Here is a 115,343-nt window from a genome sequence, read left to right on the forward strand (position 1 = left end):
GACTCCGTCGGTGTGTAGCGCAGCCAGGTAGCGCATCTGCATGGGGTGTAGAGGGTCGGAGGTTCGAATCCTCTCACACCGACCAAATTCCCCGAAAATAGCCCAGTCAAACGACTGGGCTATTTTTTTGCCTGCACGCCCGACGCTTGCCTCTTTTTCCTCTCGCCTCCCCCGTTCATCGGGTCGCCACTTTTTATTGGCATGAATTTTATACAGAACCACTTGAAGCTTTCATAAAGTGCCGCTAGGATACGCAACTTTTCCGCCGGCCATAAAAACAGGGAGGTGGACACTAGGGTGATGGAATCACCGACCGGCTTGCAATCAATGAGGCAAGCATCCATGACCCAAGCTGTTGACTCCCAGCCCGTTCAGCCCCTGATCTCCCCCACCCCCTCCGAGCTCGATTCCGCAGAGCACGGGTTTGGCAGTTCAGTGCACCTCGATGTGATCGATCTCGCCGCCCCGGATGAAGATTACTGAGACGAGCCCGTGCCATAGTGCGGTTCAAGACGCCGGTTTTGCTGTCCGGCACCGCCCTTGACCCCGGCCAACAGACCGCCACCGCAAATAACGACAAAATGCTAGTTTTTCTTCAAAAATCAGTTTAATTGACCATCTTCTGCGCCCCAACCTCCCTCTCCTTCATGGACACGCCTTGATACAAACCTACGTTATTGCTCGTCATTTCCCTCTCTCCTGTTCGCCTTCGTCATTTTGACCCAATTTGACATTTTAGTTTTAAACACCAGTTCACTAACCGGTCACTTCATAGCCCTCATGCAGGCTGGATTGAACGAAGGCATTTCATACAGCTGTTTTTGCAAAGCTTGGAGTAATGTCGGGATTTGTTTTTGCATTTGTAATTTTATTACGTAATTAGTTACATTTTTAACCCATCCCCTCTACCGAAATCCTCCCCCCTGCCGCCCCGGCGACCCAAGAGCATAACCATCTGCAAAGAGCTTTTACACTAATCACATAAACCCATTTAAAACAGCATCTTAACTATCATCAAAAAACACCCGTTTTAAAAATCAAGTTGACGAATCCGCCATTCTTTTGCACCTTATGAATCGTGTTACCCCGCTGTTACGGGGAGTTTGAAAGAAAGGGATATAGACGTTAGTCGTAGTTAATAAATTCAAAATGTAACTTTTGGAGGAGTACCCACTATGTCGGCACCGGCCCAGACCATCAGCAGCACCCGCCTGCGCATTCAAGGCGAGATGCTTCCCGATTACGCGCAGATCCTGACGCCGGATGCGGTGGCCCTGGTGTCCGAACTGGTGGAACGTTTCGCTCCCCAACGCAATGAGCTGCTGAAGCAGCGAGTCGCACGCCAGGCCCGTATCGATGGCGGCGAGTTGCCGGACTTCCTGCCAGAGACCGCCCATATTCGCGATGGTGACTGGACGGTGCGCGGCATCCCCGCCGATCTGCAGGACCGCCGTGTGGAGATCACCGGCCCGGTCGAGCGCAAAATGGTGATCAATGCCCTCAACTCCAACGTCAAGGTCTTCATGGCCGACTTCGAGGACTCCCTGGCCCCGGCCTGGAACAAGGTGATCGAGGGCCAGATCAACCTGCGCGATGCGGTCAACGGCACCATTGCCTACCAGAGCCCGGAGGGGAAGGCCTATACCCTGAATCCCAACCCGGCCGTGCTCATCTGCCGGGTTCGCGGTCTGCATCTGCCGGAGAAGCACGTCACCTTTGATGGTGCCCCCATTCCCGGCGGCCTGTTCGACTTCGCCCTCTATTTCCTGCACAACCACAAGGCGTTGCTGGCCAAGGGCTCCGGTCCCTACTTCTACGTACCCAAGCTGCAGAGCCACCTGGAAGGGCGCTGGTGGAGCGAGGTGTTCGCCTGGACCGAAGACAGGTTTGGTCTGCCCCGCGGTACCATCAAGGCCACCGTGCTCATCGAAACCCTGCCGGCGGTATTCGAGATGGACGAGCTGCTCTATCAGATGAAGGATCACATCGTCGCCCTCAACTGCGGTCGCTGGGACTACATCTTCAGCTATATCAAGACCTTGAAGAACCACCCGGATCGCGTCCTACCGGATCGTCAGGTGGTGACCATGGACAAGCCGTTCCTCTCTGCCTACTCGCGACTCCTCATCAAGACCTGCCACAAACGCGGCGCGCTGGCGATGGGGGGCATGGCTGCCTTTATTCCGGCCAAGGACGCGGCCGTCAACGAACAGGTGTTTGCCAAGGTGCACGCGGACAAGCAGCGCGAGGCCGACAACGGCCACGATGGCACCTGGGTCGCCCACCCCGGCCTGGCCGATACCGCCATGGCGGTGTTCAACGCCACCATTCCGGCGGGTGCCCAGAACCAGATCGGCGTGCTGCGCGAGCAGGATGCCCCCATCACGGCCGCCGACCTGCTGGCCCCCTGTGAGGGTGATCGCACCGAGGCGGGCATGCGCACCAATATCCGCGTCGCCCTGCAATACCTGGAAGCCTGGATCAACGGCAATGGCTGCGTGCCCATCTACGGACTGATGGAAGATGCCGCCACCGCCGAGATCTCCCGCACCTCCATCTGGCAGTGGATCCGCCACGGCAAGACCCTCTCCAACGGTCAGGCAGTGACCAAGGCGCTGTTCCGCCAGATGCTGGCCGAGGAGCAGGAGGTGGTCAGAGACGAAGTGGGCGAGGCCCGCTGGCAATCTGGCCGTTTCGCCGAGGCAAGCGCCCTGATGGACGAGATCACCTGCGCCGACACACTCATCGATTTTCTGACGCTGCCCGGCTACGAGCGGCTGTGAGACCCGGGCCGGTAACGGCCCCCATAACAAGTCAATGGAAACGTGAAATCAATGAAAGAGGGAACTGATATGGCACTGACCCGTGAGCAACAGATCCAGGCTATCGAGAAAGACTGGGCAGAAAACCCCCGCTGGAAAGGGATCAAGCGCGGCTACAGCGCCGAGGACGTGGTGAACCTGCGTGGCAGCCTGCAGCCGGCACACACTCTGGCCCAACGCGGCGCCGACAAACTGTGGGAGCTGATCCACGGCGGCGCCAAGAAAGGCTATGTAAACTGCCTCGGCGCCCTGACCGGCGGCCAGGCGGTGCAGCAGGCCAAGGCCGGCATCGAAGCCATCTATCTCTCCGGCTGGCAGGTGGCGGCGGACAACAACCTCTCCTCCACCATGTACCCGGATCAGTCCCTCTACCCGGCCAACTCCGTCCCCTCCGTGGTGGAGCGCATCAACAACTCCTTCGCCCGGGCCGACCAGATCCAGTGGGCCAACAAGGTGGGACCAGAGGACAAAGGCTTCATCGACTACTTCCTGCCCATAGTAGCGGATGCGGAAGCCGGTTTCGGCGGCGTGCTGAACGCCTTCGAGCTGATGAAGGGGATGATTGAAGCGGGCGCCGCCGGCGTGCACTTCGAAGATCAGCTCGCGTCCGTGAAAAAGTGCGGCCATATGGGCGGCAAGGTACTGGTCCCGACCCAGGAAGCGGTGCAAAAGCTTGTCGCGGCTCGCCTCGCGGCAGATGTCTGCGGCACCACCACCCTGGTGATCGCCCGCACCGACGCCAACGCAGCGGATCTGCTGACCACGGATGCCGATCCCTACGATGCCGGCTTCCTGACCGGTGAGCGCACCAGCGAGGGCTTCTACAAGGTGCAGGCTGGCATCGAGCAGGCCATCTCCCGCGGCCTGGCCTACGCCCCTTACGCCGACATGGTGTGGTGCGAGACCGCCAAGCCCGATCTGGACGAGGCGCGCAAATTTGCCGAGGCCATCAAGGCCCAGTACCCGGACAAGATCCTGGCCTACAACTGCTCCCCGAGCTTCAACTGGAAGAAAAACTTGGACGATGCCACCATCGCCCGCTTCCAGCAGGAGCTCTCCGACATGGGCTACAAGTACCAGTTCATCACCCTGGCGGGTATCCACAACATGTGGTTCCACATGTACGAGCTGGCCTACCAGTACGCCCGTGGCGAGGGAATGAAGCACTATGTCGAGATGGTGCAGCAGCCGGAATTCGCCGCTGCCGAGCGGGGCTACACCTTCGTGGCACACCAGCAGGAAGTGGGTACCGGTTACTTCGACAAGGTGACCACCGTCATTCAGGGCGGCCAGTCGTCGGTGACCGCGCTGACCGGCTCGACCGAAGAAGATCAGTTCCACTGATAGCTGTGTAATGCTCGCAAACAAACCCCGGCCAAGTCCCGGGGTTTGTCGTTATGGGGCTTAGAACCTATCCCAGTAGGCGTAATCGTTGAAGGCAGTTTGAACACGGACAGCGCGCAGAAACCGGAGCGTACTGTAGTACGTGAGGATTTCGAGCACTGCCCAGGTTCAAAATGGCGAATAAGTTAGCCTAATGGGATAGGTTTTCAGAGCTCGAGGATCTCTTTGACAAAGGGAATGGTCAGCTTGCGCTTGGCACGGAAGGAGGCGTTGTCGAGACGATTGAGGGTGGCAAGCAGAGTGCGCATGTCGCGGGAGAGGCGGTTGAGCAGGAAACGGCCCACGTCGATGGGCAGCTTGAAACCCCGCAGCTCGGCGCGCAGTTGCAGGGCGCTGAGTTTGCCCTCGTCGTCCAGCTCGTCGAGGTGGAAGCTCACACCCCAGTCGAGACGGGACGCGAGATCCGGCAGTTGCAGCCCCAGCTTGCGTGGCGCGCTGCAGCCGGTAACGATGAGCGTCCCCTCCCCCTTCTCCTTCCAGCGATTGTAGAAGTCGAACAGGGCCCGCTCCCACAGGGCGTTGCCGGCGATCGCCTCCAGGCTGTCAAGACAGACCAGGGGCAGGCTCTCCAAAGCATCGAGCATGCTGGGGTCAAGCTGTTCGAACTGATCGAGGGAGAGATAGGCCGCAGCCGCGTCGCGGGCGTTGACCTCGGCGCAGGTGGCATGGAGCAGATGGGAGCGGCCCGACCCCTTGGCTCCCCAGAAATAGAGGAAGGGCGAGCCCTGACCGATGGCCGCATTCTTGAGGGCGGTGATCAGATGGGCGTTGTTGCCGGGATAAAAACTGACGAAGGTTTCATCATCCGGTAGTTGTACGGCTAAAGACAGTTGGGCCGGTTGCTTCACTCGTTGGGCTTTGACTGTGATATTTGCGGGCAAGTGTATCACCAGCGGGGCAGATAGAGAACCGCCCGGACCATGCCGGGCGGTCAGGATCCTTCCCCGGGATCAGGGCTGCGACCATTGATAGCGCAGGCCGTTCTCGTTGTCTTCCACCTGATGAAGGCGGCTCTCAAGTTGCAACCCCCTCACCAGCTCGGCCTTGTCCCCCTGCAGCGAGAGGTTGAAGGTCACCTTGTCCCCTTCCAGCTTGCCGATGGCCACCTTGGTGACACTGGCCATCCCCTGCAGCAGCTTCTGGATCTGGATCATGCCATCGATATCGGACAGCCCCTCCACCACCAGGGTCTGGCTGGAGGCGACACCGGAGAGACGGGTACCGTACTGCTGCACCAGCCAACCGGCAAGGGCATCGGCAAAGCCCTTTGCCACCTCGGCCTGGGTACCTGAACCCGAGCCCTTGGTCAGTTCGGTCAGCTCTCCTGCCTGCGCCCCCGGCTTGGACCCATAAAGACCCCAGTCGATGCTCCAGGCATCCCCCTCCGGGGTGAGTTTGCCGAGCACCACCATTTCAGCGCCGTAACGCTGGCTCGCCTTGAGCACGGGATCGGCAAAGCGGCCCCAGACATCGGTGGCATTGACCGCCATGTTGTCATCCAAGTCCATCAGCGGGAGACTGACCGGCAGCCCCATGGCCTGGGTCTGGGCACGCAGCGCCTCGGACCAGCCATCGCCGGACTGATCCGGCAGAATGCGCCGCTCCCCTTCGTCGACCACCAGCCAGATGGCGACCTGCGGCCGCACCGGGCCAAGCAGGGCAAACTTGCTCTGGCCGACCAGGGCGTTCACCTTGGCCACATTGAAATCCGCCTTGAGAAACTTGACCGAGCCGATGTCCTGATAGCTGTATTGCTGCACGTAATCCGCCGGCGCCGCCAGGGCCTTCACCACATCCGGCTGGGTGAGGATATCGCGCTTGCCCGTCACCTTGACGAGCACATCCCCCAGCGCCTGGGACTGGGCGGCCGTCATGTCGCCACTGGTGGGAGCCTTGCCCTGATAGAGGTCGGTTACCTGGGCGGCCGACACCACGAGAGGCAGACAGCAGCAGAGGAGAGTCGCTAAGCGTTTCAGCATAAAGAAGATTCTCGAAATGGGGGATGGTGCTTATGGTAGCGGCAAGGCGCGCATGGCAGCAAGCAAAGGGGGGGAGAAACAGCGGAGCCGGCAGGATGCCGGCTCCGTTTGCGCGCCTTGGGCGCGGCGATGGGGTGATGCTTACTTGGTGCCGAAGATCTTGTCGCCGGCATCCCCCAGACCCGGGACGATATAGCCCTTCTCGTTCAGCCCCTGGTCGATGGAGGCACAGAACAGCTCCACGTCCGGGTGAGCGGCTTCCAGGGCCTTGATACCTTCGGGGGCGGCAACCAGCACCAGCACCTTGATGGACTGGCAACCTTTCTTCTTGAGCAGATCGATGGTGGCGATCATGGAGCCGCCGGTGGCCAGCATGGGGTCGATGACCAGGGCCAGACGCTCTTCGATATTGCTGACAATCTTCTCGAAGTAGGGGACAGGCTGCAGGGTCTCTTCATCGCGATAGATACCGACCACGCTGACGCGGGCGCTCGGCATGTGCTCCAGCACGCCATCCATCATGCCAAGACCGGCGCGCAGGATGGGCACGACGGTGACCTTCTTGCCCTTGATCTGGTCGACTTCCACAGGGCCGTTCCAGCCATCGATGGTCACTTTTTCGGTTTCGAAGTCAGAGGTCGCTTCGTAGGTCAACAAACTGCCCACTTCCTTGGCCAGTTCACGGAAACGCTTGGTGCTGATGTCGCCTTCGCGCATCAGGCCGATCTTGTGCTTGACCAGGGGGTGTTTGACTTCAACGACTTTCATTATTATCTCCTCTAACCGGCGCCAAAAAAATCGCGGAATCATACAACAAAAGCCACGGCTTGTAGAGCTTTTCGATTCAAAAACGCGCAAACGATTTTCTTTCTGGTTTTTCGTGCCCGCTGGTAGAATACGCCCCGAATTTTACCCTCCACTTCTTTATATGACGGGGAATACGCGTGACTGACAAAACCTCACTGAGCTACAAGGATGCTGGCGTAGATATCGATGCCGGCAATGCACTGGTTGAACGTATCAAGGGCGTGTCAAAACGCACTCGTCGTCCTGAAGTCCTTGGTGGTCTTGGCGGCTTTGGGGCCCTGTGTCAAATCCCTGCTGGCTACAAGGAACCGGTACTGGTCTCCGGTACCGACGGGGTGGGCACCAAGCTGCGTCTGGCCATCGACCTGAAGAAGCACGACACCGTAGGGATCGACTTGGTCGCCATGTGCGTCAATGACCTCATCGTGCAGGGCGCCGAGCCCCTCTTCTTCCTCGACTACTATGCCACCGGCAAACTGGACGTGGACACTGCCGCTGCCGTGGTCACCGGCATCGGCGCCGGCTGCGAACAGTCCGGCTGTGCCCTGGTCGGCGGTGAAACTGCCGAAATGCCTGGCATGTATGAAGGGGAAGATTACGACATCGCCGGTTTCTGCGTCGGCGTGGTGGAAAAGAGCGAGATCATCGACGGCAGCAAGGTTGGCGAAGGGGATGCCCTGATCGCCCTGGCCGCCAGCGGTCCCCACTCCAACGGCTTCTCCCTCATTCGCAAGATCCTGGAAGTCTCCAAGGCCGACGTGCAGCAGCCGCTGGGTGACACCACCCTGGCCAACGCCCTGCTGGAGCCGACCCGCATCTATGTGAAGCCAGTGCTCAAGCTCATCAAGGAGTGCGAGATCCACGCCCTGTCCCACATCACCGGCGGCGGCTTCTGGGAGAACATCCCGCGCGTGCTGCCCGCCAACACCCAGGCGGTCATCGACGAGCAGAGCTGGCAGTGGCCGGCGGTGTTCAGCTGGCTGCAACAGGCAGGCAACGTCACCCGCCACGAGATGTATCGCACCTTCAACTGCGGCGTCGGCATGATCATCGCCCTGCCGGCGGATCAGCTGGACAAGGCACTGGCCCTGCTCAAGGCCGAAGGCGAGAACGCCTGGCACATCGGCCACATCGCCAAGGCGGCCGATGGTGAGGAGCAGGTCATCATTCAATGAATGATCGGATCAACGGCCAGATGACCTCCCCTATGAAACGCATCCTCGTCCTCATCTCAGGCAGCGGCAGCAACCTGCAGGCCATCCTCGACGGCTGTGCCGGCGGCAAGATTGCCGGTCAGGTGGTCGGCGTCATCAGCAACAAGGCTGATGCCTATGGCCTGGTGCGTGCCAGGGAAGCCGGGGTGGCAACCGCCATCCTGGCCCAGCAGCAGTTCGCCAGCCGGGAGGAGTATGATGTCGCCCTGCTGGCTTTGATGGCGGATTATCAGCCGGATCTGGTGGTGCTGGCCGGCTTTATGCGGATCCTGAGCGCCGACCTCGTGCGCCACTTCGCGGGGAGGATGATCAACATCCACCCCTCGTTGCTGCCGAAATACCAGGGTCTGCACACCCACCAGCGCGCCATCGAGGCCGGTGATGACGAGCACGGCGCCAGCGTCCACTTCGTCACCGAAGAGCTCGACGGCGGCCCGGTGATCCTCCAGGCACGGGTCCCCATCTTCGAAGGGGACAGTGCCGACGAGGTGGCGGCCCGGGTCCAGGTGCAGGAGCACAGCATCTACCCCCTGGTGGTGCAGTGGTTCTGTGAAGGGCGCTTGCAGATGCGAGAAGGGTCTGCCTGCCTCGATGGCAAGCAGCTTGGCCTGGCAGGCTATGCCAGCGAGTAACCGCGAGCAGCAGTAAGACACCACAAGGGAGGCTCAGGCCTCCCTTGTCATTTCTATCGACCAGCGCAATGGCTGTCATCACGTCCGATGACGCCGCTGCGCGGCTAATCGGCCCTACACCGGATTGTCGATATCGATAAAGGTGACCTCCAGCCCGTGCACGGTGGCGAGCCACTCTCCCAGCGCCTTGACGCCGTAGCGCTCGGTGGCGTGATGGCCTGCGGCGTAGAAGTGCATGCCCATCTCGCGGGCAGTGTGGATGGTCTGCTCGGAGGCTTCGCCGGAGATGAAGGCATCGATGCCCTGCTCCGCCGCCTGGCTGATGTAGCTCTGGCCACCGCCGGTGCACCAGGCCACGGAGCGGATGAGCTCGGGACCACTGTCACCACAATGAAGCGGCTCGCGACCGAGACGCTCGGCAATCAGCTTGGCAAAATCGCTGCCGCTCATGGGCTCCTCCAGCTTGCCCACCATGGCCACGCTCTTGCTGTTCCAGGGTTCGAGACCGCGACGCACCTTGATGCCGAGCAGCCTGGCAAGCTGGGCGTTGTTCCCCACCTCGGGGTGCACGTCCAGCGGCAGGTGGTAGGCAAACAGGTTGATGTTGTGGGTCAAGAGGGTCTTGAGACGACGCTGCTTCATGCCGGTGATCTGGGCCGGCTCGCCGCTCCAGAAGTAGCCGTGATGAACCAGGATGGCGTCAGCATCGGCGGCCACGGCGGCATCGATGAGGGCCTGGCTGGCGGTGACGCCGGTCACCACCTTGCGAATGCGCTCGCGCCCCTCCACCTGCAGGCCGTTGGGGCAGTAATCCTTGATGGCATGGGGTTCGAGCAGGTGGTTGAGTAGGCTTTCCAGTTTACGATGAGAGATCATGGGGGTCTCCTAGCTGGGCTCCCCATGTACTGCGCGGGGAGCCGGATTCCGATCGTCAGGGCCCATGATAATCGAGCCGGACCGGCAAGGCCATGCGCTTGTCAGGACTAGGCGGGCAGCTCGATGCCGGCGTCACGCATCTGGGCCAGCTTGTAGCGCAGGGTGCGCGGGCTGATGCCGAGCTTGTCGGCCACCGCTTTGCGACTGCCGTTGCACTCCTGCAGGGTGTCCAGAATGATCTGGTGCTCCTGCTGCTTGAGTTCGCCACCGAGCCCCTCCCCTGACAGCCGCTCGAGCGGGCGCACCAGGGTCTCGTCCGTCTCCTCCAGGATCAGGTGCTCACAGTCGATGAGGCCGTCTGGACAGAGGATCAGGGCGCGCTGCACCACGTTGTCGAGCTCGCGCACGTTGCCGGGCCAGGGGTGAGCCATCAGACGCTCTCGTGCGTCCTCTGCGAGCTGCGGCGTCGGCAGCCCCATCTGGCTGGCATGCAGCGCCAGCAGATGCTCCGCCAGGGGAAGAATGTCACCCGGGCGTTCCCAGAGCGCCGTCCAGCGCAGGGGGAAGACGTTGAGGCGGTAATAGAGATCCTCGCGGAACAGCCCGTCCTGCACCGCTTTTTTCAGATCCCGGTTGCTGGTGGCAATGACCCGCACATCGAGGGGGATCATCTTGCGGCTGCCGAGCCGCTCCACCTCTTTCTCCTGCAAGACCCGCAGCAGCTTGGCCTGCAGCCCCAGATCCATCTCGGTGATCTCGTCGAGCAGCAGGGTTCCTCCCTGAGCCTGCTCGAACTTGCCAGGGCACCCCTGCACCGCACCGGTGAAGGCGCCCTTCTCGTAGCCAAACAGGGTCGCTTCCAGCATGTTCTCCGGAATGGCGGCGCAGTTGATGGCGACGAAGGCCTGCTCTGCCCGGCTGGAGTGGTCGTGAATGTAGCGAGCCAACACCTCCTTGCCCGTCCCGCTCGGTCCGGTCACCATGACGGTGGCTTCGCTTCTGGCCACCCGGGTCGCCAGCTGGAACAGCTCCGCAGTCCTGGGGTCCCCGTACACCACGGCACGCTTCTCCACCTTCTGGGCCGGCACATAACGGCTGACCTGGTTGAGCAGCACCTCGGGGGAGAAGGGCTTGGCCAGATAGTCGATCGCCCCCTCGCGCATGGCGCGCACCGCCCCGTCAATGTTGGCGTAGGCAGTCATCAGGAGCACAGGTACCTGGGGATATTGCTGGCGGATGTTGGCGAGCAGAGTCAGACCATCCATGCCCCCCATCTGGATGTCGGAGATCACCATGTCAAAGCGCTGACGGGACAGGGCAAGCAGGGCCCGCTCGCCGCTGTCCACCTCGCGGCACTCATAGCCACCGAGCAGCAGGGTATCCACCAGCGCCTCGCGCAGGCCGTTGTCATCTTCCACCACCAGAATGCGAGCCTGGGTCATGCCACACCTCCTACAACCAACATGGCCTTGTCGAGAATCATCTTCACCGGCGCTCCGGCTTTTGCGCGCCTCATGCCACGCCCCCCAACTGAACCTGTTGCTGATGCAGGGGGAAGGACAGGGTAAAACAGGTGCCCTCGCCAGGGACCGAGGCCACGCTCACCTCCCCCTGATGGGCTCGTACCACCGACTGCACCACCGCAAGACCGAGGCCCGTGCCCTGGGATCGGGTGGTAAAGAAGGGTTCGAAGATCTGGTTGAGCAGGGTGGGGGCCATCCCCTTGCCGTTGTCGATGACCCGCATCTCCACCCGGTTGCCGCTGCGCACAGCGCTCACCAGGAGCGAATCGGCGCCGGCCTGCCGGGCATTGGCGATGAGGTTGTTGATGGCCCCCGCCAGGGCACTGCTGTTGGCAAGCAGACAGAGATCGGGCTCAGGGGCCTCCAGATGCAAGGCGCAGCCCTGCTGCTGGCAGAAGGCTTCGGCCCCCGCCTGCACTTCCGCCAGCAAGCCCTGCACCGAGAGGGGCGCCACCACCTGGTTGTCGCCATTGCGGGCAAACAGCAGGATGTCGTTGATCTGCTTCTCGAGATCCTGCAGGCGCGCCATCAATTTTTGCTGGAACTGGCTGCGGGATTCAGGCTTGAGGGTGCGGTTGGCCAGGTTGGCCGCATAGAGCATGGCGGCGGAGAGCGGGGTGCGGATCTGGTGCGCCAGGGAAGCCGCCATGTTGCCAAGGGCGGAGAGGCGCTTCATGTGATTGACCCTGTCCTGCAACTGGCGGGTCTCGGTCAAGTCGGTAATGAACACCAGTTGGCCGGGCTGATCCGGCAGCGGCTGGGTCGACAGCTGGACCCGGCGGCCGTCGCGCAAGGAGATCTCATGACCGTCATCCTCACGGGGTTCGAAGCAGCGGGCGATGATCTGGCGCCAGGAAAGGCCTTCCAGTGGCTCTCCCAGCAGCGCCAGGGCGGCAGGGTTTGCGCGGGTGATCAGCCCCTCGCCATCGAGCAGCAGCACGCCGGTCGGCAGCGCCGTGAAGATGGCGTAAAGCTGACTCACTTCATGTGACTGGAGGGGGGCATCCTGCTGCAAGATTGTCATAAAGCTGACCTCAAACTGGCGATTGAGTCAGCTTATTCAATTTCCATGCCAGCAAAATAGACGTTATTTATCAATGCATTGGCTCAATGCGTCAAAGCGTTGACCTCAATTGTCCTTGCTCATGCCGTACTTCTTCATCTTCTCCACCAGGGTGGTGCGGCGCATGCTGAGCAGGTCGGCGGCGCGGGCCACTACCCCGTCCTGGGACTCCAGGGCCTGGCGGATCAGCTCCACCTCGAGGTCGGCCAGCATCTCCTTGAGGTTGACCCCCTCTTGAGGCAACTGCATGGGCAGGGGCATGGCGATGCCGGGATCCAGCTCTGGTGGGGACTGGAACACGGCAGCCAGGGCGTCCCGCTCGTCCATCTCGGTGAGCCGTTCATCTCGTGGCTCGCAGGGCAGCAGGCGATAGCGGCCGGGCAGATCCGCCACATCGACGATCTGGTTCGGATAGAGGATGAGCAGGCGCTCGATGAGGTTGGACAGCTCGCGCACGTTGCCGGGCCAGGCGTACTGCATCAGGGACTCCATGGCGCGCTGGGTCATACGGATGATCCCCTTGTGCTGTTCGGCATGGCGATTGAGCAGCTCCTGCAGCAGCAGCGGGATGTCGTCGGCCCGATCCCGCAGGGGGGGGGTCTCGATGGGAAACACATTGAGGCGGTAGTAGAGATCTTCGCGAAACGCCTGGGTGCGGATCATGGCTTCCAGATCCCGGTGGGTCGCCGCGATCACCCTCACATCTGCCTGGACGGCCTTGCCGCCCCCGACCCGGTCGAACTGGCGCTCCTGCAGCACCCGCAGCAACTTGACCTGCATCGGCAGCGGCATATCGCCGATTTCGTCGAGGAAGAGGGTGCCCCCCTGGGCCAGTTCGAAGCGGCCGCGCCGGGCGGCAATGGCACCGGTGAAGGCCCCCTTCTCGTGACCGAACAGCTCGCTCTCGAGCAGTTCCGCCGGAATGGCGCCGCAGTTGATGGGCACGAAGGGACCCGCGCTTCGGGCGGACAACTCGTGGATGGCGCGAGCCACCACTTCCTTGCCGGTTCCGGACTCACCGAGGATCAGTACGTTGGCGTCGGTCTCGGCCACCTGGCCGATGAGACGGCGCACCTCCTGGATGCCCCTCCCCTTGCCCACCAGCAGGCGCAGCAGGGTCTGACCCTTGTCGTGGGTCTGATGACGGGGATGCAGGGAGATGAAGGCCTGACAGAAGTGCAGATGACGGGTGAGGGACTCATAGGTAAAGGGCGCCTCGGCCACCCCGATGAAGTTGCTGCAGCCATGGTTCGCCGGCATCAGGGAGAGGAAGGGCAGACGAGGATGGGCGGCAAGCAGCTCACTCAGGGCGCGCTCGCGCAGTTCCCCGGCCAGAATTCCCTGCAAGGGCCCGGCAGTCTCGATGGCCACATCGAGATCGCTCTCCACCACCTCCTGCCAGGGGATCCCCATGAAGGAGAGCACAGTCCCCAGTTGCTGGCGCCGCACATCATCGGCATCAACAAGCAGCACACCCATAGCCATCCTATCCATATTTTCACACCTGACGCCAAGTTATTGTTTTTTAAGTGCTTATCAAAACCAATTTCGCACTGTGTCATAAGGGGGACAAAGTGCCAAAATTCTGGCGGATTGTCAAAACTTGTCGCATCCTCCCGGACCCTGGCGGGACTGGGATCACGCTTCCAACCAGATTGAGTATCGGATGAAAACCAGCGAAGGGGAAAGAATGACGCCGACAGGGTGCGGCGTCAGAGGAGGGCTCAGTGTTTCACGCTCTCCTGGGGAGCGGCATAGCGGCACTCGGGAAACCGGCTGCAGGCGAGGAACAGGCGACCGGCATGGGGACCCTTTCGTGCTTCCCGTGCCACCAGGGGCGCGGCACAGCGGGGGCAATGGGGGATCGTCTCCCGGGGCTCCTCCTCACCCGGATCGAGGAAGGGATTCTCCTCCATCAACATCGGCATTGCCTCTTCGGCCTGGGGGGGCGGCACCTGGGGCTCCCTGGCAGCCCCCGGGTGTGACGTGCCCAGATCGACGCCATCGAGCAGCAGCGGGCTGAAGGTCGGTTCGCGGCGTTCGCCGGGCAGCAGGTCATCCACCGGCGCCGTCGTTCTCGCCAGCAGGGGCAGCAGTTGCTCCCGCAACTCGTCGACCTGGTAGTGGCTGCTGGCCGGGATCTGCAACAGCGGCAGGCCGGCGCCATCGCAGGCCGCCTTCAGGAAGAGATCCCGCGTCTTGCGCTTCTGGTGGCGGTGCCCCTCGTCATCCAGCTCCACGGCACACAGGAAAGAGAGATCCGCCGGGTGGCAGAGCAGAAAATCGAAGTGCTTCTCCCCTATCTTGCCGAGCGCCTGCTGGCGCTTGCCCTTGCCAAGGTGCGCCTCGGGCGCCAGTACAAAGGAGGCTCGTACCTTGGCAAAGACACGGGCCTTGTCCCCCACCGCCTGATCCAGCACCCCGAAGAAGGTGCGCTCGGCTGGGCTCATCAAGGTTTCCTGCAGATCATAGGGCTCGGCCTTGCCCCCTTTCTCCCTGCGCCAGACGATCACCAGCAGGAGCAACCCCAGCAACACGGCTCCCGATACGACAAGGCTATTCATACACGCACATCCCGTTTACAAGACAAACTCAGTTCACACCAGAGGAAGGGGCACACTCTACCACGGGGAAAGCGACTCAGGCAGCGCAGATATCAAGCCCGTCCCGGCATTCGCGTTTTTTCACTGAATTTGCGCAAGGCGGGCTTCATATGGCCTGTCACAGCAGGCACAATGCTAGAGCCCATGGACGTTCTGGCGCACTCCCCGTCGCCGCCAGGCGTCAACGGACCCCACGCAGCCCCATTCAAGGAGAGCAGGATGCAAAAGCAATTGGTCGTCACCGTGATCGGCGCAGACAAACCCGGGATCGTCGAGAGCCTGGCCGATACCATCACCCGGCAGCAGGGCAACTGGCTGGCCAGCTCCATGAGCGAGCTGGCGGGGCAATTTGCCGGCATTTTGCACGTCGCCGTGCCTGACGAGCATTACCGCAGCCTGTGCGAGGCCCTGGTGATGCTGCCTGGCCTCACCGTGAGCTTCGCCGAAGGGCAGCTCAGCCCGCAACCGGCCCATCAGGTGATGCTGAGCGTCACCGGCAACGACAGACCGGGCATCGTCCACGAAGTGGCCAGCATCCTGCGACAGCTCAACATCAACGTCGCCGACCTCACCACAGGTTGCGAACCTGCGCCCCACTCAGGCGCCCCCCTCTTCTATGCCCACGCCCTGGTGGCCCTGCCGCCGCAGCTCGAACTGGACGATCTCGTCACGGCCCTGGAGTCCCTCTCCGACGACCTCGTCGTCGACATCGATCAGGATCTGAGCGAATAGTGTCGCCTGTCATAAATTTGTCATGGTTTGACGCCATAACTTCCGCGCAGACGCAACCAGAGCAAAGAGGCACCAGATGAGCACCGACAAGCAGTATGAAGAGAAAGAGCTTAGCTGGCTCTCATTCAATGAACGGGTGTTGCAAGAGGCGATGGACAAGACGGTACCCCTCATCGAGCGGGTCCGCTTCCTCGGGATTTTCTCCTCCAATCAGGACGAGTTCTTCAAGGTTCGGGTGTCGGACGTCAAGCGCCGCATCCTCATCAACGAAGTCCACGGCGGCGACGACGAGGCCAAGGTGCTGCTGCGCGCCATCCAGCAGAAGGTGATGGCGCTCGGCGAGGCGTTCGACAACACCTACAAGGAGCTGCTGATCGCGCTGGCCCGCCACAACATCTTCCTGGTGAACGAAAGCCAGCTCTCCGAGTCCATCCAGCAGTGGCTGCGGATCTTCTTTCGGGAAAAGGTGCTGCGCCACATCATCCCCATCCTCCTCAACAAGGAGGTCAACCCGGTCAAGTTCCTGAAAGACGAGCACACCTATCTCGCCATCGAGATGAAGAAGAACGGCCAGGTGATCCAGTACGCCCTGGTGGAAGTGCCCACCGACGATCTGCCCCGCTTCTTCCAGCTACCGCCGGAGGGCACCCGTCGCAAGAAGCAGATCATCATCCTGGACAACGTCATCCGCTTCTGTCTGGACGAGATCTTCAAGGGCTTCTTCGACTACGACGAGATTGCCGCCTACGCGGTCAAGCTGACCCGGGATGCCGAATATGACCTCTCCGACCAGCTGGACCTCAGCCTGGTGGACAAGATGAGTGACGGCTTGAAACAGCGCCTCACCGCCATGCCGGTGCGCTTCGTCTACGAGCGGGAGATGCCGGCGGCCATGATAAGCTTCTTGAAGCTCAAGCTGCAGATCAGCTCCTACGACGCCATCATGCCCGGTGGGCGCTATCACAACTTCAAGGATTTCATCGGCTTCCCCAATGTGGGCCGGGATTATCTGGAAAACCCCAAGCTGCCGGCCCTCGATTGCCGCGACTTTGACGGCTTCGTCAACGCCTTCGACGCCATCGCCAAGCAGGACATCCTGCTCTACTACCCGTACCACAAGTTCCACCACTTCACCGAGCTGGTGCGCCAGGCGGCCTTCGACCCGGCGGTCAGTGCCATTCGCATCAACATCTATCGGGTGGCCAAGAAGTCGCGGATCATCCACTCCCTCATCGACGCCGCCAACAACGGCAAGAAGGTGACCGTGGTGGTGGAGCTGCGCGCCCGCTTCGACGAGGCAGCCAACATCGACTGGGCCAACATCCTGACCGACGCAGGCGTCAAGGTGGTGTTCGGGGTGCCCAGCCTCAAGATCCACTCCAAGCTCTGCCTCATCACCCGCCACGAGAACGGCGAGGCGGTGCGCTACGCCCATATCGGGACCGGCAACTTCAACGAGAAGACCGCCAAGATCTACACCGACTTCTCCCTGCTGACCCGCCATCCGGACATCACCGCCGAGGTGGAGAGCGTGTTCGAGTACATCGAGTACCCGTACCGGCGCTACAAGTTCAACCACCTGCTGGTCTCCCCCATCAACAGCCGCCGCCAGCTCTATCGCCTCATCGACAACGAGCTGGCCAACGCCAAGGCGGGGCAACCCAGCGGTATCACCCTCAAGATCAACAACCTGGTGGACAGAGACCTCATCAACCGGCTCTATGCCGCCGGCCAGGCCGGGGTGCCCATCCAGATGATCATCCGGGGCATGTGCGCCCTGCGCCCGGGGGTGCCGGGCCTGAGCGACAACATCCGGGTCATCAGCATCATCGACCGTTTCCTCGAACATCCGCGGGTGATGGTGTTCCACAACAAGGGCAATCCCCAGCTCTATATCTCCAGTGCCGACTGGATGAGCCGCAACATCGACGGTCGCATCGAGGTGGGCACCCCCATCTATGACGAGCGGCTCAAGCAGCGCATCCTCGACATTCTCGAGCTACAACTGAGTGATACCTGCAAGGCGCGGGTGATCGATGCCGACCAGAAGAACGAGTACGTGAAGCGGGGCAACCGCCGCAAGGTCCGTTCCCAGGTGGCGATTTACGACTACCTCAAACGCATAGAGTCAAACCATGGACAATAGTCTGTACGCCGCTGTCGACCTGGGATCGAACAGCTTCCACATGGTCATTGCCCGCCTCACCGAGGGGCGGATGCAGATCATCGATCGCATCAAGGAGCGAGTGCGCCTCGCCGAAGGGATGGATGAGCAGCGCCGCATGTCCCCGGAGGCCATGGCGCGCGGGCTGGACTGCCTCGCCCTGTTCGCCGAGCGGCTCACCAACATCAAGCCGGATCAGATCCGCATCGCCGGCACCTACACATTGCGCCGCGCCAGCAACGCTCGCGACTTCGTGCGCGAGGCGGCCAAGGTGCTCAACCACCCCATCGAGATCATCAGCGGCCAGGAAGAGGCCCGCCTCATCTATCAGGGGGTCGCCCATACCCAGCACATCGAGGGCCAGGTGCTGGTGGTGGACATCGGCGGCGGCAGCACCGAGCTCATCATCGGCGAGGGGTTCTCCCCACTGGCGCTCACCAGCCGCAAGATGGGCTGCGTGAGCTTCACCCAGAGCTTCTTTGGCAACGGCAAGCTCAGCGAGAAGGCCTTCAACGCCGCCGTGTTGGAAGCCCAGCATCAGCTCGCCCCCATCATCAACCAGTACCGCAAGCTGGGCTGGCAGAGCTGCCTCGGCAGCTCTGGCTCCATCCGCACCGTGCGCGACGTGTTGCAGGGAGAAGAGTGGACCGATGGTGCCATCACCCTGGCGGGACTGGAGCGGCTGAAAGAAGAGATGCTCAAGCACAAGCGGGTCGACCAGCTCAAACTGGCAGGCCTCACCGAGGAGCGTCAGGGGGTCTTTGCCGCCGCGGTGGCCATCCTGCTCGGGCTCTTCACCTCCCTGCCCATCGAGCGGATGGAGTACTCCGACGGCGCCCTGCGCGAAGGGCTGCTCTACGAGTTCGAGGAGCGTCTGCAGCATCACGACATTCGCGAACGTACCGCGCTTGCGCTCAGCACCCACTATCGCATCGACAAGCGCCAGGCCACCCGGGTAGAGCGCAGCGTCCTCTCCCTGTTCGACGCCCTGAGCGGCCCCTGGGAGATGCCGGAAGAGCCCTATCGCGCCATCCTCGGCTGGGCGGCGCGGCTGCACGAGATCGGTCTTGCCATCAACTACAGCGGCATCCACAAACACTCCGCCTACATCTTGCAAAACACCGACCTGCCCGGCTTCAACCAGGACGATCAGGCCCTGCTGGCGGCCCTGGTGCGCTTTCATCGCAAGGGGCTCAAGCTCTCCGAGCTGCCCGCCCTGCCCAACCACGACGAGCAGACGGTGCTGCGCTGCATCCGCATCCTCCGCCTCGCGGTGGCGGCCCACCACAGGCGTCAGGACAACCTGCTGCCCGAGTGGAACGTGCAGGCCGCCGGGGATCAGCTGGTGGTCACCCTGCCCTTGGACTGGTGCGACGAGAACAAGTTGCTGATGCAGAACCTGGAAAAGGAGCACCGCTACTGCCACGAGCAGGGCTGGCCCCTGCTGTTCCAGCTCGGGTGATCCGCCCCTCTGTGCAAAAAGGCAGCCGATGGCTGCCTTTTTTGTCTCTTGCCCTTTCCTACTGCAGATCCGGCAGGATCAGTTTGGCTATCTCGAAGTAGATGATGAGGCCGGTACCGTCCACCAGGGTGGCGATGAAGGGGGCGGAGACCACCGCCGGGTCGATGCGAAAGCGACGCAGCACCATGGGGATCACCGAGGCGACGGTGGCGCTCCAGAGCACGATGGCGACGATGGTCAGGGTCACCACCATGCCGATCTCGGGCCCCACCCCCAGGCTCCAGGCCCGCACCCAGGCCGCCAGCGCGATGGCGGCCGAGATGAGCAGACCGGTGGAGATCTCCTTTTTCAGCACGGTGCCGAGGTTTTTCAGGCTCACCTCCCCCACCGCCATGGCGCGCACTATGGTGGTGGTGATCTGGGTACCGCTGTTGCCACCGGTGCCGATGAGGAGCGGGATGAAGAAGGCCAGGGCGATGGCTGCCTCCAGCTGCTCTTCAAAGGCCCGCAGCACGGTGCCTGTGTAGGCTTCCGCCACGAACAGGATCAGCAGCCAGCCCACCCGCTTGCGCCACAGCTGCCAGGGGGTGGCCTGCAGATAGGGAGTGTCGAGTGGCGAGGAACCCCCTTGCAGCTCCGCATCCTCGGTGGACTCCAGCTCCAGGATGTCGGCGGCATCGTCCACGTGGAAGACCCCCACCAGACGCCCCTGATCTTCCACCGGCAGGAGCGAGAGGTCGCGGTCAATGAGCAGGCGGGCCGCCAGCTCCTGATCCGCCCGGGCGTTGATGCGCACCGCCTCCCCCTCCATCAGCTCCCCTACCGGCAACAGGGGATCGGCGATCAGCAACGATTTGAGGGAGACGCTGCCAAGCAGGCGCTGCTCGCCGTCAACCACATAGAGATGACCGAACAGCCTGGCCTGATCCCAGGCCCCGTGGATCAGCTGCTTGGCGCTTTCCACCGTCGCATCGGCCTCCACTGCCAGGTATTCGTGGCGCATGTTGGCCCCCACCGACTCGTTCGGCCAGGCCAGCAGGGACTGGAAGGCTTTGCGGGCGGGCTCCGGCAGCCGGGCGAGCAGGGTCTTGCGATCGTGCTCGTCGAGCCTGCGCAGGATGGCCAGCAGGTCACGACGGGCCAGGGTGCCCTGCAGTATTCCCACGATGCTGCCATGCAGCCTGAGCAGCAGATGGCCGGCACACTCCGCCGGGAGGGAGGCAAGCAAGGACGCCCCTTCCGGCATGGAGAGAGTATCGAAGATGCAGTTGAGCTCTTCCGGGCGCAGGGTCAGAAGCTGATCGGCACGGGCCACCGGATCCAGGTTGTGCGCCAGCCAGTTGCGCAGGGCAACCGGGTCGAGCAGTTGATGACGATTGAGCAGGGTGTGTGTTTTCTTCATCACAGATGTCCTCATGTGATTTCAGGCGAACCTGAACGCCTCCGGCACCTGGCCGGATGCAACGGCAAGAAAACAGCAATTTGATTGACGAGTAACAGGCAGGAAATGACGCCGTCCGGCGTGTTTTCATCCCCACGTACCAGCTTTAGCACTGCATAACGTATCCGGCATGCCGGAAGCCACTTGGGTTGACACCTTAATCCGATGAAAACTGTCCTGATCTTGGGCGTCTCTGGACGTCGTGAGATCAGTGGCCTGTGTTTATGCAGGAGCCTCGCCTAACGAGATGCTGCGAACATTGATTGCACGGCGCTACCGTGCGGGCGGCATCATCTGCCCAGGCGCAGGTCGAGTCAAGGCAAACGGGCCCCTGGCAACGGGTTGTTACAAATTGGCCGGACGGTGGGCCCTTCATGAAACGAGGCTCTCCCGTGCGTGGCACGGGGGAGCCTGCGGTCAACGGACGAACGTCAGCGGATATAGTCGAAGAGGGTCAGCTTGCTTATCTTGCTGAAGGCGAGCTGGGAGGCGCTCATGGCTGCATCCTCCTTGGAGAGGGCCGCGATCACCTCGTACATGTCCGCCTCGGACACCTTGGCCCGCGCCTGCTGGTTCAGGGTGCTGAGTCCGTCGTTGGAGCTCATCACCTGCTCCAGGCTGTTCATCCTTCCCCCCAGCTCCCCCAGTCCCCGGTCTATCTTGGTTCTGGCGTTGCTCATGTGGGTGGTGGCATCGGAGACCGCCAGCTGGAAATCGCTCTCGGACAGGGTCGGATCGCGCATGGCGGAGATGAAATCGGACATGCCATTGAGGATGTTGTCGTTTTTCGGGGTATCCAGCACGAAGTTCTGGGTCGCCGACCCCGCAGGGAGGTCGAGGGTGAGCGCCAGGCCGTTGAAGGGGATCTTGTTGCCCGCCACATAGTCGCCGCTTTGCAGCAGGGTGCCACCGCTGTCACGGATCTCGTAGGTGTCCGGCGGCCCGGCCAGGGTGCTGACCGCATACTGGTTGCTCGGCAGGGAAGCATCATAGTTGTTGCGATAGAAGCTCTCGAAGTTCCCCTGATCCGCCACCGACACCTGGATGTTGCCACTGGCGGCGCTGGCGGTGCGCCGGGTCGCCACCATCTCGAACAGATCGAAACCGGAGTCGTTGGCCGGGATCTGCACCGTGGGAGAGACCTGGATGTTGCGCTGCCCCGTGTCCCCCTGAAACACATAGTTGCCGCTGGCATCCTTGACGAAGGGCTGGGTCTTGCTCTGATTGCCGCCGAAGATGTACTCCCCCTGGGAGTTCTTGCTGTTCATCAGGTCGAACATCTGCTTTTGCAGCCCCTCCAGTTCGCTCGCGATGGCGTTGCGCTCCTCGGAGCCCATGGCGGAGTTGTTCGCCTTCTGGATCAGGGTCTGGGCACTCAGCATGGCGTTGTTGAGGGAGGTCAGCACCGTCTCCTCGTGGCCCAGGCTGTTCTCCAGCAGGCTGCCGTTGACGCCGTACTGCTTGAAGAGATCGATCTCCTTGGTCAGCGCCATCTTCTGGCTCATGCCGGCCGGGTCCTCCCCGGAACGGGAGAATTTATCCCCCGTCATCAACTGGTTGTAGGCGGTGTTCTGGCGCTCGCTCACCTTGCTCATGGAGGCAAGGTTGCGGTCATAGATCATGTTGGTGGTGATGCGCATGACTTACCTCACGGAGGAGAGCAGGGTGTCGAAGATGGTCTTGGCGGTATTCACTATCTGGGCCGAGGCCGCATAGGACTGCTGGAAGCGGATGAGGTTGGCCGCCTCCTCCTCCAGGTTGACGCCGGAGACACTCTCGAAGATGGCGGTACTCTGGGTCAGCTTCGCCTCGTTGGCCTGCAGCAGGGTCTTGGCCTGACTGGTCTTGTTGCCAATGCCGCTCACCAGACCCGAGTAGGCATCGTTGAAGGTCATCTTGTCGTTGCTGGTGGCGGCGTTGTTGTTCTTGCGCACCAGCTCCTTGTTCTGCAGCTCCGCCAGCGCCAGGCCGTTAGCGTTGTCCGCAAAGCCATCCTTGTTGTAGCTGAGCGTGAAGCTGTCGTTGGCCTCCACCTTGCCGGTGATGCTGAACTCATAGCCCGGGCTCTGGGTCGGATCGGCGTAGACCTTGGGCCCCCCCAGGGGGCTCTCGAGGGCGGCCATCAGGTTCTTCCCCTTGCTGGAGGCGGGGGCCACACCGAGCAGGTTGTTGTTCTTGTCATAGACCTCGTAGTTGCCGCTGCCGTCGATCTTGATGACCTGGGGGGCACTCGGGTCCAGAGTGTTGGTGCCAAAACCCGAGCCCGTGCCGGTGTTGTAGACACCGCCCAGCGTTATCTCGCCCGAGCCCAGGTTCTGGGATCCCTTGTCCGCCTTCAGGGGGGATGCCAGCGCGATATCCTCGGGACGGGTGATCGCCTGCTCCAGGTTGGCAGCCGCATTCCGGGTGGGTTGCAACAAGATCTTGTCACCCGCGACCGGAGTGCCGGAGAGATCGATTTCGATGCCGTGCCCCGCCACCTCGAAGGTGGCTGGCGGCGTGGTCCCCGTGGCGAGCGAGGTACGCTGCCCGCTGCCGTCGATGGCGAACACCTCGTAACCGGTGGCGCTGTTGAACCGCACCTCGTAATCGAAGGTGGTGACCTCGCTCCCCTTGCCGGGGACGAAGTTGACGCTGGCCGCCCCGTTACCCTGGTTGCTGGCGTAGGGCAGCCCCTGGCTTCCCTTGAGAGTGAAGAGATCCCCCCCAAGCTCGTTGTCGAGATCCATCCCCAGCCGGTTCTGCTGGTTCATGGCATCCCCCAGGGCGACGGCCAGCTGCCCCAGCTCCCGCTTGGCGGGCTCCAGATCACGGCGCGCGGTGAAGAGGCCACCGATGGCACCGCCAATATCCTGGTCGTTGATGCTGGCCTGGTTCTTGCCCAGGGTCAGCTGCAGGGAAGGCTCACGGGAATCCGGGTCCCCCGGCACCACCTTGAACTGGGCCACGCCGCCATCGAGCACCAGGGAGTGCCCTGTGCTCATGTTGACCAGCATGCTGCCATTGGGCTGGGTCACGGTGCGGATCTCCATCTTCTCGGAGAGCTGGCGAATGGCCTCATCCCGCTGATCGAACAGCATCAGGTTCTCTTCAGGGGAGCCCTGGGTGCGGACAATGGCCTGGTTCAGATCGTTGATGCTGTTCAGCAGGCTGTTCACCCTGTCCGTCTCGTCCCCAATGGTGGCGTTGATGGTATCGGACTGCTTGTCGAGCTGGGCGGAGAGGGTATGGAATCTGTCCACCATGCCGCTCAGTTCACTCAGGGTCGTCTTGCGCCCCCCGATCTCGGACGGTGACTCGTTGGCGGTGTGGAAAGCCTTGAAATAGGAGGTGATGGTGGTCCCCACGCTGTTGCTGGCATCACCGAGCAGGCTGTCGAGCCGGAACAGTTGATCGTAGCGGGTGTTGGCCGCCTGATAGGCGGACGTATCCCGGCGCACCTCGGCCTGGGCATAGGCGTTGATGATGCGCTCGCTCACCATGTCGCCCGTCCCCAATCCGACGGAATTGGTGTAGATCAGGGTGCGTTCACGTACATAGCCCTGGCTATTGACGTTCACTATGTTGTTGCTGGTGGTCTGCAGCAGTCGCTGCTGGGCCAACACACCCGAGGTCCCAATTCCAAGCAGATCGCTTGCCATAGCTTACAGCTCCATCTCTGTGTTCCTGTCTGCAATGTTGCCGGGCGTCGAGTAACCGGCGATGGCATCACTGCGCAACACTTGTTTAAGTTTCCTGGCGTACTGGGGATCGGTGGCATAACCGGCCTGCTGCAACGCCTCGAAGTAACGATCCGGGCTGTCCACCTTGGCCAGCGCCCCCTTGTAGCGACTCCCCGAGGTCAGGAAATCCACATAGTCGTTGAAGCTCTCTTCGAACGACTCGTAGGAGCGAAACGCCGCCTTCTGGCGCGAGGCCACCCCTTGCTCGTATTCCAGGGTGCTCACCACCGCCTTGGGGCCTTCCCAACGCGGATCGGCCTTGATGCCGAACAGGTTGTGCGTCACGTTTCCGTCTGCATCCTTGATCACCCGCTTGCCCCAGCCACTCTCAAGGGCGGCCTGGGCCACCAGCACCGCCGGGCTCAACCCCAGCTTGTCCGCCGCCTTCTTGGCCAGCGGCATCAGCCTGTCGACGAACTCTTCCGGGCTGTCAAACACTTTGGCGCTGCCATCCAGGGCCGAAGGCCTCTGGCTGCTGCCCATGGGCGGCACGGTGCGGTGGGGGCGTCTTGGCATGGCCAGCGTACGCTCGGCCCCATTCAGCTCACCCTTCATTTCGTTATCAGCAAAATCTTTGCCAACTTTGGAGGCAGCAATCAGATCGTTGGAGGCACTGGGGGGTTGATAGGGCTTGTAGACCCGCTCGGTACGCTGGGGCAGCTTGAGTACCCGGCCATCCTGATGGGTGAAGGTCTGCTCGGGTGAGAGCTGCCTGGCCACCATCTCGGCAATGCCCAGCCCCCCCTTGCTCGACATGTCGGCAACCCGCTGCTCGTCCAGCATCCCTTCATAGAACTGGGTGTAGCTGCTGTTCATCGGGTTGCCCTCGGTGAGCACCGAGTTGGCCTGGCGCATCCCCTTGAACAGGGTCTGGGTGAAGATGGATTCGAACTGGCGGGCGGCCGCCATCAGGGCCCCTTGCTTCCCCTCCTTGCTCAGGCTCATCTGGCGCAGTTTGTCCAGGTTCTGGACGTCCTGCACCATGCCAATATTGATACCGCTCTGGGTGTCGAACTCTGCCATAACCTACCTCTTTGCCGCCCGTGGCAACCGCTTGCCGCTCACGAAATTACAGAATGACCAGTTGGCCCTGGATCGCGCCCGCCTGCTGCAGCGCCTCCAGGATCGCCATCAGATCCCCGGGGGCGACCCCCACCTGGTTCACCGCCCGCACCAGGTCGTCCAGGGTCGCGCCGGTATCGAGCTTGAACATCCGACCGGGATCCTGCTGCACGTTGATGGTGGAGTTGTTGGTGACCGCCGTCTGCCCGCCGGCCAGCGGATTGGGTTGGGAGACCTGCTGGTTCTCGGCGATGGTGACCGTCAGCCCACCGTGGCTGATGGCCGCCGGGCGCAGCTTGACCTCGCTCCCGATGACGATGGTCCCGGTGCGCGAATTCACGATGATCTTGGCGGACTCGCTCGCCGGGTCCACTTCCAGGTTCTCGATGGTGGAGAGGTAGGAGACCCGCTGGGCCGGATCCCGCGGTGCGAATACCTTGATGGAGGTGGCGTCCATCGCCTGGGCGGTGTTCGGACCCACCAGATCGTTGACCACGTCCGCCAGACGGCGGGCGGTGGTGAAGTCCGGCCGGTTCAGATTGAAGGTGATGGTGTCGCCCTGGCTGAAGGAGTTGGGAACCTCCCGCTCCACGGTCGCCCCATTGGCGATGCGCCCCACTGTGGGCGTGTTCACCACCACCTTGGAGCCGTCAGCCCCTTCGGCCCCGAGGCCACCGACCACCAGGCTGCCCTGGGCCACCGCATAGACGCGGCCATCCAGTCCTTTCAGGAAGGTCTGGAGCAGGGTGCCGCCACGCAGGCTCTTCGCCTCGCCGATGGCGGAGACGGTGACGTCTATGGTCTGACCCGGCTTGGAGAAGGGGGGCAGATCCGCGTGGATGGCCACCGGTGCCACGTCCTTGATCTTGGGCTTGATGTTGTCAGGCACCTTGATGCCGAAGTTGTTGAGCATGGTCCTGAAGGTCTGCTCGGTGAAGGCGTTGTTCTTCTCCCCCGTGCCGGGCAGGCCAACCACCAGACCGTAACCGATCAGCTGGTTGCTGCGCACCCCTTCCACCGAGGCGAGGTCCTTGATGCGGGATGCGTGCGCCAGCCCGAAGGGCAGCAGGCAGCACAGCAGGGCAAACAGACGGAATCGGTTCATGACATCTCCTAACAAAACCTTCCTGATCCAGGGCCAGTGAACGCCCCGGACTTTTGAGTCTTAAATGGGCCACCAGGGGCCGTTGAAGAAGCTGGTGAGCCAGCCCTGTTCCTGGGTGTTCGCCAGATCCCCGGTACCGCCGTAATAGATACGCGCATTGGCCACCCGCTGGGAGGAGACGCTGTTTTCCGAGCTCACGTCCTCCGGGCGCACCAGACCGGTGATGCGGATGTATTCGTTGCCATTGTTGAGCATGATCCACTTCTCGCCGCGCACCAGCAGGTTCCCGTTTGGCAGTACCTTGACCACGCTGACCGAGATGTTGCCCTGCAGGCTGTTGCTCTGATCCGCCTTGGCCTGCCCCTTGAAGGCACTGTTCTGGCCGATGGAGGCCGACAGATCGTAGGGCCCAGCCGTGACCGGCACGCCACCCAGGGTGACGGGGTCGAGCGCCAGCTTGTTGTCCTTGCCGCTCTGGGTATTGGCCTTTTTCGACGCCGAGGTCGACTCCGCCAACTGGATGGTGATGATGTCACCCACCCGGTGCGCCTTGATGTCCGAGTAGATGCCGTTGACCTGCTCGGGCTGGAAGATGGCGCCGGTCGGGCGCACCGACACCGGCTCCGACTCCCCGTAGACGGGGGCGAAATCCGGGTCATCCGGTTTGGCGGTATTGGGGGTACTGGTGCAACCCGCCAGCGTCAGCAGTCCCAGCATCCATATGGCTTTCATCATGACACTCCTTTCATCAGGTCCGCTGGGTCAGGAAGGACATCATGGAGTCGACGGCGGAGATGACCTTGGAGTTCATCTCGTAGACCCGCTGAGCCTGGATGAGATTCACCAGCTCCTCGGTCACGTTGACGTTGGAGGTCTCCAGCATCCCCTGCTTGATCACCCCCAGCCCGTCCGCACCGGCTGTCCCCTGAATGGGGGCGCCGCTGGACTGGGTCTCGAGGAAGAGGTTCTCCCCCATGGGCTGCAGGCCGGTGGGGTTGACGAAGTCCGTGGTGTTGATCTGGCCCACCACCTGAGACTGGCCATCCCCCTTGAGCTGGACGGAGACCTGGCCATCCTCCCCCACGGTGACGCTCTGGGCGTTCTCGGGGATCTGGATCTCCGGTTGCAGCGGGTAACCGTTGCCCGGGGTGACGATGGTCCCCTCGTCGTTCAGGGTGAACTGGCCGTTGCGGGTATAGGCGGCGCTGCCATCGGGCAGCTGGATTTCGAAGTAGCCGCGGCCGCTGATCATCAGGTCAAGGGAGTTGTCCGTGGTCTGGACGTTGCCCTGACTGTGGTTTTTCTGGGTGGCGACCACCTTGGCCCCCGCCCCCAGCATCAGGCCGGAAGGGAGCTCGGTATCCGCCGAGGAGCGACCGCCAGGCTGGTTGATGTTCTGATAAAGCAGATCCTCGAAGATGGCCCGCGCCTTCTTGTAGCCCACGGTGCTGGCGTTCGCCAGGTTGTTCGAGGTGACCGAGATGTTGGTCTGCTGGGCATCGAGGCCGGTCTTGCTGATCCAGAGTGCAGGATTCATGGGGTGCTCCTTGATTAGCTGATACGCAGCAGCTGGGTTTGTGCCTCGTCGTTCTCCTCGGCGGTCTTCATGATCTTGACCTGAGTTTCAAACTGACGTTGCAAGCGAATAAGGTTGGTCATCTCGTCGACCACGTTGACGTTGCTCCCCTCAAGGGAGCCGGCGATCAGGCCCACATCCGCAGACGCGGCCTCATTCTGGCCATCCTTGCGGCGAAACAGGCCGTCCTGGCCTTTCTCCACCGCATCTGCCGCCGGGTTGACCAGCTTGATACGCTGGAAATCTTCCGGCAGGTTGGCGGCTGCCCCCTCGGGACGGCCGCTGATGGTACCGTCACGATTGATCTCAATTTTCTCCATGGGCAGGGGCAGCACGATGGGCTGGCCGGCATCATCCACCACGTTCAGACCGGTGGAAGTCTGCAGATTGCCGGTGGCATTGAGCTGCAGGTTGCCCATGCGGGTATAGGCTTCCGCGCCGTTGGGATCCTGCACTGCAATCCAGCCCGCCCCATCGACGGCAACGTCAAGATCCCGACCCGTGGTCATCAGCATGCCGTGCTGCAGGTTCTGGCCCGGCCGCTCGGTCATGGCGAACACCCGCGTGGGCAGCCCTTCGCCAAACGCCTGCATGCTGCGCGCCTGCTCGAAGTCAGACTTGAAGCCAATGGTGTTGGCGTTGGCAAGGTTGTTGCCACGAACAGCCAGGCTGTTCATGTTCTCCTTGGCCCCGGACATGGCGATGTAAAGCAGGTGATCCATGGGATCCTCCGTCAAACAGATGACTCTCACAGCTCAACTGCAAGTTGAATGCCAAGAGAGATGACGAAGACGGAATGAAAGGAGGAAATGAGGCGGGACGGAAATGACAAGGGGCGCCGAAGCGCCCCTGCCAACTACCCGTCGTCTTAGCGGATCTGCAGTATGTTCTGCTGCAGGGAGCTGTTCACTTCCAGGGAACGGGAGTTGGCCTGGAAGTTGCGCTGGGCAGTGATGAGGTCGACCAGCTCGGTGGTGAGATCCACGTTGGACTGCTCCAGTGCCGACGACTTGATGGAGCCGAACGTGCCGGAGTTCGGGGTGCCGGGCAAGGCATCGCCAGAGAGCAGGGACTGGCGCCAGGAGGTGTCGCCGACCTGGGTGAGACCCTGGGCATTGGCAAACTTCGCCATGGCCACCATGGCCACCTTGACGGTGGTGGCGTTGCTGTAAGTGGCGGAGACTATGCCATCCGCCCCGATCTCCACCTTGGTCAGGCGGCCGACGGTGGAGCCGTCCTGGGTCAGCTTGCTCACTTCAAAGGGGGAGGCGTACTGGGTCACGGTACCAAGCTTGAACTCAATCTCCTGGGTGCCATCGGCGCCATTGGTGATGATACCAGCCCCTGTCGCCCCCAGGGGTTCCGTCTTGATGACCGCCGGGGTGGTGGGTGTGACCATCTTGCCGGAGGCATCGAAGGTCACCCGGGCGCTCAGGGGGGCCTGGCTCAGACCGGTCGCCATGGTGGTGGCCGTACCGCCTACGATGTCGATGGGCTTGTCCCCTTCATAGAGGTACATGCGCCAGGCAGTCGGCACCGCAGCTTGGGTAGGATCGGCCGGATCCGCTTCCTTGGTGAAGTACTGGGTGATGGTGTGTGGCTCGCCCAGGGAGTCATAGACCACCACGGAGGTGGAGGAGGAGTAGGTGGTCGAGTCAGTGGGATCGAATTTGGAGGCATTGACATCCATCAGCGTTTTCGTGCTGGAAGGCAGGTTGAAACCAGCCTCGACCGTCGTGGTCTGCACCGGCTCACCGGCCTTGTCCGGGATCTGGATGGGCTTGGTGGCGTTGATGCTCACCGCCTTGGGGGTGCCATCAGAGTTGATCTCGTACCCTTGCAGATAACCGCCGGAGTTGCTGACCATGTAACTGCTTTCATTGAGCTTGAAGGCGCCCGCACGGGTGTAGGTGCGATCCAGGTTGGTCAGGCCGTCCGAGGTCACGAAGAAGCCGTTGCCCTGGATGGCGAGATCCAGCGCGTTGTTGGTGAATTGCAGCGCGCCCTGGTGGAACTGCTGGGCCACAGCGCCAGTCGCCACCCCGTTGCCGACCTGGGTCTTGGCGTTGACGAAGATGGAGTTGGCGTAGACGTCGGCGAACTCGGCGCGGGACTCCTTGAAGCCGGTTGTATTGACGTTGGCAATGTTGTTCGCGGTGACGTTCAGGTCTTTTTGAGCCGCATTGATGCCGCTGAGGGCATTGTTGAATGACATGTCTTTCTCCTTAGATCACTGCGTTAGAGGACGAAGCCGACTGGGTGGTGGTCTTGCCGGTCGTCGCGCCAATTTCCAATACATCGGTCAGGTAGATGCCGCCCAGTCCCTTGAGTTTAAGGGTGCTGGGGTTGGTGCTCGTTCCCAGGGTGACGCTCTCCACCTTGGCGTAAGTCAGGGCGGGGACGCTCTCCGACTTGCCGTCGACGGTGGCATGCGCCTCTATCGAATACTTGCCGCTCTTGGCCTGGTTGCCGGACTTGTCCTTGCCATCCCATTCGAAGGCCACGTTCCCCTTGTGGCTCCCTTCAATGGCGAACTCCCTGATGACCTGGCCGCTCTCGTCCTTCACCGTCACCTTGATGTTGCTGCCGCCATCGCCGGTGGCGATGACCCCCGTGAGGGTGCCTCCCTTCTCCACGTAACCCGTGTTGGACGGGATCAGCACGTTCTGTCCCACCAGCGCGGAGGCCTGCAGCGCCTGGCTGGAAGTCATCAGGCTGTTGAGGCTCTCCATCTGGGTGGAGAGGCTGCTGATCCCCTGAGACGTCGACATCGAGGTCATCTGGGAAAGCATCTGGGCGTTGTCCACCGGTTTGAACGGATCCTGATAGGAGAGCTGCATGGTCAGCAGCTTCAGGAAGGACTCCTGATCCAGCTCCTTTTTCTGGGTACTGGTGTTGACCGTACTGGTCTGGGCCGACGTCGTCCGGTTGACGCCCAGCAGGCTGTCATAGGTATCTGCCACTTATGCTCCCCCCTCTAGGGCGTGCCCACTGGGCCGATTGTTGCCGCCTGGCAGGCGATCACGGGTCACTCTCATCCGGGTTCACCTCTGTCAGGACTTGCCCAGACCCAGGGTCTGCTGCAACATTTTCTTGGCCGCATCGGCCACCTGGACGTTGGTCTGGTAGCTGCGCGACGCCGCTATCATGTCCGCCATCTCTTCCACCATGTTGACGTTGGGCTTGAAGATGAAGCCATCCTTGTCCGCCATGGGGTGATTCGGGTTGTACTCCTTGAGCAGGGGCGCATCACTCTCGACGATGCCCTTCACATCCACCCCGACCGAGGCCTGCTTGTCGGACATGGCCTGATCCAGCTGGGCGGCAAAGACTGGCCGCCTGGCGTGGTAAGTTTTTTCCACGCTGGAGCTGACACTGTCAGCGTTGGCCATGTTGCTCGCCACCGTGTTGAGGCGAACGGACTGCGCGCTCATGGCAGAGCCTGCAATGTCAAAGACCTTGAACAAACTCATCCTTGCTCTCCTTTCAGTGCCTTGAGCAGGCCGCTTATCTTGCTGTTCATGAATTCAAGGGAGGCCTGGTATTCGAGGCTGTTGCGTAGGAACTCGCTGCGCTCCTGCTGCACGTCCACCGTGTTGCCGTCACCGGTATCCGGTTGCAGGGGATTGCGGTACTGGGTCGTGCCCGGGGTATCCATCTGCAAGGCGAAGTGCTTCTCGTTGGTGGTGCTGAGCCCGAACCCTTGCTGGCCCTGGGCATCCTGCAACGCCTGTGAGAAGTCGATGTCACGGGCCTTGAAGCCCGGCGTGTCCGCATTGGCGATGTTGCTGGACAACACCTCGGCACGCTTGGCGCGCACGCTCAGCGTGTACTGATGAACACCGAATGCCTTGTCGAATGAAATTGCCATAGCACACCTCCTGCTTCATGAATATTTAGCAAGAGGTGTGCCAAGAGGGTATTGAGCGGGGTTATTTGACCTTGTAGACGATGCCGGGGTTGCAGCGGATCATCTCGAACTTGTCGGTGAGGCCGGCCAGAGACTCGGAGGCCCCCAGCATCAGGTAGCCGCCAGGATTGAGGCTGCTGGCGAACTGGTTGAGGATCTTGGATTTCACTTCGGGCGCAAAGTAGATGAGCACGTTGCGGCAGAAGATGATGTCAAACTTGCCGAGCAGGCTGTAGCTCTCCAGCAGGTTGAGGGGACGGAAGCTGGTCAATTTTCTGACACGCTCCACCACCCGCATCTTGTTGTCGCCACAGGGTTCGAAAAAGAGTCGCTTGCGCTCGGGGGAGAGCCCGCGAGCCAGCGCCAGGCTGTCGTAGACCCCCTCCTTGCACTGGTTGAGCATGGTGCTGGAGATATCGGTCCCCACTATCTGCACCCCGCCCGGCAAGGTACCCGGCCGCTTGACTTGCTGCTCCAGCGCCGTCATGGCGATGGAGTAGGGTTCCTGCCCGGATGAAGAGGCGGCAGACCATATTTTGATTGGGCGACCGCTCTTGCCAAGCTCCGGGAAAATCTTGTCGCTCAGCAGCTGGAACGGATAGGTATCGCGAAACCACAGGGTCTCGTTGGTGGTCATGGCATCGACCACCGCCATCTTGAGCTCCCGCTCGCGCACGCTCATCGCCCGGGTGACCAGATCAGACAGACTCTCGATACCAAACTGAGTCATCAAGGGCGACAGGCGGCTCTTGACCAGATACTGTTTGTTGTCACCCAGCACTATGCCGCTCTGTTGCGCCAGAAAATTGCTGAATTGCCTGTATAAGTCGTCCGAAAGTGTCTTCATGCAGTTGTTCTTCTTGATTAGAGAGCGCCTTGTACGGCCTTGGCCAATTCATCCGGCTGGAATTTGGCAATGAAATTGTTCGCTCCGACTTTCTGCACCATGGCCTGATTGAACACCCCACTGAGGGAAGTGTGCAGGATAACATGCAAATCCTTGAGGTTGGGATTGTTGCGGATCTCGGCGGTGAAGGTATAACCGTCCATCTCCGGCATCTCGATGTCCGAAATGACCAGGGCTATCTGATCCTTGATGGGACCGTTCTTGGACATCTCCAGCAACATGTTGAGCGCTTCCCGTCCATCCTTGGCCAGCACGCACTGCACCCCGATTGCCTCCAGTGCCCGTTGAACCTGCTTGCGCGCCACCGAAGAGTCGTCCGCAACCAGCACGGGACGCCCGTGAGGATTGCGCTCCACGCTTGCTTCCACCAGTTCGGTGGACACCTCGGTGGAGACCGGCGAGATCTCGTTGAGAATGCGCTCCACGTCCAGGATCTCCACCAGCTCACCATCTACCTCGGTCACCGCCGTCATGTAGTTGATGCGACCTGCCCCTTTGGGTGGCGGCAGGATGGACTCCCAGTTCATGTTGATGATGCGTTCGACCGAGTGGACCAGGAACCCCTGAATGGAGCGGTTGTACTCGGAGATGATGATGAAGCACTTGGAGAGGTCCTGGATGGGGCGCTTGCCCATCGCCATGCTGAGATCGATCACCGAGATGGTCTGGCCACGGATATGTGCCACGCCGCGAATGCAGGAGTTGAGCTTGGGCATGACGGTCAGAGGGGGACACTGCAGCACCTCGCGTACCTTGAATACGTTGATGCCAAATCTTTGACGTCCATTGAGACGAAACAACAGCAGCTCCAGCCTGTTTTGTCCCACTAGCTGGGTTCGCTGGTTGACCGAGTCCAGAATACTCGCCATAAACACTCCCTAAAAATGCTTGGCACTGATCGTGCATGTCATTATGCATGCACATTGGCTTGCATCAGATCATCGTTGTTTCAACAATCGAATAATTCTGGAGCAAGCATAGTTAACTACGGTGGTATACGTGAATAACTTATCGACCGGTAAGCAAAAATGATTAGTAGACTTTTCCTTATCTTACTGCCGTTTTGCAGTCTGTCTCACGCCATGGCGTCCGAGGTCACCGACTATCTGCAAGAACAGGCACAGGCGTTCGTGCTCGACCAGCTCGATATTCCCCTCGATGCACAGGCCGACGTCAAGGCCGGTACCATTGACGAGCGCCTCCCCCTCACGCGCTGCGAAGATGCCCTCACCATTTCCCTCCCCGCCAGGATGGAGATCCGTCGCAACACCACCGTCTACCTCAAGTGCGAGGGAGAGAAATCCTGGGATCTCTATCTACCGGTCCGGGTCAGTATCCAGAAACCCTATGTCACCGTCACCGTCCCGGTTGCCAAGGGGGACATTCTGAGTGAACCCATGCTGACCCTGGCATACCAGGACCAGACCCTGATCCGTGGCGACTACCTTACCGACCCGACCGCCCTCATCGGGGTACGCAGCAAGCGTGAGCTCAAACCGGGCCAGCCAATCAGGCTCACCCAGGTATGCGTGGTCTGCAAGGGGGACCAGGTCACCCTGAGCGCCGAAAACAGCAGCATGCAGATCAAAACCATGGCCCGCGCCTTGCAAGATGGCAGCTTCGGAGACATGATCCGGCTTGTCAACACGCGCTCGGGCAGAACGGTGCAAGGCCAGGTCAGTGCAGTGGGCTCCGTGGTCGTGACATTCTGACACAGGAATGCACTGCGCAATTTTTTTCTAAAGTTCTGACCGCCGTCACCGATACACAGGTAAGCGAACAGCAAAGCAGACGAAGGTAAACCTTATGGCTATCAACAATATCAACAACTTGGCTAACAACCGCCTGCAAAACAGCGGCAGCAGCCAAGGTGTAGCCACCAAGTCGGCGACCTCCAGCGAGAGCAGCCGTGCGACGACCGTCAAGAGCGACTCTGTCTCCTTGACCAGTGAGGCGCAGCAATTGCAACAGATGCAGAAGACCCTCAACACCGCCTCCACCGGTAACGAGAGCCGCGTCGAGAGCCTGAAGAAGGCCGTGGCCAGTGGGGAGTACAAGGTCAACAGCGAAGCCGTGGCCAGAAAGATGTTCAGCTTCGAAGCCGATCTGGATAAACGGTTGGGATGATGGACCTCCCTTCGCTGCTGCGCGCTCAGGACGACAACCTCTCCCAGATGCAAGGCTTGCTGGCAGAGGAGTTCGACCTCCTCAAGGCTCACCGGGCCCTTGCCTTGCCGGCACTCGCCGATCGCAAGCAGCAACTGCTGGTGGCCATCGAGACGCTGGACAAGACTCTGGCGGAGCTACCCGACCTGCAGCAACAGCTGGGCGCCTTCCCGACCCAATTGCAGGCCCTTCAAGCCAAGCTGGAAGCCTGTCAGGAGCAGAACAACCTCAACGGACGTCTGCTCGAACTCAGCATTGTCTCCAATCGCCGTCTCGCCAGCTTCCTCAGCAAGCTCAGAGACAGCAGCTCCCTGACCTATGACGCCAAAGGCAATACCCGCTCGGGCACCCGCTCTTTCGGGATCAAGGCCTGATCTCCTCTCTCCCTTCTGGTTTCCTCTCCTTGTCAGCCCCTCATCAGAGCACCAGCTGCATCAGGGTTTCTCCATCCTTGCAGGCATGGATGCTCATGCAGCCCTCGTCATAGCGCCCATAACTGGCCACCCACTCGCCCCTTGGAAAACAGATAGACCCCGGGTTCATCAGGAAAATCTCTCCCTCCTGGCGCAGCACAGGCACATGGGTATGACCGCTGATGAACAGGCTCCCTGCTGGCAGGGGCACGTTGCCGGGCTCATAGAGATGACCGTGGCTGACAAACCAGCGCCGCCCATCCACCAGCAGTTGGTTGTAGGGCGCCGTGATGGGGAAATGGAGCAGCATCTGGTCCACCTCCGAATCGCAATTGCCACGCACCGCCATGATGCGGGGGGCCAGCTCGTTGAGCCTTGCCGCCACGGCTGCAGGATCATACCCCTCCGGCACCGGATTGCGCGGCCCGTGATTGAGCAGATCCCCGAGCAGCAGATAGTGATCAGGCTGCCAGGGAGCGAGTTGCGCCAGCACCTGCTCGAGGGCAGTCAGACTGCCGTGCAGATCCGAGATAATGGCAATCTTCATTCCACACTCCTCATGGCTGGCTGAAATAGAGATCCTTGGTGGCGATGGCGCCCTTGAGGTTGCGGCTCGGCAAGCCGCGCAGTGCCGGGTCCACCAGTCGCATCTGGTTGTAGTGATAGACGGGGATGACGGGCACCTCCTCCATCAGCAGTTGCTCGGCCTGATGATAGATCCCGGACCGGGCGTTGGCATCCAGGGTCTCGGAAGCCTGCTGCAGCAGACCATCGAAGGCGGGGTTGCAGTAGCCGCTCTCGTTCTGGGGATCCTGGCAGCGGAAACTGCCAAGCATGGACGAAGGCTCGACATAATCACCAAACAAAAATGAACGAGCCAGCATGAAATCACCACTGTCCTTGGCTACCTGATAGGCATTCCACTCCATGTTGTTGAGGGAGACCTCGACCCCCAGCGGTTTCCACATGGCCGCCACCGCCAGGGCCAGCTTCTTGTGGTTCTCCGACGTGTTGTAGGTCAGCGTCAGCCTGAGGGGATGTGCGCTGTTGTAGCCCGCCTGGGCCAACAGTACGGCGGCCCGGGCCAACCGGGTCGGCTGGTCTTCCCGGGAGAGGGGGATATCCAGCTCGTCATAACCCGGCATGGCGGGCAGCAGTGACCAGGCAGAGCGCTCCCCCTGGCCGCTCACCTTCTCGGTCAGCAGGTGGCGATCGATGGCCATGGAGAGCGCCTGGCGCACCCGCACATCCTGCAACTCGGGGCGATTGAGATTGAAAGTGTAAAGATAGGTGCCAAGCAGCGGCAGACCCCAGATCCGCTCCGGTGCCTCCTGCATGGTCTTCTGGTAGTACTCCAGCGCCACCTTGTTGGTGAGCTGGATCTCCCCCGCTTCATAACGCAGCCGCTCCCCATGCTGGGAAGCGAGCGGCAGGTAGGTCACCCGCTGGATCCGGGTATGGGCGTCATCCCAGTACTGGGGGTTGCGTTCGGCTTCGATGCGCTCGTTCACCACCCAGCTCGCCAGCTTGTAGGGGCCATTGCTCACCATCTTGCCTGGCTGGGTCCACTGCTTGCCAAACTGGGCGATGACCCGCTCGTTGACCGGCACGAAGGGACGCTGGCTGACCAGTTGCAGGAAATAGGGAACGGGGCGCTCCAGGGTCACTTTCAGGATCTGGTCGCTTTCTGCCTCCACCCCCAGGGCATCGAGGTCGAGCGCCCCGGCATAGATGGACTGGGCATTGTTGATGCCGGTCGCCAGCAGCAGGCCGGCGGAGGGGGAAGCCTGCGCCGGGTTCAGCAGCCGCCGCCAGGCGTAGACGAAATCCCGGGCGGTGAGGGGCTCGCCGTTGGACCATTTGAGCTGGGGGCGCAGGAAGAAGCGCCACACCAGCCCATCCTCGCTGGTCTCCCAGCGCTGGGCCTGGGCGGGCACTATCTTGCCCTGACCATCCTCGCTCACCAGCCCCTCGAACAGGTCCACCAGCACCACCTCCCCCGGGAAACCGGAGCGGATCAGGGCCGGATCGAGGGACTCGGGTTCGGCGCCATTGCCCTTGACCAGGGTCTGCCTGTCCGACAGCACGGGCTGCTGCACCACGGTAGTAGCCTGAAGCGGCGGCACCGCCATCAACCCGAACAGCAAGGGAGAGAGCCAGCGGCGGGCTGGCCTGGCGGCGAAACGGTAAAACATGACATCAACCTCGTTCAATTCTTTTGACTGCAATGGGGGGAAGGCCGGCGGCGCGCCTGGAACCGAATGCATCATGCCGCGCTTGTTATCCCCGAAGACGACCCGTATTGTATCGGGCCTGCCCGATAGAGGGAGTCTTTCGGGCTATTTTTTTCAAGGTTTTATGACGACACGGCCGCCACGGGTGGGCGCACTCGCCAGAAGGCGCACTCCCCTGCCCCGTTGGCAATCGGCCCGGGGTGATGTGTCGCCTGCAAGTCCGGTTGTCGTCTACCGTTTCAGGGGTCTTTATGGGTTACGAATGGCTGGCGCTGGCTGCCGCCAGTTTATGGGCGATCGCCGCCCTCATCTCCGTCAAACCGGCTCGCCATCTGGGGGCCTTTGCCTACAGCCGCTGGCGGATGTTCCTGGTCAGCCTGATGCTGGCCAGCGCAAGTCTGGTGACGGGAGGCTGGCAGACCCTCACCGAGAGCGCCCTTCCCCTGCTGGCCCTCTCCGGCCTCATCGGCATCTTCGTCGGCGACACCGCCCTCTTTGCCTGCATGAACCGACTCGGCCCCAGGCGCAGCGGTCTGCTCTTCTCCTGCCACGCCCTCTTCTCCGCCCTGCTTGGGCTCTGGCTCTTTGGCGAGCGGCTCGATGGTTGGCGCCTGCCAGGCGCCTTGCTGGTCCTGGCCGGGGTCATGCTCGCCATCCTGTTTGGTCGTCGTGGCGACAACCAGCAGAACGAATGGGAGCAGGTGCGCGGCCGCCTCGTGGTCGGCATAGCCCTTGGCCTCACCGCAGCCCTGTGCCAGAGCCTCGGAGCCATCATCGCCAAGCCGGTGATGATGAGCGGCACCGTGGACGCGGTGAGCGCTTCCGGCGTGCGCATGGCCAGCGCCCTCTTGGCACACTGCGTCTTGCGGGCGCTGCGCCTGCCGCTCGCCATGCCGCACAACCCCATCAACCGGCAGGTGCTCGGCATGATAGGCATCAACGGATTTCTGGCGATGACGCTGGGAATGACCCTGATCCTGGTGGCCCTGCGTCAGGGAGATGTGGGCATGGTGGCCATCTTGTCTTCCACCACACCGGTCATTCTGCTGCCCTTGCTGTGGTGGCACTCGGGGATGCGTCCCTCGCTCCCCGCCTGGGCCGGAGCCCTGCTGGCCACCCTGGGCACGGCCCTGGTGCTGGGAATGGGGAACTGAGCCCCGTCTATCCTGCTGGAAGGACCAACACGCCCATCGGCGGCACTGAGCCGCCGATGCTCCCCCGCGCCGGACAGGGAGAGAGGCGATCGCGCCCCTAGAACAGAGCCACTTCCTCTTCGGTCAGCTCCCGGTATTCCCCCGGTGCCAGCTCATCGTCCAGAGCCAGATCGCCAATGCGTTCCCGATGCAGCCCGACCACCTTGTTGCCGATGGCGGCGAACATCCGCTTCACCTGGTGATACTTGCCCTCGTGGATGGTCAGGCGTGCTTCCCGCTCGTCTAGGATTTCCAGCTCCGCAGGGCGGGTCTTGTCGTTCTCGTTGCGCAGGTAGATACCGTCGGCAAAGAGCGAGATAGCCTCTTCACTCACGGGATCAGCCAGCCAGACATGGTAGGTCTTCGCGCACTCGTGCCGGGGCGACGTGATGCGATGGGACCACTGGCCGTCATCGGTGATCAGCACCAGCCCGGTGGTATCGAGATCGAGGCGCCCCACCACATGCAGTTTGCCCATGGCCGGCTCGTCGAGCAGGTGGAACACGGTGGCGTGATCCGGGTCCTCGTTGGAGCAGACATATCCTTCCGGCTTGTGCAGCATGAAGTAGCGATTCTGCAGGTTCAGGGTCAAGGTGACACCGTCAAACTCGATCTGGTGTTGCTCATTGATGTGAAAGGCGGGCTGCTTGACCAGCACGCCGTCTACCAGCACTTCCCCCTGACGGATCAGCTTGCCCGCCTGGGAACGGGTCAAATCGGAGCAATCGCAAAGAAATTTGTCGAGCCGCATGCAAAAACCTCGGAATCCATCATGATTGGGGGCGACATTATATCGGTCAGACTCGACAACACCAGTACTAAGCGACAGGGACTCAAGATGGCGCCTGACGCCATGATGTGCCAGTGATAGACTGCCGTCAGCAGACCGACATCACACATAATAATAAGCCCAGGATGTACCCATGAAGCCGACGAAGTCTCACCCCGTCATCCCCGTCAGCCAGTTGAAACCTGGCATGTATGTCATTGCCATTGCCAGCCAGACCGGCGCCATGGAAATTGCCCAGACGGGCATGGTGACCAACCCTCAACAGGTGGAGGCGCTGATCCGGCGCGGCGTGCTGACGGTGCGGGTGGATCTTGCCCGCAGCAAGCTGCCGGGAGGGGGCACGGCAAGCCCGGCGGATGTGGTGACAAACGGGGCGGGCTCCTCTCGTCAGATCGGCAGTGGTGAAGGGCGCGAGCTCAAGATCCGTCGGCTCTATCAGGAAGCGCGCGAACTGCAAGGCAAGTTCATTCGCCATCTCAAGGCCGGAGAGCCCATCGACATCACGCCCCTTGCCGCCGTGGCCGAAGAGATGGTCGATACCATGTTCACCCACGGCGATGCCATGCTCTGTCTGGCGCGGATCCGTGCCAAGGATGCCTACCTGATGGAGCACTCCATGAATGTCGCCATCCTCCTGGCGAACTTCGGCCGCTACCTGGGGCTGGATCGCAGCGTGCTCAAGGAGCTGACCCTGGGTGGCCTGCTCCACGACGTGGGCAAGATCATGACCCCGGACGAGGTGCTCAACAAACCGGGCAAGCTCACCGATGAGGAGCTGGAGGTGATGCGCGAGCACGTGGTCCACAGCCACGACATCCTGGCCGCCACCGCCGGCATCACCCCCATCATGCTGGAGGTGGCCGCCAACCATCACGAGCGGATCGATGGCACCGGCTACCCGCGGCGCCTCAAGGGGGATCAGCTCTCCCTCTACACCCGTATGAGCGGCATCGTCGATGTCTACGATGCGGTGACGGCAGACAGGGTCTACAAACAGGGCATGCAGCCAACCCAGGCGTTTCGCATTCTGCTCAAGGGGGTTGATCTGCATTTTGATGCCGACCTGGTAACCAGGTTCATCAAGTGCATGGGGGTCTATCCGGTGGGTACCCTGGTGCAGCTCTCCAACCAGCGCCTGGCCATCGTGATGCAGCGCAACGAACAGCAACCGCTCAAGCCCGTGGTCAAGGTGATCTATCACGCAGGCCATCGCCATTATCTCGAGGTGCAGTGGCTGGATCTCGCCAAAAACGGGGTTCAGGAGACCATAGAGAGCACGGTGGACCCCAAGGAGTTTGGCATCAACCTGGCCAACTTCGTCTAACCTGTCCGGCTTGTTGGCGGCTGCTCGCGGCAATGGCGAATCAGGAACTCCTCATCCAGCGGGGAGAGATCGAAGCGCAGGCAGGCCTCTTCGATGGCCCGGATGTCGTGTTGATGGTGTTCGCTGAGCCAGCGCACCGCGCGGCGCAAGTCTTCACCATGGGGCAGCAGGGTATGGTCGCTCATGGAATACCTCCGGTCAGCCATCGACGCCAGCCCGTCAATCCGGGCTCTCACTTTTAGCTTAGCCCGCCCGCACTCGCCCGGCAGACACCTGCGCCCTTGACGGTGCCCACCCTGTAGCAGGTATGCTCGACCCCTTCGGCGCCCTGCCGTGCCGGCGCCGCTCAAACAAGGATGCTGCATGCAAACCAAGGACAAGTGTCTGGCCGCCCTGGTCATTCTCTGCTGGGGACTCAACTTCGTTGCCATCAAGTGGGGGCTGGAAGGCATCCCCCCACTGCTGCTGGGAGCACTGCGTTTCGTCGGAGTCGTCTTCCCCGCCATTCTGCTGGTCCCCAGGCCTGCCATGCCCTGGCGCTGGCTGCTGGCCTATGGCGGTGCGATCAGCCTGGGCCAGTTTGCCTTCCTGTTCTGCGCCATGAAATTCGGCATGCCCGCCGGCATGGCCTCCCTGGTGCTGCAATCCCAGGTGGTCTTCACCCTGCTGTTCGCCATGATCTGGCTGGGAGAGCGCTGGCAGCCCCACCACTGGGTGGCACTGCCGCTGGCGGGAGCAGGTCTTTATCTCATTGCCACCCATGGCGAGGGCAACCTCACCCTCATCGGGTTTGTGCTGACGCTGTGCGCAGCCGCCTGCTGGGGCCTTGGCAACGTCATCAATCGCCAGATAGGTCTGCGCTATCGCACCTCTCTGCCGAGCCTGGTCGCCTGGGGCGGGCTGGTGCCCATCCTGCCCTTCTTCGCGCTCTCCTGGCTGTTCGAGGGGCCCGAACTCATCGCAAGCAGCCTGCTCAACATCCGTTGGCAGGGCGTCTTGTGCGTGCTCTATCTCTCGTTTATCGCCACCTGGCTCGGTTATGGCCTGTGGGGGAGGCTGCTGATGCGCTATCCGGTGGCCCAGGTTGCACCCCTCTCCCTGCTGGTTCCCTGTGTCGGCATGGTGGCCGCCGCCCTGCTGCTCGATGAACACCCCACTCCCCTGCAATGGCTGGGCTCGGGTCTGGTGCTGCTCGGCTTCGTGGTGCATCTGCTGGGGGGCAAGATGCGCTTCTTGAAGACCCAAACCGAGGATTGACCTCGCCCGGGAAACTTCCCATCATGGGTCAGGCCCTCTTGGGCCCACCCCGTTATTTCGGCAGGATGCCATCATCAGGAGAGCAAGGACATGCGTCATCCGTCATTTTCGATCATCCCCTCTTTACCAGGCATCATGCGGGTCACGGCCATGCTGCTCCCCTTCTGCTGGAGCCCGTTCGGCTGGAGTGCCACCCTGCCGGCAGATCTCAAATGGGAGAGCAACGACACCGATCCCGTCTATGCAGACACCGAGGCCAAGCGAGGCGGCACCTTCCGGGATTTCATGTCGAGCTTTCCGCTCACCTTGCGCAAATACGGGCCGGATTCCAACGGCGGTTTTGCGGCCTACGTGCGCGAGACCAACCTGCCGCTCCTGAGCACCCATCCCGTGACGCGCAATCCCATCCCCATGCTGGCCAACCAGTGGGCTTTCGGCGCGGATAACAAGACGCTCTATTTTCGTATCAACCCCAAGGCCCGCTGGTCGGACGGCCAGCCCGTCACTGCGGACGACTGGGTCTTCACCCTCAAGATGATGCGCAGCAAGGAGATCAACGACCCCTGGTACAACAACTACTACAGCACCCAGATAAGCGAAGTGACCAAGTTTGACGATCACACCCTCGCCATCACCAGCGGCACCGAGAAGAGCCGGGAAGATCTGCTCGAAGCTCTCCCCTTCACCCCGGAGCCCAGCCACGCCATCAAGCTGACCGCCAACTGGGTCAAGGAGTACAACTGGAAGGTGCTGCCGGTCACCGGCCCCTACCAGATTGGCGAGCTCAGGAAGGGCAAGTCGGTTACCTTCGACCGGGTCAAGGATTGGTGGGGGAACGACGAGCGCTACTTCCAGCACCGCTTCAATCCGGATCGCATCGAGATCAAGGTGCTCAGGGATCAGAACATCGCCTGGCAGCACTTCCTGCGCGGTGAGCTCGACACCTTCCCACTCGTGATGCCCAACTGGTGGCATGACAAGAGCAAGACCGCCGAATTCGAGAAGGGCTATATCGAGCGACTCTGGTTCTACAACCAGACGCCTCAGCCCCCCATGGGGCTCTATCTCAACACCGCCGATCCCTTGCTGAGCAATCTCGACGTCAGACTCGGCATCCAGCACGCCCTCGCCCTGGACAAGATGATCGCGACCCTGCTGCGGGGGGACTACCAGCGTCTCAACACCTATGGCTCGGGCCAGGGAGATTTCACCAATACCGACCTCAAGGCGCGCCCCTTCGATCCCGCACTTGCTCGCGAATTCTTTGCCAAGGCGGGCTTTACCAAGACCGGGCCGGATGGCATCTTGCGAAACGATAAGGGCCAGCCCCTCTCCCTCAGCATCACCTACACCACGGCGGAACATGCACAACGCCTCACCCTGCTGCGGGAAGAGGCGAAAAAGGCGGGGCTCAACCTCGAGCTCAATCTGATGGATGCGTCTTCCGGCTTCAAATCCATGCTGGAGAAAAAACACCAGAGTGCCTGGATGGCCTGGAGCGGTGGTCGCTATCCCGCCTATTGGGAACACTTCCATAAGGTCAATGCCAACAAGCCCCAGACCAACAACATCATGAACATCGATGACGACAGGATCTCTGCCCTGGTGGAGCAATACGACAAGGCGTTCGATTTCGGCAAGAAGGCCGACCTCTCCCGCCAGATCCAGCAGCGACTCTATGAGCTCGCCAGCTTCGTCCCCGCCTATCAGGTGCCCTATACCCGGGCCGGCGCCTGGCGCTGGATACGCCTGCCCAAGGTGCCGGCAACCCCCCAGAGCGACTTGCTCTACTGGCCCCTCGACGGCTCCAACTCGGGTTACAGCTTCGGCGGCCTGCTCTGGATTGACGAAGCGGCAAAGGCGCAGACCCGGGCCGCCATCAAAGGGGGGCAGACCTTCCCGCCAGTGACCATCACGGATACCACCTACCAGCAAAAATAGGGCAGCTGGCACCGTCAGCCCCAAAACAAAAGACCCCGCACATTGGCGGGGTCTTTGTTACAACCGGGATGGCACCAGGCAGAGGGCGCTCAGCCGCGTTTGGCCTGCTTTTGCGCAATGGCGTCGGCGACGTCGGCCGGGTCCAGCACAATGCCTTCCTGATCCGGCGTCGGGAACACGGCCACGCAGAGATCATCCTGCTCCATGCCGTCCACCCAGCGATCCAGCCACACCTTGAGGGTGATGGATTGCGGCTTGCACTCGGCCCACTCCCCTTCGGCCCAGGCCTCGGCGTAGTCGGGATGCGGCCATACCGGGATGCAGTCTTCCTCTTCGGTCGTCAGCATCATGACGCCGTGTTCGTCGGTCAGGACAAACAGCTCTTCGTGCTCGACCAGCTTGCTGATGAAGTGATCAAAGCGGTAATCGGCGTTCAGTTGCAGCGCGGCATTGCGCTCGGTGTCGCTAAGTTCATAGCTCATCGGTCAAGTCTCTCGTTCATTAAAGGGCGACATGTTCACATCTTGCCGACCCCTTGTCCAGCAGGAGTAATGGGTCATCCGTCTTTCCATCACCTCACCCCAGCTCGGGGGTCAACAGCCGGAGTCCCGCGGTCTCACCCAGTCGCTCCCTCAGCCAATAGGCGGACTCCACTTCCACAAAGCAGAGCTGATCCCGCCCCGAAGCAGCCCCCACCATGATCTGCTCAAGCCGTGCTTGCTGGGCGGCACTCCAGGCAGCAACCAGCTTGCCGCCATGGGCCTCGTCCACCACCTCGCGGCGCAGCTCGAACAGGTTATCGGTGATCGGGCTGTTTATCTTGCTCGGGTGGCGCCAGTACATCTGCAGGTTGTCCAGCATCTCCTCATCGTAGCTTGCCAGCGCATCGAGCTCCGGCGTCTCTTTGCTCTGGGCCGCGAATTCACACCAGCCTGCCGACAAGGTAGCCAGACTCTGGGCATCCTTGCCATGCTGGCGCAGGGTTGTCACGTCTTCCCCACGAATGGCCGGCAGCCAGAGATCTCCTTGATGTTGCGCCAGGAGAGGGAGCAGCAAGGAGGGAGCATAAACAGGAAAACGGGGACCCAGAGAGTGCAGCAGAGAGACCAGAGTAACAGTGATCATGAGACGCGCCTTGAACAAGATGACCTGGCATCACGCCTGGTCATGAGGGTGAACGAGGGTGCCATTCTAGCATGTTTGCCTTGCTGGGGGCGTTTGCGTCCAGCCGGGCCGGTGATAGATAGCGTCCAAAAAAGCAGCGTTTGAACCAGAGCGGCCCCGATAAAGGCCAATTGTTTGAGCCAGCGCCCACTAAAGAGGCACCGGGGATGCTAGGTTGCATACATCTTTAGCGTAAGGAGTGCATCCATGAGTGGGATCAACCAGGTTTCTGACGATTTTGTGAATGAGCTGAAAATACTGGCGTGTTTTGATCCGGCCAACATGAGCCTGGGGATCAAGCTGCGCAGCGACATGTCGGAAGCGCTTTGCCAGGCGGCAGCGCGCCTGCACAGCCAGGGCCTGATCACCGCGGCAGATGGCGGCTATCTGACCCCTTTCGGCATGACCATGCTGGAGCATCTCCAACACCTGCTGGTCGCACTCAAGCCGAATTGAGCGGTTGTGGTGCCCAGAGCGAGAAGTTGAGCAACTCCCAGCGCTCTCCTTGTCGCAGCAGACAAGCAAACAGCAAAGGACCTTCGGGTCCTTTTATCTTGCCATCGACCAGCCACTCTCCCGCCCGTTTTGGCACCGGCTGTACCCTGATCTCATCGGGTTTCACCGCGTTTCCCAGACGAACATGTACAAACTGTTGACACACGGACACGGCATCATTCACCGCAGGATCCGGCGTTGGCGTGCTGGCCTGACCGGTCAACGCCACGGTCAGCAAGAGGGAGGAGAGCAGGGTCATGACGCGTATTGAGAAGCCATGAAAACAAAAAGCCGTGGCACCAGAGGTACCACGGCTTTCTTAAATTCTGCAAGAATTACAGAGCAGTTACGTTCTCAGCCTGCGGGCCTTTTTGACCTTGGGTCACAGAGAACTGTACGCGCTGACCTTCAGCCAGGGTACGGAAGCCGTTACCTTGGATGGCGCTGAAGTGAACGAAAACGTCCGGGCCGTTTTCTTGCTGGATGAAGCCAAAACCTTTGGTTTCGTTGAAAAACTTAACGGTACCGGTGATCATGTTAGACATATCTTTAAACCTGTATTCAAAATAATTACTTATGCTTTTCAGCGGGTAAAGCTCAAAAAACGGGATTACTTATGAACAACAGGAAAAGATGTAAAACATCATATTCATTGACATAACTATCGCCCTTTCAAGCTGGTTGAGATTATACGTGCCTTTGTCGATTACGCAAACAAATTTGTACCCCGCCAGCGGCGGGGTACGGCGGTTTAGACCTGTGCCGACTCCAGTGCCTGAACCAGGGCTTTGAGGAAGCGAGCCGCCTCTCCACCGGTGCAGGCTCTGTGGTCAAACGTCATCGACAGAGGGAGTGCACGCACCGGGCGCGCCTCGCCGTGGATGAACACCACCTTCTCGAACAACTTGCCCGCTCCTATGATGGCCACCTGGGGTGGTGTGACGATGGGGCTGGCGTAACGGCCAGCGATGGCGCCAAAGTTGGTGAGGGTGATGGTTGCCCCCTGCAGCATGTCCCGCGGCACGGCACGGGCCTTCACATCGGCGATCATCCGATCCAGCCCCTGCCGTATGTCAGCCGGGTCCCGCTCTGCCACGTTCTCCATCACGGGCACATAGAGCCCATGCTTGGAGTCGACCGCGATGGCCACATTGACCTCCCTGAACAGACGCCGCGACAGAGTCTCTCCGTCAAACCACGCATTCATGGAGGGTTCGGCCCGACACGCCACGCCGATCGCCTTGATGAGGCGCACCGTCACATCTTCATCCGGGCGCCAGTGGCGCAAGTCGACTTCGTCGGTGATGCTCACCGGCACCACAGTCCGGTGCGAGAGCTCCATCGCCTTGGCCATGGCCCGGCGCGAGCCTTTCAGGAATTCGTTGCCGCTCTCCTGCTGGGCCTCGAACGCCTGTTGCACATCCTGCTCGGTCACCATGCCAGCGCTGCCGGTTCCCTTGACCTTGTCGATGTCCAGTACCAGTTTTTGCGCCAGCAGACGTACCGCTGGCATGGCTTGCACCAGCGTGCCGCCGGGCGCCATGGCCCCCACCACGAAATGATCCTCGATATGCTGCTGATGGGCGCTGACCTTGCCAACGACGGTGCCGTCATCCTCGCCCCCTTCAAACTCCACCAGCGGTGCCCCGATGTGGAGGATGTCCCCCTCCTGCCCGCACAATCTGGCGATGACCCCGGCCACCGGTGAGGGCACATCCACCAGCGCCTTGGCTGTCTCCACCGACAGCAGTACCTGATCTACCTGCACCGTATCACCGGCGCTCACCTTCCACTCGACGATCTCGGCCTCGGCCAGTCCTTCGCCCAGATCCGGCAATTTGAAAAATTTCATGACCTGCTCTCCCTCTGCTGGGACATCACCAAACATTGACAGACACCATGGAGCCCTGTGGCCCAGGCACTTGCGCATCCGTACCTGTCGCGCGTCATAGCCACTGGTTCTCCATCAGTTGCCGAGACGCCTGCGCGATCTCCTGCTCGGTGATGAGGTAATACTCCTCGTTGCGATAGTAGGGGACGGCGGCATCCACGCCGGTGAGACGTCTTGGCGGCGCCTTGAGGGCAGTCATCGCCTCTTCGGTCACCTGGGACACGATTTCGGCACCCACCCCGAAACTGCCACAGGCTTCGTGTACCACCAGCAGCCTCCCGGTCTTGCGTACCGAGGTCAGGATGCTCTCCATGTCCAGGGGTTTGATGGTGGCAAGATCCAGCACCTCGCACTGGATGTCCTGCTCCGCCAGCAGGTGCGCCGCACGCATGACTTCCTGGATGCAGGCACCCCAGGCCACCACAGTGATGTCCCGGCCGGGACGCAGGGTGAAGCAGACATCCAGCGGCAGGCCGACGCCGTCATCCACCACATCCGACTTCATGGAGCGATAGATGCGATCCGGCTCGAAGAACATCACGGGATCCGGATCCCGAATGGCCGACAGCAGCAGGCCGTAAGCCCGCTTCGGGCTCGAAGGGATCACGACCCGCAGCCCGGGGATATGGGCAAACAGGGCCTCGACGCTCTCGCTGTGGTGCTCGGGTGAATGGATGCCGGCGCCGTAGGGGGAGCGGTAAACGATGGGACAGGTGATGCGGCCACGGGTCCGGTTTCGCATCCGTGCCGCCTGGCAGATGATCTGCTCCATGCCCGGGAAGATGAAGCCCTGGAACTGGAATTCGGCCACGGGTTTGAGCCCCTGGGTCGCCATGCCCACCGCCACCCCGGCGATGAGTCCTTCGGCCAGCGGCGTATCGATAACTCGCTTGAACCCGAATTTATCGCGAAGCCCCACAGTGGCGCGAAACACACCGCCGTTGACCCCCACATCCTCCCCCAGTACCACCACATCAGGATCGCGTGCCATCTCGTGGTGCAATGCCAGATTGATCGCTTCGAGCAGCGTGATATCGCTCATAGTCCCTCCCCGCTCTGCTGCATGCCCTTGGCGATGATGCGCTGGCGCTGGGCAAGATAGGCCTTCGGCAGCTCGGCAAACTGGTAATCGAGCAGGGTCTCCGGCGCCTGGGGCGTGATGGCCTCATAGGCGGCAACGGCGCGTTCCACTTCCCGGCCCGCCTCTGCCAGCAGCGCCTGTTCCTGCTGCTCGTCCCACCAGCCCCGCTCAAACATGAACTGGCGCAGCCGCTTGACCGGCTCCCTGGCCCAGGCCGCTTCCACCTCGGCACCGTCACGATAGCGAGTCGCATCATCGGCGGTGGTGTGATCCCCGAGCCGGTAGCTGACGGCTTCGATGAGCGTCGGCCCCTTGCCGCTGCGAGCTCGCTCGACGGCGGCGCGGGTCGCCTCATAGACCGCCACCACGTCATTGCCGTCCACCTGGAGGCTGCGCACCCCGGCCCCTATGCCCTTCTGGGCCAGGGTGGGCGCGCTCGACTGCAACTTGCGCGGCACCGAGATGGCCCACTGGTTGTTGTTGATGATCATCACCATGGGGAGATGCCAGACACCGGCACAGTTGAGCCCCTCAAGGAAATCTCCCTTGGAGGTGCCGCCATCGCCGATGGTTACCACGGCGACCCTGGGCTGGTTGCGCAGCTTGAAGGCGGCCGCGATGCCGGCAGCATGGGTGATCTGGGTGGCGATGGGAACGCAGATGGGCAAGTCTTCCGACAACTCGCCATCGGCCTTGTAGAAGACACTGCCCCGTTCATCGCCGCCCCAATACTGCAGGTTCTGCTCCATGGGCACGCCCCTCACGTAGAGAGTGGGCATGTCCCGGTAGTAGGGCACATAGACATCCTCTGGCTGCATGGCGAGCCCGACCCCGATCCCCACCGCTTCCGCCCCGAGATGGGAGGGAAAGGTGCCGAGTTTGCCGGTTCGCTGCAGTGCTATCGCTTTCTTGTCGTAACTGCGCACCATCACCATGTTGCGGTAGAAGGTGTGCAGCATCGCCTTGTCCAGCCAGGTCGGCAGTGTCGCGACCGGGCGCCCCTCCTCATCGAGGTAACGAAGGAAGGGGATGTCGACATGGGTCATAACTGGCTCCTTGCCGTTGTCAGCGTCACCACCATGAGGTGACATTTAAAATGTAAACAACATGTTAACCAAAGGGCAACGAGATTCATCCAGGTAAGACCAGTAGAAACTTCTTTTATTTTCGAAGGTAATCGGAATTTTCGGCGAGCATAAACAAAGAAGGGAGCCTGTTCAGGCTCCCTGTCATATCGAGTTCGGGATCATACCCATCACCGCCATGCTGCTTGCCACCGCCCGTGGCGCAGGATCAGCATGACAAAAAGGCGTCAATTCACTCCCACAAACGGGTGGGTACCACCAGCAGCATGGTGCGCTGTCCGATGGCCACGTTGGCGTTGGGGAAGACCACCGCTTCCCGCGGTTTCTCTACCCTGTATTGCCGATCCCCATCTTCTGCCAGCACAAAACCCTGGGGAAATTCGGTGAAATTGTCCACATCGCTGGCAAACAGGAAGCGGAACTGCTCCGACTGCTTGTTGATCACCCGATCTATGGCAAAAAGGGTGAAGTCATCGGCTCGCCATGGCTCGAAGGCCACCTCATCCTGGGTCACCAGCTCCTGCAATGTCTGGCGCACCTCGATGAAGCGAGTCATGTCGTTTTCACCGAAGGGCCGCACCTTGCCCAGCTCCACCGTAAAGGCATGGGCGCCGTGCTGGTGCGAGCTGTAATAGCTGAAGGTGGTGGTCGGGCCGCTCGAGAGCAGTATGGTGCGCACGCCGCAGGCACCGAGGAAACGTACCTGCTCCTTGCAGTGAGGGCGTTCGTGGGGGAAGGGATAGACGGCAAACTTCTCGTGGCGCGAGCCGCGAATGGCGGTATGGAGATCGTAGTGGTAACGGGGCCTGCCCGAGTCGGCAAAGAAGCGGCTCACATACTGCTCCAGACGCATGGCGCGGATGCGCTCCCGGTTGCACAGCCCCTCCCCCTTGCTGTGGGCGCCCGAGAAGAGGCGGTTCATGTTCTCTTCCACCTCCCTCACCCCCTGGTTCATGGCGGCGGGGTTGCCAAAGAGGAAGAGCACCCGGTGACGAACCTTGAGCTCCTCTGCGAGCAACCGGGTCAGCAACTGGTTGCAGATCTCGATGGGGGCTGTCTCGTTGCCGTGGATGCCGCAGGAGAGGACGATGTCCTTGTGCCCGGGTTGCCCCGCCTCGGAAGCGGGTTCCAGGCAGATCACGCCGGTATCCCACACGCTCACCCGGGTACCGTCGGTCAGATTGAAGGCGAAAGGCTCGAGCTGCCACTCATGGCGGCGCGTCAGGGCCAAAAAGTCATGCTGGGGAATCATCCGTCTCACCCTTTAGTCTGGAATGCCATGGCCGGATTATACGCAAGGCAACCGGGCTTAAAATCAGTTTTTAAACAAATTCAAACAGTAAGGATACAAAAGTGGCGAGAATGAGTGACAACTCATGCAACAGGGTCAAGCGGGGGGAAACACGGGAGAGGGAAATCAGTGAACGGGTATCGACAGGTGAAGGCAGCATGCCTTCGGCAGACGGGTGGGCATCATGCCCCTGGTATCAGCAGAAAAACAAGGCATCCATGCCCGGCTGATCAACCACGCCAGAACGGCTTGGTGGTCTCTTGATAGCGGTCGGCTTCGTTCAGACCGATGTCCTTGAGCAGGTAGGCGGGCAGCTCGGAGAGCTGGCGACGGCTGCGGCTGCGTTCCAGCCATGTCAGGACGGTCATCTTGACGCGAGCAACCAGATTCGATTCGCTGGAATGCTGGTAACCGGCTTCGGTATAAGTCATGTTGGCCATGATATGGCTCCTCTCTCTAGTTCTGCGCAAGGCTCGGATTTGATGCGCAAAGCTTAGTCAGGGCGGGGAGGTGCCTCAATTGACGAATTTTGATACATAACATTAGTAAAAGTAATGGTTGATATCGCTAAGGAAAGAGCCATAACCATATGATTTTAAAATGAAATAATGCTGAAACTTTCCCCCTTTCAACCTGGCAGCATTTTCTCCTGCGCCACCCACTTCTAACTATGCACTTTCCCACGCTAGCTATGCACGGCACGACGGCGAGTCAGTAGGGTGCAAACTCTCAGTCACCAGGTTTTGTTAACAAACAGATCGCAACAAGATCGTTATTTAACAAAAAGATACGAATAGGCAACCTGAACCGGATGCCCCCATGTCACCCCCATCGTCAGGGTGGCACCGGACACTTGGCACCCTGCCATCATACTGGTATGGTTATTTATACAGTGGTTTATCATGCTGCCTCCCCACGTTGTCCCAATACCATGCTGAACAGGGGAGCGGCACACACAGGATCTGCCGATGGACACCTTTACCCCCACCGCCGCCCTGCGTCAACAGATGGCCCTGCTGGAGGCGTCGCTGGCACGCCTTGCCCGGCAACTGGGCCAGCTCGACCTGCTGGAGGCTCATGTCTATCCCCTCCCGGCCGTGGCCCAGGGGGAAGAGCATGAGCCCATCGAGGCCATCGAGGTGGGCTATCTCTCGGGCGAGGCGGCCCTGGCCGCCACCCTCGCCGCCTTTCAGGACCACAGCGCCCGCCCCGGCTGCTCCACCAAGGCGACCCACCGTCTGCCCGGCTGGCTGCGCTTTCCTGCCGCCTGCGCCAGGGAGCTGGCCCCCGTCATCGAGGAGATCAACGCGCACAAGCTCGCCTTCAAGGCCATGGTGCAGGCGGCGGGCGGGCGGGACGAGAAGTTCGAGCTGGTGCACGGTGCCCTGCCCGGCGTCATCACCCTGCAGGTCTATCGCAAGCTGACCTGGCTTCAGGGGGATCTCCATTCACTGGGCTTCACCTGGGCCGACAAGCAGAGCATCAGCCGCCTCAGCCGGGAGCAGGTACTGGAGATGCTGGAGCGAAGCCGCCGGTATGTACCGGCGCTCTTTGACAACGAAGAGTGGAGCAAGATGGTGGATCAGGAGGTATACGACATTCGCCGCCTGCCGGCGGATGCCGCCCTGCGGATCCGCAGGCCGGTCAAGACCCACCCCATGATCAACCTGCTCTGGCAGGACCGGGAGCCCCGCAAGCAGCAGATCAAGGCGAGCCTTCCCCTGCTGCTCTGCTCCGATACCCAGCCGGCCGTCACCCATCTGGGCCACTACCCGCCCAAGCTGCGCCAGGCACGCCGGGATCGCAAGATTGGCGGTGACCCCATCATAGAGCGGCTGCACCTCTACCTCTATCAGGGGTAGCGCAGGCTCGGCACCGCCACAAACGACAAGGGGAGCATCACGGATGCTCCCCTTGTCACATCGAGCGACAGCCCGCCGTCAGCTCATCAGCAGTGCCCGCAGGCTCTCCACATCCAGCCCCTTCACCTCGGACTGGCCGCTCAGGAGGCCGTCGGCCAGTGCCCGCTTCTCGTCGTGCAGCGCCACTATCTTCTCCTCCACCGTCTGCTCGCACACCAGGCGATAGACGGTCACCGGCTGGGTCTGGCCCATGCGGTGCGCCCGATCGCTCGCCTGATCCTCCACCGCCGGGTTCCACCAGGGATCGAGGTGCAGCACGGTGTCGGCCTGGGTCAGGTTGAGGCCCGTGCCCCCCGCCTTGAGGCTGATGAGGAAGAGCGGCACCGTTTCATGGCGAAAACGCAGGATGGACTCCTGACGGGACTTGGCCGAGCAGCCCCCATCCAGATAGCAGTAGTCCCACTGCCGCTGTTCGATACGGCTGCGCAGCAGGCTCAGCAGATCGACAAACTGGCTGAACACCAGCACCCGGTGGCCACCATCGATGGCTTCGTCCAGCAGCGCCATCGCCTCGTCCAGCTTGCTGCTGGTCTGGGACCACTCCGGCATCACCAGCTGGGGGGAGCAGCAGAGTCGGCGCAGCCGGGTCAGGCCGCTCAGCACATGCATCAGGGCACGGCCATCGGCACTTTGCACCTGCTGCACCACCTCGCGCCGGGTCGCCTCGTAGAGCTGACGCTCCTCGGGGGAGAGGCTGATGTGATGGATGATCTCGGTCTTGTCCGGCAGCTCCGTCAGCACCTGTTGCTTCAGGCGGCGCAGGATGAAGGGGCTGATCACCGCCCGTAGCATCGCCATGTGCTGGGGATCCTTGACCGCCTTGCCAAAGCGGCGCTTGAACTCCCCGAGGCTCCCGAGCAGGCCGGGATTGATGAAGCTGAACAGGCTCCACAGCTCCCCCAGATGGTTCTCGATGGGGGTGCCGGAGAGGGCGAGGCGAAAATCCCCGTCGAGCTGGAACAGCAGCTTGGCGCGCTGGGTACCGGCATTCTTGATCTGCTGTGCCTCATCCAGCACCATGCTCGACCAGCGGCGGGACTTGAGCGCCTGGGAGAGACTGCCGAGCATGCCGTAGTTGACCAGGACGATCTGTCCGGCCCTGGCCCCCTGGATCAGGGTCTCCCGCTCGGCGGGATGGTCGAACACCACCACCTCGAGCTCGGGGGCAAAGCGGGCCACCTCCTCCTGCCAGTTGGTGACCACTGACTTGGGCACCACCACCAGCGCCGGGCCCAGGTGCTGGCGCATACGCAGCACGATGAGGGCCTGCAAGGTCTTGCCCAGGCCCATGTCATCGGCCAGACAGGCGCCAAAGCCGTGATGGGCCAGGGTCGCCATCCAGCGTACCCCTTCCTTCTGATAGTCCCGCAGCGCCGTCAGCAGCTCGGGGGGACAGCTCACCTCCTGCTGCCACTCCTGCTGGAGATTCTGCCAGGCGGCATCCCCCTCGGTGGTGATGACGGAGAGCAGGCGGGCCAGCGGATAGGCCAGCTTGTTGTTGATGCGCTGCTCGTTGTCCAGCATGGCGCCGAGCACGGTGAGGCGTTCCACCAGCTTGTCGCTCAGCATCAGGCTGGTCTTCTCGTCGAGCTGCACCGTGCGCTGGCCCGGGGTCAGCTGGCGCAGGATGAGGCGAAGATCGAGGATCTGGTGCTCGTCCAGCGAGAGCGCGCCCTCCACCTGGAACCAGTCCTGACGCCGCTCGATGCGCAGGCTCAGGGCCGCCTCATCAAGGCTCTTGAGGCGGGCGCTGTCCTGGTGCCAGTGCACCACCACACCGGCGTCCACCAGCTCCGGCAGGGCGTTGACCAGGGTGAGCGCCTGCTCCCCGTCCAGCTTCCACTCGTTGCCGGGCAGGCCGATGGGCAACTGGTTGCGAAGGCGCTGGGCATCGTCCTTCTCGGCAGCCAGATCCCGCTGCCAGTAGTGATACTCCCGGATACCCTGGCGCACGATGGCCTCCCCCTTGCCCAGAGGCAAGGGAGGCAGGTCCCCCTCCCGGGTCACCAGCTGGACCACGAGCTGCCCCTCCTGCCAGTCGAGCAGGACGGAGGGAACGCCGGGCCAGGGGGCCAGCTCGGCGTTGCCCCTGAGCCCCGCCACCTGGCTGTGCCAGGGAAGATGGGGGATCGCATCCAGCGTGCGTTGCAGCTCCTCGAGCCCGGCCGGCGGCAATGCCGGAATGGCCTCCAGGGCCGGTAATCTGTCCAGCAGTGCCTGCGGTGTCAGAATAAGCTGCCACAAATCCTGAGCCAGGGGGACGATGTGCGCACCGCGGGCGGCGGGAGCAGGATGTAGTCTGGCGCTCATGCCCTCCCCGCTCTGTACCAGTTGCAGCAGGGGGGCGCTGACGGCCAGTTGCAGCTTCTGCCCCTTGGCATTGAAGAGGCGAGGATGGTTTGCCAGGGGCACCCAGGCATCCCGGGGCAGCTTGCCCATGTTGCGCGGCAGGGTGCGCACCAGTGCCCAGTCCGCCTCGTCCAGCAGGCTGGCGTACTGGGTGGAAAGCAGGGCCGGAGCGACCCTTCGCCCGGCGGTCCATTCCCCCTTGGTGCTCTGCTTCTGGATCTTGCACTCAAGCTCAGGCCCCTCCGCGTGGAGCAGCCAGACCAGCCGCTCCTGGGGCTTGCGCACCCCGCTCGAGCGTCCCAACCCCTGCAGCCAGTTGAGCCAGCTTGCCGAGGCGGGGGCCTTGCCTTCCTCCTCGGTGGCATCCTCTTCCTCCCCTTGAGCAGGACGCAACGCGCGCAGGGGCCAATGGGCGGCTTCCCGGCCAAGCAGGAGTCGCAGCAGATCCTGGCAGAAGGCCATCAGGCGATGCCGGGGCTCGGCGTCCAGCACGTGGGAGAGGTCCCACTTGTGCAATATGGTCACCTGGGGGCTCTGCTCGCCGTGGCGCGCCAGGGCGCAGAGATCGAGCCAGAGGTAACCCCAGTGGAGCTCCTCCAGCGGCAGTTGCAGGGTATCGAACAGGCCGACCGCCTGTCCGTGGCGATCTCCGGCCCACTGCCCCAGCAGATCGGCCAGCAGGGGGGAGTGATGGCCCAGACTGCGCTGCCACTTCTTGCGCTGCTCGCTCCCCTGCACCGGATCTGCCTGTTGCAACCAGCCGAGCCAGAGCAGGGCGCTGAACATCCGGGGCCAAGGCGACGCCTCTTGCCCCTGCCACTGGCCAAGCGCCCCCAGCAGCCGCTCGGCCAGAGGTTGCTCATCCCCCTGCTGCGCCAGTTGTTGCAGTGCAGGCCAGTGAGTGGTTACCTCGCCCCCAAAGGAACCGCAGAGCCACTCCCATTCTCGGGCGCGAGCCTGGATCTGGCCAGAGAGCGCCGGGGAGCAGGAGGCGACCAGCGTTGCCAGCGGCCAGCCCTCGTCAGGCTTTGCGTCAAGCAGGGCCTGCAGGGCGAAGTGCTCGAGCAGCAGGGCCTGCCAGGCGGGGCTGGAGCCTGCCAGCAGGCGGGGAGCATCGGGGAGATCCAGGAGGCTCAGGAGCTCGGCACTCTGGTAATAGGCCGGGATCTGCCCCGCCTCCCCCAGACAGAGCTCGCGCACCACCTCCTGTGCCCGCTCCAGGCCCGTGACCGAGGGGATGCGGGACCACTGCGGCATGGGGCACTCCCCCGCACGCACCGCCAGGATCAGGGTCAGGGTTCCCTCTGCCGTCAGACTCCACTGCTGCTCCGTTCGTTGACGGACAAGCCCCCACTGCTGCAACTGATCAAGGGTGTCGAGCAGCGCACGCCCGGGTACGCCCGGGGCATAGAGGGTGTCTTGCAGGTAACGAGTGCTGGCGGCGCGCTGCAATTGCAGCTCGCACAGCAGGGCATGGCAATCTGAAGAGAGGGTGAAGGCTGACATCAGAACTCACGGGCAAGTGCAAAGGCGGAATTTTAACGGGAAAGCGGCGGCGGCTCGACCCTTAAGCGCGAAATAGTGCAAAAAAGCTGGCGCCTTTGATGGGTACGCGAGCGACAAGGCTGACAGGGCACTCGCCCCTGCCACCGGGCAACGGGCTGCAGGAGGGGCGCTGTCATCAAAAAAGGCGCCGCAGCGCCTTCTGGAGACAGGTTGTTGGCTCAGCCTTCCAGTCGTGCCAGACGGGCTTCCAGCCCCTGCAACTGCCCCTTGAGGTGCTCGACCTCTTCTTCGAGCGCTGCCAGTCTGTCTGCCGCCGGTGACACAAGGTTGCCAGCGGGCGCCGCGTCGGCCAGCGCCTGCAGATCCACCTCGCCACTGAACAGGTGCGCGTAGCGGGATTCCCGCTTGCCCGGCTCACGGGGCAGCTTCACCACATAGGGCCCCCGTTCGATGAGGGTGGCCAGCACGGCATCCACTTCGGTCACATCGTCAAAGCTGCACAGCCGGTTGGTGCGCGAGCGCAGCTCACCCGGGGTCTGCGGGCCACGCAGCAAGAGTTCGCAGATAATGCCGAGCTCCTGGGCCGAGAACTTCAGCTCACCGAACTCGGTATTGCAGAAACGATGCTGATAGCGGGGCACCCTGGCGTTGAAACCGGCGGTATTGACCACCAGACGGCGGCGGATCAGCTCGTCGATCACGGCGCGAATATCCAGCTCGGCGAGCTCCAGCACGGGTTCCCGGTTGCTCTTCTGGTTGCAGGCATTGACCAGTGCATTGAGCGAGAGAGGGTACTGATCCGGCGTGCAGATCTCTTTCTCAATCAGGCAGCCGATCACGCGGGCCTCTAATGGGCCTAGTACTATCTCCATGTCATACTCCCTTGCCAAACAAGACGTTAAGACGGTTATCTTAGCCAAGGCGCTTGCGCCGTCCAGCAGATAACCCCATTTTTGCGAGCCGATGAAACCCTTGCTGCAACCTTGTACAGCAAAACGGCCTCGGTGCGCAGGCGAGGTGAAGGGATGGCCGGGAACCTCTTTGGCAACCAGCCCCCTCCCCCTTCAACGAGGCGGGCACAAAAACCATCACGGCCGCAAAGGCGGCCGTGAGGTTAAACGGGTTGAGACGGCCCTCATGAAGAGGGCTTGCGCTCCAGGGTCGCGGCCACCTTTCTTGCGGCCGACACGGTGAGCAAAGGCTCACCCGGATAGAGCATCAGGGCGCTTGCCCGCAGGTTGTCCGCCTCCGCCGTGCGCCCCAGGGCATTGAGGGCGATCACCATGTTGGCGTAGATATTGGCCCTCGGGGTATGGCGCACGAAGGCCTGCCCCCAGTCGAGGTAGGCTTCAAGCTCCGCCTGGTTGTTGGCCTGCAGACCGACCATGAGGCGCACCGCGTTCACGTCGAACTCCACCCGGGTCAGCCAGGCCATGGGGTTGACGATGTCGAGCAGGAGTGCAGGCTGCTTGTAACCGCCCCGCTCATACTTGGTCACCACCCAGGCGGTATGCAGGGCGGTCAGCATGAAGGGGATGACGATCAGGGGAATGGCGATGGCCATGAAGCGCAGCAGCAACCAGGGGCGACACAGATGGTCGCGCCAGTTGCCGTGGTCTTGCTCCTCCACCTCCGCATCCATCGCATACAGGAGCAGCAGGAGCGCCCACCACAGGGCGATGGCGTGGTAAAAGGGGTACTCGGTCTGGGTGTGCAGCAAGATGGGGGTCACCAGCGCAAGCAAGGCGGCGCCCTTGACCCAGCCCGCCCGGCTCAAACGCCACAGCAGGGCCCCGCCCATCAGCACCATGCCCAGCATGGGGGCCAGACCCCCTTCCACCGCCCAGTAGAGAAACTCGTTGTGGGGGTGATCCAGGTTGTACTCGATCTGCACCATGGCCGGGTTCAGCGCTTTGTCGGCCATGTAGTGATGGAGAAACACCGACTCGAAGCTGCCATAGCCCCAACCGGTCCAGGGCATCTGGGCAATCAGCTTGGCGGCGTAGGGCCAGTAGATGGAGCGCATGCCGCCGGACTGGTAGATCTCCAGCCCTCGTCTGGCTCCGGCCATCAGGTATTGCGAGGCCAGCCCGAGCAGAATGCCCAGGGCCACCAGCGCGAGCATCCGGCCCAGCCGCCGCTCACGCCCCAGCTGGGCAGACAGCAGCAAGAGAGCCATCACGCCGCCCAGTTGCCCGACTCGCGATTGCAGGACCACCAGCAGCAGAGAAGTGGCCAGGATCACCCCATAGCGCAGCCCCTTGAGCCAGGGGTTGGCATCACCGCGCAGCTCCAGCCAGATGGCCAGTGACAGGCCGGTCGCCATGAAGCTCGCCATCACGTTGGGTTGCTGGAAGATGCCATAGGGGCGGTTGGTCTGGGTGTCGTACCCAATCCAGTTGCCCGGCACCAGCAGGTAATACTGCACCAGGCCGAGCAGCGCCTCGATGGCGACGGCCCCCAGCAGCAGATAGAGCAGCCTGTCTCGCGCCTCGCGGCCGAATCGCCACTGATAGAGGCTTGCCAGAAACAGCAGGCCGGCAAACAGCCCCAGCAGCCGGGGAATGGCATAGTCCTTGAGCTCGAACCCCGGATAGGCCATGGGCAGCAACAACAAGATCCCCCCCAGCCACTGGGCAGTCAGCAGCGGCGAGACCACCAGTCGCTGGCTGAGGGTCACATGCCACAACCCCAGGGCCATCACCAGGCTGGCGAAGATCCAGCCCCAGGCATTGAACGGCAGATAGAGCCCTGCCCCGCCTGGGTTGTGCATGAAAAAATGCATGCCAAGCAACCAGTAAAGGAGGCTGACAACCCCCAATATCCCTGTCGTCGACGTCACCGTCACTGCTCCCTGTTGTGTCATGCTCGTTTTCTTCCGACACGCCATACATGAAGGGGGGCAAAGCCCCCCTTGTTCACTTCAATCATCCTTGTGCCGATTCCGGTCGGCGAAACGCATGGCGCACCAGCACGATGCCCACCCCCAGCATGCCACCGAGCAGGGTAGCCAGCACCACGACCAGAGGACGCTTGGGCTGCTCGCGGCTCAGGGGTTCACTCGGCGAAGCCAGATAGGCGAACGACTGGAAGGGCTGTGCTTCAAGCTTGAGGGCCTCAAGACTGCCCAATTGCAGGCGCAGGTCGCTCAGCGCCGGGTTGAGAAACTCGGGGTTCTTGATCTCCTTGAGGATCTTGAGCTTCTCGGAGAGAGCGCGCGCCCCCAGATCGATGGGAAGGCTCCCCTGCTCCTGCAGATTCTGCACCGGCGCCTCCAGCCCGGCCGCCTGTGTAATGCGCAGACCATATTCGGTACGCAGAATATCGTCTTGCAACTGCTTGAGGGTATCGGCCTTGGCACTCTCGAACTGGGTCTGCAGCGTCTTGATGCGGTTCTGCCAGATGGTATACAGCTCCTTACCCTTGGCCGCCGACTCCTGATGCTGGATAAAGGCGATGTACTGCTCCAGCCGGGATTTGGCCTCCCCCGCCGTGGCCGCGGCAAAGGAGAGCGTCACATCTTCACGCAATTTGTCCGGTGCCTTGGCGCTGATCCCCTCGGCCATCTTCTTGAGCAGCAGCCGCTTGCCTTTGGGGTCTGTGACGTCGGCCTGCGCGGCCTCGGCATCCAGGTAACCCCTTTCTTGCAGGAACTGGCGCTTGTTGTTGAAGCTGTTGAAGTTGTTGACGAAGTCGCCATAGAGCGCCTTCTTGTCAAAGGCAGTAAAAGCCGCCACCGGTACCTGGGCATTGATCAGCTGATTGATGTTGAGCTCGAGGGACTCCACCTCCTTGAGGGTGGGCGACTTGATCTCGGCCTGGCTGACCCAGACCTGGGGGGCCAGCAGGGCATAGGCGATACCTGCTGCGGCAAAGACGCCTGCGACCAGCAGGATCAGTATTTTCTGGCGCCATAGGACCAGGATCAGCTCACGCAGATCGATCTCCTCGTTGGACTGGAGGGGATTCCACCCTTGAGGCAAATCAGACTTTGAAGTTGTTAGGGTTGTTTCTTGAATGCTCATACTGTCAAATTTCTCTGATTAGATACTGGATGAACTGACCTATACGCAGGAACCCAAGTATGCCTGCCGAGATCAGGTTTGCCGAAACATAGGCGCGATACCAGTCGACGAAGGCTTTCACACCCGCAGCAACAACCATTTAAGGCTCACAAACACTGAGATAAAATTGGTCTTAGGTATCAAACTGGCGGTCAACATCTATCAGCTAAGGCGCCGATATCACCTACCCTTTCTAGTCATCTCGTTGTCCTGGCAGGCAACCAATAGACCATCTGAAATAACATCCATGGTGCTACCACGTGCATACGATGGTAGCAAGTCGGATAGGCTGCGACCTTGATTACTGTCGACGTATGTGAAGGAATAATACCGTACTCGAAACTATTCACTGTAAACAGCCACACGATCTCAGAGCACTCTTCCAGAACCCCTTTGATGAAAGTCCATCATGTAAGGGCGCAAGAAAGATGAGCCGTCACTCCGTACAAGCCCTTGAGATAGCCAAGACCATCTCTTCACATTCCGACATCATAAAAAGCAGATAGCATCGGTGACTAAATTATCAATGAAACTCCAACTCAATAGGGTTGATGTGGCTGATTCCCAAGCAGTAGGTTGATTTCTCAGGTTAGTCACTACCAAACAAGTCACGGGTATAGACTTTGTTAGTCACATCGCTAAGCTCTACAGCCATACGATTGGAGAGGATCACATCGGAGAGCTGCTTAAACTCCTCTAGATCGGTGATGACACGGGAGTTGAAGAAGGTTTGCTCCTTGAGGGCGGGTTCAAATACTACCATCTCTATGCCCTTAGCCTTGATCCGCTTCATCACCCCCTGAATGGCAGAGGCTCGGAAATTGTCTGAGCCCGACTTCATGATCAATCGATAGACTCCGACTACCCTAGGGCGACGACGAATGATGGAATCGGCGATGAAGTCCTTGCGGGTGGTGTTGGCATCGACGATCGCCCGTACCAGATTGTTGGGCACATCATCGTAGTTGGCCAGCAGTTGCTTGGTATCCTTAGGCAGGCAATAACCGCCATACCCAAAGGAAGGGTTGTTGTAGTGACTGCCGATGCGTGGATCCAGCCCCACACCGTCAATGATTTGCCGACTGTCCAGGCCATGAGTCTGGGCATAGGTGTCCAGTTCGTTGAAATAGGCAACCCGCATGGCGAGGTACGTATTGGCAAACAGCTTGATAGCTTCGGCTTCCGTACTGTCGGTCAAGAGCAGCGGCACATCCTGCTTGATGGCCCCCCCTTGCAAGAGGGCGGCGAAACGCTCGGCCCGCTCGGAGCGCTCACCCACTATGATGCGCGAGGGGTGCAGGTTGTCATAAAGCGCCCTCCCCTCTCGCAAAAACTCGGGAGAGAAGATCAGGTTGTCGCAACCCAACTCCTCGCGTATCGCCTTGGTGTAGCCTACGGGCACAGTGGACTTGATTACCATGACGGCCGTCGGATTAATGGCCATCACATCCCGGATCACCGTCTCCACCGAGCGAGTGTTGAAGTAGTGGGTGTCGGCATCGTAGTCAGTCGGCGTTGCTATGATGACGAAATCCGCCCCCTGATAAGCCTGATGCTTGTCCAGAGTAGCCGTTAGATTGAGGGGAATGTGCGCGAGATAATGCTCCAATTCATTGTCTGCGATGGGGGACTTGCCTTGATTGATCAGCGCAACTTTCTCTGCCACCAGGTCGAGAGCGACCACTTCGTTGTGCTGGGCAAGCAGCACGGCATTGGACAGACCGACATAGCCGGTCCCCGCTACGGCAATTTTCACCATGGGATTACCTGATTGATTAAATTAAGGTTCTGACTCTGGGCTGGCAATTGTGCCACAAGAACACGGACTTACCCTAATTCTGGGCGGCAGAAATAGGGTGCCTTGGCATCTTTGGCAGACAGACTCAGCGCCACCCCTGCCAGCAGAGGCCAATCGATGGCCAAGGCGGGTGAGTCCCAGCGCAGAGTCCGCTCCCCGGCGGGATAGTAGTAATCGCTGCATCGATAGAGGAGATCAGCTACCTCGCTCAGGACATAGAAACCATGGGCAAAACCGGGCGGGATCCACATCTGGTGGTCATTTTCCTCTGACAGAAGCTGGCCGACCCATTGGCCATATGAGGCCGAATCGGGCCGTACATCAACCGCCACATCGAAGACGCGACCTCGCACCGCCCTCACCAGTTTTCCCTGGGGCCTCTCCTGCTGATAATGGAGTCCACGCAACGTGCCCTGCCAGGAGCGGCTGTGGTTATCCTGCACCAAGGAGTAAAAGCCGCAGTGGCGTTCAAACTCATCCTGGCGCAGGGTTTCCATGAAATAGCCCCGCTCGTCACAATGGCGAGTGGGGATCAGCAGTTTAACCTCTGGAATGGCAAGGGATTGATATCTCATAAATGCCTTCAATTAAAAAATGAGGTAGGTTGCGTTACCGTAAGATCTGAGCAGTGACCAGACACACACCTCTTTCAGGCAGCACCTGGTTGCGGATGACTAAAGTCGCCGGATAGAGCCGGGTTGCCGAACCACCGGCCAGTATGATGCCTTTACGCTGGATCATGGGACTCCATGGAATTAAGAGGGGCAACTCATGGGTGGGGGCGAACACCCACCGCCCCAAGATCGGCATCTTGGCTGGCCAGCCAGCTAGCCATCTGCTCCTGCCAAGAAGGCAGCCTGATGCCAAAAACAGTAGAGAACAGTCGGCAATCGAGCCTGGAGTTGAGCGGACGACGGGCCGCCTGGGGCCAGCTCGCCGACGGAATGGGATCCACCGGAACGGAATGCATCAACAGCCCCAACCGACAAGCTTCTCGTACCAGCGCAGAGGCAAAGCCATACCAGCTTGTCTCCCCCTCGCACGTCAGATGATACAAGCCTCCCTTACCCGGATCGTTCAGCACTTGTGACAGCGCAAACACCGCTACCCTTGCCAGCCAGTGAACCTGGGTCGGCGCACCCCATTGATCATCCACCACTTGAAGGCCCCCCCCCTCCCTGGCGCGGCCAAGTATGGAACGAGCGAAATGCGGGCCTTCACCACCATAGAGCCAACTGGTGCGAAGGATCAGATGATCAGGACACAACACTTGAATGGCCTGCTCACCGGCATACTTGCTTGCACCATATACATTGATGGGATTGGGCTTGTCCGTCTCAGCCCAGGGTCTTATCCCTGTGCCATCAAACACATAGTCGGTGGAAAAATGCACCAGCAGCGCCCCCCTGGCACCGGCTTCCCGGGCAAGCAGTGCGACGGCCTGATGATTGATACGCTCTGCCAGCTCGGGCTGGCTCTGTGCGAGATCGACTGCCGTATAGGCCGCACCGTTGAGGATGACATCAGGCTGATGGCGGTTCAGAGCGCTGATCAGCGCACCGGGGTCTGTGATATCACACGCATCCCTGCCAAGGGCCGTCACCTGCCAATGGGGATAATCGCGGCAAAGGGCAGAAAAAAGGGCTCGTCCCAACTGGCCACGAGCCCCCAGCAACAAGATCCGCATCGGAATTACCGTGCGCCAAAACCGGTCAGAATGGTGCGGATGGTCTTGAACACGATGAGCACATCCAGCCAGAGGGAGAAGTGTTTGATGTAGTAAAAATCGTGCTCAATCTTGATGCGCGTGTCATCGGCATCGGCAGCATAGCCGTGCACCACTTGCGCCCAGCCACTGATACCGGGTCGTACTATGTGGCGATACATGTAGAAGGGGATCTCCCGTTCGAACTGATCGACGAAGGTACGCTGCTCCGGTCTCGGCCCAATCAGGCTCATGTCCCCTTTGAGAACGTTGAAGAACTGCGGCAACTCGTCGATACGCAGCTTGCGGATCACCTTGCCCACACGGGTGACGCGCATGTCACCGTCCTGGGCGAACTGGGCACCGTGCTGCTCGGAGTTCTGGCACATACTGCGGAACTTGTAGATCCTGAAATCCTGGTTACCCTTACCTACCCGGTTTTGCAGGAACATCACGGGGCCCGGGCTCTCCAGTTTGATGAGGATGGCCGTCACCAGCATCAAGGGGGAGAACAGGGGGATCGCGATTACCGCGGCCAGTATGTCCATGCCCCGCTTGATAAAGGCATAGACGGGAGAGGGTAACAGGGAGCCAAGCTGGTTCTCGTGCAGATGGTCAATCTTCACCCGGCCGGTGAGGGTCTCGCTGATCTGCTTGATGTGATAGACGGGGATATGAGCCAGAGCGCAGCGAGCGAGGAAACGCTCCCACTCGCCAGCCAGCTTCTCATCCCTAAGGTCTGCTACCACGGCGTCATAGCGCACTGCGCCTAGGTCGGGCTTGTCCAGCAGACGCCACTGCACACACCCGTGCTGAGTCAGGGCCTGGTAGTCACCAAAGGGCAGCAGCGCATACTTGGGCGTCCGGTAACGGCGGCCGATGAAGTAGGCCAGCCAGCAGCAAAGCAGCGCCACCAGATATGACTCGAACAACACCTGCCTGCTGTAAGGCAGACGCAGGAAGAAGAGGATCCCTACAAGAGCACCATAAAGGGTCGTCACAGTAGGGATCATATAGGCCACCGGGCTGGCCCCCGGGTAGCGCAAGAAACGTTGGAGCACTATCCCGGTCAGTAGGAATGCCACAAAGGCCCCTGCCAAGGTATTGACTCTTACCGCATCGAGTCTCTCCCAAAACTCCCAACCCCAGCGTTCGATGGCGGGCAGACATACCGCTAACAAAGCACCAAGCAGAAACAAGGAAGGAGGGCTGAACAAGACGCGCTCATACCAGCGTGAGTGACGACGTTGAAATGACAAAGATAACCCCCAGAAGCCTAAAAAAGGTCAAAATAAATACACATTGGTTTCTAATTGTAGTTGAAGAATTTTCTTCCCAATGCAATCGATGCATATCTTAACCAATAATACAAACTATCAGGCAAGCTTAAAAGCATTTTATTTCGATATATATGCCACTGCCATTTAGCTGCGACCAGTTTATTTCCAGATAATGAGTTTTCACTCAATCTATATCGAGCGATGACATCTTGCACACAAGCAGCTTTTTTTGCAGTTCTCATGACTGACAACCACATCAAATAGTCTTCATGTCCACAATGTTCCTGATAAAATTTCCCAAGGGAATTTCTGTTATATATTCCAGTTAGATTCCCTATACGGTTACAACTGAGCATGTCATGATAGTTGAACTCTATCGGACTAGTGCGTATTGATATAGCGTGATTAGAGTCTGCCAGAAACGTCGAATAATTCCCACATACTACATCATAACCATGTTCCAAAAGTTCAACTTGTCTTTCTAATTTATCTTTTTCCCAAAGATCATCACTGTCAAGAAATGCAATGTATTTCCCTTGAGCCTTTTCAATAGCAATATTTCTCGCATTAGCTACACCGGCATTACGCTCTAGCAAAGTATATTCAACTCTATCGTCTTTGATTTGCTTTATAATAGCAGCCGTTTCGTCAGTAGATGCATCATCTACAATGTAAAGGCGCCAGTCATTATAGGTCTGTGCTAATACAGAGTTGATACTTTCACGTATAAATTTCCCTGCGTTATAAGCAGGCATAACTATAGATATGTTCTCTTTGAAGCTCATACGCTCCTCGTCATCACGTTACAACTCAGGCCCCTGAAAAAGCTAACTGCTAAGGCTTCAATATAAAAATAGAACACATTGACATCAGTAAATACTTCAATGACAAACGACTAAAGTTTTTAGCAGCAAACAAGGATAATAGAATGGAGCCAGAGAAGTATCCATATATGTATCTGAAACAAATCAAGCGCGACATAAGAGCATCATAGTTATCAATCGATAAGCCACTTGATAGATCTGGATGGGTACATATGGATATAGGTCGATACTCCACTACCAACCCTGATTTCATCAATCTACTTAAAAATACAGGTTCATCACAGCAATAAAATTTACTCCCCGCACCTAGATCTTCAGGAAAGAAAGCCCCAACCCGTTTAACGCCAGAAAGGCGAGCAGAAACTTCTATTGTTCCCACGCTGAGAATCGATCTTAAATTATGTCGATAAGGATGCGATTTGAACCTAGAAAGCACTCCAGATGTGGGAGTAGAATAGCTAAAAGTTATTGCGTCAATATTACTATCTTTAACATACTCATCGATAATGCTATCTATGAAACCCGCCGAGTAAGTAACATCGTCATCACAAAAAAGAATAATATCTCCCGTGGCCTGCTGAAGTGCAAAATTTCTACTTCTTGATACACCCTTATCTAACATCATGAAATATTTTACATCTGAGCGACGTGAAAATAGGTGCTGAGCGTTATGGCGAACATCATCGACTTGATGCACTATGATTACTTTTAGTTTATCACTACTTTCTGGGAGATTATGAAGCAATTGGTTAACTCTATCACCATATGTAGCATAAAGCATTTCCAGTTCCATTTTACTCACCGCTCAACTTAATCAAATTATTCTTTAAGTTATCCCAAGAGTAGTCACGCTTAAATCTAACCAACTCTATTTCGTCGATGGGACAAGATGCTGCATATTTTATTTTTGATGCATAGGATGCTGGATCCCCATCAGAAAAATACACAACACCGTGGTAGTTTATATATATTTCTGCCGTTGCTGTTTTAATACCAGGATGTGTAGGATCAAGTGCAACAACAGGTAATGATGACAGAGTGGCCTCAAGTAAAACTTGCCCAAAAGGTTCATAAGTTGAAGGGAGGCAAAATACATCAGCTACCCCATAAAATAACTCCGGCTCATCTGTCTTGCCAAAGAAAACGACTCGCTCAGCCACTCCGAGATCATATGCCAATGCGTTTAAACTCTCCTTCTCAGGCCCATCACCTACTAGCATTAGCTTGAAGTGCTCTGGTAATTGAACAAGGGAGCGAATAACCAGACCAAAATTCTTCACATCAACAAGTCGGCCAATACATAACAACAACACATCCTCTGGGCTAATGTTATTTTGGACCTTTACTGTGGCCCTAACTATTTCATCACGACGATAAAATCGATGAGCATCAGCACCAGGACTTAGCTTCGTTAAACTTGCACCACGATAAAACTCTCTAACCTGGCGATACATCTCATCACTAAACACCACATTATTATGGCAACGCTTAATAGCGAAACGTTGAATTATAACGTGAGCCCAGTATTTCAACTTTGAAATGATATTGAGGTTTTTCTCTCGATGATTTTGATGTTCGTACACACCAGGTATGATATATATATAATCTCGGCAGAAGAATGATATTATCCAGGCTAGAAAATGATGACGAACAACAACTATGTCAAATGCCTCTCTATTTAGAACTGTATATATAGTTCTAAACACACCTTTCTTATCAAAAAATCCATTTGTTTGATAAAAGGATATATTTTCAATAGGGCCTGTATATGGCTCAGACTGAGCTCGTGTAATTAAATGGCACTCCCAACCATCTAAATTGAAAGATTCCATCAAACTCCTGATAGAATTTTCAACCCCACCGATTGCAGGTAGAAATGAGGTATTGGCAAATAGAATTTTTTTCATGTCGAATATAACCAGTAAATTAATTCTTCACCGTGTGCTCGAAAACTATGTCTTTAGTACTAAGATAACACACTCTATAAATAACAATAACCAATGCTAATACCCAAGAAAAATGAGTGGTTACGTATTCGGAACGATATAGCCCGGTAATTAGCAAACTGACAAATAACAACAACCCCGATTCAAAGAAAATAGATTTCTTTCTTCTGTTGAAGAAAAATAAAATTCCATATCCCCATAACACAACAAATAATATAATCCCGACTATCCCTGTGTCCCATAGGTAATCAAGGTAAAAATTATTTGTGATTGCGAAATCTAAATATACCCCCCCCCCAGATATTTCATTAAAAAATGCAAGTGTACCGATTCCATGACCAAAGATGAGGCTTTTTAAACCAGAGGAAGACCACTCATTGAATATTGCTGTCATGACTTGAGAACGGAAGGAGGCACCCGATGATTCTGTTGATGTCTTAGCCTCGATAAAATCGAGTAGTATGGCGACCTCATTTTCAAAAAACATATATGCAACAAGACCAAATACAAGACAAACCGTTATTATCTTTAGTAAAGACATTAACCCTTTACCTGTAAAACTCATCCTCTGCACTATGAAGAAAAACAATAACAATATTAAATGAGCATAAGCCCCGCCGGAGAAGGTAAGAACCAAAATAACCAATGTAGAAAATATAAACACATATTTCCAAAAACCAGAAAAAATCAAACGTGCAAGAATGATTGATTCTATAAGGATTGGCGCATAAAAGTTGGGTTCTCTTGCTATCGATGTGATACGGTTTGGTATAATACTCCTCAGAACCTGAGGTACCCCATGCATATCAGAACGGCTTTCCACAAAGAAAGGTAAATGTAGGTAGAAAAATAACTGCTGAACATATGCAAAAAATAGAAATATAAGAGTAGACACACAGGCAATACTCAAGAATGCATAACACTCAGTTGTAGATGCCCTAGAACTCCAGATAGCAATGGACAACACAAATAGTATTGTACTTAAAACCGTAAAGAGCCGACCAAATAAAATCTGCTCAACATAAGATCCCGATAAATGCCCCTGATAATATATACTAGACATGTATCCCAAGAATGTAACAAGCACTAGAGACAATACTATTGATAGTGAGAAGTTAGATACCTTTATAGTTTTGAAGTTTAATAGTGCTATAAATATATATGAAGCAGAAATTAAAAAACAGAATACAAGGTTTATTTTGTCAAAAAAAGTTGTTGAGAAAGGCCCTAGTAATGCCAAAAGCAATATGGGGGAATTAATGAAGAAACGATTATTGGTAATGTAAGATAGCAATTAAAATGCCTCTGGGTCAGAGTTATATAAATGCCTGTACTTTTCAATAAATGAATCAATGCCTTTAATTAATTTCGCCGGGTTGCCGCCATAAACAGAGTTACTGGGGACATTTCTGGTGACAACACTTCCCGCTGCGATCACTACATTGCTGCCAATATTTACCCCAGGCATGATAATTGAACCATAGCCAATAAAAACATTATCACCGATAACTATAGGCTTTCGAAAACTACTCCGAGCTCCAGGTAACCAAGGCTTATCTCTATTAATAAGCTCAGAGAGAAATATTGTTGGTGATGCATCATGACCAAGTAAAGTACTGCCAGTTATAGTGCAGTTATTACCAATATAAAATTGGTCCCCTTTGTAGCTGGTCGAAAAAGTAGTTCCATACACGACACTATTTTCACCAAGAGTGACGCCTTTAGCTTTCAATCTCCGGAGATTCTCTTCATGCATCAATGAGGCGGAATAGTCTTTGAATGACTTTGTCGTTATAAAAATGCTGGCCTTGCCTATCATGAAACAGTAAGCCTTCATTACAATTATTTTAATCATATACTACCTATTAGTAACTTTGACTGAGGTTGACTTTAAACTTTAAGCCTCTCATGAGAAAACATAATGTTTATGTATAAAAATACAACTCCATGTCGTACCTCGGTACGGTCTTCTCCCCAATAACATGACTTGCCATATTTAATTTAATAATTATTGAAAAATAATAATTTAAGACTCAAAAATAATGCTGAATTATGTATACATTTATTCAGGAAAACATCCACCCCTTTAACATAATAATTACTTCCTATTCCTAATAATTTAAAGTCTCTGGAATAAAATAAGCATTAAATCTGCTGTTATTGGGCATGAGCTAAATATTTTTCAAAGAAGTTCGACCTCTATTCTTAACCAATGAAACCAACTTCCGCCCAACCATTAACACTTCACACCTAAAGAACCACAGACAACAAAGGAGCAATAGGCCCCAATATATATAAATCATATATCCTAGCAAATTCTGCTGCAGTGCCCCCATGACGGCCCCAATAACCGCCATAAAAGTGAAGCTATATAATGCAATTCTTGGCATAGGTCTCCAAACATGGATGGAGAACTCAGTACGGCACACTAAAAAGAACCAAAAAGATAATGCGGTACTACTGGCTGCACCTGCGGCACCAAAGAGTGGAATCAAGAAATAGTTGCATAACAAGTTTACCAGCAATGCTAATACAGCTGCCAACATGGCATATGAAGACTTGCGTGAGATACCAATCCCGACAACTGTAGTCTCTGAAAGAGTATAAAGAAGTGGGTAAGCTATACATGCGACTAATACCCACTGTACAGATGCATATTCGCTCGGAAGAATAAGTGGCACAATCCAGGAGAATAGGCCAGCTAAGCAAAATAATACAACCACGAGCATGAGAACATAACGATTAACCATTATAACTTTATCATGGCCTTCATTATTTCTCGCCCACTTATATACAGTCGGAGCCCATACCGTTGAGAATACAGATTGAAATATTGTCGCGGCGGCAGCAAAACTAACAGAGACAGAATAAATTGCTAGTTCGTTATAATTGCTCCAGCGACTTAGCATGACTCGGTCTACTGAGGTCAACCCCCAAAACGCTATGCCACTAAAGATTAATGGCAAACCAAAGTGAAGCATTTTTCTCAACTGCTGAATATCTATTTCACAAGAGAAGCTCAAATACAATTCAGTTCGAGCATTCCAAGAAAATATCAAGCATGCAAAAACTATTGATAAAGTATTCGCTAACAGTAGATTCTCAAATGTTTTCCCTATGTCTAGCTGAACATACGAAAGAATGATTAGTAAAATAAATGCTTTAGGCAGCACTTGACTCATTGAAAAGGCCAGGCCACGTTCATTCATACGTAGTACAAGCGATAAAAATCGTGATAAAAAGCTCGATAATAGGGCAATGGCCAGCATCCAACTAACGAAGGTTGATTGTATTGAAAATATCAGCTCACTTAAAAAAGACCCAAACAATAAACAGGTCATCAAACTGACTAGCAATACAGCAAAGCCTGGTAATACGGAGGTTTTTAATAACTGTGGTTTATTCAGCGACTCATGGAATTCACGAACGTAACCTTGATCAAGTCCAAGGGTAAAGAACAAGGTGGCAAAGCTCAGCAAAACCTGTAGTAATGCCATTTTACCCACGTCTTCTTGGCTGAAAAACCAAGCAATAATGGGTAATGAGATTATCCCCAGCAACGCCCCACCGACAGGGCCCAAGGCAAAATGGAGTATTTTTTTTGGTGTCATGCTGTAATATCACACATGGAGATATACCTATCAGATAGCATTTCAAGTAAAGATAATTTCAAGTTGTTTGATCAAATTACTCTCGCTGAAATAATCACTCACAGTTCTGTTATTTTCTAATGAAATTGTAGCGGGCTGAATGGTTATACTTAAATCTTCGAGAGAAAATACTGTGATACCAAGCTTATTCAGCAAAGTATAAGAACTGGTTCCATCACGCATAAACACAGTCTTACCACGACCAAGTAGATTAATTGTATTACCCATGCCTTGCTGGCGATTATGCGCAAATATGGCTATATCAATTTCATCTAAGATTTGGTTATATTGCTCTAATGGCATAAATTCTATCAATGGATGAAATTTATCCCCAAACATCATTTCTCCCATGAGTTTAATCTGACTCGCATACTCAGGATCGCCATATGATAGTGGGCAGTATATTTTCTCTACTAAATTGGATAAATCAAATTCAGCTAATTTTTCAAAAACATGTAGATGATTATTTGCTGGATCGGCTGAATTTCCAACAAGTAAATTCACCTTCTTTTTATCACTGAAAATACTTTCTTTTTCATCCGATGAAGATAATACTCCCCCACTATACACATTGCTCCTGTACATAATACATTCACAATATTTACCTTTGGCACCATACCACTGCTGTGCATTTTCATAATCACCATCAACATAGGTGACAAAACCTCCTAGCCGACTAATAAGAAACTTTCTAAATACCTCCATGAATCGGTAATGAGTGTTCTTCACTGCGAGCTGATGATAATAAAGATCCCATCCCCACATAACCCAATAGCATTTTTTATGTAACCATGGCATAAAACATAACAATACCACCAAGTGGTTCATAAACAACCCGTGTAATATTATTTTATCATGCCTGTGTAATTCTAATAGGAGTTGATATAAAACTCTCACACTTTTGAAAGTAGTGAAATGCATAGTGTTTGGAGTTTGATCATAGGGATACTTTTTCTTATCACCAAACGTCATCACCGTATGTAATTCACTACAAAAATGCTGATGCAACAAGTCAATAAAACCAGGAATAAACTTGTCAAGAGAAGCAAGATGTAATATTTTCTTTTTCATCACCGGTTAACAAAATCTGAAATTTTATCGCACACGAAATCCACCTGCTCATCAGTCAATTCATAGTACAGGGGTAAACGCACCAAGGTATCTGTATAAAAATCGGAGTGTGGTAGGGAAGGCCCAGAATGTTTGGCTTGATAATATTCACTAGCATGTAGTGATATATAATGAAAAACGGCATGTATACCATTAACTTTTAGATGGTGGATCAGTGCCGTACGTTGCTCAAGATCTTCACATACCAGATAGAACATATGAGCATTATTAGTTGAGTAATCGGCAACTTTCGGAAGGTCAATGCCAGTATTCATTAATGTTTTGACCAAATTATCGTAATAACGCTGCCAAATCGCTTTACGTCGAGCCTGAATGGTATCTATATTCTCAAGCTGAGCATAAAGATATGCAGCAATGATATCGGATGGCAAAAATGAGGAACCAATATCTACCCAACCATATTTAGCAACTTCGCCTCGAAAGAATGATGAGCGGTTCGTCCCCTTCTCGCGGATAATCTCAGCACGATGAATGTATTTATCATCATTGATGGCAAGCAATCCCCCCTCACCGGCGATGATATTCTTAGTTTCATGGAATGAGAACGTTCCAAATGTACCTATGCTACCAAGTGGTTTCCCTTTGTAATAGCTATCAATCGCTTGTGCGGCATCCTCTACCACAGGGATGTTATGCTGATTTGCAATTGCCATAATGGCATCCATGTCACACGCAACACCAGCATAATGTACAACGACAATCGCTTTGGTGTTAGGAGTGATCAGTTTTTCTATTTGTGCTGCTTCAACGTTAGGATGATCACTACAGCTATCTGCAAAGATTATTTTGGCGCCACGTAGTGCAAAAGCATTAACAGTAGACACAAATGTATAGGATGGTGCGATGACCTCATCACCAGGCTGAATATCTAATAGAATTGCAGACATCTCCAACGCATCTGTACATGATGTAGTCATTAGTACCTTTTTAAAACCATAGCGCTGTTCAAAAAAGTCATGACATTTTCTAGTAAAGGTACCATCACCGGAAATCTTGCCTGTTGCGACGGCCTGAGCAATGTAAACTAACTCTTTACCATGAAGATAAGGCTTGTTGAAATTTATCATTTTATTTGAACCTAATTCTAAGTTTATTTATCTCTAATTTATTTCCGCTATCATCTTCTATAGATTCCAGCCTGAGCAAACCCTGACCACAAACAACAACTGGCATATTATCCTCAAAGAAGATGATCTTTCCTGGCGTTCTATTTTCAATAACAACATCACGAACTAATGATACTTTTTTTATCCTCACCAATGCCCCATCAACGAGTGACGAAGCACCGAGATACGGATAACCGACACTGTTTATATGTCGTTCTATTGTATGAGAGTCAAGACTCCAGTCTATCGCATAGTCATCATTATCACGCCATAGACTATATGTTGCTAGCGATTCATCTTGGGGCTTTCCGTGTAACAACCCTAAAGTAAATAAATCATAAATCTCACCTGCAATATAAAAGTAAGCATCACTTACCATTATAATTGCATCTTCTATCGTGATTGGGTATACAACTGGCACTCTCACTTGAGATAAAATATCACCACGATCATATTTGTCTGCTGCCATTAAAGCAGTTACCCCAACACAGTCGTCTTTATTCAGTAACGCTGTTACCAAGGGATTAAAACCACGATATTTCGGCAATAAAGAATCATGGAAAACTATCAGCGCAGAAAAAGGGATATCAAATATCATTCTCTGCCATCCAGCAGCGACTGCAAGGCCAAACTCATGTTTGTCAGCATGTTTTGCACTAAAATAGTATTTTAAATTCTCTTGTCTGCAGTACGTTTCTATTTCATTGGAGAAATCATTTTTGACATTTATATCTTTTCCAATAACAACGATAATTTTATTAGTTTTCTCTCTAAATCCCTGTATTGCTTTAAATCCTTTCAACCCAGTAGCAAAGACTTTAATAGCTTTTGATTCTGCAGTATACATAGCAAACCCGATTCATTAAGCCCAAAAATTTGGTTTCTACTTTTTTAACGAACTCAAATACTCACCATAGCTATTTTTAGCCATCAAATTAGCAGCCATTGACAACTGTTCATCCGTCAACCACCCATTTCGCCATGCTATCTCTTCTAGGCAGGCAATTTTGTAACCTTGGCGTTTTTCGATGGTTTCAACAAAAGAAGCGGCATCATGTAAACTTTCATGGGTACCAGTATCAAGCCAAGCAAAACCACGACCGAGTAGTTCTACATTCAACTCACCGGCTTGCAGATACATATCATTGATAGTGGTAATCTCGAGCTCACCACGGGCTGAGGGTTTAACTTTTTTGGCCAACTCAACCACTTTGTGATCGTAAAAATAGAGTCCTGTTACTGCAAAGTTGGACTTTGGCTTAACTGGTTTCTCTTCAATACTGATCGCCTTTCTATTTTGATCAAATTCAACAACACCAAAGCGTTCAGGATCTTTCACTTGATAACCAAAAACAGTGGCACCAGTTTGACGCTGGGCGGCACGCATTAATATAGGAGAAAAACCCTGTCCCCAGAAAATATTATCGCCTAACGCCAAGCAAACGCTATCACGATCAATAAACTCTTCGCCGATTAAAAAAGCTTGAGCCAAACCATCTGGAGATGATTGCACTGCGAATTGCAGATTAATGCCAAGATTACTGCCATCACCTAGCAAACGTTGAAAACTTGCTTGATCTTCAGGTGTTGTGATAATCAGGATGTCCCTGATCCCCGCAAGCATCAATACTGATAGTGGGTAATAAATCATGGGCTTGTCATAAACTGGTAACAGCTGTTTGGATACGCCCATGGTGATAGGGTAAAGGCGAGTGCCAGAACCGCCGGCCAGAATAATTCCTTTCATTACTTCTCTTCCCCATAGTGCTGAGCGACCCAGGACTGGTAGGCCCCGCTCTTGACGTTGCCGACCCAATGCTGGTTTTCCAGATACCACTGTACTGTCTTGCGAATACCAGATTCGAAGGTCTCTTGCGGTTGCCAATTCAGTTCGCAGCTCATCTTGCTGGCATCGATGGCATAGCGGCGATCGTGACCGGGGCGATCGGTCACATAGGTGATTTGATCGCGGTAGCTTCTCCCCTCCCCCCCAAAGTACAAGGGAGACAGAGGTACCATCTCGTCGAGCAGATCGCAGATGGTATGAACGACGTCCAGATTCTGTTTCTCGTTGTGACCGCCAATGTTGTAGGTTTCACCGATCACACCTGTGGTGACCACGGTATAGAGTGCACGCGCATGATCCTCAACATAGAGCCAATCGCGAATCTGGTCGCCCTTGCCATAAACCGGCAGCGGCTTGCCATCCAGAGCATTGAGGATGACCAGCGGGATCAACTTTTCGGGGAAATGATAGGGGCCGTAGTTGTTGGAGCAGTTGGTAACGATGGTCGGCAGGCCATAAGTACGGCGCCACGCTCGCACCAGATGGTCGCTCGAGGCCTTGGAAGCAGAGTAAGGGCTGCTGGGCGCGTAAGGCGTATTTTCGGTGAACAGTGGCAGCACTGTACCGGTAGCGACTTCATCTGGGTGGGGCAGGTCGCCATACACCTCGTCGGTGGAGATATGGTGGAAGCGGAAGGCCGCCTTGCGCGCCTCGTCCAAACCGTTCCAATAGGCGCGTGCGGCTTCCAGCAACATATAGGTGCCGACGATATTGGTCTCGATGAAGTCGGCGGGGCCCGTGATGGAGCGATCAACGTGACTCTCAGCGGCCAAGTGCATCACGGCATCGGGTTGGTGGGCAGCGAAGATCCGATCCAGTTCGGCGCGGTTGCAGATGTCAACTTGTTCAAACGCATAGCGGTCGCTAGCAGAGACAGCCGCCAAGGATTCCAGGTTGCCCGCATAGGTCAACTTATCGAGGTTGACTACTGAATCTTGGGTGTGCCGGATGATATGACGAACAACGGCAGAACCGATAAAACCGGCACCACCAGTCACGAGGATCTTCATTGAAAGGTTCCCGATTGCAATCTGATTAAATGGAAAAGAGATTAAGAGATTCATGGTTGGCGGCCGTATGCCACCACATCTATAAACAAGCTAATGATGTAATGGCACAGACACCAGGACAGGTGTGGGAGGAGTCCATTTACCTCAATAGGTTGGCGCTTTATTTCAGGAGCATGGAAAAACAACATTGATGGAAACGCAGATTATGCCGTTGTCAGCCCAGAAGGTGAACAAGGCTTATGCTACCGCCCTTGGGTTACAGCTCCCAACATGCTGCTTTTAACCTGATTGTCCGTGCTGTTGGCCATAACATCCTCCAGCTTCTTGTTTTGATTGATGTTTAACAATGTTGTCGCATTACATTGCACACCCAGGCAGTCCACAGCCTGCATTGCTCACATCTTGGGCTATCTGTGCCCCAAACCCGATTCGGGGTCAGATTCTATCTTGTTTAACCCAAAGATGAACAGTCAAAACAATAGGAAAGCGCCTATTGAAATCAGGATTCAAAAAAAACCATTCATGTGATACTGCCCTCCGTGAATCCACTCAGCCGTTGCCGGGGATTGCCCTGCTTTGTTCCAGCATCCAGGCCAGGGCATGTAAACATGTTTAATTTCAAACAATTAAATTCATACCTCAAGCGCGTGCAGGCACTCGGGGATGGCCTGACGCCAGCAAGGCACCCCGCCCCTGTGTACCGGCAGGCTGAAAGCGGCAAGCCGCTTGTGCGATAAGAATGGTCGCGACCAGCCCCTGCACCGGCTCTGACCCTCAACACCCAGAAACCGGCAGGCACGGATAGCGAGCCTGAACACGAGGCTGATGGCACAGCGTTGCATCATGGGAAATGCATGAGGAAAGAAGACAGGGATGATTCAGTCCCGATACAGCGGGGTCAGGTAGGATCCAGATTGACTCTCCCTCTTGTTGACCCTCTAATTGGCAGCCTGGACCCTCATCATCATGCATCTTATGAAAATCCTACTGGTTGAAGACGACAAGCTGCTCAATCACCACCTCTCCACCCTGTTGACCGAGGCCCAGAACCAGGTTTACAGCACGGACAATGCCCAGGTGGCGCTGCACTACGCAGCCGACTACCCCATCGATGTCGCCATCATCGATCTGGGCCTGCCTGACATGGATGGCCTTCAGCTCATCACCCGCCTGCGCGAGCAGCAGATCCCCTTTCCCATCATTGTGCTGACGGCCAGAGGCAACTGGCAGGACAAGGTGGAAGGACTGGAGGCCGGGGCGGACGACTACCTGGTCAAACCCTTCCAGAAGGACGAACTGCTGGCCCGTCTCAATGCGCTGGTACGCCGCAGCGCCGGCTTCATCTCCCCCAGAGTGAAGGCGGGTGACTACGAGCTGGATCTCTCCCGCAAGGAGCTGACCATCGCCGGCGAGGTCACCGTGCTGACCAGTTTCGAATATCTGATCTTGGAATACCTGATGCGAAATGCCCGTCAGGTGGTCTCCAAACAGCAGTTGCTGGATCAGCTCTATGGGGATGGTGAAGGGGATCCCAACACCATCGAGGTGATGGTGAGCCGGCTTCGCAAAAAACTGGATCCGGAAGGGAGCATCCAGCCCATCTCCACCATCCGCCGCCAGGGCTACATCTTCAACCTCGCCTGCAGCTGATGCGCCTTGCCATGTTGCATCCCCTGACCCTGATCCGCCGCTCCCTGCACCTCAAGCTGATGCTGAGTGCCATGCTGGTCATCGCGCTCATCATGGCCTTCTCCGTCTACATCCTCTACCTCGGCCATGCCGAGGAGCAGGCCCAGAAAGCCAGTGTCCGCATGCAGGAGAACCTCTCCAAGCTGTTCTCGTCAAAGCAGCCGGAGCCCCACGCCATGACGGATCTAGGCAAGCTCACCCCGGATGCCATCGATCCCAATCTCGATACCCTGATCTGCCGCGCCGACGGAGTGCTGAGCTGGTCCAGCCTGCACATGCCGGAGGTGGTCTCCATCAAGGAGACCATCTGCCGGGATCTGATGAGATACCTGGGGGGACTGGATCAGGACTATTTCTTCAAGCTGCATACCATCAAGAACGGCGAGAGCTACTTCATCTACAGCCTGCGTTTCCTGCGCAATCATGGCGCCGGCCCCACCACCTACTACGTGGTGATGGTCGATTCCGCCCGGCGCTATCAGGCCCAGACCCGCGATTACCTCTACCGCTGCATTCGCCAGGCGCTGCTCGCCTACTGTCTGCTGGGCGCTCTGTTGCTGCTCACCAGTTTCTGGAGCCTCTCCTCCCTGCGCACCATGGCGCGCCAGATTGACGAGATCCGCGCCGGTACGCGAGAGGCGCTGTCAAACGACTACGAGCGCGAACTGACCCCCCTGACAAGCTCGGTCAACCAGTTGCTGGAGAACGAACGCCAGCAGACCCAGCGCTACTCGCACGCCCTCAACGATCTCGCCCACAGCCTGAAAACCCGGCTGGCGCTCATCCAGATCACCGCCCAGGAGCTCAAGCTCGGCCACGACATCCATGACAACATCAATGAACAGATCACCACCATGGATCAGATCATCCAGTACCAGTTGCGCCGCGCCGTCACCGGGCGAAAGCGCCTCGCGAGCAAGGGCACCGAACCGGTTCCCCTTATAGAGAAGCTGCTGGCCAGCCTCGCCAAGGTCTATCGCCACAAGAAGCTGCAGACCGGCTTCCAGTTTGACGACGATGTCTTCTTTCACGGCGAGCAGGGCGATCTGATGGAGCTGATGGGCAACCTGCTGGACAACGCCTGCAAGTTCGCCATCAGCGAGATCCGGGTTCATGTCCGCCACCGGGAGCGCGGCCTGCTCATCGTGGTGGAAGACGACGGTCCCGGCATCGACCCCGGCAAATCGCAACAGATCTTCCAGCGCGGCGTGCGGGCTGACAGCTCCCCCGGCCAGGGGATTGGCCTCGCCGTGGTGACCGAAATCGTGCACAGCTACGGCGGCGAGATCCGGGTGGATGACTCCCCGCTCGGCGGCGCGAGATTCCACATCACCCTCCCCTGACAGCGCAGGAGCCAGTACCTGGCTCCTGCCGCATTCGGGCATTGCCATCCCGGTGCTTTCCCTGTCTCACGCCTAACTCCTTATGCTTTGACCAGGCCAAGCACATGGCAGCGAGGCTGACGAGCTTGCCCCCCCATCAGAAGCTGGCCTGCAGCTCCCCTCAGCCCCATGCTCGCGCAGAAACGACAGGCATAAAAAAACCGGCCGCGAGGGCCGGTAAAACAGTTCAGGCTTGTCAGGTGACAATGCGCACCCAGCGGATGAAGACCGGTTTCAATTCCCTATGAAGCCCCGTCCTCTTGAGTACGTAGGTTCACTTTACGCCCCGGTCACTGAATCGGGACTGAACCATGTTCACCCTGGCAAGGCTCAGAGACGGATCCCGAGGGACTGGCGCAGATAGGCTCCCGCCCCGAGCAGCCCCGGCCCTTCATGGGTGATGAGGAAGACCGGAATGTCTTTGAGGTAAGGCTTGAAGCGCCCCTTGTCCTCGAAGGCGACCCGAAAGCCCGATCCGATGAAGAACTCCTGGAAGCGCGGCACTATGCCACCGGCGATGTAGACACCGCCGAAGGTGCCCATGTTGAGGGCCAGGTTGCCGGCAAAGCGGCCCATGAGCACGCAGAACAGGCTCAAGGTGCGGCGGCAATCGAGGCAATCCCCCGCCAGCGCGCGCTCGGTGATGTCCTTGGGGGCAAAGGGTTCGGGCTCGCGGCCATCGGATTTGACCAGGCCGCGATAGAGATTGACGAGCCCGGGGCCCGAGAGGAAACGCTCCGCCGACACATGGCCCAGCTCGCCGCGCATCACCTGCAGAACCGCATCTTCCTCTTCCGTGTTGGCGGCGAAGTCCACGTGACCGCCCTCACCCGGCAGGCTCAGCCACTGCTCACCGGCCTGCACCAGGTGGGCAACGCCAAGGCCGGTCCCTGCGCCATAGATGGCGATGGGCTTGCCGGCTACCGGGGCCGCGCCCCCGAGCTGGATGCGATCGCTCTCGCCGAGCACGGGCACCGCCATGGAGACAGCAGTGAAATCGTTGATCACCTGCAGGCGTGCCAGGCCGAGGTTGGCCTGCATCTCGCGGATGGAGAACTCCCAGCTGTGGTTGGTCATGGCGACCCAGTCACCATTGATGGGACAGGCGATGGCGATGCACGCCTCGCCCACGGTGGCATCGTGCTCTTCGAGATAGAGGCGCACCACGGCCTCCAGGCTGGGATGGGCCAGCCCCGAATAGGTTTTTGCCTGGGAAATGGCGCCCGTCGCCAGTTCGCAGAGGGCCAGCCGGGCATTGGTACCGCCAACGTCGCCCACCAGCGCATGGGTATGCTGCATAACAAACTCCTTCGTTACCGACTCGGGGCGGCCCTTACCGTCCCGACATTATTATTTGGCTGCAATACTACTCGAGCCCGCAGCCGGGCTGCGCGATTTATGCAGACAAGTGTGCGCCCGCTCACAGTGTTGTTGCTTTGCAACATTTGTAAGCGTTTTCAAGACGCAAATGGAAGTTTGCAACTAAAAACACGAAATAATTAGACATGAGTCATACTTTGCAGGGCCGAGATTAGTTCCGATAAGCGCTTGTCTTGTATAGTCATCGCGGAGACTGGAAACCTGCTTGAGCTGTGAATTTAGTGCACAGACACTGAAGTTAAATTACAAAAATGCCTGGTGGTAATGATGAATACCCTCGATAAAATTACGAACAATCTGGAAAGTTTCAGTAAATCAGAGCGTAAGGTGGCTGAAGTGATCCTGGCCTCACCCCAGACCGCCATTCACTCCAGCATTGCTACCCTGGCCAAGCTGGCCGATGTGAGCGAACCGACCGTCAACCGTTTCTGCCGTCGCCTCGATACCAAGGGTTTTCCCGATTTCAAGCTGCACCTGGCCCAGAGCCTGGCCAACGGCACCCCTTATGTGAACCGCCACGTGGAAGCGGAAGACGGCCCGGATACCTATACCGCCAAGATCTTCGAATCCACCATGGCCTGCCTCGATGCCGCCAAGAACAGCCTGGACATCTCGGCCATCAACCGCTGCGTCGATATTCTGACCCAGTCCAAGAAGATCAGCTTCTTTGGTCTGGGCGCCTCCTCCGCCGTCGCCCGGGATGCCCAGAACAAGTTCTTCCGCTTCAATATCCCCGTCGTGAGCTTCGATGACATCGTCATGATGCGCATGAGCTGCATCAACAGCAGTGAAGGGGACGTGGTGGTCCTCATCTCCCACACCGGCCGCACCAAGGCCCTGGTGGAAATTGCCGCGCTGGCCCGGGAAAACGATGCCACCGTCATCGGCATGACCGCCAAGGACTCTCCCCTGGCCCGCGAATGCAACCTGGTGCTCTCCATGGACGTGCCGGAAGACACCGACGTCTACATGCCCATGGCCTCGCGCATCGCCCAGCTCGCCCTGGTGGACGTGCTGGCCACCGGTTTCACCCTGCGCCGTGGCATGAAATTTCGCGAAAACCTGAAGAAAGTCAAAGAAGGTTTGCGCGAATCCCGCTTTGATACCCCGCACTCCTCCTGATCATTCGGGGGTCCGCCCCCGACTGTCTATGCCAACGGGCTTGGTGTAGTATCGAAATTCAATCAAACAAGGCCACCCAGATGGCCTGCCAGTTGGCGCCATGCCACATGCTTGACGGGGCAGTATTTCAAGTCATATCAACTTCACATTGGAGTCTTTCATGCCAAGACGTACAAAGATTGTTACCACACTCGGTCCGGCGACCGATCGCGACGGCATTCTTGAGGGGATCATTCGCGCCGGTGCCGACATGGTGCGGATGAACTTCTCCCACGGCACTCCTGAAGATCATATCCAGCGCGCCAACCAGGTGCGTGACATCGCCGCCAAGCTGGGCCGCCACGTGGCCATCATGGGCGATCTGCAAGGCCCCAAGATCCGCGTCTCCACCTTCAAGGATGGCAAGATCTACCTCGCCATCGGTGACAAGTTCATTCTCGACGCCGCCCTCGGCAAGGGCGAAGGCTGCCAGGAGCAGGTTGGCATCGACTACAAGAGCCTGCCGCAGGACGTGGTATCCGGTGACATCCTGCTGCTGGACGATGGCCGCGTGCAACTGAAGGTCGAGCAGGTCGAAGGCACCCGCATCCACACCACGGTGACCGTGGCCGGCCCTCTCTCCAACAACAAGGGCATCAACAAGAAGGGGGGCGGCCTCTCTGCCCCGGCCCTGACCGAGAAGGACAAGGAAGACATCAAGACCGCCGCCCGCATGAACGTGGACTACCTGGCGGTCTCCTTCCCCCGCAGCGGCGATGATTTGCGCTACGCCCGCGAACTGGCCCGCGAAGCCGGCTCCAACGCCAAGATCGTGGCCAAGGTCGAGCGCGCCGAGACCGTCGCCAGCGACGAGGCGATGGAAGACATCATCCTTGGCTCCGATGCCGTCATGGTGGCCCGTGGTGACCTGGGTGTCGAAATCGGCGACCCCGAACTGGTGGGTGTGCAGAAGAAGCTCATTCGCCACTCCCGCCGCCTGAATCGCGTGGTCATCACCGCGACCCAGATGATGGAGTCCATGATCAACGCACCGCTCCCGACCCGTGCCGAAGTCATGGACGTGGCCAACGCCGTGCTGGACGGTACCGATGCGGTGATGCTCTCCGCCGAGACCGCCGCCGGCCAGTTCCCCATCGAGACCGTGACCTCCATGGCCAGCGTCTGTGTGGGCGCCGAGAAGCACCCGAGCCTGAACGTATCCAACCACCGCATGAACTACACCTTCACCTCGGTGGAAGAGGCGGTGGCCATGTCCACCATGTATGCGGCCAACCACCTGGAAGGGGTCAAGGCGATCGTGGCGCTGACCGAGTCGGGCACCACCCCGCTGCTGATGTCCCGCATCAGCTCCGGCCTGCCCATCTTCGCCATGTCTCCTCACAACAAGACCCTGGCCTGGGCCAACCTCTACCGCGGCGTCACCCCCGTGCTGTTTGATGGCGACGAGACCAAGCCGGTCTACGAGGTGTGCCGCGACGCGCTGGACGTGCTCAAGGCCAAGGGACTGCTGCAAAGCGGCGACATGGTATTGCTCACCCACGGCGACAAGATGGAAACCGTCGGCAGCACCAACACCTGCAAGGTGATGATGGTCGAGTAATCGCCCCTCCTCCCTACAACAAAAACGGCTCCCGCGGGAGCCGTTTTTTTATGGGATCTGCCCCGGGTTCAACCGCGAAACAGCTCCACCTTGTCCCCATCCTGCAGGCTGCCGGCGCCGCGCACCACCACCTTGTCTCCCTGCTTGAGAGCGCCGCTCACCGCCACCTCCCGGCTGTCCCCAAAGAGCACGGTGACCGGCACCCGGTTCACCTTGAGCGCCTCGCCGCGCTGCTCCACCTGATAGACCACGCTCCCCTCGGTGCCGAGCACCAGGGCATCCCGAGGCAGCAGCATGGTGTGCTGCTCTCCCATCGGCAGCGCCACCCGCACTGGCGAGCCGATGATGAAGGTACCCGCTTCCGGCTTGAGGCGCAGCTCGATGAGCCGGGACTTGGGATCGGCGCTCGCCGCCCGCTGGTAATAGATGGCGTGGCTGCTGAGCTGCTCCCCTTCCACCCGCAACCGGGTCTGGGTAGCCAGTTGCCGGGCCCAGGCGATGGGCGCACGCAACCGGATGTCCGGCTGGTCCGGATTGACCAGCTCAAGCGCCTGTTCGCCCGCATCCACATGCTCCCCCGGCTGGATGAAGTGTTCATTCACCACTCCGTCAAACGGGGCAAAGATGCGGCTTCTGCGCAGCTGCTCCTCAATCTGGCGCACCTGCACCCGCGCCAGCTGCTCGGCCAGCTCAGCCTGCTCCACGTCATAACGCGCCTTGTCATACTGGCTCTGGGAGGCACTCTTTTGCTGGTGCAAACGATCCAGGCGCTGGAACTCGGCGCGAGCGTAACGCAGGTTGCTCCCCTCTCTGGCTTGTTCCGCCCTCGCCTGCTCCAGCGAAAGGCGCAGGGTCGCGCTGTCCAGGCGCAACAACTCATCCCCCGCCTTCACCCGGCTGCCAAACTCGGCTATCCACTCCACCCGACCGCTCACTTCGGCGCTGAGCGCCGCCTGCTGGCGGCTTGCCACCGTGCCGCTGACCCAGATGCTGGCCCCCGCCTCTCCCTGGGCCACCTCCGCCAGCGTCACCATCTTGCTTTGTGCAAGCGCAGGCAGCCCGCCAGCCAGCAGCAGAGCCCCCACCACTATCCTTGTGAAACCTTGTGTCATCGATGAGCTCCTTGCTCAGGCACGCTGCCGAAGGGCGTGCGGTATGTCGGTCTGCTCCCCCAACCGCAGGAAGGCGGGCAACAGGATCAGGGTGAAGAGGGTGCTGCAACTCATGCCGCCGACGATGACGGTGGCCAGCCCCCGGTAGATTTCGCTCCCCTCGCTCGGACTCAGCATCAGGGGCAGCATGCCGAAGATGCTGGTGAGGCTGGTCATGGCGATGGGACGCATCCGGCTTTGCAGAGCATCGGTGACTGCCGACTGCCGGCTCATCCCCTCCCGCTCGGCCATCCTGGTCTGGTGCACCAGCAGAATGGCGTTGTTGACCACCAACCCGAGCAGGATGACGAAGCCGATGATGGTGAGCAAGTCCATCGGCAGCGGCGCCACCAGACCGCTCAGGTGCAGCGCCAGCACGCCGCCTACGGTGGCGAGCGGCAAGGTGAGCAGCACCAGCACGGCATCCTTGAGGGAGGCGAAGACCCCCCACAGCAGAATGAGCAGTATCATCACGGCGAACAGGAAGATGCTGCCGAGGTTGCCGAGCGCCTGCTGCAGGCTGTCGGCATTGCCGGCGACCCGCAGCTCCCCCCCGGCCGGCAGCAATGGCCGGATGGCGGCAAAGCTCTTGTGCTGCAGGGTGTCGAGCACCTGCTCCATGCTCATTCCCGCCGGGGGCGATATCTGCAGGCTGATGCTGCGCCGCCCATCGGATCGGAAGATGCTCTCAGGCCCGAGTTGCGGCTCCACCCGCAGCAGTTCCCCAAGGGGAACGATGCGCCCGGACGGGGTAGCAAGCGGCACCGCCTTGAGCTCGTCCGGGTTGGCGGAGGCCTGCCCCATCAGCAGGATGTCGAGCCGCTCATCCCCGTCGAAATATTCGCCGACCCGCAGACCATCGCCAAAGGTCTGGATGATGGCGGGCATGGGGGAGCGATCCCAGCCCACCTCGGCCAGGCGCCTGTCCTGGGGCACCAGCCGAAGCTCGGGAGCGGTGAAATCGAGTCCGGGCTCTGGCCTGACCTGGGCGCCGGGCAAGTCCCGCTGCACTATGGTCATGCTCTCCCTGGCCGCCTGATAGAGTTCGGGCAGCCCACCCCCCTGGATCAGCAGGGAGATGCTGTTTTCACTGTCAAAACCGCCAAACAGGGACCCCTGACCGCCAAATACCCGGGTGTCGGGAATGCCCACCAGCAATTGCTTCATCAAGAGCTGCTCCAGCACCTTGATCTGGTTATCCTCCTTTGGTCGCACCCCGATCTGGGCACCACCCGGGTAGCGCAGGATGTAGTAGTTCTTGAGGACAGGCTCCTTCTCCCCTTTCATATAGGGGTCGAGGCGGGCAATCAGAGTATCGATCACCTCCTCCCGCTGGGCCTTGAGATTGACCCCGGGGGTGAAACTCATCCAGACGTCGATGGCGTCCCGCTTCACATCTGGCAGGTAGTTCATCTTGGGCAGCAGCAGCCAGCTCGCCAGCACAGGCCCCGTCATCATCAGGACGATGATGGCCCAGCGCCTGGGGGCGGTGGCAGTCCAACGGATCACATGGCGAGTGGCGCGGCACCACAGGCGCTCAAAGGGATCAATCAGCCGCTCGTGCCCCATCCAGCGCGCCGCCACCGCAGGCAACACCGTGACCGCCACCACCATGGAGACGGTCACCGCGCAGGCGATGGTGAGCGCAAGATCAGCAAACAACTGCCCTTCCACATCGTTGAGCAGGAGCACCGGCAGGAAGATGGCGACCGTGGTCAGGGTGGACGCCACCAGAGCGGTCCACACCCGGCGGGTGCCCTCCAGCGCCGCCTCTCCCTTGCTGATGTCACCCCGCTCATGGCGCCGGTAGATGCTCTCCAGCACCACGATGGCGGCGTCGAGCACCATGCCGACCGCAAACGCAATGCCCGCCAGGGAGATGATATTGAGGGTCCGCCCCATCACCTTGAGCAGGCAGAAGGTGAGCATGATGCTGATGGGAATGGCGATCGCGATCATCAGGGTCGCCTTGAGCTGGCGCAGAAAGACCCAGAGGATGGCGCAGGAGAGCAGCACCCCGAGCCCCAGGTTGGCGGTCACCATGCTCACCGCCCGGTTGATGTAGAGAGAAGCGTCAAACGACTGCTCCATGTGCAGGCCGACCGGCTCCAGCACCTCCCGGTTGAGCTCCCCGACCTTGGCCTTGATCCCCTCGAGCGCCGCCAGGGCATTGGCGCCGCTCTCCTTGAAGATCTGCGCCGCGATGGCGGTGTTGCCGTTCTGGATGCGCAGCACCGGGTTCTCCTCCCGGGCCACTCTGATCTCGGCAACGTCCCGCAGATAGATGGGCAGCCCGTCACGCCAGTCCACCACCTTGTCCCCCAGGGCCGCCACGTCATAGCGACCGGCAAAGCGCAGCTTGTACTCCCAGCGTCCGATGTCGAGGGTGCCGGCCGACACATCCCAGCCCGTCGTTGCCCGGCTGGCGAGCACCGGGATCTCCACCCCCAGCTCAGCGGCGCGGTAAGGGTCGAAACGGATCTGGATCTGGCGCTCGTTGATCCCCTCGATGTCGACCGTGGACACCCCGGGGATCCGCTCCAGCTCGGGCTTGACCCGCGCCTCGATCAGCGCCTGGTGATCGTCTATCTCCCCCTTGGCGCCGGGCAGTTGCTGGATGAAGAAGAAGGTCAGGGTGTCGTTGCTGCTGTAGTTGTTGACGTAAGGGCCACCGATGTTGTCCGGCAGCCCCGAGACCCGGTTCAGGCGGGAGATGACGTCAAGCTGGGCCCGCTGCATGTCGGTGCCGAGGGCAAACTCCATGTCGATTTCGGTGAAGCCGGGGTAGCTGTTGCTGCTGAGGCTCTTGAGCCCCTGTACCCCCTGCATCTCCTGCTCGATGGGATCGGTTATCTCCGACTCCATCTCCTGGGGCGAGGCCGAGCGCCAGTCCACCGTGATGTTGAGGTGAGGACGGTCTATGTCGGGAAACAGCTGGACGGGCAGTCCCCGGATGCTGAGCAGGCCCAGCAAAAAAATCAGCACGACCGAGACCGCCACCCAGATGGGGCGTTCGATCGCCGTTTTGGCGAGGTTCATTCACTCTTCCTGAGTTGTTGTTATCGGCCATTCCGATGGCCTTGCTTCCTGCCCCAAGGGTGGGGGCCATTGCATTAAACTGGAATTAATCGACCTTGTAAATGCCTGGTTAAACAACAAAAAACCGGCCACTAGGGCCGGTTGTCGGTTTACGCTCGGGGTCAGGCTGCATGCTCGACCGGGTTCGGTTGAGACAATCCTTCCAGCTCGCCAGGAGCGAAGTTGTCCACCTGGATAGCCTCGTAGCGCAGGGCATCGGCGGCCAGCAGCTTGTCCGCCTCCTCCTTGCCGAGGATGGACTGGGACAGGGCCGCAGCCACCAGCTCAGGCAGCGCCAGCTTGCGGGGCAGTCTGCCCTCTTTCTGGGCCTGCACCAGCTTCTTCTCGATGGGCTGCACCGAGACCATGGCCTGGAAGGCACGCTCCATCAGCCCCACCGGATCCGCCTCGTCCTTGCCCACATAGCAGAGTGCGGTCAGACGATCCCGGAACTCGCCCGGCGTCATCATGGCCAGACAGATGGCATGGCAACGATCGTCCGCCGGCATCTTGTAACCGACGCCGAACGGGAACACCACCCGCTTGAGTACGGCACCCACCACCTTGTTCGGGAAGTTCTGGAAGAAGCCCTCGAACGCCTTGCCAATCAGGTAGAGGTTGCGCTCCACCGCGTACTGCACGAACGGCAGGTCAGAGACCATGCGGCCCTGATCCTCGTAATGCTTGAGGGTGGCGGAGGCCAGGTAGAGGTGACTCAGCACGTCACCCAGACGGGCGGAGATCATCTCCTTGCGCTTGAGATCCCCGCCCAGCATCAGCATGGAGACGTCGGCGCACAGCGCCAGCCCTTTACTCATGCGAGAGAGCTGCTTGTAGTAGCGGGCGGTTTCACCAGCCACCGGCGCGCTGTTGAACTGGCCCAGGGTCAGCCCCTGGAACAGGGAACCAAAGAAGTTGCCGGCGCCAAAGGCGATGTGCTTCATCAGCAGGGCGTCAAACTTCTCGAGACCGCGCTCCACGTCGGTATCGGCCGCCGCTTCCAGCTCGGCAAACACGTACGGGTGACAGCGGGTAGCCCCCTGCCCGAAGATCATCAGGTTGCGGGTCAGGATGTTGGCCCCTTCCACCGTGATGGCGACCGGAATACCCATGTAGGCGTAGCCGGTGTAGTTTTTCGGGCCCAGCTGGATGGCGCGACCGGCGTGGATGTCCATGGAGTCATCCATGATCTGGCGCGCCATCTCGGTCATGTGGTACTTGGAAATCGCGGTGACGATGGCCGGAGCCTGACCCAAGTCCAGGGAACCTGCGGTCATGCGACGAGCGCCTTCGAGCTGATAGGTGAGGCCGCCAATGCGGGCCAGCGCTTCCTGCACCCCTTCAAACTTGCCGATGGACATGCCGAACTGCTTGCGCACGTAGGAGTAGGCGCCCACGGTGCGGCTCGCCATGTGTCCACAGGCGGTGCCCAGAGCAGGCAGCGAGATGCCGCGACCGGCGGAGAGGCACTCCACCAGCATGCGCCAGCCGCGGCCGGCGTAATCCGGGCCACCGATGATCCAGTCGAGCGGAATGAACACATCCTTGCCGAAGGTCGGGCCATTCAGGAACGCCAACCCCATGGGGTAGTGGCGATCGCCGACGCGCACGCCAGGGTGACTGGTCGGGATCAGCGCACAGGTGATGCCGATCTCTTCCTTGTCACCCAGCAGTTTTTCCGGGTCATAGAGCTTGAACGCCAGCCCCAGCACGGTGGCACGCGGCGCCAGGGTGATGTAGCGCTTGTTCCAGTTCAGACGAATGCCCAGCACCTCTTCACCCTTGTGCATCCCCTTGCAGACGATCCCCTTGTCCGGGATGGCGCCCGCATCGGAGCCCGCTTCCGGCCCGGTCAGGGCGAAGCAGGGTACCTCCTTGCCGTTGGCCAGCCCCGGCAGCCAGAAATCTTTCTGGGCCTGGGTGCCGTAATGCATCAGCAACTCGCCCGGGCCGAGGGAGTTGGGCACCATGACGGTGACCGCGACGCTCAGGCTCTTGGTGGCGATACGGGTGACGATGGTGGAGTTGGCAATCGCCGAGAACTCGCGGCCGCCGTAGGATTTCGGGATGATCAGGGAGAAGAAGCCTTCTTTCTTCAGATAGTCCCACACCGGCTCCGGCAGGTCCTTGGTCTCGTTGACGATCTTGAAGTCGTCCACCATGGCGAGCAGGGTTTCGACCTGGTTGTCGATAAAGGCCTGCTCTTCTGCACTCAGCTCGGCCTTGCCGTAGCCGTGCAGTTTCTTCCAGTCCGGGTTGCCGCGAAACAGCTCCCCGTCCCACCAGACGGAGCCGGCCTCCATGGCCTCCCGCTCGGTGGCCGACAGGGGCGGCAGTATCTTCTTGAAGATGCCGAACACGGGGCGGGTCACCACCTTTTTACGGATGGCGGGGACACCGAGCACCACGGCTATCGCCAGCACCAGCAGGACAAGCAATGTGATCATACCGAAGTTCCTTCTATTTCACTGTTTCCGTTGATTATTGTTAGGTGTTACACGGCCAGGGAGAGCCTGGTCGACTCCACGGGCGCCCCGACACCGGACGCCAGATAAGGAATGACGTTGCGCACCAGCCCTTCCACATCGAGCTGCTGACCAAAATCGGCCTGGGCGATGTCACGCAGGGCATCCGCAGAGGCCATGGTGAAGACGACGGTGCCCAGGGTGAAGTGCAGGCGCCAGAAGAGATCCGCTGGCGACAAATCCGGATTGGCCTTGGAGATGGCCTGGGTGATCCCGTGCAGGGTCGCCCCATAATGGGTGGTAATAAAGCGGCGCAGGTGGCCCTGACTGTCGATATAGCCGCGCCCCAGCAACTGCATGAAGAGCGCCGGACCATTCGCCCTGACGGCCGACAGTTTCATCAGAGGTTCGACAAAGCTCTCGAACACCTGCAACAGGGTCAGCTGATCCTGCGCCATCAACGTCTGTAACCGCCCGTCCAGTGCCGGCATGAAGAGGCTCAGATAACGGTCGAGCACCGCCTGGATAAGCTCCTTCTTGGAGCCGAAGTGATAATTGACCGAAGCCAGGTTCACATCGGCCTCGCTGGTGATCAGACGCAACGAGGTATCGGCGAACCCCCGCTCGGCAAACAGCACCTCGGCGGCATCGAGAATACGGTTCTTGGTATCGATTTTACTCACTGGACACCTCACTTAAACGAATGTTTAAAAAGTACGTTTCACGCCCATCCATGTCAAGAGAATGTGAACAAGTGTTGGCTAAATGTTTTTAATCAAAAAAGAGGGAAGATGGCGGGAACTTCGCGGCGAGACGGCACTCTATATCTATGCCACTGCAATTAAACATTAAGTCTCGCCCAACCTGCGTCATGCTAGTTGGGCATTTTTTTGCCCTGCCGTCACCCGATGCGCTGAAAGAGAACCAAAAAAAAACCGTCGCAGGGGCGACGGCGGGGAAAACGGGTCTGACCATCCAGTGTCGACCCATCGATGGGTGTTCAGGCTTGCATCGATGTCGCCATCCTCGCAGTGAAACGTCATCAGACTTTGTCAGCACAGACCCAAATTGTGACAAAGTATGGCAACCAGCCACATGGCCCAGCTTCGCCAATCTTGCTATGCTGTCGCCTCATGCCAGAGGGGAGAGAAGATGAAGTATACGGTCGATACCCACACGCACACCGTCGCCAGCACCCACGCCTACAGCACCATTCACGATTACCTGCCCATCGCCAAAGCCAAGGGAATCAAGCTGTTCGCCACAACGGACCATGGCCCGGACATGGCAGATGCCCCGCATTACTGGCATTTCGTCAATCTGCACGTGTTGCCCAGGGTTGTGGACGGGGTCGGTATCCTGCGCGGCATCGAAGCCAACATCAAGAACATCGACGGTGAAATAGACTTCCCCGAGCGCTACGAGTCCCGGCTCGACATGATCATGGCGGGCTTTCACGAACCGGTGTTTCCCCCCTGCGATCAGGCGACCCACACCCAGGCCATGATCAACGCCATTCGAAGCGGCCGGGTCGACATGATTAGCCACCCCGGCAATCCCGCCTTCCCCATCGATATTCAGGCGGTGGTCAAGGCAGCGGCAGAGTATCGAGTGGCGCTGGAGGTCAACAACTCCTCGTTCAGTCACTCCCGTGCAGGCAGCGAAAGCAACTGCCGCGCCATCGTCGAGGCGGCGCGCGATCTGGGTGCCTACCTCACTTTCGGCTCCGACTCCCACGTGGCATTCAGCCTCGGCGACTTTGATCACTGCCATCGGCTGGTCACCGAAGCCAACTTCCCACATGAGCGGATCCTGGCCCGCTCCCCCCGCGCCCTGCTCGATTTTCTCGAGAGCCGCGGCCGCGCTCACATCCCGGAGTTCGTTGACCTCTGATATGCCTTAACATCATGAGCCAACTCATAAAATCGAGTTGGCTCAATTGACTTGTCCGGCTTTTTTCACGACTCTGAACATCAAACCGCCGGTATAGCTCAGTTGGTAGAGCAGCGCATTCGTAATGCGAAGGTCGTAGGTTCGACTCCTATTACCGGCACCAGACAGACGAAGGGTTGGCCTCAGTGCGAGGCCAACCCTTCGTGCTTTTTGTCCCGGGTCTCTGACCAAGACGCCGGTGTGACTGCACCAGAACCCCCTCCCCCTCCAGGACACCGCCATCCGCGACGGTCCTGTTCATCTTTCAGAGCCTGACGCGCCAACCTGGCCCCACCATCAGAGAGGGCAGCCAGGCAGCCACGCCCCGGCTGCACCTGGGCGAGCATCGTTATCCCGGGGCACCTCAGCGCTGGGCATAGATCTGGTCGAACACCCCGCTCTCCTTGAAGTGAGTACGCTGGATCACAGGCCACGCGCCGAAGGTCTTCACAACGTCGAGGAAGGTGGCGTTCGGGAAACGGTCTGCAAACTCGGCGAGGATCGCCGGGTTGCGCGGGCGTAGATAGTTGCTGGCAGCAATGCGCTGGCCTTCGTCAGACCAGAGATAGGCCAGATAGGCTTCGGCCTCCTTGCGGGTACCCTGCTTGTCGACCACCTTGTCCACCACTGACACCGGCAGTTCGGCCACGGCAGTGACGCTCGGATAGACCACCTCGAAGCTGCCACGACCGAACTCCCGGGCAATCATCTCGGCTTCGTTTTCGAACGTGACCAGCACGTCCCCTATGCGGTTCTGGATGAAGGTGGTGGTGGCGGCGCGGCCGCCGGTGTCGAGCACGGGAACCTGCTTGAACAGCTTGCCGACAAATGCCCTGGCCGCATCTTCATCGCCCCCCTGCTCCAGCACATACCCCCAGGCAGACAGATAGGTGTAGCGGCCGTTCCCCGAGGTCTTGGGGTTGGGCACGATGACCTGTACCCCCTCCTTGAGCAGATCAGGCCAATCCTTCAACCCCTTGGGGTTGCCCTTTCGCACGATGAACACGGTGGCCGAGGTGAAGGGGGCGCTGTGATCCGGCAGGCGATCCGCCCACCCCTTGGGCACCAGGCCCCCATGCTCGGCGAGGGCGTTGATGTCGGTGGCCATGTTCATGGTGATGACATCGGCGGGCAGGCCGTCGATGACGGCGCGCGCCTGCTTGCTCGATCCGCCGTGGGACATGTTGATCTGCAGTGGCTCCCCGCCTTCGGCCTGCCAGTGCTTCAGGAAGGCTCCGTTGTACTCCTTGTAAAAATCGCGCATCACGTCATAGGAGGCGTTGAGCAGGGTGGTCGCCTGGGCCAGCGGGGCGAGAGCCAGTCCTGCAACAAGCAGGGTGGCGGGCACGAGTCGTTTCATTTCACATCCTTGGAATGAGGGGCGAGTGACTGACTATAAGAGCCGACCATTTATTCTTTGAAAGAATAATTACGACACAGCTTATGCGATAAATGGCATCTCCTGGGTCCGGCGCAACGGATGACGGCGATGAGGTGGTCACCTCCAGGCGGGCCATGATGGCTGCCGAGGACGGCGCCCATGAGCCTGGGGCTCCTCCTGCCCGCTCCCTGCCCCGGGCAGGGAGCGCCATTGTCACCAGCCTCAATTTGGCTTCTCGACATGACAGATAAAAAACGGGGCGAACCTAGTGGTTCGCCCCTGATGCTTTTTACGTCAACCCCGAGGGGTCAACCCTGTTTGTCTGATGCCGGCTCTGCGTCCTTCGGCGCCTGCCAGCCGCCACCGACGGCCTTGTAGAGGGCGACCTGGTTACTCAGCTGGGCGAGCCGGGTGCTGATGAGCCCCTGCTTGGCGCTGAACAGGGAGCGCTGGGCATCGAGGCGGGTCAGGTAGCTGTCCACCCCTTGCTCGTAACGCACCTCAGCCAGCCTGAAGTAGGTCTGGTTGGCATCCACCAGCGCCTGTTGCGCCTGCAACTGCTGCGCGTAGTCAGCCTGGGCACCGAGGGTGTCCGCGACCTCCTTGAAGGCGGTCTGGATGCTCTTCTCGTAGCTGGCCACCGCCTGCCTGGTCCCCACCTCGGCCACGTCCAGATCCGCAACGCGCTTGCCGCCGTCGAAGATGGGCAGATTGACCTGGGGCATGAAGGTCCAGGTGCCGGTGCCGCCGTCAAACAGACCGCTCAACTGGTTGCTGGCGGTGCCAGCCGTCGCGGTGAGCGAGATGGTCGGGAAGAAGGCGGCACGGGCCGCTCCGATATTGGCGTTGGCCGCCTTCAGGTTGTGCTCCGCCGCCAGGATGTCCGGGCGTTGCTGCAACAGGCTGGAGGGAGCCCCCACCGGGATCGGCGCCAGTTTCACCTCGGCCAGGGTGGCCGGTTGTGCCGCCAGCACCGGGATATCGGTGCCAAGCAGTAGGGCCAGACCGTTTCTGTCCTGCTTCACCAGACGCTGGTATTGCGCCTGGCTGACCTTGGCGTTTTCCAGTGCCGTGCGCCCCTGGGCCAGCTCCATCTCGGAGGCGGCGCCCAGGCGGTATTTGTGCTCGGTCAGGGCATAACTCTCCTGCTCGGTGGCGAGGGTCGCCTGGCTAAGGGCCAGCAACTCCTGATCCGCCAGCAGGGTGAAGTAGGCATTGGCCACCGAGGCCACCAGCGCAATCTGGGTGCTGCGCTGGGTCTCGATTTCCGCCAGATAGGTCTCAAGGGCCTGATCTTTCAGGCTCTGGATCCGGCCAAACAGATCCAGCTCATAGGCGGTGATGCCGATGTTTGCGCCGTACTGGCTGCTGATGGTGCCCTGCCCCGTACTACTGAGATCATCGGATCCCTGCTGGCGGGTACCGCTGCCACTGGCGGCCAGGGTCGGCAACTGGGCCGCCCGCTGGATACGGTATTTCGCCTCGTAGGCCTCGACGTTGAGGGCTGCCAGGCGCAGATCCCGGTTGCTCTCAAGGGCGGTGCCGATCAGCGTCTGAAGGGCCGGGTCCTGGAACTGCTGGCGCCAGGGGGCAAGTTCCCCGGCGGCCAGGTCAGCTTGCCAGGAGGCGCCTTGGGGCAGCTCGGGGCGCTGGTAGTCGGGGGCCATGGAGCAGCCCCCCAGCATCAGGGTCACGCCCAGGGCGATCAGGGTCTTAGTCATGGTTGATCTCCTTGGTGTGGACACTCTCTTCCCCGGCATGCTTGCGTTCGGTGAAATAGCGCATCACCAGCACGAAGAAGAGCGGCACGAAGAAGATGGCGAGCACGGTGGCACTGATCATCCCCCCCATCACGCCGGTCCCGATGGCGTTTCGGCTGCTGGCGCCCGCCCCGGTGCTGATCACCAGGGGCAGTACCCCCAGGATGAAGGCGAGCGAGGTCATCAGGATGGGGCGCAGGCGCTGACGCGAGGCCTCCACCACCGCATCCCCGAGCCTCATCCCCTTGTCGTGCAGCTCCTTGGCGAACTCGACGATGAGGATGGCGTTCTTGGCCGACAGCCCGATCGTGGTGAGCAGGCCCACCTGGAAGTAGACGTCATTCTCAAGCCCGCGCAGGGTCGCGGCCAAAATGGCCCCCAGCACCCCGAGCGGCACCACCAGCATGACCGAGAAGGGAATGCTCCAGCTCTCGTAGAGGGCCGCCAGACAGAGGAAGACCACCAGGAGCGAGATGGCGTACAGGGCCGGCGCCTGGGAGCCTGCCTGACGCTCCTGGAAGGAGAGGCCGGTCCACTCGATACCGATCCCTTCCGGCAACTGTTTCACCATCTCCTCGATGGCCGCCATGGCATCACCCGTACTCTTGCCCGGGGCCGCCTCACCGACGATCTCCATGGCGGAGACACCGTTGTAGCGCTCAAGACGGGGCGAGCCGAAGCTCCACTCCGTGCTGGCAAAGGCGGAGAAGGGCACCATCTGGCCCGCGCTGTTGCGCACGTACCACAGCTTCAGATCTTCCGGGTTCATCCGGAAAGGGGCATCCGCCTGCAGATAGACCTTCTTGACCCGGCCTCTGTCGACGAAGTCGTTCACATAGGAGGAGCCCCAGGCAGCCGACAGGGTGTTGTTGATGTCGGTGATGGAGAGCCCCTGGGCCAGCGCCTTCTCGTAATCGATCTTGATGTCGAGCTGGGGCGTGTCTTCCATCCCGTTCGGGCGTACCCGCACCAGGTTGGGATCCTGCGCCGCCATGCCGAGCAGCTGGTTGCGCGCCTGCATCAGCTTCTCATGACCCAGACCGCCACGGTCCTGCAGGAAGAAGTCGAAGCCGGTGGCCGTGCCGAGTTCCGGAATGGGGGGCAGGTTGAAGGCGAAGACCTGGGCTTCCTTGATGCTGAACAGGAACCCCATGGCGCGGCCGATGATGGCATTGGCGCTGCGCTCTTCTCCCTTGCGCTCACTCCAGTCCTTGAGCTTGATGAAGGCCATGCCGCTGTTCTGACCGCTACCGGCGAAACTGAAGCCCGCCACCGTCAGCACGGAGTCCACGTTCTCCTTCTCGTTCTCGAGGAAGTAGTCGCGCATCTCCCCGAGCACCACCTCGGTCCGCTCCTTGGTCGCCCCCACCGGGAGCTGCACCATGGACATGATGACCCCCTGATCCTCTTCCGGCAGGAAGGAGGTGGGCATGCGCATGAAGAGCACCGCCAGCACCGCCAGCATGGCCAGATAGATGATGCCGTAGCGGGTGCCCTGCTTGATCACCTTGCGCACGCCGTTCTGGTAACGGTTGGCGTTGGTGTCGAAGAAGCGGTTGAACCAGCCGAAGAAGCCGCGCTGGGCGCCGAATTCACCGTGCTTCATGGGTTTGAGCAGGGTGGCACACAGGGCCGGGGTCAGGATCAGGGCCACCAGCACCGAGAGCACCATGGCCGAGACGATGGTGAGGGAGAACTGGCGATAGATGGCACCGGTAGAGCCACCGAAGAAGGCCATGGGCACGAACACCGCCGACAGCACCAGGGCGATGCCCACCAGGGCGCCGGTGATCTGGGTCATGGACTTGCGGGTCGCCTCGAGGGGAGAGAGATCCTCCTCGCTCATCAGACGCTCCACGTTCTCCACCACCACGATGGCGTCATCCACCAAGAGGCCGATGGCGAGCACCAGACCGAACATGGTCAGGGTGTTGATGGAGAAGCCGAAGGCCGCCATCACCCCGAAGGTGCCGAGCAGGACCACGGGCACCGCGATGGTCGGAATCAGGGTCGCCCGGAAGTTCTGCAAGAACAGATACATGACGCAGAACACCAGGAAGATCGCCTCGATCAGGGTCTGCACCACCTCCTCGATGGAGATCTTCACGAACGGCGTGGTGTCGTAGGGATAGACGATCTCCATGTTGGCCGGGAAGTACTCGGAGAGTTCACCCAGCTTGGTCCGCACGTGCTCGGCGGTGTCCAGTGCGTTGGCACCGGTCGCCAGCTTGATGGCGACGGCGGCGGTGGCCTGGCCGTTGTAGAGCGCGGTCGCGTCGTAGTTTTCACCGGCAAGCTCGACCCGGGCCACGTCCTTGAGCTGGACCTTGGAGCCGTCCTGGTTCACCCGCAGCAGGATGTTGTTGAACTCCTCCACGGTGGAGAGCCGGGTCTGGCCCATGATGGTGGCGGTAAATTGCTGATCGCTCACCGCAGGGGTCCCCCCCAGCTTGCCGAAGGCAACCTGGGCGTTCTGGGCCTTGATGGCGGCCTGAATGTCGGCCGGGGTCATCTGCACCCGGTTGAGCTTGTGGGGATCGAGCCAGACGCGCATGGAGTACTGGCTGCCGAACAATGTGATGTCACCGACCCCGTCCAGACGGCTCAGGGGCTCCTTGATGTTGGCTACCACATAGTCCGCCAGGTCATCGTTGGTCATGGCGCCATCGGTGGAGATGAAGGCGGCCACCATCAGGAAGCTGCTGGAGGTCTTCTGGACCCGCACGCCCTGTTGCTGCACCTCTTGGGGCAGGAGCGACATGGCCTGTTGCAGCTTGTTTTGCACCTGCACCTGGGCGATGTCGGGATCCGTACCCGGCTTGAAGGTGAGGGTCACGCTGACGTTCCCTGACGAGTCGGATTGCGCCGACATGTAGAGCAGGTGATCCAGCCCGGTCATGTTCTGCTCGATGATCTGGGTCACCGAGTCTTCCACCGTCTTGGCGGAGGCCCCCGGGTAGCTGGCGGAGATGCCAACCGCCGGCGGGGCGATGGTCGGGTACTGGGCCACCGGCAGGCCGATGATGGCCATGGCCCCGGCCAGCATGATCACCAGGGCGATCACCCAGGCGAAAATGGGTCTATCTATGAAAAAACGTGCCATGAGGCGACTACTCCATCCTACTGCTTGGTTGCCGGGGTCTGTTGTGCGCTGTTGCCGGCACGTTCAGTGGGCGCCACCACGACCCCGGGTTTGACTTTCTGCAGACCGGCGACGATCACTTTCTCGCCAGCCTTGAGACCGGACTCCACCACCCAGCTGTCGCCGGACATGCGGCCGACCTGCACTTCACGCAGTTCCACCTTGTTGTCCGCCGTCACCACCATGACGGTGGCACCGCCCTTGGGGGTACGGGTCACGGCAGTCTGGGGCACCAGCAGGCCTTGCGGGCGCTCGCCCTCCTGCAAGGTGGCGCGCATGAACATGCCGGGCAGCAGCAGTTGATCCGGGTTGGGCACGATCACCCGCAGGGTCACCATGCCGGTCGCCTCGTCCACGGTCACGTCGGAGAACTGGAGGGCCCCTTTCTCGCCATACTGGCTGCCATCTTCCAGCTGGAAGCTGACACCGGCCCCGTCCTTCTCCCCCTGGGTCAGCTTGCCCTCGGCCACCAGGCGCTTGAGGCGCAGCAGGTCGGCGGTGGACTGGCGCACGTCCACGTACATGGGGTCGAGCTGGGAGATGGAGGTGAGGCTGTCCGCCTGCTGGGCGGTGACCAGGGCACCCTCGGTCACCGCCGATTTGCCGATGCGGCCGCTGATGGGGGCCGTGATGCGGGTGTAGGCCAGGTTGATGTTGGCGGTCTGCAATGCGGCCTTGGCGGCCCCGATCTCGGCCAGCTGCTGTTTCCAGGCCGCGTCGGCGTCGTCATACTCCTGGCTGCTGATGGCTTTCACCTTCACCAGCTCGGCGTAGCGCTGGGCCTTGAGACGGGCGCTGCGCTCGTTGGCCTCGGTCTTGGCGAGGTTGGCCTTGGCGGAAGCCACTTGGGCCTGATAGACGGCGGGATCAATCTGATAGAGCAGCTGACCGGCCTTGACGTCGCTCCCCTCGGTGAACAGGCGCTTGAGGATGATGCCGTTCACCTGGGGACGCACCTCGGCCACCCGCAGGGGGGCGGTGCGGCCGGTGAGCTCGGACAACAGTTGCAGGGGGGCCGTATGGAGGGTGACCACGTCCACGGCGGCGGGAGGCATCTCCCCCATGGCCTGCTGGGCCCCGTCCTTGTCACCACAGCCAGCCAGCAGGCCGCTTGCCAGCAAGGCAAGGCCGACCGAACGTGCGAGAATATGTTTATGCATCAAGTCTCTGAACCTCAGTTTCAATCAAAAAGAAGTGACAAAACCACAGGGTTTATAAGGCCCCTGTTGGTAAAACGGCGAAGATGAGGCAATATACATACATTCATGAATGTATGTAAGAAACTTTTTTCACTTTTAAACAGGACCGGAGTCAATGGCCAGACGCACCAAAGAAGAGGCGCAGCAAACCCGCTGCAACATCATGAGCACGGCCCTGGATCTCTTCTGCCAACAGGGGCTGGCACGCACCAGCCTGACCGATATCGCCAAGGCGACGGACCTCACCCGGGGCGCCATCTACTGGCACTTCAAGAATAAAGAAGAGCTGTTCGTCACCCTGTGGGAGGAGCTGTGTGCCCCCCTCTCCCACCAGCTCGATGCCTGCGTCGACGAGGCGGAGCCGGATCCCCTGGGCAAGCTGCGCAGCTTTCTCAAGGAGGTGATGCTCAAGATCAGCACCGAGCCCGCCCACCAGCAGATGTTCACCATCATGTTCAATCTGGAATCCATGGAGGGAGAGGCCGCCGTCATGCGCGAGCACATGCACCTGCAATCCATGAATTTCTTCCGGGATCTGGAGATCACCCTGGCCAATGCCGTGCACCGCGGCCAACTGCCCGAGGGGCTGGATCTGCGCCGCGCCGCCACCCTGCTCCACTGCACTCTGGACGGCTACATCATCAACTGGCTGCACTTCCCGGATCGCATCGATCTGATTGAGGAGTCGGACTTTCTCCTCGATACCCTGTTCACCCTCATCGCGAGCCCCACCCTTCGCCGCCACCCCTGAGTCTGCAAGACGCGCCGCCCCCGCCAATGCTCAACTGCCGGGGGCAAACCTGCTAGAGTAACGCCCCCCCACCACGATGAGCCCGACACCCTTGCCACACGCCCCCGCGCCGGCGCACGACGCCGCCCCTCGCCCCGCCCTCGTGGCAGGCGCCCATGCCCTCTTCCTGGCCCTGCTGGGCAGCGGCCGTCATCTGCTGGAGGCCGGTTGCGGGGCAGGAGAGGATCTGCGCCTCTTTCGCCAGCAAGGCCTCACCGTGACCGCCTTCGATGCGAGCCGGGCGCAGGCCGCTGCCGCCTCGCGCCTGTGCGGTCAGCCGGTGCGAGTCTGCCGCGTCGAGCAGATGCAAAGCGTCGTTCCCTATGACGGCATCTGGGCCAGCGGCTCCCTCCCCTGTCTGCCCGAGCACGAGATAGCCCCGGCGCTCGGTCATCTGGCCACCCTGCTCAAGGCCGGGGGCCCCCTCTACGCCTCCTTCCCCCACGGGAAGGGCGAACCGCTGCCACGGTCGGGGGAATATCCCCTGCAGACCCGGCTCGACGAGGCGAGGCTGCGACGCCTGCTCGCTCCCCTCCCCTTCACCCTGCACCATGGCTGGGTGGGGGAAGATGAAGTGAACGGCCCCTGGCTGCACGCCTTGCTGGTACGGCGCTGATCCGCGAAAGCCCCCGGGGACAGTGACACCTCACGGCATTCAGCCCATTAACAATATTTAACCCTGGGTTAACCACCATAAAGCAGACAAGATGCGGTGTTTGTGTTAAAAAGCGGCATTAAAATCAAAATTAAATAACAAATCAGACACCAACACCTGGATTCCCCCATGAAACTCGTTCTCAATCTGGTTGCCGGTATCCTCGCCGGCCTGCTGCTCGGTCTCTATGCCCCCGAATGGGTCGCCCGCGTGCTGTTCACCGCCAAGACGGTGATAGGCCAGCTCATCACCTTCACCATCCCGCTCATCATCCTCTTCTTCATCATGAGCGGCATCGCCAGCCTGCCGAAGAACTCCGGCAAGCTGCTGGGCAAGACGGTGGGGCTCTCCTACTGCTCCACCATACTGGCGGGCCTGTTCGCCTTCACCGTGGCAAGCCACCTGATCCCGCACCTGACCACGGCCGCCGAGCCCACCGCCGAGGCTGCCACCAAGCTCGCTTCCTACATCAACCTCGAGATCCCGCCCCTATTCGGGGTGATGTCGGCCCTGGCCGCCGCCTTCGTGTTCGGCATCGGCATCAGCGCCACCCAGGCCACCGACCTGCGCCGGGTCGCCGATCAGGGCCGTGACATCATCGACCGCCTGCTGGCACGCGTGATCATTCCCCTGCTCCCCTTCTACATCGCCGGCGTCTTCGTCGAGATGACGGTGGAAGGCACCGTCTTCGCCACCCTCAAGACCTTCGGAGTGGTGCTGGTGATGGCCATCGTCATGCACTGGATCTGGCTCTGCGTCCTGTTCGTCGGCACCGGCCTCGCCCAAGGGCGCTCCCCCGTCATGCTCATCAAGAACATGCTGCCCGCCTACTTCACCGCCCTTGGCACCATGTCCAGCGCCGCCACCATTCCGGTGGCCCTGCAAGCCAGCAAGCGCAACGGCGTGAGCGACGGCATCGCCAACTTCACCGTGCCCCTGTGCGCCACCATCCACCTGTGCGGCTCCACCATCACCCTGGTGACCTGCGCCACGGCGGTGATGTTCCTCTCCGAACACCTGGCCATTCCGGGCTACGGCACCATGGTGCCCTTCATCATGATGCTGGGCGTCATCATGATTGCCGCGCCGGGCGCACCGGGTGGCGGTGTCATGTCCGCGCTCGGCCTGCTCACTTCCATGCTCGGCTTCGGTGAGGCCTCCATCGCCCTGATGATCGCCCTCTACCTGGCTCAGGACAGCTTCGGCACCGCCTGCAACGTCACCGGTGACGGCGTCATCGCCCTGTGGGCCGACCGCTTCGCCCGGGGCGAGCCAGCACTCAGCACCGAGCAGGACGCAGCCTGATAGCGCAGGCAATAAAAAACGGGAGCCATCGGCTCCCGTTTTTTATTGGCGCAAGGGGGCGTCTCAGCCCCGGCGGCGGATCACCCCTTCCTGCATGGTGCTCGCCACCAATACCCCATCCCGGGTGAAGAACTGGCCGCGCACCAGACCCCGACCGCCGCTGGCGCTCGGGCTGTCCACCACGTAGAGCAGCCAGTCGTCCAGCCGGAACTCCCGGTGGAACCACATGGAGTGATCGATGGTGGCCACCTGCATGTCCGGCTCCCAGTAGGAGACCCCGTGGGGCTGCAGGGCGGCGAACAGGAAGTGGAAGTCGGAGGCATAGGCCAGCAGGTAGTTGTGGACCCGCTGATCGTCCGGCACCGGGCCATTGGCCTTGAACCAGGTGTAGCGAAGGGGCTCGTGGACATCCGGGCGAATGGGGTCCACCAGGGTCACGGGGCGAATTTCGATGGGCTTCTCGCACAGGATCTTGTCCCGCAGGGCCGCCGGGATCATCTGCTCGTAGGGACGCACCAGCTCCAGCTCGCTCTTGAGCTGCTCCGGGGGCGTGATGCCGGCCGGCATCTTCGTCTGATGCTCGAAGCCCTCCGCCTCCACCTGGAAGGAGGCGTTGAGGTAGAAGATGGGCTTGCCATTCTGGATGGCCTTGACCCGGCGGGTGGAGACGGTCTGGCCGTCGCGGATGTTCTCCACGTCGTAGACGATGGGCTTGTTGGCATCCCCGGGGCGCAGGAAGTAGGAGTGGAAACTGTGGACCTGGCGGTCGCTTGCCACTGTCTGCTTGGCGGCTGACAAGGCCTGCCCCATCACCTGTCCGCCAAACACGGATCGCAACCCGAGATCCTGGCTCTGGCCCCGAAACAGGCCCTCCTCGATCTTTTCGAGCGCCAGCAACGCCAGCAGCTCATCCAGTACCTTGCTCATTGGTTTCTCCTGTCTTTGTGCGCGAAAGGCTAACAAGCACGTCCCGGCAGGGCAACAGCTCCCTCGGCAGGGTCGAAAAAAGAAAGAGAAATTGATGAAAACAAAAATGCATTAGTAAAAGGAATGAAAAAGCCCCCTGCGCCGCCCTCTTTGTCGTACCAGGCCGGGAACATGTCCGGAACACAAAAAAGCCCGCACCTTGGGGTGCGGGCTTGTGGCGTCTCCGGGGCGAGCGGCCCGTGGTGGCGGCTTACTTGCTGCCGGAGTTGCGGGTCGAGGCTTGCGGCTTGCGACGGGCGGTGGTGCTGCGAGCGCGCGGCTCCTTGCCCTGCATCTCCTTGTGGCGCTTGACGGCGCGACGGATCTGGGCGGCCTGCTTGTGGCGGGTGCTCTTGCCATCCTGCTGCAAATCGACCTTGGATTCGGTCTCGTTGGGCAGATTCACCAGGCCGCGCAGGTAGTTCACCTCGGGGAGTTTCAGCTCCTGCCAGCCGCCGCGGGGGATGCCGCGATCCAGCTTGACGTCGCCGTAGCGGATACGCATCAGGCGGCTCACCTGCACTTCCTGGGATTCCCACAGGCGGCGCACTTCCCGGTTGCGGCCCTCGGTCAGGGTGACGTTGAACCACTGGTTCAGCCCTTCACCGCCAGCCGGCTTGATCTTGTTGAACTTGGCCATGCCGTCTTCCAGCTGCACGCCCTTGCGCAGGCGCTGCAGCATGGCTTCGGTGATCTCGCCAAAGACCCGCACCGCGTATTCCCGCTCCACTTCGTGGCTCGGGTGCATCAGGCGGTTCGCCAGCTCACCGTCGGTGGTGAACAGCAAGAGGCCTGAGGTGTTGACGTCGAGGCGGCCGACCGCTATCCAGCGGGCGCCATCCATCTTGGGCAGACGATCAAACACGGTGGGACGTCCTTCCGGATCGTGACGGGTGCACATCTCCCCTTCGGGCTTGTGGTAGGCCAGCACGCGGCAGATCACTTCCTCTGCGGCGCGGGTCTTGACCTGGTGGCCATCCACCCGGATCACGGCGTTCACTTCGACGCGATCCCCCAGCGTGGCGACCTTGCCATCCACGCTGACCCGACCTGCGGTGATCAGGGCCTCCATCTCACGACGGGAGCCTTGACCCGCGCGGGCCAATACTTTTTGCAGTTTTTCACTCATCGGGTTTACCTGATTGTTGATCGCTGCCCGCCGACATCGCGGACAACCTTGGCTCTTGTGGGAAGGCCCCGTTGGTCTCCCCACCATGTTCATGCTCAGCACGGCCTGCCAGAGGCTGACCGTCACCGCCCTCGCCCGGCATGAGCGACAAGGGGGCCTGCAGCTCGGGATCCAGCTCGGGGAGCTGCTCCAGACTCTGCAGGTTGAAATAGTCCAGAAATTCACGGGTGGTGGCGAGCAGCTCGGGGCGACCCGCCACCTCCTTGTGGCCGATGCTGCGCACCCAGCCACGCTCCTTGAGGGTGTTGACGATCTGGCTCGACACCGCCACCCCGCGGATGGCTTCTATCTCCGCCCGGGTGATGGGTTGACGATAGGCAATCAGCGTCAGCGTCTCCATCACGGCGCGGGAATAACGGGGAGCTCGCTCGCTCCACAGGCGCGACAGCTCCTCGGCATACTCCTGGCGGGCCTGGAAACGCCAGCCGGAGGCCACCTCTTTGAGCTCGACCCCCCGCTCGCTGTAATCCTGTCTGAGCTCTGCCAGCAGCAGCTGGACATAGCGGCCGGTGACCGGGTAGTCCGAGAGCACGCTGCCCTTGATTTCGCTCACCGTGAGGGGACGCCCCGCCACGAAGATCGCCGCCTCGATCAGGGTCTTCAATCGTTCAGCAGGCAGCGCCACGGTGGACCTCCCGGGTCCACGCCCCTGGCGCCGCCCCTCGCTCAGTGTAGATGCTCATGCTCCTCCCCCTTCCCCTGACTCGCCAGGGCAAAATGGATGGGGCCCAGGGGCTCCGCCTGCAAGATCCAGATCAATTGCTCCTTGCACAGCTCCAGCAGGGCCAGGAAGGTCACCAGCACCCCCATGCGCCCCTCCTCGGCTCGCAGCACCTGCTCCAGGCGCAGGGTCTGGCCCAGGGAGAGCATGGCGAGGATCTCCGCCATCCGTACCCGGGTCGGGATCTGCTCGCGGCGGATCTGGTGATGTTCAAAATGAGTCGCGCGTTTTACCACACTTTGCATGTAAAGGGCGAGTTCAACCAGAGAAACATCGGGCGCCAATGGCTTCAAGGCACCAAAATCCGGCGCCATGGCGGCGGCGACGAAGATCTCCCGCTCCACCCTCGGCAGGGCATTGACCCGCTCCGCCCCCAGCTTGTAGCGCTCGTACTCCTGCAGGCGACGAATGAGGGTGACGCGAGGGTCTTCTCCCTCCTCCTCGTCTTCCAGCTCCGGGGCCTTGGGCAGCAGCAGGCGGGACTTTATCTCCGCGAGCCAGGCCGCCATCAGCAGGTATTCCGCCGCCAGCTCGAGGTTGAGACCCTGCATCAGATCCACGTACTCCATGTACTGGGCGGTGATCTGCAGGATGGGCAGGTTGAGGATATCGAGCTGCTGGCGCCGGATGAGGTAGAGCAAGAGATCCAGCGGCCCCTCGAAGGTGTCGAGAAACACCTCCAGCGCATCGGGGGGGATGAACAAGTCCTGGGGCAGCTCATGGTAGGGCTGCCCCAGCACGGTGGCGATGGGCGGGGGAAGGGAAGCCTCCCCCGTCGTGCCCGCGGGGGTTGTCAGCGCGGGCACGGGGTCGGCAAGATCACTCAAACGGCGTCGGATCCCCGGCACCGCGGCGACGCAGCACGGGCTCGTCGTCGGAGAAGTCCACCACAGTGGTGGGCTGCTCGCCCAGATACCCGCCGTTGACCACCAGATCCAGCTGCTTGCCGAGCTTGTCGGCAATCTCCTCGGGGTCGAACTCCGCCATCTCGGAGCCCGGCAGGATCAGAGTGGTGGAGAGCAGCGGCTCACCGAGGGCCTCGAGCAAGGCCAGCGCGATGTTGTTGGCCGGGACCCGGATGCCGATGGTCTTCTTCTTCTCGTTCATGAGGCGACGCGGCACCTCCTTGGTGGCCTTGAAGATGAAGGTGTAGGGTCCGGGGGTGTTGTTCTTGACCAGCCGGAAGGCGGTGTTGTCCACCTTGGCATAGGTGGAGATCTCCGAGAGATCCCGGCACACCAGGGTGAAGTCGTGGTTCGGCTCGATGCGACGGATGCGGCAGATGCGCTCCAGGGCATCCTTGTTGCCCATCTGGCAGCCCAGGGCGTAGCCGGAGTCGGTGGGATAGACGATGACGCCGCCGTTTTGCAGGATCTGCACCGCCTGGCTGATGAGGCGAACCTGGGGATTGTCGGGATGTACGTAAAAATGCTGACTCATATGCTCTTCTCGCGATAGGGGGCACGCTCGTTGCCCGCTTCATGGTCAAGGGCCCCTTGGCCCATGACACTACCTTAACCTGTTTGACGCAGACTCGCCTGCATCAAAGATGCCGGCCCGGGGGGTCAGCGGCTGGCCAGCAGGCCCGCATGCTCCTCGGGGGTGAGCCCGAAATGACCGGGGTGACCGAGCCACAGCGGCATCCCCTCCTTGGGGAGCCAGAGGTGGCGGCCAAGCTCGGTCCAGTTGGAGGGGAAGTGAAAATCGGACCCCACCGAAATATAGAGATCGTGCTCCCTGGCCCACTGGCCGAGATTCGCCCGCTCCTGTGGGCTCTGCTGGGGCAGGGAGACCTCCATGGCATCCCCCCCGACGGACTTGAAGGCCACCAGCAGCCGCTTGATCCACTTGGCGGTGAGATTGTAGCGGCTCGGGTGGGCCAGCACCGCCAGCCCGCCTGCGGCGTGGATGGCCTCGATGGCCTCCCCCATCCCAGGCCACTCGGCGGGCACATAGCCCTTGTTGCCCCGGCTCAGGTACTTCTTGAACACCTTCTGCATATTGTCGGCCACCCCGCGCGCCACCAGCACCCGGGCAAAGTGGGCCCGGGTCACGGCGGCGTCACCGGCAAGCTGCTTGGCCTCTTCATAGGTGCCCGGGATGAGGCACTTCTCCAGACGACGCCCGATCTCCTCGGCGCGCGCCTCCCGGCGGGCTCGCTGCCCTGCCAGAAAGGCGAGCAACTGGGGATTTTTCTCGTCCACCCCGAGGGCCACGATGTGGATCTCGTGATGCTCCCACCCGGTGGAGATCTCCACCCCGCTCACCAGGCGCAGTGGCAACTGGTCGGCCGAGATGGTCTGGCGCACCTCCTCAAGCCCGTCGAGGGTATCGTGGTCAGTGACCGCTAACACCTCTACCCCTTTTTCGGCGGCGCGGCGCACCAGGTCGGCGGGGCTCAGCACCCCGTCCGAGGCGGTGGTGTGGCAATGAAGATCGAATCTCATCGGCGTGTTTCGCTCTTGTTTGGGACCTGCCTGGAAAAGGCCGGCAAAAAAGCGACTTGACTTGGCCGCGGCTTTATCGTTTTCTGTAGGCACTTCATTGCAAACATCTTTTTACAGGACTCAATCTCATGCAAGCGACTTCCATCCTGACCATCTGGTGGTGGCACACTCCCTGACATGCGGGCGTGTGGTCGTTGCTGTACCTGTAATCTGACAGCAAGTTAAGAACCCAAAGAAAAAGCCCGCTGACCCCAGCGGGCTTTTTTATTATCCGGCAAATGGACCTGTGATGAAACCGACAATTCAGAGAAGCACACTGACATGGCGATGGCGAACTCGCTGACGTGACCCGAACCCGACCCATTTTCAAGAGAGACAGCGCCATGACCATCGGTGACACACAACACATGCAAGGGAAGGCATTATGACAGGCAACAAGACCCGTTTGCCCCTGGGCGAATTCGATACCATCCGGCTCAATGCCCCCTATGTGACAGACCCCCTGGCACTCTATACCCGACTCTGCCAGGACAGACCCAACAACCTGCTGCTCGAATCGGTGGAGATCGACTCCAAGGCCGGCACCCAGAGCCTGCTGCTGGTGGACGCCTGCCTGCGCATCGAGTGCCGCGGCCGCGCCGTGCAGGTGCGCCCCCTCGGCGACAACGGCGCCGCCCTGCTGCGCCTGCTGGAGCAGCGCCTGCCCGCCGTCATCACACAGACCCGGGTGGCGGACGAGCTGCACCTCGACTTCCCGGCGTCCGATCGGGAGCTTGACGAAGACAGCCGCCTCAAGGGCAGCAGCGTGCTGGACGTGCTGCGCACCCTGCAGCGGGAGCTGCAATGCCCGCAGGGCAAAGAGGCCCTCTTCATGGCGGGCAGCTTCGCCTACGACCTCATCGCCTCCTTTGAAGACTTGCCCGAGGTGCCAGAGGGGAGCAACGACTGCCCTGACTACTGCTTCTATGTGGCCGAGACCCTGATCACCATCGATCACATCAAGCAGAGCACCCAGTTGCTGGCCTGCCTGTTCGGCGGCGAAGAGGATGAGCAGCTGGACGCGCGCTACGCCCGCCTGACCGCTCGCCTCGAGTCCTTCAAACAGGCCTGTCAGCAGCCGCTGCCTGCGCCGCAGGGCACGGCGCCGCTGACCGGCGCCCTGGCCGTCGACAAGGGGGACAAGCAGTTCTGCGCCGAGGTCGAGAAGCTCAAGGGCTTCATCCGCCGTGGTGACATCTTCCAGGTGGTGCCGTCCCGCAGCTTCTCCCTCCCCTGCCCGGATCCCGTCGCCGCCTATCGCCGCCTCAAGCAGACCAACCCCAGCCCCTACATGTTCTACGTGCAGGACGAGGGCTTCACCCTGTTTGGCGCCTCCCCCGAGAGCGCGGTCAAGTTCTGCGCCAACAGCCGCCAGGTGGAGATGTACCCCATCGCCGGCACCCGCCGCCGTGGGCTCAACCCGGACGGCAGCATCAACCTGGATCTGGACGGCCGCATCGAGCTGGAGCTGCGCCAGGACGAGAAAGAGGTGGCCGAGCACCTGATGCTGGTGGATCTGGGCCGCAACGACATCGCCCGCATCTCCGCCCCCGGTACCCGCTACGTCAAGGATCTGCTGAAAGTGGATCGCTACAGCCACGTCATGCACCTGGTCTCCCGGGTGGTGGGCACCCTTCGCGACGACCTTGACGCCCTGCACGCCTACCAGGCCTGCATGAACATGGGCACCCTGACCGGTGCCCCCAAGCTGCGCGCCAGCGAGCTTATCCGCATGGTGGAAGGCAAGCGTCGCGGCAGTTACGGCGGCGCCGTGGGTTACCTGAACGGCGCAGGGGAAATGGACACCTGCATCGTCATCCGCTCCGCCTTCGTGAAAGAGGGGGTCGCCCATGTCCAGGCCGGCGCCGGGGTGGTCTATGACTCCAAACCCCAGGCCGAGGCGGACGAGACCCGCGCCAAGGCGGCGGCCGTGCTGGCCGCCATCGCTGCCAGCCATGGCACCTCCCTGCAGGCCCTCAGCGCCCAGCAGGAACAACACAAGGACGTGAGCCATGACTAACATCTTCCTGCTCGACAACTTCGACTCGTTCACTTACAACGCTTTGGCCGACCAGTTCCGCACTTCGAAGGAGCAGTCCCATGACTAACATCTTCCTGCTCGACAACTTCGACTCGTTTACCTACAACCTCGTCGACCAGTTCCGCACCCTGGGCTACCCGGTGCGCATCTACCGCAACAGCCTGCCTGCGAGCCGCATCATGCAGGAGATCGACGCCTGCGAAGGGGACGCCGTGCTGGTGCTCTCCCCGGGGCCGGGCGCTCCCCATGAGGCGGGCTGCCTCATCGATCTCATCAAGCTGGCCCGGGGCCGGGTGCCCATCCTCGGCATCTGCCTCGGTCATCAGGCCCTGTGCGAAGCCTACGGCGGCACCGTCGGGGCGGCGGGGGAAATCGTCCACGGCAAGCGCTCCCTCATCGAGCACAACGGTCATGGCGCCTTCGCGGGACTGCCGAGCCCCTTGCCGGTGGCCCGCTACCACTCCCTGGTGGCCACCTATGTGCCACAAGAGTTGCAGGTGATTGCCCACTATCAGGGCATGCCCATGGCCATCGAGCAGCGTGACGAGCGGGTGCTGGGCTTCCAGTTCCACCCGGAATCCATCATGACCAGCGAAGGAGCCCGCCTGCTCACCCAGGCCCTCGCCCATGTCACCCGTCCAGAAAGCCACGTGCGGTAAGGAAGAGACCATGCATCAACATCTCAATACCCTCTATCAGGGTCAGTCTCTCACCCGCGACGCCGCCCGCGATGCCTTCGGCCAGGTGGTTCGTGGTGAAGTGGATCCCATCGTGCTCGCGAGCCTTTTGACCGCCCTCAAGATCAAAGGGGAGACCCCGGAGGAGATCGCCGGCGCCGCCGAGGCGCTCTTGGCCGAAGCCCGTGACTTCCCGCGCCCGGACTATGCCTTCTGCGACATCGTCGGCACCGGAGGGGACGGCCTCAACACCATCAACGTCTCCACCACCTCGGCCCTGGTGGCCGCCGCCTGCGGCCTGAAAGTGGCCAAGCACGGCAACCGCTCGGTCTCGAGCAAGTCGGGGTCGAGCGATCTGCTCGATAAAATGGGCATCAAGCTCGACATGAGCCCGGCCCAGGCCCGCCGCTGCCTGGACGAGCTCGGGGTCTGCTTCCTGTTCGCCCCCCAGTACCACGCCGGGGTACGCCACGCCATGCCGGTGCGCCAGGCCCTCAAGACCCGCACCCTGTTCAACGTGCTGGGGCCGCTCATCAACCCCGCTCGCCCCAGCTTCCAGCTGATGGGGGTCTATGCCCCCGAGCTGGTGCGCCCCATCGCTGAAACCCTGCTGGCACTCGGCCTGAAAACCGGTATGGTGGTGCACGGCGCCGGCCTCGACGAGATTGCCATCCACGGCCCGACCCAGGTGGCGGAGATCCGCGACGGCGAAATTCGCGAGTACTTGCTCACCCCGGCGGACTTTGGCCTCGACACCTACCCGGTCAGCGCCATCCAGGGCGGTGAGCCCGAGGAGAACCGCGCCATCACCGCCGCCATCCTGGAAGGGCGCGGCAGCCCGGCCCACAACGCCGCCATCGCCGCCAACGTGGCGCCGCTCCTGGTGATGGCGGGCGAGGCCCCGGACTTTCGGCAGGCCGCCGCCCGGGTGCTGACGGTGCTGGCAAGCGGCCAGGCCGCCCTCCTCGCCCGGGATCTCGCCACCCTGAGCCATCAGGAGGCATGATGTCAGCCACCACCACAGCGTGCCCCAGGGGCACTCACCCAGAACGCCCGACGGGCAACAGCCAGCTTCGCAAGGATAACGAGATGTCAGATGTCATTGCTCCCCACGCCTTTCTGAACATGGCCTCCATCAGCCAGACCATCCTCGGCAAGATCGTGGCGGCCAAGCAGGAGTGGGTCGCCGCCCGCAAGGAGAGCCAGCCCCTGGCGAGCTTCCAGGACGCGCTGACCCCGAGCGATCGGGACTTCGAGGGGGATCTGCGCCAAGGCTCCACCCGCTTCATTCTGGAGTGCAAGAAGGCCTCCCCCTCCAAGGGCTTGATCCGCAACGACTTCAGCCCGGAGGCCATCGCCGACATCTATGGCCACTACGCCACCGCCATCTCGGTGCTGACGGACGAGAAGTTCTTCCAGGGGGATTTCTCCTTCCTGCCCCGGGTACGCGGCCGCGTCCAGCAGCCGGTGCTCTGCAAGGACTTCATGATTGACCCCTATCAGGTCTATCTGGCCCGCCACTATCAGGCGGACGCCATCCTCCTGATGCTCTCCGTGCTCACCGACGAGGGGTATCGCGCCCTGTTCAACGTGGCGAAAGAATTGGGCCTCGGGGTGCTCACCGAGGTGAGCAACGAGGAGGAGCTGACCCGCGCCATCGACCTCGGCGCCCCGGTGATTGGCATCAACAACCGGGATCTGCGGGATTTGAGCGTCGATCTTGCCCGCACCCGGCAGTTGGCGGCCAGGATCCCGGGGGATCGGGTGGTGATCAGCGAATCCGGCATCAACCACCGCGCCCAGGTGGCGGCCCTGCGCCACCACGCCAAGGGCTTCTTGGTGGGCTCTTCCCTGATGGCGGAGCCGGATCTGGAAGCCGCGGTGCGCAAGCTCGTGCTCGGCCAGAACAAGGTGTGCGGCCTGACCCGTCCCGAGGACGCCGCCGCCGCCCATCAGGCGGGAGCCGTGTTCGGCGGCCTCATCTTTGTGGCGAAAAGCCCGCGCTATGTGGACATTCCCGCCGCCCGCGCCGTGATGGCGGGTGCGCCGCTCTCTTACGTCGGGGTGTTTCGCAATGCCCAGCCCGCCACCATCGCCAAGACGGTGGATGCGCTGGGGCTCGCCGCCGTGCAACTGCACGGGGACGAAGACGCCGCCTATATCGAGACCCTGCGCCCCCTGCTGCCGGCGGGCTGCCAGATCTGGAAGGCAATTGGAGTCACAAGCGGCGAGCCCCTGCCCACCCTCGACTACCCGGCGGATCGCCTGCTGCTCGATACTGTCGTGAAAACTGCGGTCGGCAGCCAGAGCGGCGGCACCGGCCAGGCGTTCGACTGGACTCTGCTGGCCGGGCTCGACAAGAGCAAACTGATGCTGGCAGGGGGGCTCAACCCCGACAACGCCCTCGAGGCCGCCCGGGTGGGCTGTGTGGGCCTTGATTTCAACTCCGGGGTGGAGAGTGCCCCGGGCAGGAAGGATGCCCACAAGCTGGCTGCCGCCTTTGGCGCCCTGCGCCAACTGTGAGCGCCCCCGTGACTCATTCAACGAATTAATGAACTGCGTTTGCCCATAAGCACAAGGAATAATGTATGACCCTGCTCCATCCGTTTTTCGGTGAATTTCGTCGATGACATGTATGTGCCCCAGCCATACGCCTCAGCCCGCCAAGGCTCATACCTGATCTCAATTGCAGAATGTAAAGGAAGATAACCATGACCCTGCTCAATCCGTTTTTCGGTGAATTTGGTGGCATGTATGTGCCCCAGATCCTCATCCCCGCCCTGCTCCAGCTGGAGAAGGCTTTTGTCGATGCCAAGGATGATCCGGCCTTCATCGCCGAGTTTCAGGCGCTCCTGACCGAGTACGCCGGTCGCCCGACGCCGCTCACCCTCACCCGCAATTTGACCAAGGGCACCAAGACCCGCCTCTACCTCAAGCGTGAGGACCTGCTGCACGGCGGCGCCCACAAGACCAACCAGGTGCTGGGTCAGGCCCTGCTTGCCAAGCGCATGGGCAAGCACGAGATCATCGCCGAGACCGGCGCCGGTCAGCACGGTGTGGCGACGGCGCTGGCCTGCGCCCTGCTCGGCCTCAAGTGCCGGGTCTACATGGGGGCCAAGGATTGCGAGCGCCAGAAGCCGAATGTGTTTCGCATGAAGCTGATGGGTGCCACCGTGATCCCGGTGCACTCCGGCTCCAGCACCCTGAAAGATGCCTGCAACGAGGCGCTGCGGGACTGGGCTGCCAACTATGAAACCGCCCACTACCTGCTCGGCACCGCCGCTGGCCCCCACCCCTTCCCCACTATCGTGCGGGAGTTCCAGAAGATGATCGGGGAAGAGGCCAAGGCCCAGTGCTTCGAGAAGGAGGAGCGCCTGCCGGATGCGGTGATCGCCTGCGTCGGCGGCGGCTCGAATGCCATCGGCATGTTCGCGGACTTTATCGATGAGCCTTCCGTGCGCCTGATCGGGGTCGAGCCGGGTGGTCACGGCATCGAGAGCGGCGAGCATGGCGCGCCGCTGGGTCACGGCAGCAAGGGGGTCTTCTTTGGCATGCACTCCTTCCTGATGCAGGACAACCAGGGCCAGATCCAGGAGTCCTACTCCGTCTCGGCGGGGCTGGACTTCCCCTCCGTCGGCCCCCAGCACGCCCACCTGGCCGCCATCGGCCGCGCCGAGTACCCCTCGGTGACCGACAAGGAGGCGCTGGACGCCTTCCAGGAGCTGGCCAAATCCGAAGGGATCATCCCGGCGCTGGAGTCCTCCCA

99 protein-coding genes, 2 tRNA genes, 2 pseudogenes and 1 riboswitch (1 of these 104 running past the window's edge) are annotated in these 115,343 nt (G+C 59.6%); of the genes and pseudogenes, 33 read left to right on the plus strand and 70 right to left on the minus strand.

Going from position 1 to position 115,343, the window contains the following annotated elements:
• The first annotated feature begins 8 nt into the window (after window positions 1-8).
• From AB5Y93_RS16560 to aceA, 4 genes are all read left to right on the plus strand, one after another.
• A tRNA-Pro gene (locus AB5Y93_RS16560) sits at window positions 9-85 on the plus strand.
• A gap of 257 nt (window positions 86-342) precedes the next feature.
• Complete coding sequence (locus AB5Y93_RS16565) at window positions 343-483, plus strand: hypothetical protein (protein ID WP_010675269.1); 141 nt, start codon at window positions 343-345, stop codon at window positions 481-483.
• Between the two features lie 692 nt (window positions 484-1,175).
• Window positions 1,176-2,783 carry a malate synthase A gene (gene aceB / locus AB5Y93_RS16570; RefSeq protein WP_368229882.1) on the plus strand — a complete coding sequence of 536 codons (1,608 nt, stop codon included), beginning with the start codon at window positions 1,176-1,178 and terminating at the stop codon, window positions 2,781-2,783.
• 69 nt (window positions 2,784-2,852) lie between these two features.
• The gene (gene aceA, locus AB5Y93_RS16575; RefSeq protein WP_041213155.1) at window positions 2,853-4,166 is read left to right on the plus strand and encodes an isocitrate lyase; all 1,314 of its coding nucleotides are present in this window, start codon (window positions 2,853-2,855) and stop codon (window positions 4,164-4,166) included.
• A gap of 206 nt (window positions 4,167-4,372) precedes the next feature.
• Here the strand turns inward: aceA and hda are convergent, their stop codons facing one another.
• The 3 genes from hda to upp all read right to left on the minus strand — a co-directional run bounded on the left by hda (window position 4,373) and on the right by upp (window position 6,973).
• A complete protein-coding gene (hda, locus tag AB5Y93_RS16580) occupies window positions 4,373-5,074 on the minus strand; it encodes a DnaA inactivator Hda (RefSeq protein ID WP_010675272.1) in 702 nt (233 codons plus the stop codon).
• A 102-nt stretch (window positions 5,075-5,176) separates the two neighbouring features.
• Window positions 5,177-6,205 (minus strand): DUF2066 domain-containing protein, encoded by a 1,029-nt coding sequence (locus AB5Y93_RS16585; protein WP_368229883.1) that lies wholly within the window; start codon window positions 6,203-6,205, stop codon window positions 5,177-5,179.
• Between the two features lie 141 nt (window positions 6,206-6,346).
• Window positions 6,347-6,973, minus strand: a complete 627-nt coding sequence (gene upp, locus AB5Y93_RS16590) for a uracil phosphoribosyltransferase (RefSeq protein WP_005302745.1) — start codon at window positions 6,971-6,973, stop codon at window positions 6,347-6,349.
• A 176-nt stretch (window positions 6,974-7,149) separates the two neighbouring features.
• Here upp and purM point away from each other — a divergent pair, with 176 nt between their 5' ends.
• Complete coding sequence (gene purM / locus AB5Y93_RS16595; protein ID WP_010675274.1) at window positions 7,150-8,187, plus strand: phosphoribosylformylglycinamidine cyclo-ligase; 1,038 nt, start codon at window positions 7,150-7,152, stop codon at window positions 8,185-8,187.
• A 32-nt stretch (window positions 8,188-8,219) separates the two neighbouring features.
• Window positions 8,220-8,858 (plus strand): phosphoribosylglycinamide formyltransferase, encoded by a 639-nt coding sequence (gene purN / locus AB5Y93_RS16600; RefSeq protein ID WP_043153886.1) that lies wholly within the window; start codon window positions 8,220-8,222, stop codon window positions 8,856-8,858.
• Window positions 8,859-8,972: 114 nt separating this feature from the next.
• Here the strand turns inward: purN and AB5Y93_RS16605 are convergent, their stop codons facing one another.
• The 5 genes from AB5Y93_RS16605 to AB5Y93_RS16625 form a co-directional block, all read right to left on the minus strand.
• Window positions 8,973-9,734 (minus strand): Nif3-like dinuclear metal center hexameric protein, encoded by a 762-nt coding sequence (locus AB5Y93_RS16605; RefSeq protein ID WP_368229884.1) that lies wholly within the window; start codon window positions 9,732-9,734, stop codon window positions 8,973-8,975.
• A 107-nt stretch (window positions 9,735-9,841) separates the two neighbouring features.
• Window positions 9,842-11,176, minus strand: coding sequence for a sigma-54 dependent transcriptional regulator (locus AB5Y93_RS16610; protein ID WP_010675277.1), 1,335 nt, complete (start codon window positions 11,174-11,176; stop codon window positions 9,842-9,844).
• A gap of 70 nt (window positions 11,177-11,246) precedes the next feature.
• A complete protein-coding gene (locus AB5Y93_RS16615; protein WP_368172938.1) occupies window positions 11,247-12,281 on the minus strand; it encodes a PAS domain-containing sensor histidine kinase in 1,035 nt (344 codons plus the stop codon).
• A 105-nt stretch (window positions 12,282-12,386) separates the two neighbouring features.
• Window positions 12,387-13,805 (minus strand): sigma-54 dependent transcriptional regulator, encoded by a 1,419-nt coding sequence (locus tag AB5Y93_RS16620; protein WP_368229948.1) that lies wholly within the window; start codon window positions 13,803-13,805, stop codon window positions 12,387-12,389.
• A 239-nt stretch (window positions 13,806-14,044) separates the two neighbouring features.
• The gene (locus AB5Y93_RS16625; RefSeq protein WP_368229885.1) at window positions 14,045-14,884 is read right to left on the minus strand and encodes a DUF2726 domain-containing protein; all 840 of its coding nucleotides are present in this window, start codon (window positions 14,882-14,884) and stop codon (window positions 14,045-14,047) included.
• Between the two features lie 258 nt (window positions 14,885-15,142).
• Between AB5Y93_RS16625 and AB5Y93_RS16630 the strand changes: the two genes are divergently transcribed.
• The 3 genes from AB5Y93_RS16630 (at window position 15,143) to ppx (ending at window position 19,281) form a co-directional block, all read left to right on the plus strand.
• A complete protein-coding gene (locus tag AB5Y93_RS16630) occupies window positions 15,143-15,655 on the plus strand; it encodes a glycine cleavage system protein R (protein WP_010675281.1) in 513 nt (170 codons plus the stop codon).
• A gap of 76 nt (window positions 15,656-15,731) precedes the next feature.
• Window positions 15,732-17,801, plus strand: a complete 2,070-nt coding sequence (ppk1, locus tag AB5Y93_RS16635) for a polyphosphate kinase 1 (protein ID WP_010675282.1) — start codon at window positions 15,732-15,734, stop codon at window positions 17,799-17,801.
• The gene (ppx, locus tag AB5Y93_RS16640; protein ID WP_182975874.1) at window positions 17,791-19,281 is read left to right on the plus strand and encodes an exopolyphosphatase; all 1,491 of its coding nucleotides are present in this window, start codon (window positions 17,791-17,793) and stop codon (window positions 19,279-19,281) included. Before ppk1 ends, ppx begins: the two co-directional genes overlap by 11 nt.
• Window positions 19,282-19,339: 58 nt before the next feature.
• Here ppx and mgtE read toward each other — a convergent pair whose 3' ends face one another.
• The 14 genes from mgtE to AB5Y93_RS16710 form a co-directional block, all read right to left on the minus strand.
• The gene (gene mgtE / locus AB5Y93_RS16645; RefSeq protein WP_041213161.1) at window positions 19,340-20,683 is read right to left on the minus strand and encodes a magnesium transporter; all 1,344 of its coding nucleotides are present in this window, start codon (window positions 20,681-20,683) and stop codon (window positions 19,340-19,342) included.
• Window positions 20,684-20,806: 123 nt separating this feature from the next.
• A riboswitch (M-box (ykoK) riboswitch) is annotated at window positions 20,807-20,976 on the minus strand.
• Between the two features lie 177 nt (window positions 20,977-21,153).
• On the minus strand, window positions 21,154-22,362 hold the full coding sequence (gene flgL, locus AB5Y93_RS16650; protein ID WP_010675285.1) for a flagellar hook-associated protein FlgL: 1,209 nt from the start codon (window positions 22,360-22,362) through the stop codon (window positions 21,154-21,156).
• 3 nt (window positions 22,363-22,365) lie between these two features.
• Window positions 22,366-24,363, minus strand: a complete 1,998-nt coding sequence (flgK, locus tag AB5Y93_RS16655; RefSeq protein WP_042017550.1) for a flagellar hook-associated protein FlgK — start codon at window positions 24,361-24,363, stop codon at window positions 22,366-22,368.
• Window positions 24,364-24,366: 3 nt separating this feature from the next.
• The gene (gene flgJ, locus AB5Y93_RS16660; protein WP_069652528.1) at window positions 24,367-25,467 is read right to left on the minus strand and encodes a flagellar assembly peptidoglycan hydrolase FlgJ; all 1,101 of its coding nucleotides are present in this window, start codon (window positions 25,465-25,467) and stop codon (window positions 24,367-24,369) included.
• A 46-nt stretch (window positions 25,468-25,513) separates the two neighbouring features.
• Window positions 25,514-26,611 (minus strand): flagellar basal body P-ring protein FlgI, encoded by a 1,098-nt coding sequence (locus tag AB5Y93_RS16665; protein ID WP_279473715.1) that lies wholly within the window; start codon window positions 26,609-26,611, stop codon window positions 25,514-25,516.
• A gap of 60 nt (window positions 26,612-26,671) precedes the next feature.
• Entirely contained in the window at window positions 26,672-27,343 is a 672-nt protein-coding gene (flgH, locus tag AB5Y93_RS16670; RefSeq protein ID WP_010675289.1) for a flagellar basal body L-ring protein FlgH, read from the minus strand.
• A 16-nt stretch (window positions 27,344-27,359) separates the two neighbouring features.
• Window positions 27,360-28,148 carry a flagellar basal-body rod protein FlgG gene (flgG, locus tag AB5Y93_RS16675; RefSeq protein ID WP_010675290.1) on the minus strand — a complete coding sequence of 263 codons (789 nt, stop codon included), beginning with the start codon at window positions 28,146-28,148 and terminating at the stop codon, window positions 27,360-27,362.
• Between the two features lie 14 nt (window positions 28,149-28,162).
• On the minus strand, window positions 28,163-28,909 hold the full coding sequence (gene flgF / locus AB5Y93_RS16680; protein WP_368229886.1) for a flagellar basal-body rod protein FlgF: 747 nt from the start codon (window positions 28,907-28,909) through the stop codon (window positions 28,163-28,165).
• 146 nt (window positions 28,910-29,055) lie between these two features.
• Window positions 29,056-30,402 carry a flagellar hook protein FlgE gene (gene flgE, locus AB5Y93_RS16685; protein WP_039040233.1) on the minus strand — a complete coding sequence of 449 codons (1,347 nt, stop codon included), beginning with the start codon at window positions 30,400-30,402 and terminating at the stop codon, window positions 29,056-29,058.
• A gap of 10 nt (window positions 30,403-30,412) precedes the next feature.
• On the minus strand, window positions 30,413-31,150 hold the full coding sequence (locus AB5Y93_RS16690; protein ID WP_010675293.1) for a flagellar hook assembly protein FlgD: 738 nt from the start codon (window positions 31,148-31,150) through the stop codon (window positions 30,413-30,415).
• Window positions 31,151-31,240: 90 nt separating this feature from the next.
• Window positions 31,241-31,660 (minus strand): flagellar basal body rod protein FlgC, encoded by a 420-nt coding sequence (flgC, locus tag AB5Y93_RS16695; protein WP_005329775.1) that lies wholly within the window; start codon window positions 31,658-31,660, stop codon window positions 31,241-31,243.
• Window positions 31,657-32,058 (minus strand): flagellar basal body rod protein FlgB, encoded by a 402-nt coding sequence (gene flgB / locus AB5Y93_RS16700; protein ID WP_368229887.1) that lies wholly within the window; start codon window positions 32,056-32,058, stop codon window positions 31,657-31,659. The genes flgC and flgB overlap by 4 nt, the downstream gene beginning before the upstream one ends.
• Before the next feature lie 61 nt (window positions 32,059-32,119).
• Window positions 32,120-32,944 carry a protein-glutamate O-methyltransferase CheR gene (locus tag AB5Y93_RS16705; RefSeq protein ID WP_010675295.1) on the minus strand — a complete coding sequence of 275 codons (825 nt, stop codon included), beginning with the start codon at window positions 32,942-32,944 and terminating at the stop codon, window positions 32,120-32,122.
• A gap of 17 nt (window positions 32,945-32,961) precedes the next feature.
• The gene (locus AB5Y93_RS16710; RefSeq protein ID WP_010675296.1) at window positions 32,962-33,873 is read right to left on the minus strand and encodes a chemotaxis protein CheV; all 912 of its coding nucleotides are present in this window, start codon (window positions 33,871-33,873) and stop codon (window positions 32,962-32,964) included.
• Between the two features lie 237 nt (window positions 33,874-34,110).
• Here AB5Y93_RS16710 and flgA point away from each other — a divergent pair, with 237 nt between their 5' ends.
• From flgA to AB5Y93_RS16725, 3 genes are all read left to right on the plus strand, one after another.
• Complete coding sequence (gene flgA / locus AB5Y93_RS16715; protein ID WP_045524230.1) at window positions 34,111-34,716, plus strand: flagellar basal body P-ring formation chaperone FlgA; 606 nt, start codon at window positions 34,111-34,113, stop codon at window positions 34,714-34,716.
• A 94-nt stretch (window positions 34,717-34,810) separates the two neighbouring features.
• Window positions 34,811-35,131 (plus strand): flagellar biosynthesis anti-sigma factor FlgM, encoded by a 321-nt coding sequence (gene flgM, locus AB5Y93_RS16720; RefSeq protein WP_010675298.1) that lies wholly within the window; start codon window positions 34,811-34,813, stop codon window positions 35,129-35,131.
• Window positions 35,128-35,544, plus strand: coding sequence for a flagella synthesis protein FlgN (locus AB5Y93_RS16725; RefSeq protein ID WP_039040232.1), 417 nt, complete (start codon window positions 35,128-35,130; stop codon window positions 35,542-35,544). The genes flgM and AB5Y93_RS16725 overlap by 4 nt, the downstream gene beginning before the upstream one ends.
• Window positions 35,545-35,587: 43 nt before the next feature.
• Here the strand turns inward: AB5Y93_RS16725 and yfcE are convergent, their stop codons facing one another.
• Window positions 35,588-36,130, minus strand: a complete 543-nt coding sequence (gene yfcE, locus AB5Y93_RS16730) for a phosphodiesterase (protein WP_128318221.1) — start codon at window positions 36,128-36,130, stop codon at window positions 35,588-35,590.
• A 10-nt stretch (window positions 36,131-36,140) separates the two neighbouring features.
• Complete coding sequence (locus tag AB5Y93_RS16735) at window positions 36,141-37,778, minus strand: peptide ABC transporter substrate-binding protein (protein ID WP_368229888.1); 1,638 nt, start codon at window positions 37,776-37,778, stop codon at window positions 36,141-36,143.
• Between the two features lie 290 nt (window positions 37,779-38,068).
• Here AB5Y93_RS16735 and AB5Y93_RS16740 point away from each other — a divergent pair, with 290 nt between their 5' ends.
• On the plus strand, window positions 38,069-38,971 hold the full coding sequence (locus AB5Y93_RS16740) for a DMT family transporter (protein ID WP_039040229.1): 903 nt from the start codon (window positions 38,069-38,071) through the stop codon (window positions 38,969-38,971).
• Between the two features lie 97 nt (window positions 38,972-39,068).
• Here AB5Y93_RS16740 and rsuA read toward each other — a convergent pair whose 3' ends face one another.
• Window positions 39,069-39,761, minus strand: coding sequence for a 16S rRNA pseudouridine(516) synthase RsuA (rsuA, locus tag AB5Y93_RS16745; protein WP_039040228.1), 693 nt, complete (start codon window positions 39,759-39,761; stop codon window positions 39,069-39,071).
• A gap of 172 nt (window positions 39,762-39,933) precedes the next feature.
• On the opposite strand from rsuA, the gene AB5Y93_RS16750 reads away from it, so the two are divergent.
• A complete protein-coding gene (locus AB5Y93_RS16750; RefSeq protein WP_041213169.1) occupies window positions 39,934-41,124 on the plus strand; it encodes an HD-GYP domain-containing protein in 1,191 nt (396 codons plus the stop codon).
• Here the strand turns inward: AB5Y93_RS16750 and AB5Y93_RS16755 are convergent.
• The gene (locus AB5Y93_RS16755) at window positions 41,121-41,309 is read right to left on the minus strand and encodes a hypothetical protein (protein WP_010675305.1); all 189 of its coding nucleotides are present in this window, start codon (window positions 41,307-41,309) and stop codon (window positions 41,121-41,123) included. The two genes, AB5Y93_RS16750 and AB5Y93_RS16755, sit on opposite strands and share 4 nt — an antisense overlap.
• A gap of 178 nt (window positions 41,310-41,487) precedes the next feature.
• On the opposite strand from AB5Y93_RS16755, the gene AB5Y93_RS16760 reads away from it, so the two are divergent.
• Both AB5Y93_RS16760 and AB5Y93_RS16765 read left to right on the plus strand, forming a co-directional pair.
• Entirely contained in the window at window positions 41,488-42,381 is an 894-nt protein-coding gene (locus tag AB5Y93_RS16760; RefSeq protein ID WP_010675306.1) for an EamA family transporter, read from the plus strand.
• A gap of 90 nt (window positions 42,382-42,471) precedes the next feature.
• Entirely contained in the window at window positions 42,472-44,322 is a 1,851-nt protein-coding gene (locus AB5Y93_RS16765) for an extracellular solute-binding protein (protein ID WP_368229889.1), read from the plus strand.
• 89 nt (window positions 44,323-44,411) lie between these two features.
• Here the strand turns inward: AB5Y93_RS16765 and AB5Y93_RS16770 are convergent, their stop codons facing one another.
• Window positions 44,412-44,804 (minus strand): DUF2750 domain-containing protein, encoded by a 393-nt coding sequence (locus tag AB5Y93_RS16770; protein ID WP_368229890.1) that lies wholly within the window; start codon window positions 44,802-44,804, stop codon window positions 44,412-44,414.
• Window positions 44,805-44,898: 94 nt separating this feature from the next.
• Window positions 44,899-45,447 carry a hypothetical protein gene (locus AB5Y93_RS16775; RefSeq protein ID WP_180906939.1) on the minus strand — a complete coding sequence of 183 codons (549 nt, stop codon included), beginning with the start codon at window positions 45,445-45,447 and terminating at the stop codon, window positions 44,899-44,901.
• Between the two features lie 246 nt (window positions 45,448-45,693).
• Between AB5Y93_RS16775 and AB5Y93_RS16780 the strand changes: the two genes are divergently transcribed.
• Window positions 45,694-45,942, plus strand: coding sequence for a TIGR02647 family protein (locus tag AB5Y93_RS16780; protein WP_010675310.1), 249 nt, complete (start codon window positions 45,694-45,696; stop codon window positions 45,940-45,942).
• Here AB5Y93_RS16780 and AB5Y93_RS16785 read toward each other — a convergent pair.
• From AB5Y93_RS16785 to AB5Y93_RS16815, 7 genes are all read right to left on the minus strand, one after another.
• Window positions 45,929-46,240, minus strand: a complete 312-nt coding sequence (locus AB5Y93_RS16785) for a hypothetical protein (protein WP_111736037.1) — start codon at window positions 46,238-46,240, stop codon at window positions 45,929-45,931. The genes AB5Y93_RS16780 and AB5Y93_RS16785 overlap by 14 nt on opposite strands.
• 76 nt (window positions 46,241-46,316) lie before the next feature.
• Window positions 46,317-46,526 (minus strand): cold-shock protein, encoded by a 210-nt coding sequence (locus AB5Y93_RS16790; RefSeq protein WP_005302803.1) that lies wholly within the window; start codon window positions 46,524-46,526, stop codon window positions 46,317-46,319.
• Between the two features lie 206 nt (window positions 46,527-46,732).
• Window positions 46,733-47,833, minus strand: a complete 1,101-nt coding sequence (locus AB5Y93_RS16795) for a dihydrolipoamide acetyltransferase family protein (RefSeq protein ID WP_368229891.1) — start codon at window positions 47,831-47,833, stop codon at window positions 46,733-46,735.
• 94 nt (window positions 47,834-47,927) lie between these two features.
• Window positions 47,928-48,914 carry an alpha-ketoacid dehydrogenase subunit beta gene (locus AB5Y93_RS16800; protein ID WP_368229892.1) on the minus strand — a complete coding sequence of 329 codons (987 nt, stop codon included), beginning with the start codon at window positions 48,912-48,914 and terminating at the stop codon, window positions 47,928-47,930.
• On the minus strand, window positions 48,911-49,999 hold the full coding sequence (gene pdhA / locus AB5Y93_RS16805) for a pyruvate dehydrogenase (acetyl-transferring) E1 component subunit alpha (protein WP_041214862.1): 1,089 nt from the start codon (window positions 49,997-49,999) through the stop codon (window positions 48,911-48,913). The genes AB5Y93_RS16800 and pdhA overlap by 4 nt, the downstream gene beginning before the upstream one ends.
• Before the next feature lie 271 nt (window positions 50,000-50,270).
• Window positions 50,271-51,290, minus strand: a complete 1,020-nt coding sequence (gene astE, locus AB5Y93_RS16810) for a succinylglutamate desuccinylase (protein WP_368229893.1) — start codon at window positions 51,288-51,290, stop codon at window positions 50,271-50,273.
• Between the two features lie 269 nt (window positions 51,291-51,559).
• Window positions 51,560-51,769, minus strand: coding sequence for a DUF1127 domain-containing protein (locus AB5Y93_RS16815; protein ID WP_010675316.1), 210 nt, complete (start codon window positions 51,767-51,769; stop codon window positions 51,560-51,562).
• Window positions 51,770-52,297: 528 nt separating this feature from the next.
• Here AB5Y93_RS16815 and AB5Y93_RS16820 point away from each other — a divergent pair.
• The gene (locus tag AB5Y93_RS16820) at window positions 52,298-53,191 is read left to right on the plus strand and encodes a DNA replication terminus site-binding protein (RefSeq protein ID WP_039040220.1); all 894 of its coding nucleotides are present in this window, start codon (window positions 52,298-52,300) and stop codon (window positions 53,189-53,191) included.
• Between the two features lie 78 nt (window positions 53,192-53,269).
• Here AB5Y93_RS16820 and AB5Y93_RS16825 read toward each other — a convergent pair whose 3' ends face one another.
• The 20 genes and pseudogenes from AB5Y93_RS16825 to rfbB all read right to left on the minus strand — a co-directional run bounded on the left by AB5Y93_RS16825 (window position 53,270) and on the right by rfbB (window position 77,466).
• A complete protein-coding gene (locus AB5Y93_RS16825; RefSeq protein ID WP_368229894.1) occupies window positions 53,270-57,106 on the minus strand; it encodes a DEAD/DEAH box helicase in 3,837 nt (1,278 codons plus the stop codon).
• Between the two features lie 218 nt (window positions 57,107-57,324).
• On the minus strand, window positions 57,325-57,978 hold the full coding sequence (locus tag AB5Y93_RS16830; RefSeq protein ID WP_039040218.1) for a YceH family protein: 654 nt from the start codon (window positions 57,976-57,978) through the stop codon (window positions 57,325-57,327).
• A gap of 263 nt (window positions 57,979-58,241) precedes the next feature.
• Window positions 58,242-59,891, minus strand: coding sequence for a Wzy polymerase domain-containing protein (locus AB5Y93_RS16835; protein ID WP_368229895.1), 1,650 nt, complete (start codon window positions 59,889-59,891; stop codon window positions 58,242-58,244).
• A gap of 142 nt (window positions 59,892-60,033) precedes the next feature.
• The gene (locus AB5Y93_RS16840) at window positions 60,034-61,089 is read right to left on the minus strand and encodes an LPS O-antigen chain length determinant protein WzzB (RefSeq protein ID WP_368229896.1); all 1,056 of its coding nucleotides are present in this window, start codon (window positions 61,087-61,089) and stop codon (window positions 60,034-60,036) included.
• A 670-nt stretch (window positions 61,090-61,759) separates the two neighbouring features.
• The gene (locus AB5Y93_RS16845; RefSeq protein ID WP_041215858.1) at window positions 61,760-62,926 is read right to left on the minus strand and encodes a nucleotide sugar dehydrogenase; all 1,167 of its coding nucleotides are present in this window, start codon (window positions 62,924-62,926) and stop codon (window positions 61,760-61,762) included.
• 71 nt (window positions 62,927-62,997) lie between these two features.
• Window positions 62,998-63,543, minus strand: coding sequence for a dTDP-4-dehydrorhamnose 3,5-epimerase (gene rfbC, locus AB5Y93_RS16850; protein ID WP_041214857.1), 546 nt, complete (start codon window positions 63,541-63,543; stop codon window positions 62,998-63,000).
• 76 nt (window positions 63,544-63,619) lie between these two features.
• Window positions 63,620-63,709: pseudogene (locus AB5Y93_RS16855) on the minus strand (sugar phosphate nucleotidyltransferase); the annotation flags it as partial.
• 28 nt (window positions 63,710-63,737) lie between these two features.
• Window positions 63,738-64,655, minus strand: a complete 918-nt coding sequence (gene rfbD / locus AB5Y93_RS16860) for a dTDP-4-dehydrorhamnose reductase (RefSeq protein ID WP_041214856.1) — start codon at window positions 64,653-64,655, stop codon at window positions 63,738-63,740.
• A gap of 5 nt (window positions 64,656-64,660) precedes the next feature.
• On the minus strand, window positions 64,661-65,758 hold the full coding sequence (locus AB5Y93_RS16865; RefSeq protein ID WP_233768076.1) for a sugar transferase: 1,098 nt from the start codon (window positions 65,756-65,758) through the stop codon (window positions 64,661-64,663).
• Window positions 65,759-65,982: 224 nt separating this feature from the next.
• Window positions 65,983-66,738 (minus strand): glycosyltransferase family 2 protein, encoded by a 756-nt coding sequence (locus AB5Y93_RS16870; protein ID WP_052130405.1) that lies wholly within the window; start codon window positions 66,736-66,738, stop codon window positions 65,983-65,985.
• A gap of 49 nt (window positions 66,739-66,787) precedes the next feature.
• Window positions 66,788-67,570 carry a glycosyltransferase gene (locus AB5Y93_RS16875; protein ID WP_368229897.1) on the minus strand — a complete coding sequence of 261 codons (783 nt, stop codon included), beginning with the start codon at window positions 67,568-67,570 and terminating at the stop codon, window positions 66,788-66,790.
• A 1-nt stretch (window position 67,571) separates the two neighbouring features.
• Window positions 67,572-68,684: a glycosyltransferase family 4 protein gene (locus tag AB5Y93_RS16880; RefSeq protein ID WP_368229898.1), complete on the minus strand. Its 1,113-nt coding sequence runs from the start codon at window positions 68,682-68,684 to the stop codon at window positions 67,572-67,574.
• Window positions 68,685-68,703: 19 nt separating this feature from the next.
• Entirely contained in the window at window positions 68,704-69,786 is a 1,083-nt protein-coding gene (locus tag AB5Y93_RS16885; protein ID WP_368229899.1) for an O-antigen ligase family protein, read from the minus strand.
• A gap of 231 nt (window positions 69,787-70,017) precedes the next feature.
• Window positions 70,018-70,542 (minus strand): DapH/DapD/GlmU-related protein, encoded by a 525-nt coding sequence (locus AB5Y93_RS16890; protein ID WP_272939140.1) that lies wholly within the window; start codon window positions 70,540-70,542, stop codon window positions 70,018-70,020.
• 352 nt (window positions 70,543-70,894) lie between these two features.
• Window positions 70,895-72,334: a lipopolysaccharide biosynthesis protein gene (locus AB5Y93_RS16895; RefSeq protein WP_368229900.1), complete on the minus strand. Its 1,440-nt coding sequence runs from the start codon at window positions 72,332-72,334 to the stop codon at window positions 70,895-70,897.
• 42 nt (window positions 72,335-72,376) lie between these two features.
• Window positions 72,377-73,444, minus strand: coding sequence for a TDP-N-acetylfucosamine:lipid II N-acetylfucosaminyltransferase (locus AB5Y93_RS16900; RefSeq protein WP_368229901.1), 1,068 nt, complete (start codon window positions 73,442-73,444; stop codon window positions 72,377-72,379).
• The gene (gene rffA / locus AB5Y93_RS16905; RefSeq protein WP_368229902.1) at window positions 73,444-74,571 is read right to left on the minus strand and encodes a dTDP-4-amino-4,6-dideoxygalactose transaminase; all 1,128 of its coding nucleotides are present in this window, start codon (window positions 74,569-74,571) and stop codon (window positions 73,444-73,446) included. Before rffA ends, AB5Y93_RS16900 begins: the two co-directional genes overlap by 1 nt.
• A gap of 1 nt (window position 74,572) precedes the next feature.
• Window positions 74,573-75,457 carry a methionyl-tRNA formyltransferase gene (locus tag AB5Y93_RS16910; protein ID WP_201925823.1) on the minus strand — a complete coding sequence of 295 codons (885 nt, stop codon included), beginning with the start codon at window positions 75,455-75,457 and terminating at the stop codon, window positions 74,573-74,575.
• A 36-nt stretch (window positions 75,458-75,493) separates the two neighbouring features.
• Window positions 75,494-76,357, minus strand: coding sequence for a glucose-1-phosphate thymidylyltransferase RfbA (gene rfbA / locus AB5Y93_RS16915; RefSeq protein WP_201925821.1), 864 nt, complete (start codon window positions 76,355-76,357; stop codon window positions 75,494-75,496).
• Entirely contained in the window at window positions 76,357-77,466 is a 1,110-nt protein-coding gene (rfbB, locus tag AB5Y93_RS16920) for a dTDP-glucose 4,6-dehydratase (protein ID WP_368229903.1), read from the minus strand. The genes rfbA and rfbB overlap by 1 nt, the downstream gene beginning before the upstream one ends.
• Window positions 77,467-78,441: 975 nt before the next feature.
• Here rfbB and AB5Y93_RS16925 point away from each other — a divergent pair.
• Together AB5Y93_RS16925 and AB5Y93_RS16930 are read left to right on the plus strand one after the other, a co-directional pair.
• Window positions 78,442-79,116, plus strand: a complete 675-nt coding sequence (locus AB5Y93_RS16925) for a response regulator (RefSeq protein ID WP_041207018.1) — start codon at window positions 78,442-78,444, stop codon at window positions 79,114-79,116.
• Window positions 79,116-80,498: an ATP-binding protein gene (locus tag AB5Y93_RS16930; protein ID WP_336578174.1), complete on the plus strand. Its 1,383-nt coding sequence runs from the start codon at window positions 79,116-79,118 to the stop codon at window positions 80,496-80,498. The genes AB5Y93_RS16925 and AB5Y93_RS16930 overlap by 1 nt, the downstream gene beginning before the upstream one ends.
• A 369-nt stretch (window positions 80,499-80,867) precedes the next feature.
• On the opposite strand, the gene glk is transcribed toward AB5Y93_RS16930, so the two are convergent.
• Window positions 80,868-81,836 (minus strand): glucokinase, encoded by a 969-nt coding sequence (gene glk / locus AB5Y93_RS16935; RefSeq protein ID WP_039041241.1) that lies wholly within the window; start codon window positions 81,834-81,836, stop codon window positions 80,868-80,870.
• 348 nt (window positions 81,837-82,184) lie between these two features.
• Between glk and AB5Y93_RS16940 the strand changes: the two genes are divergently transcribed.
• Both AB5Y93_RS16940 and pyk read left to right on the plus strand, forming a co-directional pair.
• Complete coding sequence (locus tag AB5Y93_RS16940) at window positions 82,185-83,039, plus strand: MurR/RpiR family transcriptional regulator (protein WP_029314760.1); 855 nt, start codon at window positions 82,185-82,187, stop codon at window positions 83,037-83,039.
• Window positions 83,040-83,199: 160 nt separating this feature from the next.
• Window positions 83,200-84,639 carry a pyruvate kinase gene (gene pyk / locus AB5Y93_RS16945; protein WP_005324189.1) on the plus strand — a complete coding sequence of 480 codons (1,440 nt, stop codon included), beginning with the start codon at window positions 83,200-83,202 and terminating at the stop codon, window positions 84,637-84,639.
• A 68-nt stretch (window positions 84,640-84,707) separates the two neighbouring features.
• On the opposite strand, the gene AB5Y93_RS16950 is transcribed toward pyk, so the two are convergent.
• The 4 genes from AB5Y93_RS16950 to AB5Y93_RS16965 form a co-directional block, all read right to left on the minus strand.
• Window positions 84,708-85,751 (minus strand): efflux RND transporter periplasmic adaptor subunit, encoded by a 1,044-nt coding sequence (locus tag AB5Y93_RS16950; protein ID WP_368229904.1) that lies wholly within the window; start codon window positions 85,749-85,751, stop codon window positions 84,708-84,710.
• A 15-nt stretch (window positions 85,752-85,766) separates the two neighbouring features.
• Window positions 85,767-88,829: an efflux RND transporter permease subunit gene (locus AB5Y93_RS16955; RefSeq protein WP_323933892.1), complete on the minus strand. Its 3,063-nt coding sequence runs from the start codon at window positions 88,827-88,829 to the stop codon at window positions 85,767-85,769.
• A 161-nt stretch (window positions 88,830-88,990) separates the two neighbouring features.
• Entirely contained in the window at window positions 88,991-91,315 is a 2,325-nt protein-coding gene (locus AB5Y93_RS16960) for an acyl-CoA dehydrogenase (RefSeq protein WP_325784816.1), read from the minus strand.
• A 47-nt stretch (window positions 91,316-91,362) separates the two neighbouring features.
• A complete protein-coding gene (locus AB5Y93_RS16965; RefSeq protein WP_005324182.1) occupies window positions 91,363-92,016 on the minus strand; it encodes a TetR/AcrR family transcriptional regulator in 654 nt (217 codons plus the stop codon).
• 469 nt (window positions 92,017-92,485) lie between these two features.
• On the opposite strand from AB5Y93_RS16965, the gene AB5Y93_RS16970 reads away from it, so the two are divergent.
• Window positions 92,486-93,226 (plus strand): phosphatase, encoded by a 741-nt coding sequence (locus AB5Y93_RS16970; RefSeq protein WP_005324180.1) that lies wholly within the window; start codon window positions 92,486-92,488, stop codon window positions 93,224-93,226.
• An 87-nt stretch (window positions 93,227-93,313) separates the two neighbouring features.
• A tRNA-Thr gene (locus AB5Y93_RS16975) sits at window positions 93,314-93,389 on the plus strand.
• A 240-nt stretch (window positions 93,390-93,629) separates the two neighbouring features.
• On the opposite strand, the gene AB5Y93_RS16980 is transcribed toward AB5Y93_RS16975, so the two are convergent.
• The 4 genes from AB5Y93_RS16980 to AB5Y93_RS16995 all read right to left on the minus strand — a co-directional run bounded on the left by AB5Y93_RS16980 (window position 93,630) and on the right by AB5Y93_RS16995 (window position 100,708).
• Complete coding sequence (locus AB5Y93_RS16980) at window positions 93,630-94,625, minus strand: sulfate ABC transporter substrate-binding protein (RefSeq protein WP_368229905.1); 996 nt, start codon at window positions 94,623-94,625, stop codon at window positions 93,630-93,632.
• 329 nt (window positions 94,626-94,954) lie between these two features.
• A complete protein-coding gene (locus AB5Y93_RS16985) occupies window positions 94,955-96,367 on the minus strand; it encodes an efflux transporter outer membrane subunit (RefSeq protein ID WP_368229906.1) in 1,413 nt (470 codons plus the stop codon).
• Window positions 96,360-99,509 (minus strand): efflux RND transporter permease subunit, encoded by a 3,150-nt coding sequence (locus AB5Y93_RS16990; RefSeq protein ID WP_041213203.1) that lies wholly within the window; start codon window positions 99,507-99,509, stop codon window positions 96,360-96,362. The genes AB5Y93_RS16985 and AB5Y93_RS16990 overlap by 8 nt, the downstream gene beginning before the upstream one ends.
• A 17-nt stretch (window positions 99,510-99,526) precedes the next feature.
• The gene (locus AB5Y93_RS16995) at window positions 99,527-100,708 is read right to left on the minus strand and encodes an efflux RND transporter periplasmic adaptor subunit (protein ID WP_368229907.1); all 1,182 of its coding nucleotides are present in this window, start codon (window positions 100,706-100,708) and stop codon (window positions 99,527-99,529) included.
• Between the two features lie 154 nt (window positions 100,709-100,862).
• On the opposite strand from AB5Y93_RS16995, the gene AB5Y93_RS17000 reads away from it, so the two are divergent.
• The 3 genes from AB5Y93_RS17000 (at window position 100,863) to AB5Y93_RS17010 (ending at window position 103,497) form a co-directional block, all read left to right on the plus strand.
• Entirely contained in the window at window positions 100,863-101,498 is a 636-nt protein-coding gene (locus AB5Y93_RS17000) for a TetR family transcriptional regulator (protein ID WP_045524073.1), read from the plus strand.
• Window positions 101,499-101,589: 91 nt separating this feature from the next.
• On the plus strand, window positions 101,590-102,153 hold the full coding sequence (locus AB5Y93_RS17005) for a class I SAM-dependent methyltransferase (RefSeq protein WP_368229908.1): 564 nt from the start codon (window positions 101,590-101,592) through the stop codon (window positions 102,151-102,153).
• 168 nt (window positions 102,154-102,321) lie between these two features.
• Window positions 102,322-103,497 carry a dicarboxylate/amino acid:cation symporter gene (locus AB5Y93_RS17010; protein WP_042014198.1) on the plus strand — a complete coding sequence of 392 codons (1,176 nt, stop codon included), beginning with the start codon at window positions 102,322-102,324 and terminating at the stop codon, window positions 103,495-103,497.
• 63 nt (window positions 103,498-103,560) lie between these two features.
• Here AB5Y93_RS17010 and tesB read toward each other — a convergent pair whose 3' ends face one another.
• The 6 genes from tesB to AB5Y93_RS17040 form a co-directional block, all read right to left on the minus strand.
• Window positions 103,561-104,424, minus strand: coding sequence for an acyl-CoA thioesterase II (gene tesB / locus AB5Y93_RS17015; RefSeq protein WP_103260450.1), 864 nt, complete (start codon window positions 104,422-104,424; stop codon window positions 103,561-103,563).
• Between the two features lie 250 nt (window positions 104,425-104,674).
• On the minus strand, window positions 104,675-105,592 hold the full coding sequence (gene rluB, locus AB5Y93_RS17020) for a 23S rRNA pseudouridine(2605) synthase RluB (RefSeq protein WP_368229909.1): 918 nt from the start codon (window positions 105,590-105,592) through the stop codon (window positions 104,675-104,677).
• Window positions 105,585-106,277, minus strand: coding sequence for an SMC-Scp complex subunit ScpB (gene scpB / locus AB5Y93_RS17025; RefSeq protein WP_041213209.1), 693 nt, complete (start codon window positions 106,275-106,277; stop codon window positions 105,585-105,587). Before scpB ends, rluB begins: the two co-directional genes overlap by 8 nt.
• Before the next feature lie 41 nt (window positions 106,278-106,318).
• On the minus strand, window positions 106,319-107,200 hold the full coding sequence (locus AB5Y93_RS17030; protein ID WP_010673703.1) for a ScpA family protein: 882 nt from the start codon (window positions 107,198-107,200) through the stop codon (window positions 106,319-106,321).
• Complete coding sequence (locus AB5Y93_RS17035) at window positions 107,193-107,813, minus strand: L-threonylcarbamoyladenylate synthase (RefSeq protein ID WP_010673702.1); 621 nt, start codon at window positions 107,811-107,813, stop codon at window positions 107,193-107,195. Before AB5Y93_RS17035 ends, AB5Y93_RS17030 begins: the two co-directional genes overlap by 8 nt.
• Window positions 107,814-107,938: 125 nt before the next feature.
• Window positions 107,939-108,820 (minus strand): PHP domain-containing protein, encoded by an 882-nt coding sequence (locus AB5Y93_RS17040; protein WP_010673701.1) that lies wholly within the window; start codon window positions 108,818-108,820, stop codon window positions 107,939-107,941.
• Window positions 108,821-109,244: 424 nt separating this feature from the next.
• Between AB5Y93_RS17040 and AB5Y93_RS17045 the strand changes: the two genes are divergently transcribed.
• From AB5Y93_RS17045 to trpB, 6 genes and pseudogenes are all read left to right on the plus strand, one after another.
• On the plus strand, window positions 109,245-110,879 hold the full coding sequence (locus AB5Y93_RS17045) for an anthranilate synthase component 1 (protein ID WP_319899356.1): 1,635 nt from the start codon (window positions 109,245-109,247) through the stop codon (window positions 110,877-110,879).
• Window positions 110,872-110,943 (plus strand): annotated as a pseudogene (locus tag AB5Y93_RS17050) (anthranilate synthase component II); the annotation flags it as partial. The gene AB5Y93_RS17045 and the pseudogene AB5Y93_RS17050, both read left to right, overlap by 8 nt.
• 16 nt (window positions 110,944-110,959) lie before the next feature.
• A complete protein-coding gene (locus AB5Y93_RS17055; RefSeq protein WP_039039194.1) occupies window positions 110,960-111,559 on the plus strand; it encodes an aminodeoxychorismate/anthranilate synthase component II in 600 nt (199 codons plus the stop codon).
• Between the two features lie 10 nt (window positions 111,560-111,569).
• Window positions 111,570-112,583, plus strand: coding sequence for an anthranilate phosphoribosyltransferase (trpD, locus tag AB5Y93_RS17060; RefSeq protein ID WP_113736249.1), 1,014 nt, complete (start codon window positions 111,570-111,572; stop codon window positions 112,581-112,583).
• Window positions 112,583-114,100 carry a bifunctional indole-3-glycerol-phosphate synthase TrpC/phosphoribosylanthranilate isomerase TrpF gene (gene trpCF, locus AB5Y93_RS17065; RefSeq protein ID WP_368229910.1) on the plus strand — a complete coding sequence of 506 codons (1,518 nt, stop codon included), beginning with the start codon at window positions 112,583-112,585 and terminating at the stop codon, window positions 114,098-114,100. The genes trpD and trpCF overlap by 1 nt, the downstream gene beginning before the upstream one ends.
• A 188-nt stretch (window positions 114,101-114,288) precedes the next feature.
• On the plus strand, window positions 114,289-115,343 hold the 5' portion of the coding sequence (gene trpB, locus AB5Y93_RS17070) for a tryptophan synthase subunit beta (RefSeq protein ID WP_010673695.1). Its footprint extends 139 nt past the window's final position; 1,055 of the gene's 1,194 nt are visible here — the first part of the coding sequence; it begins with the start codon at window positions 114,289-114,291; its stop codon lies beyond the right edge, outside the window.

It is taken from the genome of Aeromonas sp. R10-1, from assembly GCF_040908465.1.
GTDB classification, from domain to species: Bacteria; Pseudomonadota; Gammaproteobacteria; order Enterobacterales; family Aeromonadaceae; genus Aeromonas; species Aeromonas caviae.

Excerpts from the sequence above, each read along its gene's own strand:
- AB5Y93_RS16565 (WP_010675269.1), top strand. The coding sequence starts at position 343 with ATGACCCAAGCTGTTGACTCCCAGCCCGTTCAGCCCCTGATCTCCCCC.
- aceB (WP_368229882.1), top strand. The coding sequence starts at position 1,176 with ATGTCGGCACCGGCCCAGACCATCAGCAGCACCCGCCTGCGCATTCAA.
- aceA (WP_041213155.1), top strand. The coding sequence starts at position 2,853 with ATGGCACTGACCCGTGAGCAACAGATCCAGGCTATCGAGAAAGACTGG.
- AB5Y93_RS16585 (WP_368229883.1), bottom strand. The coding sequence starts at position 6,205 with ATGCTGAAACGCTTAGCGACTCTCCTCTGCTGCTGTCTGCCTCTCGTG.
- upp (WP_005302745.1), bottom strand. The coding sequence starts at position 6,973 with ATGAAAGTCGTTGAAGTCAAACACCCCCTGGTCAAGCACAAGATCGGC.
- purN (WP_043153886.1), top strand. The coding sequence starts at position 8,220 with ATGAAACGCATCCTCGTCCTCATCTCAGGCAGCGGCAGCAACCTGCAG.
- AB5Y93_RS16605 (WP_368229884.1), bottom strand. The coding sequence starts at position 9,734 with ATGATCTCTCATCGTAAACTGGAAAGCCTACTCAACCACCTGCTCGAA.
- AB5Y93_RS16610 (WP_010675277.1), bottom strand. The coding sequence starts at position 11,176 with ATGACCCAGGCTCGCATTCTGGTGGTGGAAGATGACAACGGCCTGCGC.
- AB5Y93_RS16615 (WP_368172938.1), bottom strand. The coding sequence starts at position 12,281 with ATGACAATCTTGCAGCAGGATGCCCCCCTCCAGTCACATGAAGTGAGT.
- AB5Y93_RS16620 (WP_368229948.1), bottom strand. The coding sequence starts at position 13,805 with ATGGCTATGGGTGTGCTGCTTGTTGATGCCGATGATGTGCGGCGCCAG.
- AB5Y93_RS16625 (WP_368229885.1), bottom strand. The coding sequence starts at position 14,884 with ATGAATAGCCTTGTCGTATCGGGAGCCGTGTTGCTGGGGTTGCTCCTG.
- AB5Y93_RS16630 (WP_010675281.1), top strand. The coding sequence starts at position 15,143 with ATGCAAAAGCAATTGGTCGTCACCGTGATCGGCGCAGACAAACCCGGG.
- ppk1 (WP_010675282.1), top strand. The coding sequence starts at position 15,732 with ATGAGCACCGACAAGCAGTATGAAGAGAAAGAGCTTAGCTGGCTCTCA.
- ppx (WP_182975874.1), top strand. The coding sequence starts at position 17,791 with ATGGACAATAGTCTGTACGCCGCTGTCGACCTGGGATCGAACAGCTTC.
- mgtE (WP_041213161.1), bottom strand. The coding sequence starts at position 20,683 with ATGAAGAAAACACACACCCTGCTCAATCGTCATCAACTGCTCGACCCG.
- flgL (WP_010675285.1), bottom strand. The coding sequence starts at position 22,362 with ATGCGCATCACCACCAACATGATCTATGACCGCAACCTTGCCTCCATG.
- flgK (WP_042017550.1), bottom strand. The coding sequence starts at position 24,363 with ATGGCAAGCGATCTGCTTGGAATTGGGACCTCGGGTGTGTTGGCCCAG.
- flgJ (WP_069652528.1), bottom strand. The coding sequence starts at position 25,467 with ATGGCAGAGTTCGACACCCAGAGCGGTATCAATATTGGCATGGTGCAG.
- AB5Y93_RS16665 (WP_279473715.1), bottom strand. The coding sequence starts at position 26,611 with ATGAACCGATTCCGTCTGTTTGCCCTGCTGTGCTGCCTGCTGCCCTTC.
- flgH (WP_010675289.1), bottom strand. The coding sequence starts at position 27,343 with ATGAAAGCCATATGGATGCTGGGACTGCTGACGCTGGCGGGTTGCACC.
- flgG (WP_010675290.1), bottom strand. The coding sequence starts at position 28,148 with ATGAATCCTGCACTCTGGATCAGCAAGACCGGCCTCGATGCCCAGCAG.
- flgF (WP_368229886.1), bottom strand. The coding sequence starts at position 28,909 with ATGGATCACCTGCTTTACATCGCCATGTCCGGGGCCAAGGAGAACATG.
- flgE (WP_039040233.1), bottom strand. The coding sequence starts at position 30,402 with ATGTCATTCAACAATGCCCTCAGCGGCATCAATGCGGCTCAAAAAGAC.
- flgC (WP_005329775.1), bottom strand. The coding sequence starts at position 31,660 with ATGAGTTTGTTCAAGGTCTTTGACATTGCAGGCTCTGCCATGAGCGCG.
- flgB (WP_368229887.1), bottom strand. The coding sequence starts at position 32,058 with ATGGCAATTTCATTCGACAAGGCATTCGGTGTTCATCAGTACACGCTG.
- AB5Y93_RS16705 (WP_010675295.1), bottom strand. The coding sequence starts at position 32,944 with ATGAAGACACTTTCGGACGACTTATACAGGCAATTCAGCAATTTTCTG.
- AB5Y93_RS16710 (WP_010675296.1), bottom strand. The coding sequence starts at position 33,873 with ATGGCGAGTATTCTGGACTCGGTCAACCAGCGAACCCAGCTAGTGGGA.
- flgM (WP_010675298.1), top strand. The coding sequence starts at position 34,811 with ATGGCTATCAACAATATCAACAACTTGGCTAACAACCGCCTGCAAAAC.
- AB5Y93_RS16725 (WP_039040232.1), top strand. The coding sequence starts at position 35,128 with ATGATGGACCTCCCTTCGCTGCTGCGCGCTCAGGACGACAACCTCTCC.
- yfcE (WP_128318221.1), bottom strand. The coding sequence starts at position 36,130 with ATGAAGATTGCCATTATCTCGGATCTGCACGGCAGTCTGACTGCCCTC.
- AB5Y93_RS16735 (WP_368229888.1), bottom strand. The coding sequence starts at position 37,778 with ATGTTTTACCGTTTCGCCGCCAGGCCAGCCCGCCGCTGGCTCTCTCCC.
- AB5Y93_RS16740 (WP_039040229.1), top strand. The coding sequence starts at position 38,069 with ATGGGTTACGAATGGCTGGCGCTGGCTGCCGCCAGTTTATGGGCGATC.
- rsuA (WP_039040228.1), bottom strand. The coding sequence starts at position 39,761 with ATGCGGCTCGACAAATTTCTTTGCGATTGCTCCGATTTGACCCGTTCC.
- AB5Y93_RS16750 (WP_041213169.1), top strand. The coding sequence starts at position 39,934 with ATGAAGCCGACGAAGTCTCACCCCGTCATCCCCGTCAGCCAGTTGAAA.
- AB5Y93_RS16755 (WP_010675305.1), bottom strand. The coding sequence starts at position 41,309 with ATGAGCGACCATACCCTGCTGCCCCATGGTGAAGACTTGCGCCGCGCG.
- AB5Y93_RS16760 (WP_010675306.1), top strand. The coding sequence starts at position 41,488 with ATGCAAACCAAGGACAAGTGTCTGGCCGCCCTGGTCATTCTCTGCTGG.
- AB5Y93_RS16765 (WP_368229889.1), top strand. The coding sequence starts at position 42,472 with ATGCGTCATCCGTCATTTTCGATCATCCCCTCTTTACCAGGCATCATG.
- AB5Y93_RS16770 (WP_368229890.1), bottom strand. The coding sequence starts at position 44,804 with ATGAGCTATGAACTTAGCGACACCGAGCGCAATGCCGCGCTGCAACTG.
- AB5Y93_RS16775 (WP_180906939.1), bottom strand. The coding sequence starts at position 45,447 with ATGATCACTGTTACTCTGGTCTCTCTGCTGCACTCTCTGGGTCCCCGT.
- AB5Y93_RS16780 (WP_010675310.1), top strand. The coding sequence starts at position 45,694 with ATGAGTGGGATCAACCAGGTTTCTGACGATTTTGTGAATGAGCTGAAA.
- AB5Y93_RS16785 (WP_111736037.1), bottom strand. The coding sequence starts at position 46,240 with ATGACCCTGCTCTCCTCCCTCTTGCTGACCGTGGCGTTGACCGGTCAG.
- AB5Y93_RS16790 (WP_005302803.1), bottom strand. The coding sequence starts at position 46,526 with ATGTCTAACATGATCACCGGTACCGTTAAGTTTTTCAACGAAACCAAA.
- AB5Y93_RS16795 (WP_368229891.1), bottom strand. The coding sequence starts at position 47,833 with ATGAAATTTTTCAAATTGCCGGATCTGGGCGAAGGACTGGCCGAGGCC.
- AB5Y93_RS16800 (WP_368229892.1), bottom strand. The coding sequence starts at position 48,914 with ATGAGCGATATCACGCTGCTCGAAGCGATCAATCTGGCATTGCACCAC.
- pdhA (WP_041214862.1), bottom strand. The coding sequence starts at position 49,999 with ATGACCCATGTCGACATCCCCTTCCTTCGTTACCTCGATGAGGAGGGG.
- astE (WP_368229893.1), bottom strand. The coding sequence starts at position 51,290 with ATGATTCCCCAGCATGACTTTTTGGCCCTGACGCGCCGCCATGAGTGG.
- AB5Y93_RS16815 (WP_010675316.1), bottom strand. The coding sequence starts at position 51,769 with ATGGCCAACATGACTTATACCGAAGCCGGTTACCAGCATTCCAGCGAA.
- AB5Y93_RS16820 (WP_039040220.1), top strand. The coding sequence starts at position 52,298 with ATGGACACCTTTACCCCCACCGCCGCCCTGCGTCAACAGATGGCCCTG.
- AB5Y93_RS16825 (WP_368229894.1), bottom strand. The coding sequence starts at position 57,106 with ATGTCAGCCTTCACCCTCTCTTCAGATTGCCATGCCCTGCTGTGCGAG.
- AB5Y93_RS16830 (WP_039040218.1), bottom strand. The coding sequence starts at position 57,978 with ATGGAGATAGTACTAGGCCCATTAGAGGCCCGCGTGATCGGCTGCCTG.
- AB5Y93_RS16835 (WP_368229895.1), bottom strand. The coding sequence starts at position 59,891 with ATGCATTTTTTCATGCACAACCCAGGCGGGGCAGGGCTCTATCTGCCG.
- rfbC (WP_041214857.1), bottom strand. The coding sequence starts at position 63,543 with ATGAGATATCAATCCCTTGCCATTCCAGAGGTTAAACTGCTGATCCCC.
- rfbD (WP_041214856.1), bottom strand. The coding sequence starts at position 64,655 with ATGCGGATCTTGTTGCTGGGGGCTCGTGGCCAGTTGGGACGAGCCCTT.
- AB5Y93_RS16870 (WP_052130405.1), bottom strand. The coding sequence starts at position 66,738 with ATGAGCTTCAAAGAGAACATATCTATAGTTATGCCTGCTTATAACGCA.
- AB5Y93_RS16875 (WP_368229897.1), bottom strand. The coding sequence starts at position 67,570 with ATGGAACTGGAAATGCTTTATGCTACATATGGTGATAGAGTTAACCAA.
- AB5Y93_RS16880 (WP_368229898.1), bottom strand. The coding sequence starts at position 68,684 with ATGAAAAAAATTCTATTTGCCAATACCTCATTTCTACCTGCAATCGGT.
- AB5Y93_RS16885 (WP_368229899.1), bottom strand. The coding sequence starts at position 69,786 with ATGTCTAGTATATATTATCAGGGGCATTTATCGGGATCTTATGTTGAG.
- AB5Y93_RS16890 (WP_272939140.1), bottom strand. The coding sequence starts at position 70,542 with ATGATAGGCAAGGCCAGCATTTTTATAACGACAAAGTCATTCAAAGAC.
- AB5Y93_RS16895 (WP_368229900.1), bottom strand. The coding sequence starts at position 72,334 with ATGACACCAAAAAAAATACTCCATTTTGCCTTGGGCCCTGTCGGTGGG.
- AB5Y93_RS16900 (WP_368229901.1), bottom strand. The coding sequence starts at position 73,444 with ATGAAAAAGAAAATATTACATCTTGCTTCTCTTGACAAGTTTATTCCT.
- rffA (WP_368229902.1), bottom strand. The coding sequence starts at position 74,571 with ATGATAAATTTCAACAAGCCTTATCTTCATGGTAAAGAGTTAGTTTAC.
- AB5Y93_RS16910 (WP_201925823.1), bottom strand. The coding sequence starts at position 75,457 with ATGTATACTGCAGAATCAAAAGCTATTAAAGTCTTTGCTACTGGGTTG.
- rfbA (WP_201925821.1), bottom strand. The coding sequence starts at position 76,357 with ATGAAAGGAATTATTCTGGCCGGCGGTTCTGGCACTCGCCTTTACCCT.
- rfbB (WP_368229903.1), bottom strand. The coding sequence starts at position 77,466 with ATGAAGATCCTCGTGACTGGTGGTGCCGGTTTTATCGGTTCTGCCGTT.
- AB5Y93_RS16925 (WP_041207018.1), top strand. The coding sequence starts at position 78,442 with ATGAAAATCCTACTGGTTGAAGACGACAAGCTGCTCAATCACCACCTC.
- AB5Y93_RS16930 (WP_336578174.1), top strand. The coding sequence starts at position 79,116 with ATGCGCCTTGCCATGTTGCATCCCCTGACCCTGATCCGCCGCTCCCTG.
- glk (WP_039041241.1), bottom strand. The coding sequence starts at position 81,836 with ATGCAGCATACCCATGCGCTGGTGGGCGACGTTGGCGGTACCAATGCC.
- AB5Y93_RS16940 (WP_029314760.1), top strand. The coding sequence starts at position 82,185 with ATGAATACCCTCGATAAAATTACGAACAATCTGGAAAGTTTCAGTAAA.
- pyk (WP_005324189.1), top strand. The coding sequence starts at position 83,200 with ATGCCAAGACGTACAAAGATTGTTACCACACTCGGTCCGGCGACCGAT.
- AB5Y93_RS16950 (WP_368229904.1), bottom strand. The coding sequence starts at position 85,751 with ATGACACAAGGTTTCACAAGGATAGTGGTGGGGGCTCTGCTGCTGGCT.
- AB5Y93_RS16955 (WP_323933892.1), bottom strand. The coding sequence starts at position 88,829 with ATGAACCTCGCCAAAACGGCGATCGAACGCCCCATCTGGGTGGCGGTC.
- AB5Y93_RS16960 (WP_325784816.1), bottom strand. The coding sequence starts at position 91,315 with ATGATCACATTGCTTGTCCTGCTGGTGCTGGCGATAGCCGTGGTGCTC.
- AB5Y93_RS16970 (WP_005324180.1), top strand. The coding sequence starts at position 92,486 with ATGAAGTATACGGTCGATACCCACACGCACACCGTCGCCAGCACCCAC.
- AB5Y93_RS16980 (WP_368229905.1), bottom strand. The coding sequence starts at position 94,625 with ATGAAACGACTCGTGCCCGCCACCCTGCTTGTTGCAGGACTGGCTCTC.
- AB5Y93_RS16985 (WP_368229906.1), bottom strand. The coding sequence starts at position 96,367 with ATGACTAAGACCCTGATCGCCCTGGGCGTGACCCTGATGCTGGGGGGC.
- AB5Y93_RS16990 (WP_041213203.1), bottom strand. The coding sequence starts at position 99,509 with ATGGCACGTTTTTTCATAGATAGACCCATTTTCGCCTGGGTGATCGCC.
- AB5Y93_RS16995 (WP_368229907.1), bottom strand. The coding sequence starts at position 100,708 with ATGCATAAACATATTCTCGCACGTTCGGTCGGCCTTGCCTTGCTGGCA.
- AB5Y93_RS17000 (WP_045524073.1), top strand. The coding sequence starts at position 100,863 with ATGGCCAGACGCACCAAAGAAGAGGCGCAGCAAACCCGCTGCAACATC.
- AB5Y93_RS17010 (WP_042014198.1), top strand. The coding sequence starts at position 102,322 with ATGAAACTCGTTCTCAATCTGGTTGCCGGTATCCTCGCCGGCCTGCTG.
- tesB (WP_103260450.1), bottom strand. The coding sequence starts at position 104,424 with ATGAGCAAGGTACTGGATGAGCTGCTGGCGTTGCTGGCGCTCGAAAAG.
- rluB (WP_368229909.1), bottom strand. The coding sequence starts at position 105,592 with ATGAGTGAAAAACTGCAAAAAGTATTGGCCCGCGCGGGTCAAGGCTCC.
- AB5Y93_RS17035 (WP_010673702.1), bottom strand. The coding sequence starts at position 107,813 with ATGAGTCAGCATTTTTACGTACATCCCGACAATCCCCAGGTTCGCCTC.
- AB5Y93_RS17040 (WP_010673701.1), bottom strand. The coding sequence starts at position 108,820 with ATGAGATTCGATCTTCATTGCCACACCACCGCCTCGGACGGGGTGCTG.
- AB5Y93_RS17045 (WP_319899356.1), top strand. The coding sequence starts at position 109,245 with ATGACAGGCAACAAGACCCGTTTGCCCCTGGGCGAATTCGATACCATC.
- AB5Y93_RS17055 (WP_039039194.1), top strand. The coding sequence starts at position 110,960 with ATGACTAACATCTTCCTGCTCGACAACTTCGACTCGTTTACCTACAAC.
- trpD (WP_113736249.1), top strand. The coding sequence starts at position 111,570 with ATGCATCAACATCTCAATACCCTCTATCAGGGTCAGTCTCTCACCCGC.
- trpCF (WP_368229910.1), top strand. The coding sequence starts at position 112,583 with ATGTCAGCCACCACCACAGCGTGCCCCAGGGGCACTCACCCAGAACGC.